74 protein-coding genes and 2 pseudogenes (1 of these 76 cut by a window edge) are annotated in these 80,995 nt (G+C 65.6%); 36 read left to right on the top strand and 40 right to left on the bottom strand.

Going from position 1 to position 80,995, the window contains the following annotated elements; genetic code table 11:
* Nucleotides 1-141: 141 nt before the first annotated feature.
* Both ACFQ9R_RS01130 and ACFQ9R_RS01125 read left to right on the top strand, forming a co-directional pair.
* Nucleotides 142-645, top strand: a complete 504-nt coding sequence (locus tag ACFQ9R_RS01130; RefSeq protein WP_378987538.1) for a class I SAM-dependent methyltransferase — start codon at nt 142-144, stop codon at nt 643-645.
* Nucleotides 646-660: 15 nt separating this feature from the next.
* Nucleotides 661-1,545, top strand: a complete 885-nt coding sequence (locus tag ACFQ9R_RS01125) for an acyl-ACP desaturase (RefSeq protein ID WP_378987535.1) — start codon at nt 661-663, stop codon at nt 1,543-1,545.
* Here the strand turns inward: ACFQ9R_RS01125 and ACFQ9R_RS01120 are convergent.
* The 3 genes from ACFQ9R_RS01120 to ACFQ9R_RS01110 are packed head-to-tail and all read right to left on the bottom strand — an operon-like array spanning nt 1,517 to nt 5,225.
* Nucleotides 1,517-2,848, bottom strand: a complete 1,332-nt coding sequence (locus ACFQ9R_RS01120) for a cytochrome P450 (protein ID WP_378987532.1) — start codon at nt 2,846-2,848, stop codon at nt 1,517-1,519. The genes ACFQ9R_RS01125 and ACFQ9R_RS01120 overlap by 29 nt on opposite strands.
* 2 nt (nt 2,849-2,850) lie before the next feature.
* Entirely contained in the window at nt 2,851-4,086 is a 1,236-nt protein-coding gene (locus tag ACFQ9R_RS01115) for an aminotransferase class I/II-fold pyridoxal phosphate-dependent enzyme (protein WP_378987529.1), read from the bottom strand.
* A gap of 11 nt (nt 4,087-4,097) precedes the next feature.
* A complete protein-coding gene (locus tag ACFQ9R_RS01110; RefSeq protein WP_378987526.1) occupies nt 4,098-5,225 on the bottom strand; it encodes a sulfotransferase family protein in 1,128 nt (375 codons plus the stop codon).
* Between the two features lie 206 nt (nt 5,226-5,431).
* Between ACFQ9R_RS01110 and car the strand changes: the two genes are divergently transcribed.
* The gene (car, locus tag ACFQ9R_RS01105; RefSeq protein ID WP_378987523.1) at nt 5,432-8,920 is read left to right on the top strand and encodes a carboxylic acid reductase; all 3,489 of its coding nucleotides are present in this window, start codon (nt 5,432-5,434) and stop codon (nt 8,918-8,920) included.
* Nucleotides 8,921-9,074: 154 nt separating this feature from the next.
* Here the strand turns inward: car and ACFQ9R_RS01100 are convergent, their stop codons facing one another.
* Nucleotides 9,075-9,947: a helix-turn-helix transcriptional regulator gene (locus tag ACFQ9R_RS01100; RefSeq protein ID WP_378987520.1), complete on the bottom strand. Its 873-nt coding sequence runs from the start codon at nt 9,945-9,947 to the stop codon at nt 9,075-9,077.
* A 331-nt stretch (nt 9,948-10,278) separates the two neighbouring features.
* Here ACFQ9R_RS01100 and ACFQ9R_RS01095 point away from each other — a divergent pair, with 331 nt between their 5' ends.
* Nucleotides 10,279-11,136: an aldo/keto reductase gene (locus ACFQ9R_RS01095; RefSeq protein ID WP_378987517.1), complete on the top strand. Its 858-nt coding sequence runs from the start codon at nt 10,279-10,281 to the stop codon at nt 11,134-11,136.
* Between the two features lie 308 nt (nt 11,137-11,444).
* Here ACFQ9R_RS01095 and ACFQ9R_RS01090 read toward each other — a convergent pair whose 3' ends face one another.
* Complete coding sequence (locus tag ACFQ9R_RS01090; protein ID WP_378987514.1) at nt 11,445-11,816, bottom strand: hypothetical protein; 372 nt, start codon at nt 11,814-11,816, stop codon at nt 11,445-11,447.
* Between the two features lie 95 nt (nt 11,817-11,911).
* Nucleotides 11,912-13,858 carry a potassium transporter Kup gene (locus ACFQ9R_RS01085; protein ID WP_378987511.1) on the bottom strand — a complete coding sequence of 649 codons (1,947 nt, stop codon included), beginning with the start codon at nt 13,856-13,858 and terminating at the stop codon, nt 11,912-11,914.
* A 595-nt stretch (nt 13,859-14,453) separates the two neighbouring features.
* Between ACFQ9R_RS01085 and ACFQ9R_RS01080 the strand changes: the two genes are divergently transcribed.
* The 6 genes from ACFQ9R_RS01080 (at nt 14,454) to ACFQ9R_RS01055 (ending at nt 20,290) form a co-directional block, all read left to right on the top strand.
* On the top strand, nt 14,454-14,681 hold the full coding sequence (locus ACFQ9R_RS01080) for a hypothetical protein (protein WP_378987508.1): 228 nt from the start codon (nt 14,454-14,456) through the stop codon (nt 14,679-14,681).
* A gap of 25 nt (nt 14,682-14,706) precedes the next feature.
* On the top strand, nt 14,707-15,915 hold the full coding sequence (locus ACFQ9R_RS01075) for an alkane 1-monooxygenase (RefSeq protein ID WP_378987506.1): 1,209 nt from the start codon (nt 14,707-14,709) through the stop codon (nt 15,913-15,915).
* Between the two features lie 60 nt (nt 15,916-15,975).
* Nucleotides 15,976-18,834 (top strand): BTAD domain-containing putative transcriptional regulator, encoded by a 2,859-nt coding sequence (locus ACFQ9R_RS01070; RefSeq protein WP_378987503.1) that lies wholly within the window; start codon nt 15,976-15,978, stop codon nt 18,832-18,834.
* A gap of 148 nt (nt 18,835-18,982) precedes the next feature.
* Entirely contained in the window at nt 18,983-19,384 is a 402-nt protein-coding gene (locus ACFQ9R_RS01065; RefSeq protein ID WP_378987500.1) for a nuclear transport factor 2 family protein, read from the top strand.
* Nucleotides 19,381-19,845 carry an SRPBCC family protein gene (locus tag ACFQ9R_RS01060; protein ID WP_378987497.1) on the top strand — a complete coding sequence of 155 codons (465 nt, stop codon included), beginning with the start codon at nt 19,381-19,383 and terminating at the stop codon, nt 19,843-19,845. The genes ACFQ9R_RS01065 and ACFQ9R_RS01060 overlap by 4 nt, the downstream gene beginning before the upstream one ends.
* A 46-nt stretch (nt 19,846-19,891) precedes the next feature.
* Complete coding sequence (locus ACFQ9R_RS01055; protein ID WP_378987494.1) at nt 19,892-20,290, top strand: nuclear transport factor 2 family protein; 399 nt, start codon at nt 19,892-19,894, stop codon at nt 20,288-20,290.
* Nucleotides 20,291-20,498: 208 nt separating this feature from the next.
* Here the strand turns inward: ACFQ9R_RS01055 and ACFQ9R_RS01050 are convergent, their stop codons facing one another.
* The 3 genes from ACFQ9R_RS01050 to ACFQ9R_RS01040 all read right to left on the bottom strand — a co-directional run bounded on the left by ACFQ9R_RS01050 (nt 20,499) and on the right by ACFQ9R_RS01040 (nt 22,642).
* Nucleotides 20,499-21,296: a CPBP family intramembrane glutamic endopeptidase gene (locus ACFQ9R_RS01050; protein WP_378987491.1), complete on the bottom strand. Its 798-nt coding sequence runs from the start codon at nt 21,294-21,296 to the stop codon at nt 20,499-20,501.
* A gap of 297 nt (nt 21,297-21,593) precedes the next feature.
* A complete protein-coding gene (locus ACFQ9R_RS01045; protein WP_378987488.1) occupies nt 21,594-22,391 on the bottom strand; it encodes a SigB/SigF/SigG family RNA polymerase sigma factor in 798 nt (265 codons plus the stop codon).
* Between the two features lie 50 nt (nt 22,392-22,441).
* Nucleotides 22,442-22,642: a hypothetical protein gene (locus tag ACFQ9R_RS01040; protein ID WP_378987485.1), complete on the bottom strand. Its 201-nt coding sequence runs from the start codon at nt 22,640-22,642 to the stop codon at nt 22,442-22,444.
* 339 nt (nt 22,643-22,981) lie between these two features.
* On the opposite strand from ACFQ9R_RS01040, the gene murJ reads away from it, so the two are divergent.
* Together murJ and ACFQ9R_RS01030 are read left to right on the top strand one after the other, a co-directional pair.
* A complete protein-coding gene (gene murJ / locus ACFQ9R_RS01035; RefSeq protein WP_378988458.1) occupies nt 22,982-24,598 on the top strand; it encodes a murein biosynthesis integral membrane protein MurJ in 1,617 nt (538 codons plus the stop codon).
* Nucleotides 24,599-24,606: 8 nt separating this feature from the next.
* Nucleotides 24,607-24,801 carry a hypothetical protein gene (locus tag ACFQ9R_RS01030; RefSeq protein ID WP_378987482.1) on the top strand — a complete coding sequence of 65 codons (195 nt, stop codon included), beginning with the start codon at nt 24,607-24,609 and terminating at the stop codon, nt 24,799-24,801.
* Nucleotides 24,802-24,941: 140 nt separating this feature from the next.
* Here the strand turns inward: ACFQ9R_RS01030 and ACFQ9R_RS01025 are convergent, their stop codons facing one another.
* Entirely contained in the window at nt 24,942-25,322 is a 381-nt protein-coding gene (locus tag ACFQ9R_RS01025; protein ID WP_378987479.1) for a MerR family transcriptional regulator, read from the bottom strand.
* Nucleotides 25,323-25,446: 124 nt separating this feature from the next.
* Between ACFQ9R_RS01025 and ACFQ9R_RS01020 the strand changes: the two genes are divergently transcribed.
* The 3 genes from ACFQ9R_RS01020 to ACFQ9R_RS01010 all read left to right on the top strand — a co-directional run bounded on the left by ACFQ9R_RS01020 (nt 25,447) and on the right by ACFQ9R_RS01010 (nt 28,929).
* Nucleotides 25,447-26,385, top strand: coding sequence for an alpha/beta hydrolase family protein (locus tag ACFQ9R_RS01020; RefSeq protein WP_378987476.1), 939 nt, complete (start codon nt 25,447-25,449; stop codon nt 26,383-26,385).
* A gap of 75 nt (nt 26,386-26,460) precedes the next feature.
* A complete protein-coding gene (locus tag ACFQ9R_RS01015; RefSeq protein ID WP_378987473.1) occupies nt 26,461-26,982 on the top strand; it encodes a DUF6924 domain-containing protein in 522 nt (173 codons plus the stop codon).
* A gap of 846 nt (nt 26,983-27,828) precedes the next feature.
* Complete coding sequence (locus tag ACFQ9R_RS01010; protein WP_378987470.1) at nt 27,829-28,929, top strand: methyltransferase; 1,101 nt, start codon at nt 27,829-27,831, stop codon at nt 28,927-28,929.
* A 57-nt stretch (nt 28,930-28,986) separates the two neighbouring features.
* Here ACFQ9R_RS01010 and ACFQ9R_RS01005 read toward each other — a convergent pair whose 3' ends face one another.
* The 4 genes and pseudogenes from ACFQ9R_RS01005 to ACFQ9R_RS00990 all read right to left on the bottom strand — a co-directional run bounded on the left by ACFQ9R_RS01005 (nt 28,987) and on the right by ACFQ9R_RS00990 (nt 32,892).
* Nucleotides 28,987-29,808 carry a YceI family protein gene (locus ACFQ9R_RS01005; protein ID WP_378987467.1) on the bottom strand — a complete coding sequence of 274 codons (822 nt, stop codon included), beginning with the start codon at nt 29,806-29,808 and terminating at the stop codon, nt 28,987-28,989.
* Nucleotides 29,808-30,797, bottom strand: a complete 990-nt coding sequence (locus ACFQ9R_RS01000; RefSeq protein ID WP_378988456.1) for a collagen binding domain-containing protein — start codon at nt 30,795-30,797, stop codon at nt 29,808-29,810. Before ACFQ9R_RS01000 ends, ACFQ9R_RS01005 begins: the two co-directional genes overlap by 1 nt.
* Nucleotides 30,798-30,845: 48 nt before the next feature.
* Nucleotides 30,846-32,357 (bottom strand): annotated as a pseudogene (locus ACFQ9R_RS00995) (MDR family MFS transporter); the annotation flags it as partial.
* Between the two features lie 37 nt (nt 32,358-32,394).
* Nucleotides 32,395-32,892: a MarR family winged helix-turn-helix transcriptional regulator gene (locus ACFQ9R_RS00990; RefSeq protein WP_378987464.1), complete on the bottom strand. Its 498-nt coding sequence runs from the start codon at nt 32,890-32,892 to the stop codon at nt 32,395-32,397.
* Between the two features lie 519 nt (nt 32,893-33,411).
* Here ACFQ9R_RS00990 and ACFQ9R_RS00985 point away from each other — a divergent pair.
* Complete coding sequence (locus tag ACFQ9R_RS00985) at nt 33,412-35,052, top strand: CocE/NonD family hydrolase (RefSeq protein WP_378987461.1); 1,641 nt, start codon at nt 33,412-33,414, stop codon at nt 35,050-35,052.
* A 71-nt stretch (nt 35,053-35,123) separates the two neighbouring features.
* On the opposite strand, the gene ACFQ9R_RS00980 is transcribed toward ACFQ9R_RS00985, so the two are convergent.
* Both ACFQ9R_RS00980 and ACFQ9R_RS00975 read right to left on the bottom strand, forming a co-directional pair.
* Nucleotides 35,124-35,831, bottom strand: coding sequence for a TetR/AcrR family transcriptional regulator (locus ACFQ9R_RS00980; protein ID WP_378987458.1), 708 nt, complete (start codon nt 35,829-35,831; stop codon nt 35,124-35,126).
* A gap of 15 nt (nt 35,832-35,846) precedes the next feature.
* Nucleotides 35,847-37,238, bottom strand: coding sequence for a lipase family protein (locus tag ACFQ9R_RS00975; protein WP_378987455.1), 1,392 nt, complete (start codon nt 37,236-37,238; stop codon nt 35,847-35,849).
* Nucleotides 37,239-37,689: 451 nt separating this feature from the next.
* Between ACFQ9R_RS00975 and ACFQ9R_RS00970 the strand changes: the two genes are divergently transcribed.
* Nucleotides 37,690-39,054 carry a lipase family protein gene (locus tag ACFQ9R_RS00970; protein ID WP_378988454.1) on the top strand — a complete coding sequence of 455 codons (1,365 nt, stop codon included), beginning with the start codon at nt 37,690-37,692 and terminating at the stop codon, nt 39,052-39,054.
* 94 nt (nt 39,055-39,148) lie between these two features.
* The gene (locus ACFQ9R_RS00965; protein WP_378987452.1) at nt 39,149-39,508 is read left to right on the top strand and encodes a nuclear transport factor 2 family protein; all 360 of its coding nucleotides are present in this window, start codon (nt 39,149-39,151) and stop codon (nt 39,506-39,508) included.
* A gap of 98 nt (nt 39,509-39,606) precedes the next feature.
* Here the strand turns inward: ACFQ9R_RS00965 and ACFQ9R_RS00960 are convergent, their stop codons facing one another.
* Nucleotides 39,607-40,887 carry a cytochrome P450 gene (locus tag ACFQ9R_RS00960; protein WP_378987449.1) on the bottom strand — a complete coding sequence of 427 codons (1,281 nt, stop codon included), beginning with the start codon at nt 40,885-40,887 and terminating at the stop codon, nt 39,607-39,609.
* 131 nt (nt 40,888-41,018) lie between these two features.
* Between ACFQ9R_RS00960 and ACFQ9R_RS00955 the strand changes: the two genes are divergently transcribed.
* The gene (locus ACFQ9R_RS00955) at nt 41,019-41,558 is read left to right on the top strand and encodes a hypothetical protein (RefSeq protein ID WP_378987445.1); all 540 of its coding nucleotides are present in this window, start codon (nt 41,019-41,021) and stop codon (nt 41,556-41,558) included.
* 169 nt (nt 41,559-41,727) lie between these two features.
* Here the strand turns inward: ACFQ9R_RS00955 and ACFQ9R_RS00950 are convergent, their stop codons facing one another.
* Nucleotides 41,728-42,519, bottom strand: a complete 792-nt coding sequence (locus tag ACFQ9R_RS00950; RefSeq protein WP_378987442.1) for a class I SAM-dependent methyltransferase — start codon at nt 42,517-42,519, stop codon at nt 41,728-41,730.
* A 279-nt stretch (nt 42,520-42,798) separates the two neighbouring features.
* A complete protein-coding gene (gene sigJ, locus ACFQ9R_RS00945) occupies nt 42,799-43,689 on the bottom strand; it encodes an RNA polymerase sigma factor SigJ (RefSeq protein WP_378987439.1) in 891 nt (296 codons plus the stop codon).
* Nucleotides 43,690-43,821: 132 nt separating this feature from the next.
* Here sigJ and ACFQ9R_RS00940 point away from each other — a divergent pair, with 132 nt between their 5' ends.
* Nucleotides 43,822-44,409 carry an NADPH-dependent FMN reductase gene (locus ACFQ9R_RS00940; RefSeq protein ID WP_378987436.1) on the top strand — a complete coding sequence of 196 codons (588 nt, stop codon included), beginning with the start codon at nt 43,822-43,824 and terminating at the stop codon, nt 44,407-44,409.
* Nucleotides 44,406-44,891 (top strand): YybH family protein, encoded by a 486-nt coding sequence (locus ACFQ9R_RS00935; RefSeq protein ID WP_378987433.1) that lies wholly within the window; start codon nt 44,406-44,408, stop codon nt 44,889-44,891. The genes ACFQ9R_RS00940 and ACFQ9R_RS00935 overlap by 4 nt, the downstream gene beginning before the upstream one ends.
* 156 nt (nt 44,892-45,047) lie before the next feature.
* On the opposite strand, the gene ACFQ9R_RS00930 is transcribed toward ACFQ9R_RS00935, so the two are convergent.
* Nucleotides 45,048-45,203 (bottom strand): hypothetical protein, encoded by a 156-nt coding sequence (locus tag ACFQ9R_RS00930; RefSeq protein ID WP_378987431.1) that lies wholly within the window; start codon nt 45,201-45,203, stop codon nt 45,048-45,050.
* A gap of 389 nt (nt 45,204-45,592) precedes the next feature.
* On the opposite strand from ACFQ9R_RS00930, the gene ACFQ9R_RS00925 reads away from it, so the two are divergent.
* Nucleotides 45,593-45,955, top strand: a complete 363-nt coding sequence (locus tag ACFQ9R_RS00925) for a VOC family protein (protein WP_378987428.1) — start codon at nt 45,593-45,595, stop codon at nt 45,953-45,955.
* A 674-nt stretch (nt 45,956-46,629) separates the two neighbouring features.
* On the top strand, nt 46,630-47,595 hold the full coding sequence (locus tag ACFQ9R_RS00920; protein ID WP_378988452.1) for a ferritin-like domain-containing protein: 966 nt from the start codon (nt 46,630-46,632) through the stop codon (nt 47,593-47,595).
* Between the two features lie 822 nt (nt 47,596-48,417).
* Here ACFQ9R_RS00920 and ACFQ9R_RS00915 read toward each other — a convergent pair.
* Both ACFQ9R_RS00915 and ACFQ9R_RS00910 read right to left on the bottom strand, forming a co-directional pair.
* Nucleotides 48,418-49,014: an NADPH-dependent F420 reductase gene (locus tag ACFQ9R_RS00915; protein ID WP_378987425.1), complete on the bottom strand. Its 597-nt coding sequence runs from the start codon at nt 49,012-49,014 to the stop codon at nt 48,418-48,420.
* 32 nt (nt 49,015-49,046) lie between these two features.
* Entirely contained in the window at nt 49,047-49,862 is an 816-nt protein-coding gene (locus ACFQ9R_RS00910) for an inositol monophosphatase family protein (RefSeq protein WP_378987422.1), read from the bottom strand.
* Between the two features lie 124 nt (nt 49,863-49,986).
* On the opposite strand from ACFQ9R_RS00910, the gene ACFQ9R_RS00905 reads away from it, so the two are divergent.
* Both ACFQ9R_RS00905 and ACFQ9R_RS00900 read left to right on the top strand, forming a co-directional pair.
* On the top strand, nt 49,987-50,931 hold the full coding sequence (locus tag ACFQ9R_RS00905) for a LysR family transcriptional regulator (RefSeq protein ID WP_378987419.1): 945 nt from the start codon (nt 49,987-49,989) through the stop codon (nt 50,929-50,931).
* Nucleotides 50,932-51,072: 141 nt separating this feature from the next.
* Nucleotides 51,073-51,387 (top strand): hypothetical protein, encoded by a 315-nt coding sequence (locus tag ACFQ9R_RS00900; protein ID WP_378987416.1) that lies wholly within the window; start codon nt 51,073-51,075, stop codon nt 51,385-51,387.
* 396 nt (nt 51,388-51,783) lie between these two features.
* Here the strand turns inward: ACFQ9R_RS00900 and ACFQ9R_RS00895 are convergent, their stop codons facing one another.
* Together ACFQ9R_RS00895 and ACFQ9R_RS00890 are read right to left on the bottom strand one after the other, a co-directional pair.
* A complete protein-coding gene (locus ACFQ9R_RS00895; RefSeq protein WP_378987413.1) occupies nt 51,784-52,065 on the bottom strand; it encodes a hypothetical protein in 282 nt (93 codons plus the stop codon).
* Nucleotides 52,066-52,074: 9 nt separating this feature from the next.
* Nucleotides 52,075-52,512, bottom strand: coding sequence for a VOC family protein (locus tag ACFQ9R_RS00890; RefSeq protein ID WP_378987411.1), 438 nt, complete (start codon nt 52,510-52,512; stop codon nt 52,075-52,077).
* Between the two features lie 437 nt (nt 52,513-52,949).
* Here ACFQ9R_RS00890 and ACFQ9R_RS00885 point away from each other — a divergent pair, with 437 nt between their 5' ends.
* A complete protein-coding gene (locus ACFQ9R_RS00885) occupies nt 52,950-54,083 on the top strand; it encodes an FAD-dependent oxidoreductase (RefSeq protein ID WP_378987408.1) in 1,134 nt (377 codons plus the stop codon).
* Between the two features lie 60 nt (nt 54,084-54,143).
* Nucleotides 54,144-54,449, top strand: coding sequence for a hypothetical protein (locus tag ACFQ9R_RS00880; RefSeq protein WP_378987405.1), 306 nt, complete (start codon nt 54,144-54,146; stop codon nt 54,447-54,449).
* Nucleotides 54,450-54,550: 101 nt separating this feature from the next.
* On the opposite strand, the gene ACFQ9R_RS00875 is transcribed toward ACFQ9R_RS00880, so the two are convergent.
* From ACFQ9R_RS00875 to ACFQ9R_RS00865, 3 genes are all read right to left on the bottom strand, one after another.
* Entirely contained in the window at nt 54,551-54,961 is a 411-nt protein-coding gene (locus ACFQ9R_RS00875; protein WP_378987402.1) for a DUF4189 domain-containing protein, read from the bottom strand.
* Nucleotides 54,962-55,223: 262 nt separating this feature from the next.
* Nucleotides 55,224-55,985, bottom strand: coding sequence for an SDR family NAD(P)-dependent oxidoreductase (locus ACFQ9R_RS00870; protein ID WP_378987399.1), 762 nt, complete (start codon nt 55,983-55,985; stop codon nt 55,224-55,226).
* A gap of 44 nt (nt 55,986-56,029) precedes the next feature.
* The gene (locus ACFQ9R_RS00865; protein ID WP_378987396.1) at nt 56,030-57,811 is read right to left on the bottom strand and encodes an acyl-CoA dehydrogenase; all 1,782 of its coding nucleotides are present in this window, start codon (nt 57,809-57,811) and stop codon (nt 56,030-56,032) included.
* A gap of 167 nt (nt 57,812-57,978) precedes the next feature.
* On the opposite strand from ACFQ9R_RS00865, the gene ACFQ9R_RS00860 reads away from it, so the two are divergent.
* The gene (locus ACFQ9R_RS00860; protein ID WP_378988450.1) at nt 57,979-58,593 is read left to right on the top strand and encodes a TetR family transcriptional regulator; all 615 of its coding nucleotides are present in this window, start codon (nt 57,979-57,981) and stop codon (nt 58,591-58,593) included.
* 274 nt (nt 58,594-58,867) lie between these two features.
* Here the strand turns inward: ACFQ9R_RS00860 and ACFQ9R_RS00855 are convergent, their stop codons facing one another.
* The 3 genes and pseudogenes from ACFQ9R_RS00855 to ACFQ9R_RS00845 all read right to left on the bottom strand — a co-directional run bounded on the left by ACFQ9R_RS00855 (nt 58,868) and on the right by ACFQ9R_RS00845 (nt 60,339).
* On the bottom strand, nt 58,868-59,197 hold the full coding sequence (locus ACFQ9R_RS00855; protein WP_378987393.1) for a rhodanese-like domain-containing protein: 330 nt from the start codon (nt 59,195-59,197) through the stop codon (nt 58,868-58,870).
* 409 nt (nt 59,198-59,606) lie between these two features.
* Nucleotides 59,607-59,776 (bottom strand): annotated as a pseudogene (locus tag ACFQ9R_RS00850) (ferritin-like domain-containing protein); the annotation flags it as partial.
* Nucleotides 59,777-59,841: 65 nt separating this feature from the next.
* A complete protein-coding gene (locus ACFQ9R_RS00845) occupies nt 59,842-60,339 on the bottom strand; it encodes an HIT family protein (protein WP_378987390.1) in 498 nt (165 codons plus the stop codon).
* A 313-nt stretch (nt 60,340-60,652) separates the two neighbouring features.
* Here ACFQ9R_RS00845 and proS point away from each other — a divergent pair, with 313 nt between their 5' ends.
* Nucleotides 60,653-62,092 carry a proline--tRNA ligase gene (gene proS / locus ACFQ9R_RS00840; protein ID WP_378987388.1) on the top strand — a complete coding sequence of 480 codons (1,440 nt, stop codon included), beginning with the start codon at nt 60,653-60,655 and terminating at the stop codon, nt 62,090-62,092.
* Here proS and ACFQ9R_RS00835 read toward each other — a convergent pair.
* From ACFQ9R_RS00835 to ACFQ9R_RS00820, 4 genes are all read right to left on the bottom strand, one after another.
* On the bottom strand, nt 62,086-62,211 hold the full coding sequence (locus ACFQ9R_RS00835; RefSeq protein ID WP_378987385.1) for a hypothetical protein: 126 nt from the start codon (nt 62,209-62,211) through the stop codon (nt 62,086-62,088). The two genes, proS and ACFQ9R_RS00835, sit on opposite strands and share 7 nt — an antisense overlap.
* Nucleotides 62,208-63,734 (bottom strand): sulfatase, encoded by a 1,527-nt coding sequence (locus ACFQ9R_RS00830; protein ID WP_378987382.1) that lies wholly within the window; start codon nt 63,732-63,734, stop codon nt 62,208-62,210. The genes ACFQ9R_RS00835 and ACFQ9R_RS00830 overlap by 4 nt, the downstream gene beginning before the upstream one ends.
* 357 nt (nt 63,735-64,091) lie before the next feature.
* Complete coding sequence (locus ACFQ9R_RS00825) at nt 64,092-64,283, bottom strand: ferredoxin (protein ID WP_378987379.1); 192 nt, start codon at nt 64,281-64,283, stop codon at nt 64,092-64,094.
* On the bottom strand, nt 64,280-65,707 hold the full coding sequence (locus tag ACFQ9R_RS00820) for a cytochrome P450 (RefSeq protein WP_378987376.1): 1,428 nt from the start codon (nt 65,705-65,707) through the stop codon (nt 64,280-64,282). The genes ACFQ9R_RS00825 and ACFQ9R_RS00820 overlap by 4 nt, the downstream gene beginning before the upstream one ends.
* A 109-nt stretch (nt 65,708-65,816) precedes the next feature.
* On the opposite strand from ACFQ9R_RS00820, the gene ACFQ9R_RS00815 reads away from it, so the two are divergent.
* Together ACFQ9R_RS00815 and ACFQ9R_RS00810 are read left to right on the top strand one after the other, a co-directional pair.
* Complete coding sequence (locus tag ACFQ9R_RS00815; protein ID WP_378987373.1) at nt 65,817-66,467, top strand: TetR/AcrR family transcriptional regulator; 651 nt, start codon at nt 65,817-65,819, stop codon at nt 66,465-66,467.
* Between the two features lie 812 nt (nt 66,468-67,279).
* Nucleotides 67,280-68,332 (top strand): peptidoglycan-binding protein, encoded by a 1,053-nt coding sequence (locus tag ACFQ9R_RS00810; protein ID WP_378987370.1) that lies wholly within the window; start codon nt 67,280-67,282, stop codon nt 68,330-68,332.
* 52 nt (nt 68,333-68,384) lie between these two features.
* Here ACFQ9R_RS00810 and ACFQ9R_RS00805 read toward each other — a convergent pair whose 3' ends face one another.
* The 3 genes from ACFQ9R_RS00805 to ACFQ9R_RS00795 all read right to left on the bottom strand — a co-directional run bounded on the left by ACFQ9R_RS00805 (nt 68,385) and on the right by ACFQ9R_RS00795 (nt 73,870).
* Entirely contained in the window at nt 68,385-71,735 is a 3,351-nt protein-coding gene (locus ACFQ9R_RS00805; RefSeq protein ID WP_378987367.1) for a DUF4185 domain-containing protein, read from the bottom strand.
* A gap of 425 nt (nt 71,736-72,160) precedes the next feature.
* Nucleotides 72,161-73,216 (bottom strand): hypothetical protein, encoded by a 1,056-nt coding sequence (locus ACFQ9R_RS00800; protein ID WP_378987364.1) that lies wholly within the window; start codon nt 73,214-73,216, stop codon nt 72,161-72,163.
* A 12-nt stretch (nt 73,217-73,228) separates the two neighbouring features.
* Nucleotides 73,229-73,870: a hypothetical protein gene (locus tag ACFQ9R_RS00795; protein ID WP_378987361.1), complete on the bottom strand. Its 642-nt coding sequence runs from the start codon at nt 73,868-73,870 to the stop codon at nt 73,229-73,231.
* 39 nt (nt 73,871-73,909) lie between these two features.
* On the opposite strand from ACFQ9R_RS00795, the gene ACFQ9R_RS00790 reads away from it, so the two are divergent.
* Entirely contained in the window at nt 73,910-73,993 is an 84-nt protein-coding gene (locus ACFQ9R_RS00790) for a group II intron maturase-specific domain-containing protein (RefSeq protein WP_378988448.1), read from the top strand.
* 69 nt (nt 73,994-74,062) lie between these two features.
* On the opposite strand, the gene ACFQ9R_RS00785 is transcribed toward ACFQ9R_RS00790, so the two are convergent.
* A complete protein-coding gene (locus tag ACFQ9R_RS00785; protein ID WP_378987358.1) occupies nt 74,063-75,568 on the bottom strand; it encodes a hemopexin repeat-containing protein in 1,506 nt (501 codons plus the stop codon).
* A 525-nt stretch (nt 75,569-76,093) separates the two neighbouring features.
* Here ACFQ9R_RS00785 and ACFQ9R_RS00780 point away from each other — a divergent pair.
* The 4 genes from ACFQ9R_RS00780 (at nt 76,094) to ACFQ9R_RS00765 (ending at nt 79,323) form a co-directional block, all read left to right on the top strand.
* Nucleotides 76,094-78,250, top strand: a complete 2,157-nt coding sequence (locus tag ACFQ9R_RS00780) for an MMPL family transporter (RefSeq protein WP_378987355.1) — start codon at nt 76,094-76,096, stop codon at nt 78,248-78,250.
* 63 nt (nt 78,251-78,313) lie between these two features.
* Nucleotides 78,314-78,580 carry a metal-sensitive transcriptional regulator gene (locus tag ACFQ9R_RS00775; protein WP_378987352.1) on the top strand — a complete coding sequence of 89 codons (267 nt, stop codon included), beginning with the start codon at nt 78,314-78,316 and terminating at the stop codon, nt 78,578-78,580.
* A 46-nt stretch (nt 78,581-78,626) separates the two neighbouring features.
* Entirely contained in the window at nt 78,627-78,869 is a 243-nt protein-coding gene (locus ACFQ9R_RS00770) for a DUF2892 domain-containing protein (protein WP_378987349.1), read from the top strand.
* A gap of 28 nt (nt 78,870-78,897) precedes the next feature.
* Nucleotides 78,898-79,323: a DUF302 domain-containing protein gene (locus ACFQ9R_RS00765; RefSeq protein WP_378987347.1), complete on the top strand. Its 426-nt coding sequence runs from the start codon at nt 78,898-78,900 to the stop codon at nt 79,321-79,323.
* Nucleotides 79,324-79,817: 494 nt separating this feature from the next.
* On the opposite strand, the gene ACFQ9R_RS00760 is transcribed toward ACFQ9R_RS00765, so the two are convergent.
* Together ACFQ9R_RS00760 and ACFQ9R_RS00755 are read right to left on the bottom strand one after the other, a co-directional pair.
* Nucleotides 79,818-80,480 (bottom strand): response regulator, encoded by a 663-nt coding sequence (locus ACFQ9R_RS00760; protein ID WP_378987345.1) that lies wholly within the window; start codon nt 80,478-80,480, stop codon nt 79,818-79,820.
* On the bottom strand, nt 80,477-80,995 hold the 3' end of the coding sequence (locus ACFQ9R_RS00755) for a sensor histidine kinase (RefSeq protein ID WP_378987342.1). The gene runs 597 nt beyond the window's last position; only the last 519 of its 1,116 coding nucleotides appear in the window; the start codon falls outside the window, past its right edge — the gene reads right to left on this strand; its stop codon occupies nt 80,477-80,479. The genes ACFQ9R_RS00760 and ACFQ9R_RS00755 overlap by 4 nt, the downstream gene beginning before the upstream one ends.

Here is an 80,995-nt window from a genome sequence, read left to right as displayed (position 1 = left end):
CTCGTTGCGGGCTGGGGTTGGGGGTGGTTGTTCTTTTTATGGGCGGTGTATTTGGCCTGTCTGAGGGTCGGCTACCCCCCCGCGCCCCCCATCAACTAAACCAAGCCCGGTCTGGCCGCGGCCCGCGGCCTCCCCGACCGTGTGCGGACCTACGTCGCGCACTTCGAGCAGCTGGAACTGCCCGCTCGCACATTCGACGCGGTGACGATGCTCGGGTCGATCGTGCACATGCCCGACCTGGACGCCGCGTTCACCCGCGCCCGGCGCACGCTGCGACGCGGCGGCATGCTCTACGTGTCGGAGAGCTGCTTTCGCAGCGCCCGGGCGCGAACCGCGTTCGACGATCGAACCGGCACCCGGTTCATCCGCTCCGACATCTTCGGATTCGGCGAGCTGCGCCCGCTGTCCGAGCTGGTGGCCGGTGCCGAGAACGCCGGATTCGCCATCGACTCGATCGACGATCTCACCGACGACTACCGCCGCACCATCGACGACTGGATCGCCAACGTGGACGCGGCCGCCGAGCGGATCGACACGCACAGGCCAGGACTGGCGGCCCAGCTGCGGCGGTATCTGGAAATCGCCAACGCCGGCTGGGGTTACACCACCAAGCACTACGCCCTGACCTGCCGCAATGCCCGCTGACCGCGAGGAGCCCCCATGTCCGAGAAGCGTATGCCCAAGCACCTTTCGACCGAACGCCCGCGCGTCGGAGCCGAGATGATCCCGGCCGGCGATATCGCCGCCGCCGTCGACGGATTCTTCGCCGCCTCCCCGGCCGCGCGCGCCTGGGACGTGGAAACCGGTTTCGACTGGGCCCGCGCCGACGCGGGCCGACTCACCGAGGGCCAGCGATCGGCCGTGCAGTTCATCACCTATATCGAGGATCACCTGCCCGGCTACTTCGACGTCTATCACCGGTATTTCCCCGTGGACGACTCGGTCGACGCCGCGACCTTCGTCCACAATCGCGAGCTGTATCACTTCACCGTGCGCTGGGCGGCAGAGGAGGACACCCACGCGCGGGCGCTCGCGCGCTATCAGGAGGCCGCCGGGATGGCCGACCGCGCGGGGCTGCGAACCGATCTCGCGGTCGAGGGTCGCAAGCCGTTCGACCTGCCCTACCGGCATCCGGTGCAGTTCTTCGCCTACGCGCTGGTGCAGGAGAAAGCGACCCAGATCTACTACCAGCAGCTACGCGATGTGGTCGCCGATCCGGTCCTCGGCGCCGTGCTGACTCGCCTTTCCCGTGACGAGGCCCGGCATTTCACCTTCATGGCCGATGTCGTGAGCCGGTACCTGCGGGTGCACGGCGACGCGGTGGTCGACCCGATCCGTGAGGTCATCGAGGGATTCCGAATGCCGTTGGCCGACACCATGCGTGGCTACTGGCGCTGGGCCCTGCGCATCGCCGACGTCGCCGACTACGACCACACCGCCGCTTACGCGCACCTGGTGAAGGTGGTCGACCGCGCGGTCGACGTGCGCTCGGACCGGCTCGACGAACTGGTCGGATTCATCGAACAGTGCCGCTCGCTCGACTGAACTGTCGCCGGCGCAAGGCCACCCGGCCGCCTTTCCCCGGCATGTAGGCGATGCCGCGATCGCGCATTCGCTCCCCGGCCGCGGTTGTCGGCAAGAGCTCGAAATCCCGGAGCAGGCTACGGAGGACGACCTTCATCTCGGTATCGGCGAAGTCGGAACCGACACAGCGGCGATTCCCGCCACCGTAGGGAAGCCATGACATGAGGTCGGGTCGGCTTCCGCGAAATCGGTCGGGTTCGAAGACCTCAGGGTCGGGATAGACCGCTTCGTCGCCGTGGATGAGGGCCATCGAGACGATGACCCGATGGCCGCGCGGGATCACCCACTCGCCCAACTCCAAGCTCTGCGCCTTCACCTGCCGGGAAACCGTGCCGATCACCGGTCGAACGCGCTGCACCTCCCAGATCGTCCGCTGGAGCACCTCGTCTCTTCCGGCGTCCAGGTCGGTTACCAGCCGGGCCAGCGCGGCCGGGTGCCGGCGCAGGCGTTCCAGCGTCCAGGCCAGGGTGTTGGCGGAGGTCTCGTTGCCGGCGGTGAGCAAGGTCGCCAACTCGTCGGCGATGTCACTGTGCGACATGGGTTCTGCGTCTTCGTAGTGGTTGCGCAGCAGCAGCGCGAGGATGTCCTCGCGGTCGGGCAGACACGGATCAGCGAGTGCGCGGCTGATCAGCTTCGCGATCAGCGCGTCGTATTCGGCGCGGTGCTCATCGAGTCGAGTCCGTGCGGAGCGACCACGACCGAACCCGATCCCACGGCCGGTCGCCACCCGCGAGCCGACGTCGCCGAGGGCCGGCATCAGCCGGCGCAATGCGGCGAGCTCCTCGCCCTCCGCGCCGAACACCGCGCGCAGAATGATGTTGAGGGTGATGCGTACGGTCGCGGGCAGGATCGGGAATTCGGTGTTCTCCGACCACGTCGCCGCCTCGGCGGCATACTCCCGTTCGATGAGCGCCTCGTACGCGCGCATCCGTTTGCCGTGAAAGAGCGGGGACAGCAGCCGGCGACGTCGACGGTGGGGATCGTCGTCGAGACTGAACACCGATCCGGGGCCGAGCAACGCACCGAGGTTGGGTTCGGCCTTCCCTGCGACCGAGGGACCGGCCGTGAACACCTGACGGGCCAGCGCCGGGTCGCCGACGAAGACCGACGGTCCGATCACCGGCAGATCCAGCGTGAACACCGGGCCGAACCGGCGGCGTGAGCGCCGCATCATCCGGCGGCGACCGCTGAGGTAGAGAAATCCCTGGACCGAGCGGGGTAGTCGGGAACCCGGCGGCAGTGAGATCGCCGGTGCGGCGGTCATGATCAGAACCTGTACTTCGCTCGGAGTTCGGCGAGGGTGTCGATGAAGCCGTCGAGCTGCTCGTCGGAGATTCGGTTGTTCATCAGTAGGCGGATCACCGCGCGGTCCTTCGGCACCGCCGGGTAGCCGAACATCGGCACCAGGTAGCCGCGGTCGATGAACTCCTGTCGCACACGCACGGCGGTGTCGTTCGCGCCCACCAGGATCGAGGTCACGTACGTGGGTGTCGGGTTGATCGTGCAGCCGATCTGGAGCAGCCGCTCCCGCAACCGGTCGACCCGGTCGAGATAGTTCTCCATGATCGACGGGTCACGGCGCATCCGGCGCAGCACGTGCACGATGGCACCGACGGTCGGCGGCTGGATGTTGGTGGTGAAAACTGTTGTGCCGGAGAGGAACCGGAATGCATCCAAGGCGTCGGCCGGTCCGGCGAGCGCGCCGCCGCTGAGCCCGACGCCCTTGCCGAAGGACACCATCAGGAAGGTTGCCCGGCGCAGCGCCGCGTACTCGGCGGCGAACCGGTGACCGCCGTTGCCGTAGACCATGAACCCGTTGGCGTCGTCGACGAAGCTGATCGCGCCGAACTCCTCGCACAGATCGAGGATCTCGGCGACCGGGGCGAGCGACCCGTCGGCGGAGTACACGGCCTCGAATCCGACGATGATCTTGCGTCCCGCCAGCTGCTCCAGCTCGCGTCGAAGACTGGCGGTGTCGTTGTGGTCGAACATGATCAGGTTGCGGCCGAACTTGAATCGTTCGGCGGCCTTCCACATGCTCCAGTGGCATTCCCGGTCCAGCACGAGCACGGTGTCGGTGTTGTCGACGCCGTGGTTGTTGTTGAACGAGAACCGGGAACTCATCGCGTTCACGAAACCGAGATTGGCCAGCATTCCGGTGGCGAAGGTGAGCGCGCGCTCCTTGCCGGTGATCTCGGCGACGAGCGTCTCCAGCTCGAGGTGCGGCCGGGAGACGCCTTGGATGATCCGCGAGCCACCGACGACAAGGCCGTAGTCCGTCGCTGTCTCGGCGAAGACCTCGCGCACCTGCGGGTCGTGCTGCCAGCCCAGGATACCGATGCCGGAGAAGTTGACCAGCTTGTTGCCGTCGATGCTCACGACCGCGTCGTTGCTGCCGTCGAGCTCGGGCAGCGTGATGAATTCGCCGCTCCCGCGAGCGCTTTCGAGCCAGGTGGAGAACCCCCAGCGATCCAATACCGAGACCGAGGACTGCGTCGCCATGGTCGTTCCCCTCAGATCAGCGTGCTGAGTCGGGCGTCGACCTCGTCGGCGGTGATGCCGTAGTCGGTCAGGTCGTAGGTGTGCGAGCGAAGGCGATCGTCCTCGGCGACCACCGCGAGCATCGCGGTGCGGACCTCGTCGGTGATCTCGCGCCCGAGTCGCCGGTAGATGTCGGTGACGACGGCCAGCGGGTCGGCCGTGAACTCGTCGAACTCGACGTCGTGAAAAAGGGCTTGGTCGTATTCGGCCCGGTCCGTGGCGTAGCGCTCGAGCGAGCGAACGGCGAACTCGAGCAGGATGGGGCCGATCGCCTCGCCCTGGAAGCCGGCCGACCGGCCCGCGACCATCTTGTTCACCATGCTGCACGCCGAGCCGAGCACCACGCTGGCGGGCCGACGATGGGTCTGGATCACCAGCGCGTCCGGGAACGTCGCCAGCAGCGCGTCCAGGCAGACGAGATGGCTCGACGACTTGAGCACCCAGCGTTTGCCTGCGTCGGGCAGCCCGATCAATTGCAGGTTGCGACGGTACCGCTGGTAGGTCTCGGTGAAATCCTGCTCAGCCAGCCACGCGGAATACGACGGCAGGTTCCCGGTGAACTCGAAATACGCCGAGAGCATCGACTGCCGGGTCAGCAGCCAGCATTCCTCGACCTCGTCGGCTCTGCGGTTGTGAATGCCCAGGTAGCCGGGAACCTGTTCGACGAATCCGTCGATGCCCTTCTGCACCATCTGGAAGACCGGGTCGGCCGCCCAGTCCGCGCGCGCCGGCCGGGGCTGTGGCGCGTAACCGAGCCACATTTGCAGGCCCTGGTGCGCTGGGTCGGCGGTCAGCATCCGGTGCAGAGTCGTCGTCCCGGTGCGCGGCATGCCGACGATGAACACCGGCCGCTCGATCGCGACCTCGGCGTATTCGGGCCGCGCCGCCCACTGGGCCTGACTGATCAGGCGGGACGCGAGGATGCCGGTCAGCTCGCCCTGAACCGCCTGGATGCCCTGCGGGCTCAGGTCGGCCTCCTCCCGATAGGAGGACAGGAGCACCCCGAGCCCTTCCCGGTACTCCGACGGACCGAAGTCGGTGAGCCCGGTGAGACCGGCGGCCGCCGCCTCCAGTTCCTCCACTGCTCCGAGTTCATTCACGTCAAATCCTTTGATTCGTCCTCTATTGATTCGAAACCTTAAGGAAGAGAGCCGATCTCGTGTGGTCCGGTCGGGTATACGAATCGGTCGATAGGAAAGCGATTTATCGACTTTCACCACCGAATGTGCATCAGTTGATCGCCGTATAGTCCCAATCCCGGGGTCGCGTGTGCGAACACGGAAATTGCTTACGGAGGCTGGCAGTGGTGACGGTTTCGCGCTCGGAGACCAGCGATCTCGACGCTCGGCGCGCACGCCGTATCGCCGAGTTACACGCCGCCGACCGACAGTTCCGCGATACCGTGCCGAATGCCGCAGTCACCGTGGCGATCCGGAAGCCGGGGCTGTCGCTGGGGCGGATCGTGGCCACGATCATGGAGGGCTACGCGGATCGGCCCGCCGTAGGAGAACGCGCGCGGGAGACGAGCATCGACCCGGCGACCGGCCGTACGACACTTCGCCTGCTGCCGTCCTTCGAGACCATCAGCTATGGCGAACTCTGGTCGCGGGCGGGCGCTGTGGCGACCGAATGGCACCACCATCCCGGGTCGCCGTTACGCGCGGGCGAGTTCGTCGCCGTCGTCGGTTTCACCAGTACCGACTACACCACCATCGAGCTGGGCTGTGTCCGGCTCGGCGCGGTGTCGGTGCCGTTACCGGCCGGCGCCGCCGCTGACCAGCTGACGCCTATCATCGCCGAGACCGGGCCACGCGTGCTGGCCACCAGCCTCGAACAGCTGACCACTGCCGTCGAGTGCGCACTGGCGAGCACGTCGGTGCGACGCCTGCTGGTCTTCGACTATCAGGCGGCCGTCGATGAGCACCGCGAGCTGGTCGAGGCAGCGTGCCGACGCCTGGCCGACAGCCCGATCGCGCTCGACACACTGGCCGACGTGCTCGCGCGCGGAGCGACCCTGCCGCCGATACCACTGTTCGAGGCCGATCCGGCGAGTGACCGACTGGCCATGCTCATCTACACATCGGGCAGCACCGGGGCACCCAAGGGCGCCATGTACACCGACCGCATGGTCGTTCCGGCGTGGCGCGGGTTCTGGCCGGGGACAGATGAACTGCCGATTATCGGCGTGCACTGCCTGCCCATGAGTCACGTGTCGGGACGTGCCGCGTTCTCCGGCACCCTCGCGGCAGGCGGCACCGGATACTTCACAGCGAAGAGCGACCTGTCCACGCTGTTCGAGGACATCGCCCTGGTCCGGCCGACGACACTGCGGCTGGTTCCGCGCGTCTGCGACATGCTGTTCCAGCGGTACCACAGCGAACTGGACCGATACGCGAGCGGCGACCGGGTCGCGGCCGCGGCGCGGGTGCGCGAGGAACTACGTGAACGGTTCCTCGGCGGCCGCGTGGTGTGGGCCGGCACCGGGTCGGCGCCGATGTCGCAGGAGATGGCCGCCTTCGTCGAATCCTGTCTCGACCTTCCGCTGCAGGACGGCTTCGGCTCGACCGAAGCGGGTCGAATCATGGTCAACGGGAAGGTGTGCCGTCCGCCGGTGCGTGACTACAAGCTGGTCGACGTGCCCGAACTGGGCTATTCGCGTACCGACTCGCCGTATCCGCGCGGGGAGTTGCTGGTCAAGACCGATGCCATCATTCCCGGGTACTACAAGCGTCCCGAGGCCACCGCGGAGATCTTCGACCGCGACGGCTATTACAGGACCGGCGACATCATGGCCGAGATCGGGCCGGACGAGCTGGTCTACCTCGATCGCCGCACGAACGTGCTCAAGCTGTCCAACGGCGAGTTCGTGGCCATCGCCCGGTTGGAGGCGCTGTTCGTCACCAGCCCGCTGGTCGGGCAGATCTTCGTGTACGGCAACAGCGAGCGCGCGTATCCGCTCGCGGTCGTGGTGCCGACCTCGGCGGCGCTCGACCGCGTCGGCGCGGCCGTAGCGGACCTGAAACCGCTGATCGGCGAATCGTTGCGGGAAGTGGCGAAGAACGCGGACCTGCCGCGCTACGAGATCCCGCGCGACTTCCTGATCGAGACCGAGCCGTTCAGCACGGCGAACGGCCTGCTCTCCGACGTCCGTAAACCATTGCGCCCCAAGATGAAAGACCACTACGGCGAGCGCCTGGAGCGGATGTACACCGAGCTGGCGGAACGGGAGACCGGTGAGCTGAGCGCACTGCGTCGCGGCGGCCGGAACCAGCCGGTGGCCGACGCCGTCCTGCGGGCCGCTCAGGCGTTGCTGGGTGGTGAGAGCGGCGAATTGCTCGGCGAGGAGCGTTTCACCGACCTGGGCGGTGACTCCCTGTCGGCGCTGTCCTTGGCCGGCCTGCTCGGGGAGATCTTCGATATCGAGGTGCCGGTGAGCGTCGTCCTCAACCCCGCGAACAACCTTCGACAACTGGCGCGACACATCGAGACGGTTGTGGCCGGCGGGCCGCGACAGCCGACGTTCGCGGCAGTGCACGGCACCGGCAGCACCCGAGTCCGGGCCAGTGACCTCACATTGGACAAGTTCATCGACACCGCGACCCTCGACGCGGCACGGGCCCTACCGCCACCGAGCGGCGCGACGAACACCGTGCTGCTCACCGGCGCGAACGGCTACCTGGGCCGGTTCTTGTGCCTGGAGTTGCTGACACGCACGAGCGGCACAGTGATCTGTCTGGTCCGTGGCGGAACGGCCGCCACCGCACGCCTGCGACTCGCTGCGGCCTTCGATCGGGGCGACCCCGACCTGGTCCGCCGCTTCAACGATCTGGCCGCAGGCCGTCTCGAGGTCCTCGCGGGCGATGTCAGCGCACCCGGCCTCGGCCTGGACGAGCCGACATGGCACCGGCTGGCCGACACCGTCGACTCGATCGTCCACCCGGCCGCACTGGTCAACCACGTTCTGCCTTATCCGGAGCTGTTCGGCCCCAACGTCATCGGCACCGCCGAGCTGATCCGGATGGCACTCACCGCGCGGATCAAACGAGTCAGCCACGTCTCGACCATGGGGGTGGTCGCCACGGGAACAGCGTCCGCCGACGAGGACGCCGATATCCGGCTCGCCAGCCCGGTTCGCGAACTCGACGGGACCTACGCCAACGGCTACTCGACGAGCAAATGGGCGAGCGAGGTGCTCCTGCGTGCGGCACACGAACGGTGCGGTCTGCCGGTTTCGGTGTTCCGGTCGGACATGATCCTCGCGCACAGCAGATACTCGGGGCAGCTGAACGTGCCCGATGTCTTCACCCGCCTGCTGCTCAGTCTGATCTTCACCGGTATCGCGCCGCGATCGTTCTATCCGACCGAAGACGCAGGGCGCGCCCACCACGGTGGCCTTCCCGTCGACTTCACCGCCGCGGCCATCGCCGCACTCAGTGAGCACGCCGTGACGGGCTATCGCACCTACAACGTCCTCGATCCGCGCAGCGTCTCACTCGACGTGGTCGTCGACTGGCTCATCGATGCCGGTCACCCCATCGCGCGAATCGACGACTACGACGAGTGGTTCACCCGCTTCGAAACCGCTGTCCGCGCCATGCCGGAGAGCCGGCGACGACACTCACTGCTGCCGCTGCTCCAGGCGTTCGGCAACACTCGCGAAACCCTCGTCCGCCCCGAATTCCCCACCGACCGCTTCCGTGCCGCCGTTCAGTCCGCCGAACTCGACCTTCCCCACATGTCAGCCGCGCTAATCCGCAAGTACAGCACCGATTTCAGTCGACTGGATCTGATCTGAGCTGTCGCCGGTCGTGCCATCGCGGGACGACCCCAGCGTTCTCGAGCGCCACACCTGCGGAGTCGCGGTTAGGGCCGAGGTCGCCGCCGAACAGGCCGGTCTCGATGCGATCTAGGATCACCGCTCGTAATCGACCAGCTGGCCACTTCGGGGACTATGACGAATCCTGGCTCGTGTTGGTGGCGGCGAGGCTGCCGAGCAGTTTCACGCGTTCTTCGCTGGGGGAGCCGGGTTCGGTGGTGAATCCGAACATGGTCCAGCCCGGGGTGTCGGGCAGTTCCATTGCTTCGTAGGCGAATTCGAGGTCGCCGACGTCGGGGTGATGGATTCGTTTGATGCCGGTGCGGTGGAAGCGGACGTTGTGGGCCGACCAGCGGTGGCGGAAGGCGTCGCTGCGGGTGACGAGTTCGCCGATGAGGTCGGTGAGTCCTTTGTCGAGGGGGTTCTGCGTGGCGTAAGTGCGCAGGGTGGCCACGATGTCGTCGGCGCCGCGTTCCCATTCCGGGTAGTACAGGCGGGCGGCGGGGTTGAGGAAGACGAAGCGGGCATTGTTGGCTTCGTTGGAGGGGTCGGTCAGCAGCGGGGACAGCAGTTCGCGAGCAAGGGCGTTGCCGGCGATGTAGTCCATGCGCCGGTTGCGGACCCAGGTGGGCGTGCCGGTGATGGCGTCGAGGAACCGTTGCAGGGTCGGACGCACGGTTTGGTCGGAGGTGCGTTTGGGTCGTCGGGTGGTGGCGGGGGCCGGTTTGGCGGCGCGGGTGAGGTCTTGGAGGTGCTGGGTTTCGGCGTCGTCGAGTTGCAGTGCCCGGGCAAGGGCGTGGACGATCTCGTCGGAGACGCCGGTGAGGTTGCCGCGTTCCATGCGCGCGTAGTAGTCGACGCTGATCCCGGCCAACAGGGCGACTTCTTCCCGGCGCAGCCCGGGCACGCGGCGATGTCCGGTGCTGGTGGGTAGGCCGGCTCGAGCAGGGGTGATGCGGTCTCGCCGGGTCCGCAGGAACTCACGCACCTCGCTCTGGTTGTTCATGACGTCCACGGTAAACCGCAGGTCGGTCGGGAAGCAGTGACTGCCAGTACACGGAACAGCAGTCACTTCCAGCCATGGTCGAGTCGGCGTGCAATGGGTGCATGACCGACACGATCCTCACCGGCCTGCCTGCTCGCGGTCGGGCTCGGGTTCGGCCGGGCCGGCGGGGCGTGTCAGCGCCGCCTACCCGGGTGGGGCGGCAATGCTGGCGGTGGCGCTGATCTCCGTGGTGTCGTCCGTCCCGCCGAACATGCGCGTACCCGCACTGTTGCCGCGCGCCCCCGCTGATCCACTGGTCGACCCTGTTTCCTCCATCGAAAGGAGTGCTGCTGTGCAGACTGTGACCCTCAACAACGGTGTCGAAATGCCGATCCTGGGTTTCGGGGTCTTCCAGATCCCCGATGCCGATACCGAAAAAGTTGTCACCGAGGCGATCGCCACCGGCTACCGGCTGCTCGACACCGCTGTCAGCTACGGCAACGAAGAAGCCGTCGGCGCCGCGATCGCCGCGTCCGGCGTGGCGCGGGAGGATCTGTTCGTCACCACGAAACTGTGGATCCAGGACTCGCGTGACGGGTCTGCGGAGGACGCGACGAAACGCTCCTTCGAGGACTCGCTGAATCGCCTGGGCTTGGACTATCTGGACCTGTATCTGATCCACCAGCCCTTCGGCGACTACTACGGTGAATGGCGCGCCATGACCGACCTGTACCGCCAGGGCCTGATCCGCGCGATCGGGGTGGCCAACTTCTACCCCGACCGGCTCGTCGACCTCATCGAGCACAACGAGATCACCCCCGCGGTGAATCAGATCGAGACCCACCCGTTCTTCCAGCGCGCCGAATACCAGACCGAGATGGCCGAGCTCGGTGTGCAGATCCAGTCGTGGGGGCCGTTCGCCGAGGGCCGCAACAACCTGTTCACCGACCCGACCCTGACCGCGATCGCCGACGCGCACGGCAAGTCCGTGGGCCAGGTGGTGCTGCGCTGGCTCACCGAACGCGGCGTCATCGCGATCCCGAAATCGGTGCGCCCCGAACGCATGGCCGAGAACTTCGACAGCCTCGACTTCACCCTCACCGACGCCGAGATGACCGCGATCGCCGGCCTCGACACCGGAGAGTCCCTGTTCTTCGACCACCGTGATCCCGAGGCCGTGCGCCGCCTGTCCGGCCGCAGCCACAACTGACCCGCACTGCCCGCGCCCACGCATGACGGGCGTGGGCAGGCCCTGATCGACGAGGAGTACTACGACGCCACCGCGATCACCGACAACATCGACGCCCTGTTCGACGGGATCTTGTTCACTCACTTCCCAGGGCGGCGGCCCCGACCGGCAGACCGCGATCAAGAACCCCGGTGTGCAGGGCATTGTCGCGTTCGAACCCGGCAGCGGGTTCGTCGTCCCCGAAGGTGAAGCACCACAACCGATCCCGATCCCGATATGTGGCTGCCGGCGAAGGTCGATCGGGGCGGCGCGGGGCCGACCGGTCCAGATCACTCGGATGCGTGACCCGACTTCGTGTCCGGATCGACCTTGTCCGCGCGCTCCCATTCCTTGTCCAGGTCGGCTCGCGAATCCGCGGCATCATCGCGATGCACATGTGCCTGCTGGGCAAGCTGCTCGGCCTGTGCGGACTTGGCCTCGGCTTCGGCCTTGGCGGCGCGGCTGCGGGCGGCGATCTCGTCGGCCCGCGCCTCTCGCTGACCGACCTCGAACTCCTGTTCCGTCGCGCGGGCACGGATATCCTCGGCCTCTGCCCGCTGGTGTGCACGCTGTTTACGCATCAACATCAAGGCGCCGGCCACGAGCGCGACAACAACAACGACCGCGACGACGATGATCACAATCACACTGGTGGTACTCATCGTTCTGCTCCTCGCACCCCCCTCGATTCTAACGCCACCGACGGTCCCGAATTCGAGCCGGTGAAGCGTCCGTCTCGCGGCCGATGATCAGAGATTCAGACGTCGATGTGGGAGCCCATGATGACGGTGCGGTCGCGGGGCAGGCCGAAGTAGTCGGCGGCGTCGGCGGTGATGTGGGAGGTCGCGATGAACAGTCGTTTGCGCCACGTCGCCATGGTCGGCTGGTCACCGCGGCGGAGTTCGATCTTGGAGACGAAGTAGGAGGCGCGATCGAGGTCGAGCCTTCCCTCTGTCGCCGTGGCATCGAGATGCCGCAACGCCGCGGGGATATCGGGACGTTCGGCGTAGCCGTAGCGGGCGGTGACGTGAATGATGCCGTCGTCGCCGTGGCCGAGAGGGTCGACGGTGAGTCGTTCCGCGAACGGGACACGGGGCACCGGGTCGGTGGCGATGCTCACGATCGCGACGTGCTGGTGGCGGACGTGGTTGTTCTCGACATTGGCGCGCATGGCCAGCGGAGTAGTTTTCTTGCCCCGATTGAGGAAGATCGCCGTGCCGGGAACCTCGAAGATCCTCGGTCGCCCTTCGCCGAGTTCGTCGACGAATTCCTGCAGTGGGCCTTCACGCTGTTCGCGCGCTGCGGTGACGATGTCGCGACCGCGTTCCCAGGTGGTCATGACCGTGAACGCGATGACGCCGATCAGCAACGGCAACCACGCACCGTGCACGATTTTGGTGAGGTTCGCCCCGAGGAACAGCAGATCGATACCGAGCAGCGGCACCGCACCGAGCGCGAGCAGCCAGTACGGGGTACGCCATCGGGCGCGGGCGACATAGAAGAACAGCAGCGTGGTGATGGTGATGGTGCCCGTGACCGCCATCCCGAACGCGTAGGCGAGGGCGTGGGAGCTGCGGAACGCGAAGACCAAGGTCAGCACCGAAACCATGAGCAGCCAGTTGATCCACGGGACATAGATCTGACCGATGGTGGATTCGGAGGTGTGCACGATCCGCAGTCGCGGCAGGTAGCCGAGCTGAGCGGCTTGGGAGGCGACGGAGAACGCGCCGGTGATCACGGCCTGAGCGGCGATCACCGTCGCGGCGGTGGCCAGCAGCACCATCGGGAGCCGACCCCAGCCCGGGACGAGCAAGAAGAACGGGCTGGTGATGTTGGCCGGGTCGGACAGGATCAGCGCGCCCTGGCCCATGTAGCTGAGCATGCATGCCGGGAACACCAGAAGCAGCCAGCCTCGGGCGATCGGACGTCGCCCGAAGTGACCCATGTCGGCGTAGAGGGCTTCGGCGCCGGTCACCGCGAGGACCACGGCGGCAAGCGCGAAGAACGCGATGTGGAAGTGGCCGAACAGGAATCCCAGCGCGTAGGTCGGTGAGATCGCCTTCAAGATTTCCGGGTTGTCGCTGATGCCCGCGATCCCGGCCACCCCGATCGCGGTGAACCACGCGATCATCACCGGCCCGAATACGCGCCCGACGACCGCGGTTCCCTTGCGCTGCACCAGGAACAGGACCACGATGATCACCGCGGTGATCGGGATGATGAACTCCTCGAGCGACGGCTCGACGATCTTCAATCCCTCGACAGCCGAGAGCACCGAGATCGCCGGGGTGATCATCGAGTCGCCGAAGAACAACGAAGCACCGAAGATCCCCAGTGCCGCAAGGAAAGTCGCCGTCCGCTTGCCGCCCGGCGCGCTCCAGCGCCGCAGCAGCGTGATGAGCGCCATGATGCCGCCCTCGCCGTCGTTGTCGGCGCGCATCGCCAGCGTCACATAGGTGATCGTCACGACCACCGTGACCGACCAGAAGATCAGCGAGACGATCCCGAACACGTTGTCCTGGCTCACCGGCACCGGGTGCGGGTCGGCCGGATTGAACACCGTCTGCAGGGTGTAGATCGGGCTGGTGCCGATATCGCCGAACACCACGCCCAGCGCCGCAACGATCGCGGCAAGGCGCACGACCTCGCGACCTGTCCCCTGTCCGGGCGGGGTCGAGGTGGCGTGGGTGGGTGTTTCGGTCACAGGTTGTCCTTCCGTGGCGAGCACCCGATGGATGGCGCTGCCGTGACGATATCGCCTGTGGTCGCGATCGGATGGTGCGAGGCATGGCCGACCTCTACGAGACCAACCCCGACTTCCACCAGACCTTCGGCAGCCCGGCGGCCGCGGAGTTCGCCGCGAACGCCCTGCGCATCCACGTGCGGCACCTGGCTTGACGGCGTGATCGGCTGCCCGAGCGCGCGCTGCGGCCCGGCCGGCCAACTGTCGACATGAGGCACGCTCCTATCGAGGACAGCTGTCATCTAGGAAGGATTCATAGATTAGCGCTATATAAGTTACGAACTATGGCGCGCCTTCCGTGGATGTGGAGTGCTTCGGTGTATTCATCCAGAAATAGGATTTTTGGGATGAAATACCAGCTCATCGCCAATGTAGATACCTGGGATCTCCTGCGCTGAACCCTGTGTGTACGGTCTATCCCAGTCAGCAGCGGAGTGCGACACGTCACAGGGGAGGTTCAGTGTTGAGGAGGCGGGTATGCGGGCGACCGGCAGCTCTGTCAGGAGCGGTCGTCGCGGTCAGCGCCGGGCTGGTATCGGCGCCGGTAGCATCGTCGGTGCCGACCGCTGAGGTAGCCGTCGGCGACTTCTACAGCACGTCGATGCCATTGCCCGATGTGGCGGCGGGGGCGGTCATCCGGACGGAGCCCGCGCATCTGGCCCTGTCAGCGCCGGGGCAGCCGGAAATGATCCCCGCATCGGCGGCGTTGGACGCGTCGCAGCGGTGGATGACCGACAGGCTCGCGGGTCAGCCCGCACCCACGAACTGCGCGAGGCTGCCTTGACCCCAACGTTTCGATGAGGATGTCGATGCGGGTGCCGCGGCCGCGGCACCTGCTCGAGCGGTACTTGGTGCCGACGGCGGATCCGAAGCGATATCTCTGGGCATTCGGATTGGTGGCGCCGGTTTGCGCGTTGCTGCCCTCACAGCTGGTGATGCGTACCGGACTGGCGATCTTCTGGTGGATCGAACCGATTGTCGTGCTGTTCGTGATTCCGGTGCTGGATCGCCTTGTCGGTGAAGACGGCCACAATCCCAGCGACGAGGATTACGAAGAACTCGGTGCCAACCGCTACTACCGGTGGTGTACCTACCTGTTCCTTCCGGTACAGGTCGCTGCCCTGGTGATCGCGTGCTACCTGTGGACCGATTCGCAACTTCGATTCGTCGACAAGCTGGGATTGGCTGTGACAGTCGGTTTCTTGGCGGGGATCGGTATCAACGCCGCGCACGAGCTCGGTCACCGGGTCGAGCGGCTCGAGCGGTGGCTGGCGAAGGCGGCGCTGGCGCAATCCGGGTACGGGCATTTCTACGTCGAGCACAATCGGGGCCACCATGCTCGGGTCGCCACGCCGCAGGACCCGGCCAGCGCGCGGTTCGGTGAGTCGTTGTGGAAATTCTTGCCCCGCAGCGTGATCGGGGGGTTCCGGTCATCGCTCGAACTGGAGCGGGACCGGCTGCGACGCCAGCAACGTTCGTGGTGGTGCCCGCGCAACAATATTCTGCAGTCGTGGGCGATGACGGTGGTGCTGTTCGGCGGGCTCGTCGCGACGTTCGGGTCCGGTGTCCTGCCCTATCTCGTCGTGCAGGCGGTGATAGGCGTCTGGCTGCTCGAGACGGTGAACTATGTCGAGCACTACGGCCTGCTGCGAAGTCGATTGCCCAACGGTCGCTGGGCGCGCTGCTCGCCGGCCGACAGCTGGAACTCCGACCGCCTTGTCACCAACATCTTCCTGTTCCACCTGCAGCGGCACAGCGATCATCACACCAATCCCGGGCGCCGGTATCAGACCCTGCGCAGCGCGTCCGAGGCACCGCAGCTGCCCGCGGGCTATGCCACCATGATCGTCGTCGCGTCGGTGCCGGTGCTGTGGCGGCGCACAATGGATCACCGCGTCCTGGCGCACTACGACGGGGACCGCACTCGCGTCAATACGATGCCCGGCCGAGTTCGGCGTGCCGGTCGCGGGTCGAAGCGATCGCGAGGAAAGCTGGGCAGTCGTCTCGCGGGGCGATAAAAGTGCGAAGAACGGCGTTGTCACCGAGTCGGCGAGGCCGTTGCTGATTAGGCTCTGCTGGTGCTGTTCGTTCGGGTGCTGGGCCCGATCGCTGTCGAGGTGGACGGCCGGCCCGTCGACCTGGGCGGCCCGGTGCCGCGCCGATTCCTGGCAGCGCTGTCACTGACGGTGGGAACCCCGGTATCGGACGGTGTGCTCACCGAACTGGTGTGGGGCGAGGATCGTCCGCGGCAGGCGGCCGCGACCCTGCGAGTCCTTGCCTCGCGGCTGCGTTCGGCGTTGGGGCCGTCGGCCCGAGAGTGCCTGCAGCGCAGAGCGTTCGGCTATGCGCTGACGGTGCATTCGGAATGGACCGATCATGGCCGGTTCGCCGGCATGATCACCGATGGGGTGCGTGTGCTCGCGGCTGGGGACGCCGGGTCGGCCGCGCGGTTGTTCGAGAATGCGCTAGGGCTGTGGCGAGGGGATCCGTGGCCGGAGTTGGATCAAGCGCCGGACCTGCCCGCCGAGCGGGCCCGGTTGACGGAGCTGCGTGCGACAGCGGTCGAGGAACTGCAGGCGGCTCGATTGGCGTGTGGTGAGACCGCGATGGCGGTGGCCGATCTGAGCGAGGCGGTGTCGGCGGCGCCGTTTCGGGAGCGGCGCTGGGAACTGTTGGCACTCGGCCTCTACCGCAGCGGACGGCAGGCCCAGGCATTGGCCGAAATCCGGCGGGTGCGTGAACTTCTCGTCGAGGAGCTCGGAGTAGATCCCGGGCCGGCGCTGCGCACTCTCGAGCAGCGAATGCTCGACCACGACCCCGGGCTGTTGCTCGTGGAATCCCCGCGACCGCGCGGGATGCGCACGGAGACCTCGCCCCGTACGCCACAGCGACCGATCGGGCGCGTGCTGTCGTCGTTTGTGGGTCGTGATCGCGAACTGGGCCTGCTGTCCGTATTGCTTGCCGAGCGGCGCATGGTCAGCCTGGTGGGTCCGGCGGGAGTCGGCAAGACCAGACTCGCCGTCGAATACTGTGCCGGGGGAGCGGATTCGCCGGATCGCTGGATCGTGCGGCTCGGCGATGTCCACCACGGTGACGGTGTCGTGACCGCCATCGCGACCGCGCTGGGTCTGGTTCAGATCACCGGCGATCCCGTGGACCTGGTGCGGCGTGCCCTGACCCTGCGACCGGGACAGTTGGTACTCGACAACTGTGAGCATCTGATCGAGCCCGTGGCCGAGGTGACCATGCTGCTGCTCGCCGCCTCTCCGGACCTGCGGATTCTGGCGACCAGTCGGCAGCCGCTGGGGATCGACGGCGAACAGGTACTGGTCGTCGAACCCCTGCCCGTGTTCGGCGCAGCCGGCGGCGACGGTGCCGCGGTGCAGCTGCTGATCGAGCGGGTGCGCGCTGGTCGGCCCGGCTGGCAACCGACTGACAGCGACCGGGAAACCGGACGCGCGATATGCACGAGCCTGGACGGGTTGCCGCTGGCGATCGAGCTGGCGGCGGCCCGGGAACGCGCGTTCGGCCTGCACGGTATCGCCGCTCACCTGCGCGACCGGCTCGACGTGTTAGGAACCACGCCACGCGGGTCACTGTCGCGGCATGCGAGCCTGGAGGCCGCAATCGGCTGGAGCGTCGAGCATCTCACCCCCGCTGATCGCGCAATGTTGTTGCGGCTGTGGCCGTTCGAAGGCGGGTTCACCTGGCAGGGTGCTGAAGCTGTGCGACCCGTGGGAACTGACGCCGGTGTGCTCGCCACCCTGGCATCGCTGCTCGACCGCTCGGTGATCGCCGCCGACGTCACCTCCGGGGGGACACGCTATCGGCTGCTCGAGACCATCCGCCGCTACTGCCGCGACACCGACCCTGACCCACCTGCCACCCGCGCCGCACACGCCGCCTGGGCCCGCGGATTCGTCGCCGACCAGGCCGCGCTGCTGACCGGGCACCGTGCCGGCGCGGCCTACCGTTTGCTCGCCGCCGAACTGCCCAATATCCGCGCGGGAATCGACTACGACCTCGCACACCATCCCGTGCACGCGCTCCGAAGCGCGGCGGCGCTGCAATTCGCATGGCCGGTCCTCGGCGTGCTGGTCGACGGCCGCGATGTCATCCGGACCGCGCTCGACACCGCCGCCGACGCCGGCACCGAGGATCGCGCGCGCGGACTGCTGGCCTTGTCGATTGTGTCGTTCCATGCTGGTGACGCCCGCGAGGCGCTGGGGCGGGCGGAGGCAGCCATGGAACTACTCGCCGACCCCGAGCCCGACCGAGACCTGTGGCTGCACGCGCTGATGTTCCGTGCGCTCGCGCTCACCGCGCTCGGCGATCGGGCCTCGACCCGGAGCGCGATCGACCGGCTGATCGCCGAAGTCGACCGGCTCCCGACAGCGGACTGGATCCGTGGCTGCGCACAGTTCGGGCAGGGCATCGCATTACTGCTGGAGGGCAATCTCGCCGACGCGATCGGCTGGTTGGCCTCGGCGCGGGAACTCAGCGCCGAATGCGGTCACCTGTGGTGCCAAGGCATGGCCGACGTGGTGCTCGCCTGTTCGTTGCTCACTCCGGCCGCGGACGCCGATACGGCCGCGTCGGCCCTGACCGCCATCGACCGCGCGCTGCGCGCGTTCGGCGAGCAATCGAATATTTCCGACGCGCTGGGTGCGGTCTACATTGCCGCCTACGCGCTGATGGCGCTGTCGTCGCCCGAGTCCGCTGTCGGGCTGCGGGCGGCAGCGATTCAGCATTCCGAGCGGATCGGGGCTGATCCGCGGCGCTACACACAATTCGCCCACCCCGTAGTGCTGGATCGGATGGAACGGCTGCTGCCCGCCGGTGAACAACGCGCGGCCGAGCAGCTGGGCAGGCAGATGAGCTGGACGGCCATGGTCGCTCTGGTCCGTGACTCGGTCGAGGGCATCTCAGCAGACTGAGAGGCCGATGTTCGGCGGCTTCGTCGGCGCGCGAGTCTCGACGGTCGTTGTAGCGGTATTGAAACACCTGCGCGCGATCGTTGCGACGAGCCGGCACATACCGGCGTTCGTGCCAAGCACTCACCGCTACGTCTGCGAGGACAGTCCTATGTCACACCCCACTCTCGACATCATCGCGGAGGTCTATCGGGCCTTCGACAGCCGCGACTTCGGCATGATCGAACGCCTTTTCGACCCCGACATCGACATCGACCAGGCCGCCGATTTGCCCTGGGGCGGCCGCCATCACGGGCATGTGGGCGCGGTCGGCTTCTTCACCACGCTGCTCGCGCACATCGACAGCAAGGTGATCTCCGAGCACATGTTCGCCGCAGGCGAGGACGTGGTGCAGGTCGGCCGCACGGTCGGGACGACCATCCCCGGTGGCGTCGAATTCGACCTTCCCGAGGTGCACATCTGGCACCTGCGTCAGGGGCGGATCGTCGGCTTCGACGCCTATATCGACACCCCGGCCATGCTGGCCGCCCTACGGCAGGCGCAGACACGATGACCGGCTTCGACCTGACCGCGGAAACGACAGTCGAACGGGCGGCCGCCACCGTGTGGGCGCTACTGGCCGACTACGCCACCGACACGGCATGGCGCACCGGCGTCGTCGCCATGTCCGCCTCCCCGCCCGGGCCTGCCACTCCCGGCGCTCGCACCGTCGAACAGCTCCGGTTCGCGGGCCGGACCTGGCACAACAATGGTGAAGTCGTCACTGTCGAACCAGGCACCCGCATCACCTGGCGCACGCTCACCGGGGCCGACGCCGAAGGCTCTCGCGCCGTAACCCCGCTGGGCCGAGACCGATGCCGCGTCCGCCTCGAGCTGCGCGTCGTTCCGCACGGCATACAACGGCCGTTCGGGTGGCTGCTGGCTCGCATGCTGCAACGCAACCTGGATCGAGATATCGCAGCACTGCGCAAACTGGCCGAATCGTCGACCGACAGTGAACGAAACGTGCGGTGATGCCACGCACTTCACACCGCCGATGATTCGAGGAGTCGAAAGGCCGTTGTCCGCCAACGAAATTGCCGTGGTCGAAGGGTTCTACTCGGCTCTGGCCCGACACGACATGGACCGGGTCAGGGCGCTGATCGCACCGGAGTTCGTGTTGGACTACCCGGTCAGGTCGTTGCCGTGGCGTGGACAATACGACGGTCCGGACGGCTTCTTCGAGTTCTTCGGACTTCGGCACACTCGACTCGACACCCACCTGACTATCGAGCGAACCTTCCAGGCGGGCAACCGAATCGTCGTGATCGCATGGTTCGAAGGGACAGTCCGCGGAACCAGGACGATCATCCACGGTCACGAGGTCGCCCTCCTGGAAGTGCATGACCACAGAATCGCCCGATTTTCCCTCTTCGAAGAAACGGCAGCCATTCTCGCCGCACTCGAGCAAACTCGATAACCGGGTGCGCTCGGCGCTGCCGAGGTGTGCCTGTACCGGGGGGTCTGCACCTTGCTCAGTTTCTTGGGGCGGTCGCCTTTGCAGGATTCGCCGCGCGCCCGGTGACCACGGCCGTGTCCGGCCCGAGGAATCGGACGTCGTGTTGTTTACCGCGCGGGTGTCGCTGTAGTCACCCGGAGACGGCGATCTGCGAGCGAAGGGATTTCGATCATGGGCTCGTCGCCGGCGCGGGCTCGATACTGCGCCGCTTCACCAGCAGCACGATCGCCAGCACCGGGTAGAGCAGGATCGGTAGCAGGGTGCCGAGATAGAAGGTCTGATCGATCACGATCGACGTGCCGGTGAGCAGGGTGAAGTCGAACAAACCGTGCAGCACCGAGTTGGCCGTGTTGCCGCGCGTCACTCTCCGGGTCAGGTAGAAGAAGTAGCCGGCCAGGCTGACCATGACCGCCTGCGGCAGCGCGCTCGCGCCGTGGGTGATGCCGTTGGTCAGATGCACCGCGCCGAACACGATGCTCGACCATAGCGCGACCTTGCCCTCGGTCAGCCCGTGATCGCGCAGCACCACGACACCGATCCCGCGGAACATGCCCTCCTCGCCCCAGCCGACGAACTGGGTCGCGATCAGCAGCATCAGGGTGTACAGCAGACCCTTGTCGCCCAGCGCGCTGTAGTTGATACCGAAGACGATCGCGACGAGGAACACGATCGGCACGACCCGCACCCACGGCCGGGTCGGGCGATCGTCGTGCAGGACCGGCCGCATCCAGCCGAGGTAGGCGATGACACCGTAGGTGAACGCCAAGGCGACACCGAGCGGGATGATCATGCCGTAGAACACTGCGCGCGTGGACAGGAAGTCGTCCTCGCCTGTCAGCGCGGTCATCAGCAGACCACCGAGCTGGATGATCGCCAGATACGCGATCACGACCAGCGCGAACACCGGATAGGACAGGCGTCGGCGGCCGGTCGGGGTAGCCGATAGCGCAGTTTCAGGACGGCTCATACGGGCAAAATATCCGCTGGGAAAGCTGGACGCTTGATATTCGGGGTCGTGTCGTTCACCGCAGTGGCAGCGACCGACGGAACGCTCGGTCGCTGATCGATCCGACCAGCGACCGAGCGTTGCCTTCCTCGGAAGGGCCCTCGCAGGTTGTGAGCGCTACGGAAACCGGCCCTTCACCCAGGAATTCGACGGCCGGACCCCTTTGGATGACTCCGCCTGTCCGGTCGGTCGGGCGTCGATCTGAAAAGAGCTGAAGGTGGCTGCGAAGCGGGTAGACGGCGCAGGCGCGCCGGGAGTTCAGACCGCGAGCGGGACTTGGTCGTCGGTGGTCTGCGCACGCAGATCACCCAGCAGTCTGGTGAGCTTGCGAGACACGCTCATCTGAGAGACACCGAGGCGCTCGGCGATCTCACCTTGGGTGAGTGTGTCGTAGAACCGCCAGATCAGCAGCTGGCGGTCTTCCGGCGGCAGTTGTGCCAGCAAGGGCGCGACGGTGATCGTGTCTTCAGCCATTTGGTAGCGAGGGTCTTCATCGCCGAAGGTGTCGGCGATGGTCATGCTGGGATCGCCGTCGGTATCACGTGCCGGGGTGTCGAGGCTGCGCGTCTGGAACGCGTTGGCCGCCACCAGAGTACGGGCGATATCGGTAACCGGAACATCGAGTTCGGTCGCGAGTTCTTGCGCGGTGGGGGAGCGGTGGAATCGACGGGTCAACTCGTCGGTCGCCACCCTGACTTTGCCCTGTAGTTCCTTTTCGCGACGCGGCACATGCAACGGCCAGATGTGGTCGCGGAAGTGTCTGCGTACTTCACCCATGATGGTGGGGACCGCGAAACCCAGGAACGGTGATCCGGTGGTCACGTCGTAGCGGTCGACTGCCATGACCACGCCCAGCCGCGCGGTCTGGAGCAGATCCTCGAACACTTCACCGCGACCGGCGTATTTGCGAGCGATGTGCTCGGCGAGCGGGAGACAGACCTCGATGATCTCCTCGCGCAGAGCATCGTGTTCAGGGCTGCGCGGGTCGGTCAGTGCCAGGTGCGCGAACAAGGGTTCGGCGTGTTCGTAGGTGGGGCGGGCGGCGGTGGTGGACATGCGGATCAGCTCCTGGTCTGCGACATGCTCAACGGCGGGGAGGAGGTGAACTAGAGGCTGTTGAGGCCCAGCATTTTGGAGGACATCGTCATCGCCGCACCCAGGCCGACGGCGCAGAAGAAGGCGACGGTCGGCGACCCGGTCAAGGCGGCCAGGCCCAACAGAAAGAACACGCTGGTCGCCAACACGATGGTGGTGCTGGTCAGATCCATGCTCGGCGTACTCGGTACCCGATTACGTGAGGTGGTCATGAGCAAAGGGTTGACCGTCGTGGAGGCGAATAAACCGGAACCGGTCGATGATGTTGATACGGAGGCAGTTTCGTACTTCAGGATTGAAGGACCTGTCCCATGGGAAGGCATCAGTACACGTCTGGCCCGGAGTCGGTGGCCCCGCGGCATCGAGCCGGGAAGACTCTCGCCGCTCCTCGTCCGGCGCTACCTCAGTCCCGAAGTGGCGGGGCAAGTCGGATCAGTATCCGTAGGCTGAGTCACGAGGTTCTCAGCGGAGGGGGCAGGTTGAACGACTACGGCAGTTTTGCTACCCAACCGTTGCCGGTGCAGTACAGCACTCCACGTGCTGTCGCGCGGGTGCCGTTGAAAGGCGTGCGTGGTCACGGGGGCTCAGGGTCTTCCGGGTTGGCGCGGTCGGGTGGCTATGTCGCGGTTGCCGGCGTGGTGAGTCGTGTGACCGGGTTCGTGCGCACGCTCGTGGTGGCGGCGGTGCTGGGGACCGCGGCGGTCGGGGACGCCTACAACGGTGCCAACAATCTGCCGAACATGGTCTACGAGTTGCTGCTGGGCAGCGTGCTGGCCAGTGCGGTCATTCCGGTGCTGACCCGGGCCCGTCGTCGGGGCCGTAAACGTTCACGCGAGTTCACTCAGCGACTGATGGTCGCGACCATGATCGCCCTGGCCGTGGTCACGGCCGTCGCGGTGGCGTGTGCGCCGTGGATCGTTCGCGGGTTCGTCGCCGATGCCGAGCAGCGGCGCCTGGCGACCTGGCTGGCGTATCTGCTACTGCCGCAGATCTTCTTCTACGGCATCGCCGTCGTCGTGGGCGCGGTACTCAACGTCCGTGACAGCTTCGCTACCGCAGCGTGGGCGCCGGTCGTCAACAATGTGATCCTGCTGGCGACCTGTGCTGTGTTCGTGGCCCTTCCCGGCCCGGTCACGCTCACTCCGGCATCGATGACCACCGCGCAGATCCTGACCCTCGGTATCGGCACCACAGCCGGGATCGCCGGGCAGGCAGTCTGGGTCGTAGTGGTGTTGCGCCGAGACGGGTTCACCTGGAGCTGGCGGGTGCGGCCTTTGCCCTACACCTGGCGCCCGGTCCGGTCCGGCCTGCCGGTGATGGGCTGGCTGCTGGTCTACGCGGTGATCAGCCAGATCGGCGTCGCGATCACGATGCGAATCGCCTTCGACCACGGCGGTGTATCGGTCTACACCTACGCCGAATTGCTGTTCCAGGTCCCCTACGGCATTCTGGCCGCGTCCGTGCTGACCGTGCTGATGCCGCGTATCTCTCGCGCGGCCGCCCTCGGCGACCGGACCGCGGTCGTGGCCGATCTCGCCCGCGGTGCCCGGTATCTGTCGGTGGCACTGATTCCGATGGCGATGGCCATGAGTCTTCTCGGCCCCGGGTTCACGACGGTGGTGTTCACCGGCCGTGTCGATGTCGAGGCCGCCACCCTGATCGGCACCGCAGTCGCCTGTTCCGCATTCGGGCTGGCGCCGTTTGCTTTGGTGATGCTGCAGATGCGGGTGTTCTACGCCTACAACGACACTCGCACCCCGGCCGTGCTCAACCTTGTCATGGTCACCACGAAGGTCAGCATCCTCGTCCTGGCCGCCACGGTGCTGGCAGACCGAGCCGTCATCGTCATGCTCAGCGTCGCGAGCTCGTTGGCCTACGTCGTCGGCGCTGTCGCCGGTCATATCCTGTTGCGGCGCCGACACGGGTTGCTCGGGTTCTCCACTGTCGCAACCACCGTCGCCCGGGTCGCGGCGGCCACCGTTCTCGCCGGGCTGGCGGGACTCGGTGCCGTCGCGCTGACCCGCACCTCGATCAGCGCGGGCGCAGTCGAACAACTCGCGGCCACCGCGGCCGGTGCCATCGCTGCCGTACTGGTGTTTGTGCTCGCCGCCCATGTCATCGGTATTCCCGAACTGCGCGCGGCGCGAACACTTCTACGCCGGGCGTGAGGAGGCCGATGGCGGTTCTGAAACCCTGTGATGGCGGCGAATATCCAAGGTTCGACAACCCTTCAACACAACTCGACGCGGTTGCCACGACGATCGCCGCGCTCCACCACGACAACACCCTGCTGCGCCAAGAACGTCACCGCACCGGCGATCTCATCACGCTCGACGACCACCGCACCATCCCGCCGATCTGTTCGTCATGATGATCCGATGGACAAACTCCTGACAAGAAAAGTTGTGATGGACAGCCACACGGTCTGACCAAGCCACCCACACCGACGGACGACCTATTCGGATCGGCTTGTCTGGACAGCTGGCGGGATCGGTGAGTTACGTTCCGCCCTTATGCGCGGGTTTCTCGAGTGCATACCGCGCCGGTGCGCACATTGGCCGAGACTGCCGAGATGACCGCGTCCAGGTGTTGTTCGGTGCGCGCCAGCTCGATGATGCTCTGGCGCAAGTGATCACGCTCCACCTCGAGGCGGCCGAGTAGGGCAGGTGTGGCGCGGCCGTTGATCAGATGTGGCGTGAGCTCGCCGATGGTCCGGCTGGACAGGCCCGCTGCATACAGCTGCTGAATCAGCAGTACCTGATCCACGGCGGTGTCGGCGTAGTGGCGCTGACCGCTGGAACTGCGCTCGGCATGTAGCAGGTTCTGCTGTTCGTAGTACCGCAGGGCCCGGGCTGAAACCCCGGTCCGGCGAGCCAATTCGCCAATACGCATTCCGGCCCTTCACATGATCCATGCCACAAACGCTTGCCTCTGACATCGACGTCAACTTCTAGCGTAGTCGAGGTACCCATCCGCGACGAAAGTCCTGGCAGCGAACCGAAAGAATATTTCACTCATGGTCATTCACCCCGTCACCGGCCTGGCCGACCCCGCGCCCGCGCCGACCGTCACCGTCAAACCACTCCGGGTGCGCAGGTCCGGTTGTGCTGACGACCTCCAAGTGAGGGTTTCCGCCCCGGTCACCGGCGACAACCTACCGGTCGTGCTTTTCGCGCACGGGTTCGGCTCGAGCTTCGACGCCTACGGGCCGCTGGTCGACTATTGGAGCTCGCACGGATTCGTGGTCATCCAGGCTACGCATTTGGACTCGAAGCGGATCGCCTTGGCAGCCGAGGATCCGCGCAAGCCGCGACTGTGGCGGCACCGGGTGCAGGACATGACGAGCATTCTCGACGAACTTTCCGTATTGGCGGCATCGGTGCCTGGTTTGCGCGGTCGGGTCGACCACGACCGGATCATCGCCGCGGGCCATTCCTTCGGTGGGCAGACCGCGGGAATCCTGGTCGGTTTGCGCGTCACCGACCCGGAAACCGGGATCGCGGAAGACCTGTCCGACCGGCGAGTCATGGCCAGTATCCAACTCGCCACCGCGGGACGCGGCGGCACAGAACTCACGGCCTTCGCTCGCGAACATCTTCCGTGGCTGCGCGACCAGGACTTCTCGCACATCAACGCCCCAGGTCTGGTGATCGCTGGGGACGATGACAACCTCCCGCTGTCCACCCGCGGGCCGGCCTGGACGACCGATCCCTACACGCTGAGCCGGGCGAACAAGAGCTTGCTCACTGTGTTCGGCGGCCAGCACTTCCTGGGCGGTATTTCCGGCGAACACGTCAGCGAGACCACCGACGAGAACCCCGACCGGGTCGCGCTGATACAGCAGGTCACCCTCGCCTACCTCCGTCACGTCGCCGGTATCGATCACAGCGGCTGGACTATCGCCCAGGCCGTACTCGCGCCCGCCCATCCCCTGGGACGGCTGGAATCCAAATAGCGGGCCTGTCGAACTACTGTGAGGCGGTATTTCGGCGCAGGCACCGAGTATGGGGCAAGGCTGAGAAAGGGTGCGATGACGAGGGTGATCCGCGCGGCGCTGACGGCGCTGGTGATCGTGTCGGCAACGGTGGGCTGCGACGATGGCCCGGGTGCGAACGTCGTGCACGATAACCCTGTGAAAAGAATGCTGCCTGAGGGTGAATCACTACTGCTGCGAACAGATTTCAACGACGATGCGGCCTGGCGCGAGACACTCGACGCAGTGAATCGGTTCTATGAAAGCGAAGACGTCGAGTACGGGCTGACCGTTATCGACACCCCTGACTTCCGGGAAGTGACGGCCGGCGACCTCGAGAAGCTGCTCACATCGCAGTACTACATCTACATCATCGACGAACAGACCATCCGCGATCCAGAGCACCCGATCCTGGCAGTCGACAACAGCGGCGGCGGTGAACCCGCCGCAGGCCTGCCCACTTTCCGGATCTTGCCAAGAGAAGTAGGGCCGGCCGAAGTCAACCTCACGCTTGCGAACATGGACTTCGAGGACTTCGCATCAGCGGTGGACGCGGACGGGGTGTTTCGCGGCTTCTGAGGCCGGGCCGACTTGCGGTGCACCTGTTTCGTCGTCGGTGCGATCGAACGGATGATCGGTTGTCATCCGTGACCTGATCGACGGAATAGCGTCTGTGGGGCGACGACGTTGAGATCCGGGTGGTATCGGCGAAACGTGACGTTGACATGCGAGGTGCCTCGCGGGCTGGTCATGAGGACAGAACCGGTGGTGGCTGGTCTGTACCGGCCTGGGCGGTGCGAAATGGCGCGATCGGCGCGGTCTCAGCATCGGGCGCTGTTGGACCTGTTGCTGACCGGAATGCTGGGCGAGCGTGCGCAGTTGGTGTTCACGCTGGCTGATCTCGAGGGCCGCCGGTATCGAGCGCGCGGTGCCTATTCGGTACCTACCCGACTGAGTGATCGGATCGGGTTGCCGGGTCGACGTGGCACGAGGCGCCTCCGCTTCGCTGTAGCCACGTCGACCGGCCACCACCCGGTCGCTGCGCAGCCAACGACCGGGCATCAGTCATTCGCAGTCGTTGTCACTCCGGATCGGCGCTATCGAATACTCGCGGTCAACGTTGTCCGGCAATGAAAGTTGCTGAGCCTCAACACCTTTCTCCGCCGGGGTTGTCGAGCTCGTTATTGTTGTCAACGATCTCGCGGGCGCGCGATCAGCAGTTGGGTCGGGAGCTCGATTCAGCGGACCTGGGTCGTCTCGAGAATGCCATGTCGCGGCGCACGCCCTGCGCACCAGCGGAGCCGACGCGGTTCTGTCGTTCGCACCGGCGACTCCGACCTGACCCCGATTCCTGTATCCCGACGCGCGCGGTTCCCGTAAGCTTCGTCGCGTACGTGCAGGTCAACCGGCCGACGATGGAGTCTCATGACGTCCACAGCACTGAAGAAGCCACCACCCACACCGGTTCTGCGGGCCGTCGAGCGAGTGCGCGACGCGCTCTCGGCGCTGCATCGCCGACTGGTTCCCGGCCATATCGCGCTACTGGAACTACAGATCGCCGGATTCCTCTCGCAGGCGATCAGTGCCGCGGCCGAGCTGGGTATCGCCGACGAACTGGCCCGTGGGCGGCGCGGGGCGGCCGAGCTGGCCGCGGCGGTGGGCGCCGACGAGGACGGCGTGCGCAGGCTGATGCGTCTGCTGGTGAGTTTCGGGGTGTTCGCCCAGCATCGCGACGGTTCCTATGGGCTCACCAGGATGGGTGAGTCGCTGCGCTCCGACGGCGAGGTGACGCTGCGCGACACGTCCCTGTTCTTCGGTTCGCCGTTTCACCGCAACCACTGGACCCACCTGACCGACGCGGTACGTACCGGCGAAGCCGTCGGCCCCGCTCTCGACGGTGCGAGCTTCTTCGAGTATGCCGCGACGCACCGCGAGATCGGCGACCTGTTCGACCGCGCGATGACCAGCATCAGCACGCTGTCCATCGAACCGCTGCTGGCGGCTTACGATTTCGGCCAGTTCGGCACCTTGGTGGATGTCGGCGGCGGGCGTGGCAGCCTGCTGGTGGAGATCCTCGACCGCTACCCGGACGCCGAGGGCATCGTGTTCGACCTGCCCGACGTGGTCGCGAACCTGGACAGCGAACTCGCGGCGCACGGGCTGGCGGGGCGCTGCGCGGCGCGGGAGGGGTCGTTCTTCGACGAGATTCCGGCAGGTGGTGACGTCTACCTGCTCAAACACATCCTGCACGACTGGTCCGACGCCAAGGCCGAGCAGATCCTGCGCACGATCCACGCCGCGATGGATCCGTCTGCCCGGCTGCTGGTGATCGAACTGGTGCTGCCCGATCATCAGCGCCCGCACCCGGGCAAGTTCATCGACCTGGAGATGCTGGTCAACACCGACGGCGGCCACGAACGCACCGAGGCACAGTTCCGCGAGCTGCTCGCGCGCGGCGGTTTCACCCTGCTGCGGACGGTGCCCACCGCCGCGCCGGACTGTGTGCTCGATGCCCGCCGGCGCTGATCGCGCCAGACTCGCTTTCCGACTCGACAATCCGCGGCGACAAGGTGTGGGTGATCGCTAGATTGCGGGTAGCTGCTCGCCTTGTACGACTTCGATGTCGAGTTCAATTTTGACGGTGGTCCCGACGGCGGCCACGCCCGTGCGCACAATCGCGTTGTAGTCGATCGCGAAATCGTTGCGGTGCAATAGTGTTTCGGCGTGGAACGCGGCGCGCACACCACCCCACGGATCTGACCCGAACCCACCGAAGGCCACCTCGAGATCGACCGAGCGGCGCTGCCCGTGCATGACCAGCTCACCCGGCATCACCCAGGTGTCACCCCCGGTACGACGTAACCCGTGACCGGTGAACGTGATCATCGGATACCTGTCGACGTCCAGGAACTCCGGCGAGCGCAGGTGATTGTCACGCATCGAGATTCCGGTATCGATACCCGCCGCCTTGATCTCCGCGTACCCGGTGGAACGCTCGAACGGCTCAGCGATATCGAGTCGCCCACTCACCTCGGCGAATCGGGCTTTGATACTCGCGATTCCCAGATGACGCGCGGTGGCGATCACTGTCGAATGCGCCGGATCGATCGTCCACGGCCCGGTCGGCGGCAGCGCCACTGCCCCCATCGCCGGCACCAAGACCACCTCACCGAGCGCGCCCGTCCCGTTGGAAGAGATCTGCGCGATCCGTGCCACCGGCTCGAACCCGACAGCGGTGAGCACCGCGGTGTGAGTACCCGCGGGCATCAGGCCGGTGCTCACCGCGCCGGTTTCGTCGGCAACCGCACGGGCGATCTGGCTGCCCGTCATATCCGTCACCGTCAACACCGCGTCCGGCACCGGCCACCCCTCCGCGGTGCGAACACGACCGGTCAGCCCGCTCATCAACGATCCCCGAGGTCGTAACCGAGCCGCAGGTCGTAGGCGGCTTCGCTACCGGTCACGGTGACCTGCCCGGTCACCGGCGGATAGCCACGAGCGACCACGGTGTATTGCCCTTCGACGAGATCGGTCACGACGTAGCGGCCGTTCTCGTCGGTGCGCGCCGTCGCGGTCACCTCACCCGCGGCGTCGAGCACAGTGACCAGCACGTCCGGCGCCGCCCGCTCGCCGTCGGCCCGCGCCGATCCGGTGAGCACCGCCATCGCGGTCAACTCGATGTCATGACGCATGACGCCACTGTCGGGCACCGTCAATGTGATTGCGCTGGGACGCATGTGCTCAGCCGCCGCGACCAAGGTGTAGACACCCGACACCACGCCGTGGCACAGGTAGGTGCCGTCGCCGCCCGTGACCGCGGCCCCGACCACCTCGCCACGCAGATCGGTCAAGGTGACGGTCGCACCCGACAACGGCGAGCCGTGCGCCGCGGTGCGGACGACACCCGACAACTCACCGGAACCCACCAAGGTCAGATCCATGCGCAGGGGCCGCCGGCCGACCGAAACATTGACCGCGGCCGGTTGGTGCCCCATCGCCGACACGATCAACACATGACCCCCCGACTCCGGCGCACTGATCGCATAGCCACCATCAGCGGCACTGCACGCCCGCGCGACCTGACGGCCACCCTGATCGATCAACGTGAACACCGCGCCCGGTAACGGCTGACCATTCTCGCGGCGGACATGACCGTCCACCGCTCCACCGCCGATGCCCGAGCCGGACAACCCGCCGGTGGACGGAGCGGACTGCGACGACGCGTCGGCCTGGTAGGCCCGATGACCGTTCTGAGCTACCGGTGCGTGCCGTCCGGCCGAAGCGGTCGGCACCAGCTCTGACTCGGACAACACTCGCTCGGCGCCTTCCCAGACCGGGTCTTCTTCCCACCTCGGGTCCGCGAGGACGGCCAATTCGGCGTCCAGCGCTGCCATTCTGTCGGCATCGGGCGGATTGTCCTGCGACGCAGACTCTTTCACGGTCGGGTCGAGCGCCGGATCGATGTCGATCGTGCTGCGCAGCGGACGGTTCGGAAGCCACATGGTCGCGAGGAAGGCGACGACCGCTGCCCCGGCGGCGATGAGGAAGATCCGGCCGGTCGCATCGCCGTAGGAGGCGCGCACGATCGTCGCGATCGGTGCGGGTAGGCCGTGCAGGTTCAGATTGCTGCCGCCGGAGGAACTGGTTGTCACACCGATCTTCGCGAAACCCTCTGTCGACAGCTCGCTCACACGAGTAGCCAGGACCGACCCCAGCACCGAGACACCGATCGCGCCACCGAACGTGCGGAAGAACGCGACGCTGCTCGATGCCGCGCCGATGTTGTGCACGCTCACGGTGTTCTGCACGGCCAGCACCAGGTTCTGCATCATCATGCCGACACCGAGCCCGACAACGGCGATATAGGTGCCGACCAACCACAGGTTGGTGGCGTGATCGATCGTCGAGAGCAGCCCGAACCCGACCACCAGCAGCGCACCGCCGGTGACGACGAACGACTTCCATTTCCCGAACCGGGTGATCAGCTGGCCCGAACCGGTCGACGCGACGAGCATGCCCGCGACCATCGGGATGGTCAGCACACCGGCCACCGTCGGTGAGTATCCGCGCGCGGTCTGGAAGTACTGGCCGAGGAAGGTGGTCGCTCCGAACATCCCGATTCCGACCGCGATCGAGGCGATGATCGCCAGACCGGTGGTGCGCTCGGTGACGATCGAGAGCGGGATGATCGGCGACTTGGCTCGGGATTCGACCAGCAGGGTCGCGAGCAGCAGCACTACGCCTACGCCGACGTACAGGGCCGATTCGCGGGAGAACCACGCGTAGTAGTCCGCCTTCCCCGCGAACGACACCCAGATGAGCAGCACCGAAACACCGGCCGTCATCAGGGCGGCGCCGAGCCAGTCGATCGACACCCCAGCCTTGCGTTCGGTCGGCAGCCGCAGGGTCCGCTGCAGCAGCACCAGGGCGATCACGGCCAGGGGCACACAGACGAAGAAGCACCAGCGCCAGCCGAGCGGACTGTCGACGATGACACCGCCGAGGATGGGTCCACCCGACATCGACACCGCCATCACCGCACCCATGTAGCCGGAATAGCGCCCGCGTTCGCGCGGCGAGACGATGGAACCGATGATCGCGACGACGAGTGCGGTCAAGCCGCCCATGCCGATGCCCTGGATGACTCGTGCCGCCAACAGCATGGGCACATTGCCCGCGACGCCCGCGATCACCGAACCGATGACGAAGATGACGATGGCCGACTGGACCAGCAGCTTCTTGTTGAACAGATCGGCGAACTTGCCCCAGATCGGGGTGGACGCGGCGTTGGCCAGCAGTGCTGTGGTGATGACCCAGGCGTATGCGGTCTGCGACCCCTCCAGGTCGCCGATGATCGTGGGCAGCGCGGTCGCCACGATCGTGGTGCTGAGCAGTGCTGTGAACAGCGCCGCCAGCAGCCCGGTCATCGCTTCCAGGATTTGACGATGGGTCATCGCGACCGGGGCCCGCCGCGTCCCCGACTCGACTGGATCAGACATCCGCTTCCTGACTTTCTGTCGAAACCGGCCGGCGCGTGCCCACCGCGGTGTGGGGCACGACTGCGGCCAGTGAATTCCTGAGTTTGCGAACGACCGAGGTGGCCTGTTCGGCTTCGTCCTCGCTCCAATCGGCGAGAGCGATCTGCAATCCCTGTGCTCGCGATATTCGGACTCGCCGCAGCAGATCGCGTCCTTCGTCGGTGATCTGGATGAGAGTGGCCCGGCCATCGCTGGGATCGGCGTGGCGGGCGATGTTGCCGGAGCGCACCAGCTCGGCGACATGTCTGCTCAGTGTCGACGGGCTGATACACAAGTCCACAGCGAGATCCACCTGCCGGCACGGACCCCTGGCCTCGAGCGAGCCCAGCACGCCGATGCCGCCTGGAAGCAGGTCCCCTTCGTCGGGATGGGAGAGGGCAGCGCGGATGGTTCGGCCCATGAAATAGAGCTCTCTGATCAGGCTCTGAGCCGTATCGGGTGACACTGCCATGACTACTCCCAGACAAGAATATTTACTTGCAGAATGCAACTATACATTACATTACTTGTGCTAATCAACTAGCTGGCATGGAGGCATGTGCGGCTTGGTGCGACGACTGCGACAACAACGGCGGGAACGGCAGGCGAACCCGGTCGGGACGATCGGCGCCGACGCGCTCTACGGCCCTTCTGTGAGAAGTGGGCCGGTGCCGGGCGTGCGGCTTCCTCGGATATGCGACGACCGAGGGGCGATCGCGGTGGGCATCGGTGTGCCGGGAACTTCGAGGGCCGCCCGGTTCGCCCCGTCTCCGGATCGACGCTGTGAAGCGTTGGGGCAGAACATGATCAGTCAACGAGCGCGGGGGAGGGAATTCGGATGGCAACTGCGGCAACAGGACACGCAGATGATTGATGTCGATGTAGCATAACTGCTGAGCGGGGGGCTCGGATCTGATCCCGCAGTGGCTCCCTTGCTTGTCGCGAAACTGTTCTGCTGCCGTGAAATACACCAATTCGACAGGAGATCGCCATGCCAGAAGCTCGCCCGGACCGCCTGCGTCTACTCGCCCCCGATCAGGAAGCCGCCGCGTTCGCCGTCGTTGCCGATCTGCTCACCGGGAACGCGGCCGGCGTCCCCGACTACTTGGTCGATGACATCGCCGCCGTCCGCGGGCGGTGCCGGTTCGCTCAGGTCCAGATTCCCGGCTACGACGGCGATCTGCTCGACGCGATGGCCGCCTGGCCGACCAGCGGCGGCCCGCATCCGCTCGTCGTGCTTCCCGCCGGTTTGGACCCGGCGGGCTGGAAAATGTACTCCGGGGCGCTGATCAGGCTGCTCATGCGCGGCTACGCCGTCGTCGCCTATACCGAGCGCGGCTTGCCCGGTTCCGGTGGCGAGCTGACGGTGGCCGGTCCCGAAGACGTCGCGGACGGGTCGCTGGTGATCAGCTGGGCGCTCGAGCACCCGGAAATCGAGGTGGACCCGGAGCGAATCGGCATGGCCGGCATCTCCTACGGCTCAGGCATCGGCCAGCTCGTCGCTCAGTCCGATCCGCGCGTGAAAGCGGTTGTCGCCCTGAGCACATGGGCTGACCTCGGCGAAGCATTGTACGACAACGGGACCCGCCACATCCTCGCCGCTGAAGCGCTGGCCGCGATCAGTGAGAAGCCCAGCGCCGAACTGGTGAAGGTGCTCGAGGACTTCCGGACGAACACCGACATCGAAGGCGTGCTGAAGTACGCGCGACGGCGGTCACCCGCCCACATCCCGGATCAGCGCCGCCCCGTGCCGACCTTCTTCACCAGCTACTGGCACGAGACCATTTTTCCCCAGAACCAGCTGCTGAGCTACTTCGCCGAGTTCCCCGGCCCCAAGCGCCTGGATCTGGCAATCGGAGATCATGGGGCAGTGGAGATCCCGGGCTTGCTGCTCGGTGTGTACACCCGCACCACCGAGGCCGCATACGACTGGCTCGACCACTATCTCAACGGTGTCGACAACGGCATCGATGACGACGGTGCCGTGCACACCGAGACGATGCACAGCTTCACCGTCTCCTCCTTCGCCGGTGTGGAAGGCTGGTCGTCCAATCCGATCCGCACCTACTATCTCGCCGCACCTGCGAGCGGATCCGGCGATGGTGCGCTGGTTCTCGACCCGCCATCGGAGTTCAGCCGGAATATCCGGTCCGGTGCCCCGAATGTCCGCGCCGTGAATCAACTGGTCCTGGATGGCTTCCGCGAGCGGTTGCTCATGCCCGTGCGTCACAAGCTCGCCGAGGTCGACCGATCCGCCGCAGCGGTGTGGACGAGCGCTCCGCTCCCGTCGCCGCACCACATCGCGGGCATACCGCGAATTCGTGTGACGGTGACGCCCACCACCAAGACCGCCACCGTCGTCGCCTACCTCTTCGACCTGGACGTGGTCACCGGCAACCTGAAGATCATCACCCATGCCGCGACCACCGTGAGCAACGCCGTACCGGAACATCCCACCGCAGTCGAACTGCGCTTGCAGGCCACTGACTATCGGGTCCCCGCCGGCCACCGGCTTGCCGTCATCCTCGCCACCGAGGACCCCTTGTACGCCGGCGAGACCGAACCTGGCGCCGTGGTGACGCTGTCCGCCTTCCATGGTGCCGCGGGTATCGATATCCCGTTGGCTGACTGATACCACCGGTGACTGATTGCCCGGGACAGCGCGGTCTCCGGCAATCAGTCCGCCGCGGCCGACAGCCGGTTTCACATCACGCTGATGAGGAAACGCGTCAGAACCTCGACCAGGTCCTCGAGTTCGGCGGAGGTTCCCTCGACGCTCCACTGATGAACCAGCGCCATGAGCGCTCCGATGAAACCTGTTGCTGCGGCACGGAAACCGCCGGCGGGAACGAAGTCCGGGTCTCGTGCCTGCTTCAGTTCTGCCGTGAAGAACTGTACCCAGATCTCACGCTGGTCGACCCGGTGCTTCTCGACATCGGCGCTCACGCCGACGATTTCGACGAAAGATACCCGCGCACGATGGGGGTTCATCCCGATCGATTCGGCGTAGGCACGCACAGCGATGCGCGCCCGCGTCGGCGCGTCCACCTCGCCGGCCTCGCTCAGCGCCTCGACCACCGCCCGGCGCGCATCAGTCTGAACCAGGTCGTAGACCGCCAGCAGTAGTTGCTCGCGGTTGCCGAAATGCTCATAGAACTGCGCGCGGGCCAACCCAGCGGCCTTGCACACCATCGTGATGGATGCGCCTTGATATCCCTGCTCGCCGAACACGGCGAGACCGGCTGCGATGAACTGCTCTCGCCGTTCGGCCCGGCGATCCTCGACCGGGCGACCGTCGTAGATGCGTGGGGACCCGCTCGCAATCACGCCGTCAACTCTAGTGGCCCGAGCGCGGCCGGTTCGCGGCAGCCGATGGACAGTTCGGAAGAAGCCGATGATTCGGTGGTCCACTCCGAGCTGGCTCGACTATTTGGCTCCGATCGGTTTGCCGAAGAACGACGCGATCGTCTCGCCGAAGATGGACGCGAACAGGGTCATTCCGTCCGGATTCAGGGCTAGCCAGCCCGCATCGGTGATGCTGCACCCCGGCTGAGCGGGAACCCCGTCGAGTCGATCCTTCAACCACAGCAGTGCGGGCGCGGCGCCGGAGATCTCCGTGGTGATGTGCTCGGCGAAGTGTTCACGCGTGTATTGCACTGTTGCCGTGGGGCTTTCGCAGTAGGTGTTCACCAGCGTGTTCACCGGACCGACCGGGATGAGTTCGTCGGGGTTGGCGTTCCAGATATACATCGGCATGTCGGGAACAGACTTGCCCATGCGGGTCTTGTCCAGGGTCGCCATGACAACGGGGTCGCGCAGTGGGTCGCCGCCGGGGACGCGCAGCATGCCCGAGATGTTCAGGAAGGGCACCAGCGCGGTGTTGTACTGCACGCACAGCCCGCCCTTTATCGTCGCCAGACCTTTACCCAGCGGGTCGAGGTCGCGGTTCAACATCTCCGCGAACTCCGGATACTCACGCGAAAGGCCGAGTACCGCGGCGTAGATGATCCCGGCCCACGCCCCGTTGTTGCCGTTGCTGAGCACTGCGCCGAGATCGGCGGGAACACCGCCCTCGGCGGCACCCACGATATCGATCTCGGGTGCGTAGCTTTGTTTCAGCTCGGCCGCGTGGCCAGTGGCGATCGCGCCACCGGAGTATCCGTACATGCCGATGCGCGCGTCCGGCGTGACTCGTAGCGGCTCGAAATTCCGGGCGGCCCGAATGCCGTCGAGGGTGATGCGACCGGCCAGTGGCCCGGCCGCGTACGCGCTGTCGGGCCCCTGATGGTCGGGGATCACGACGGCCCAGCCCTGTTGCACCGCCGCTTGCGCGATCACGAACTCTGCCGGAGCGACGATCTGGCCGGCCAGAATGGCAGGCGACCATTGCTGCACGGCATAGGACGGCGCGCAATACCCGGCCAGCGAATCCTCGGCGATCTGCATCGACACCAGCTTCGACGGTGTCGAATTCCGCGGCTTGAGTACCGTCGCGACGGCCGGGACGGCCTCGTCGCGGCTGTTGTTCGACCGGTAGGACACCTGCCACGCATCGACATTGAGCGGGATGACCCCGACGTTGGCGACGTTCACCTGGCGCGCGGCGATGATCTCACCGGGTGCTTTCGCCGCAACGACGTCGGCGGCTGGTCGGTAAAAGGCGGGATCGAGCTCCGGCGGGGCCGGAATCGGAGTAGCGGGCTGAACCACAGTCGGCTCGGCCGTGCTGGGGGCAGCGCCGGCGATCATCGCGATTGCCATCGCCCCCGCCGCCAGCCCGATCAGACGGCGGCTAGCCGCTCCTGGACGAAAGTTCATCTTCCCCAACCTCTCGCGTGTGCCACTGCACTGACCCAGACGCTGTGTGTTCCAAGTCGCAGCGAAACATTAGACGTCATTGTCTATGTATGTCCAATCTCGATCAAGTCACCGGTGGTCTAGTGCTCACCGCGCTGGTAGCAGCCTCATTTCGGTCTACACGCAATGAAATCGATGCGCTTGGGGTGGCGAAGGCGTTACGTCTGAGTGTCTGGGTCAGTTGGTCATCACCGCCGCACCTCTGAGGCGGGATGGGCCCATTCGTGGAGCCAACTGTGACTTGCCTCATCTCTCGCTGGATGGGTAATGTGCCCCACATCTTAGATATTCGCGTCCAACAATGATGCTGGGAGTGCTCGATATGGCCGCAGTGAACTGGCGCCCGCCGGTGAGAGACCGCCACAGCCGGACAAGGTCGCGGGTGCGGGCCCGTTCGCTCGCCTTCGCCGTGATGATGGTCGCGGGGACCGCCACAGTCGTCGCCGCGCCGGCCTCAGCACTGCCGTTCGACGGAGTCGTGCAGCCCGCGCCGCCGTTCGTGAGTTCACCGGCGATACCGGAGTTCGATTCCTTCTACCGCCCGCCCGCGGACGTCGTCGCAGCCAAACAGCCCGGCGAGATCATCGCCGCGCGGCAGGTGAACGTCGCGACCTACAACGTGCTGCCGCTCAACGTCGATGCCTGGCAGCTGTCGTATCGGTCGAACAACAGTCGCGACGAACCGATAGGCGCTGTCGCGACGGTGCTGAAGCCGCGCGGAGAAGTGCCACGCGGGTCGCGCAACCTGCTCTCCTACCACATGGCCGAGGACTCGACGGGTAAGTACTGCGCCTCGTCGTATTCGATCCAGCAGTGGGCGCTGCCCGGCTTCCTCACCGGGCAGCTGGTCGCGCCGATCGGCTTCCTCGAGGTCCAGGTGGCGTTGCAACAGGGCTGGGCCGTGGTGGTGCCCGATCACCAGGGGCCGAACGCGGCCTTCGCGCACGGCCCCTTGGCCGGGCGGATCGCGCTCGACGGCATTCGCGCGGCCGAGAACTTCGCGCCGATGGGTCTGGACGGGGCGGCGACCAGGGTCGGGATGATGGGCTACTCCGGTGGTTCGGTCCCTACGATGTGGGCGGCCGAGATGCGCAAAACCTATGCGCCGGAACTGAATATCGTCGGCGCGGTCTCCGGCGGCACTGATGCCGACCTGGGCGAGCTGGTGAATCTGGCGAACAACAACGCGGCCTCCGGTCTGGTGTACGCGGGCATCATCGGACTGGCGCATGAAGAGCCGGAGTTCGCCGCCTTCCTGCGTGAAACGAACAATCCGCTGGGGCAGGCGCTGTTGACCGCGAAGGATCAGCTGTGCGTGGGCTTTCAGGCGGCACTGTTTCCGTTCATGGATATCAAGGGGCTGTTCAATACACCCGGAGATCCCCTCGCGGCACCGGCTGCCCAGGCGGTGATCGAGCGCACCCGGATGGGTAAGAGCGTGCCGGACATGCCGGTGTTCCTGTACCAGGCGAACATGGATTGGCTGGTGCCCGTCGGGCCGGTCAACAAGCTCTACGGCACCTACTGTCAGGATCCGAACGCGCAGGTGACCTATACCCGTGATCACTTCAGTGAGCATCTGAGCCTGGAGGGTATCGGCCTGCCGAGCGCCATGATGTGGATGCGAGATCGCTTCGCCGGGGTGCCGGTCGAGAACGGTTGCCAGCTAGATGAAGTCGGCTCCATGGCGCTGGACTCGCGCACATGGGGGGAGTGGGTCTCGATCATCGGCGGTGAGCTGGCGGCCTTCCTCGGTCAGCCCATCGGCACCCGCTGACGCCCGCTGTCGGGTCGACTCGTGGATCGCGACAGCCTCAGCTGAACGCGAACATCGTGGCGTGGGTGCGACATCGGCTGGCAAGGTGAGGCGCATGGAGAACTTGCGGGACGCTGAGCGGCGGTTGCAGGCCGCGCAACTTGCCGGGGATGTGCAGGCGCTGGATCGTCTGCTCGATGACCGGTTGATCTTCACCTTCGGCGCAGACGTCTACACCAAGACCGATGACCTGGAGCTTCACCGCACCCGGACGCAGGTGGTGACGGCCATGGTCGAGGAAGAGCTGAACGTACTCACCGACGGGCGTGCCGGGGTGACCTGGTTTCTCGGGGCCATCGAGGGGACCGTCAACGGCGAGCCTTTCGGAGCCAGGATGCGTTACACGCGTTCCTGGTTGCACGACGATACGCACGGCTGGCGGATCATCGCAGCACACGCCAGCACGACGGATTGATGGTCCTGTCGCCCGAATTCGACCTGTGCGTCAGAGGGCGTCTGAAACTCCATCCGGCGTCGCGCGAAACAGAGCATCCACCAATGATGGTGCGCTTTTCAGTTGACCAGAATCGGTGCCCCGTCGGACGGCACATTCGTGATGTTGCGGACCCGGCCCCGCGTCGTCGCGGCCGCGGGCAGGGACAGGACGTGGCGGCGCAGGATCTCTTGGAGCACCGCCGCGCCTTCCATCAGCGCGAAACCCGCCCCGATGCACCGGCGCACTCCGCCGCCGAACGGCAGCCAGGTATTCGGCGCCACGCTGCCGTCGAGGAAGCGGCCGGGCCGGAACACCGCGTCCGGGAAAGCCTCGGAGCGCTGGTGTGCGAGCAGGATCGAGGTCGCGACGACGGTTTCAGCGGGCAGGTCGTAGCCGCCGATCGTCATGTCGCGGGTGAGCTTTCGCACGATCCCTCCGATGACCCAGTGGTAGCGCAGTGCTTCCTTCATCACCGCTTCGAGGTAAACGGTGTCGCCGTCGAGCGCGGCCTGGCGGGCGAGGTCCTGCTGTGCGGGGTTGGCGGCCAGTTCGCGTAGCGCCCATGACAGTGCGGCCGAGGTCGTCTCGTGCCCGGCGGCGAGCAGGGTGACCAACTGATCGCGGAGTTCGTCCGGGGTGAGCGGGGTGTCGTTGCCGCTGCCCGCTGCCATCAGCCGCGACAGCACATCTGCGCCCGTGGCTTTGCTGCCGGTGCGGCGCTGCTCGATCTCGGCGTAGAGGTGGGCGTCCAGACTGGCCCGGTCGTGGTGGAACCGCTTCCAGGGGCCGCGGTTTTGTAGGGCCGGGTAGCGGGAACCGAGCAGGGTGAGCGGGGCGATGTCGGTAATCCGGCGCATGGGTGGACCGAGTAGGTCGCGGCGGCGCGGATCGGCGACACCGAGCACCACCTCGCCGATGACATCGAGGGTGATCCCGGTCATCGCGTCCAGGCCGCGGATCGTCGACCCAGCCCGCCAGGTCTCCACGTGGCCAGCGGCGATCTGCTCGATCATCTTGCGGTAACCGGTCAGAGCTGGCCCGGTGAAGGCGGGCATCAGCAGGCGGCGGGCACGAGCGTGCTCGGCCTCGTCGGTGATGAGCACCGAATGATCGCCGAGCAGCGGACGCAGGATGCCGTTGCTCTCGCCGGCGTGCAGGTCGGTGGGGGAGGCGGCGAAGATCTCGCGGACGTGCTCGGGGCGAGTGAAGACAACCAGATGTCGGGCGTATGGCGGCACCATGCGCAGGGTGAAGGTGTCGCCGTAACGGAGAGCGGTGGCGGTCATGAACCGCTCCCGCGCTTGCACATACCGGATCGTCTGCGCGATCGCGGGTAGTCGGGGGCCGGGCGGGTACATGGCGACGGTCCTCTCCTAGACACCTCACTCCACGGTAACCCCGGGGGCTCGAGCCGGGCGTCGAACTGGAAGTCCGTGTGTTGGCGGCAGTGCGGCAGAACGGCGTTTGTCTGAATTGTTGGTCTCCGTTGATGATTTCAGCACGGAAAGGTTTTCCGGCGCTGATCGGGGCCGCGTTGATCTGTTCGATGGTGGCGTGTTCCGGCGAGAACACCGCCGCGACCTCGCCCAGCCCGTCAGCGCCGCGCACCAGCACGACGGCCGAACCGACGCAGACCGACGGCACATTGCCCGACGGCACCGACACCTACGGCTATCGCGATTCGTTCGCCCGATGTCAGGGCGCGGAACGGCTGGTGCTGCTGGTCAGCCAGACCACTGGGCGTCCGGTGACCACCTTTCAGGGCAGCCGAGTGGGCGGCGACCAGCGATTCGTCGTGTGCGAGGACCAGGCTGGCACCCGGATCATGCGGGCGGCGGCGCCGGCGCTACGGCCGGACCCCTTCGACGGAACCTTCTTCACTTTCACCGCCAATAGTCAGCAGTTCGTGGCCGATGGCATGAAGATCGACCTGGCGCGTGCGACGATCACCGTCACCGACGATCCGAAACACCCCGAATTCCGTGCGGTGACATGGACGGTGAACGAATACTGGTCTGCTGTCTACTAATTCGGCCCTCGGCCGCGACCCGGCTGTCATCGTGAACGTCGTCGCTGGTTCAGCGACTTGATGATCGACGTCGGTTGTCCGGGGCTATCGCGGTTTCGTCGCGAGAAGTTCTGGATTTCTAGGCATTCGCCACCGTCGCTAGTGCGCAGACCGTTCAAGTGGCGCATTACTACCTGGGTTCTAAAAAGTCGGTCCGCCGCGACAGCTCGGCCCGTAACTGCAGGAATCGGAATAGTCCTGGCCGACCGACGACGCCTTCGTAGCGGTCGACGACCTCGTCGATGAAGGCCGGGATGTCGGCGGCGGGAATGTGAGCCGTCCAGTCCGCGAAGCCGACCGTGCACCACTGGGCGAAGGCCTCGCGTGAGCCGAAGTCCCATTCCCGGTCGGTCACGGAGTGCGCGGTGACCTCGAGGTCGGCACTCCCCGCGATCGAGGGCAGTGCGTCGGGTTCGATATGCACGAAGGGGCGCGCGAACCCGGCGAACGCTGTCGACCAGCGCGCATCGCCGGTGACCGCCATCGCGACGTTCTCGATGCTCGGGCGAGGTCCGGCGCAGACATATTGCACGAGCACCCGTCCGCTGGGCTTCAGTGCCGCGGCGATGTGCCGGTAGGCCGTCTCCTGGTCGAGCACCCAGTGCAGTGCGTTGAACGAGACGACGAGGTCGAAGTCGCGGGGGAAGGTCATGGTCGTGACATCGCCGACGCCGAAGTCGATGTTCGTGAGCTGGTCGTCGGCCGTGCGGGCGGCCTCGATCATTCGCGGCGACGGGTCGATGCCGAGCACGGAACCAGCGGGCACTCGCGCCGCGATCAGGCGAGTCACATAGCCGTCGCCACAACCCACGTCGAGGATGTGCTCGGCACCCGCGAGCGAGACGGACTCCACAGCGTCCGTCGCCATCGCGCGCTGGAGTCCACTGATGTGGGCGTAGCCTGCGCCGTCCCAGTCCGCCATCTACGACCCGCCCTCGCCGAGAATCGATGATTCAGCGCTGAAACCGGGCAGGCACATGATCAACCTCCTGAACAGTCTCCCCGGGTCATAGCAATTGACTCTTATCAGTTTGGCACAGTGACGACGAATACGACCACGAAGAAGGTGAAGACCCTTGGTGGTGGAGTGCATGCTCGCATCCCGGGATTGCGCGGTCACGAACGTCCGCATCTGCCGAATACCGTGCGTTCGGTCAACGGGTGTTTGTGGCTTCTGGCCGCCATGTTCCGCAGCCACAGTTCAGCTGGTTGTCCAGAGACGCAGTTTCTCCGGGTTGCGGATTGCCCAGATGCGGGTGATGCGGGTGCCGACGATATCGAAGGCGTAGACGGAGATGACGGCGTTGCGAAACTGGGCGACCAGGCCGGGCTGACCGTTTACTGTGCGCTCGAGCAGAGCTACCTGGGGGCCGCGGGCGGCGATTTCAATCCAGGCGCTGGCGATGTGTTCGCTGCCGGTGATCGGCTCGCGGAAGGCCGGAGCGAGACCGCCGCTGTCCGCGGTCGCGATTGCGGTCGGGTCGAGCAGTCCGATCAGGGCCTCCATATCGCTTGTTTCCCAAGCCCGTTTGAAGTCCCTGACCACATCGGCGCGCTGGGCGCTCGATGGGCGCTGCGAGGTATCGATGCGGCGGCGGGCGCTGGAGGCGAGCTGGCGGCATGCCGCGGGGGTGCGGCCGACGATGTCGACGATCTCGGCGAAGGAGTAGCGGAAGACGTCGTGCAGGACGAACGCCACTCGCTCGGCCGGCGTCATGGAATCGAGCACGACCAGGAAGGCCATGCCGATCGACTCGTCCAGGGTGACCCGGTCGGCGGGGTCTCCAGGCGCGGGACCACCCAACCACTCGGAGTGGTTGGGTATCGGCTCTGGAATCCACTCGCCCACATACTGTTCCCGCCTGGCACGCGCCGAGCCGAGCAGGTCGAGGCAGATGCGGCTGGCGACTGTCGTCAACCACGCACCAGGCGTCACCACGTCTTGCCGCTGTCGCTCGGAGAGCGCGTACCACCGCACGTAGGTCTCCTGCACCACATCCTCGGCTTCGGACAGCGAGCCGATCAGCCGGTAAGCGAGATTGATCAGCTGACGGCGTTCGTCGATCACCGCGCGCAGTTGCGGATCGGTCATGGCGTGCGGCTCCTCGTGTCGACGGCACTCACTTATCCGACGAAACAGCGACCCGATTTGTGAGGCCTGACATTTCGCCCGGCTACGTCGTCGGAAGGTAGTAACGCTTTCAGCAGAGCAGGAGTTCCAGAAATGACCAAGATCGGCATCATCCTCGGCAGTACTCGGTCGAACCGCAGTGGCCCCCAGATCGCCGAGTGGGTTCTGGACGCGGCATCGCGGCGTGGCGACGCCGAATTCGACCTGATCGACCTACGCGATCACCCGCTACCGCATCTGGACGAGCCCGCGCCGCCGATGTTCGGCCCGTCGGCACACGCGCACACCCGCGCCTGGGCCGAGCGGATCGGCCCGTTCGACGGCTTCGTGATGGTGACCCCGGAGTACAACGGCGGCATCCCCGGAGTGCTGAAGAACGCAATCGACCACCTGTTCGCGGAATGGACCGACAAGGCGGTCGGATTCGTCTCCTACGGGGTCAGCGGTGGCGCCCGTGCCGTGGCGCAGCTGCGGGTGGTCTGCAGCGGGCTCGGTATGGCGGATGTGAGCCGCCCGGTAGAGATATCCCTGCTCACCGATTTCGAGAACCACCTCACCTTCACACCGGGCGACCACCATGTCGCCGCCCTGAACAAAACGTTGGATCAGGTCATCGCCTGGAGCACTGCCCTCGCGCCGCTGCGGGCGATGCAGAGGCAGTTCTCGGGGAGTGAATCATGACCGCGTCCAACGAGTTCCAGTCACGCGCTGACCGCATCGAGGCGGATGAAGTCGAGATTCGGCGCCAAATCGACAAGGCGATCGAAGGAGTGCGAGCCAAGGATCTCGAGGTCCTGAAATTGCTGTACACAAGCGACATCGTGTCGTTCGACCTCGAGCCGCCGCACCGACACGTCGGGATAGCGGCGAAACTCGAGAACTGGGCGAGAGTGTTTCTGTTCTTCGAGAGTGTGACCTATGACGTGCGCGATCTGACGTTCAGTGTCGGCGATGGTGTGGCATTCGGGCACGCCTTCGCACGTCTGCACGGCACGCTGAAGAACGGCGAGGCAACGAGCGGTATATGGGTCCGGGTCACCTACGGAATGCGGAAGATCGCCGGCACCTGGTTGATCGCACACGACCAGGTCTCGGTGCCACTCGACATTGCGAGCGGCAAAGGCGTGGTCGACCTCGATCCGGGGGGCGCGGAACGCCCGTAGTGACCCGTCAGCGATCAGACTGTCCAGCACGAACTTCAGGCCGAGCCGAGGGCAGTGGCCGCGCAGTGTCGGGCGCCTACCTCAGCGAGGTCCGCGCGGCGGGTGAGAATCGGATGCTCGCCCGCCGCGTCCTCGAACCCGATACCGCGTTCGCAATCAGGCATCGTAGGGGGAAGAGGTGCTGAGGAACATCTGGAGCTGGGTTTGTAAGACCGTGGCGCGTGACTGGCCGAAATGCTGGGCTTTCTCCGGGGCCGCCATGGCGATGTCGATGTCCCGGGAAAGGGCTTCGCCTCGTGCCTGTTCGGTCACCAGATTCCAGTTGTCACGGGTTTTGCCCGCCGACTGACGTTCGGATTCTGGCCGAGGAGTTCCACTACTCCCGTGAATGGACCTCCGAACACCAACGGGCTCACGCACCCAGCATTTGTAATATCCACAACAACAGGTCAGCCGAACTCGCCGGAACGCGGAGCTTCCGCAGTCTCGGCTCCGCACCCCCACCACGCGCGTCCCGCTCGCCGTCACCGGCCCGAATCGTCCCCGTCGTACTGGTGGTGCAACGACGCAAAGGACCGAGCCCGAGAAGAGCGCTGTCCGCCGCCCGAAAAGGAGTGGAGCTGGGCCACCACAGTGCGGTTGGATGACTACCTGCGGGGCCGCCGCGCGGCCCGCGAACACGGATGACTGAGGAGTGGACGATGCCGATCGCCACGTTGCGAGGCGTGACTCTGGACTGCGCCGATCCCAAGGCTCTGGCCCGGTTCTACCAAGAGCTGACAGGCATGCAGCTCGGCTATGTCGCTGACGAGTTCGTCGGCCTGACCGATGGTACGGGCTGCGACCTGGGCTTCCAACAGGTCGACGGATACCGGGCCCCGCAGTGGCCCGGTCAGGACGTGCCGCAGCAGCTCCACCTGGACCTCAGAGTCGAAGACCTCGACGCAGCGGAGAAGTCGGCGCTGGGATTCGGCGCGGTCAGGCCGGACCACCAGCCGGGCGGCGACCGGTGGCGGGTGCTGCTGGATCCGGCCGGTCACCCGTTCTGCTTGGTCGCCGGCTGATCGTTGGAGTCCGCCGCGGACCGGTCCGGTCTGTGCGGGCCCAAGCCTGCGAGATCCGGCGGTCGCGTCGCCGCGGACCGGACCACAGCGCTCAGGCACGCGATGGTTCCCCCTCGGGCATCCTCCGGAACACAGCTACTGGCGGGCGCTGGATGGCAACCGGGGTATCCATCTGTCGAGAATATCCGCGGTCGTACCCCTTCGATCAGCATTCGAAGAGCTGAATCATGTTGACGCTAAGTACCTTTCGAGCTCGCACGGTCATGACTGTCGGCGATCACCCCGACCTGATCACTGCCGACGCCGCGCGCACCCATTACGCCGCGACCCCCGACACCACGACTCGCACCTACTCCGAAGCAGGTGAGGCATTCCATACCTGATGCGGCACAGCGGATCTGGCGTCGGTCCCGGCCGACCCGGTCACCGTCGAGCGGTATACCCCCTCGGGGCCGTGCGCAAAGACCTCTCGGCGTCGACACTGGCGGCGTGGATCGCCGCGATCGCTGGTTCACACCTTGTCGGCGCTACCCACCGGGCTCACACCCGATATCTCACCCGGGACACGATCGACAACTGTTGCGGCGCAATGTTTGAACCATGAGTGCGGGGTAGTCGACATAGTGGTGCAGCGTTGCGCCTCCCTGACGTCGACATCGAAGAGGAAAGACTTCATGAGCACACGCAACACCGTGACGACCCTGCTCGCGCAACTGCGCGTTATCCGCGAGTTGACGGAGACCGAAATCCGAATCGCCGAGACTCGAATCGCACAGGCTCGCACTGAGGCTGTACGCCGCGAGCTGGCTGAGAACGCCCACAACGCCCGCGCTCGCGCGGAAGCCATCGAGGCGGCGATCCGTGAACTGGGTGGCGCGCCGGATCGGATCGGTCCGTTCATCGGAAGGGCTGCCGCCGCGGTCAAGGCGATCGGCGAACAAGCCCAGCCGTTCGACGAAGCTTTGCTGGGAGACCTCGTCCTCGAACATCAGCTGCTCGACCGCGCCCGCTACGTCAAAGCACTCGCGACCACCGTTCAGAACGCCGATGTAGTAGCAGTGGCGCAGCGGTTGATCACCGCCCATACGGCCACCGTCACATGGTTGACGACCGTACTCGCCGAGGACGCGCTCGGCGGGCCCGCGGCTTTGCGCCGAACACCGATTCAGGCGGTTACGGGGACCGCGGTGAAGCTGATCAATATCCCTGTTACGTGGTCTGCTCGCAGCATCGACCGCGCGTTGGACACATTCCGTGCTGCCCCGCCCGCACTGGGCGAGTTGCTCGCCAGGGGTGCGCACGCGGGCGATGTCGCCGTGAAGACGCTCGCGGCCTCGCGCGATGCTGTTCTCGAAACCACTGAGCAGGTCTCGCGGCGTGAAGGCGCGGATTCCACCGCCGAGGCAACGCATTCACTGCGCACCGCCACCGGCCTTCTCGATCCCGGAGAGCTGCCCATCAGTGGCTATGAAGACTTGAATGTCACCCAGGCGGTGGCAGCGATCAAGGAACTTGCCGATCCCGCCGCAGTCCGGATGATCCTCGCCTACGAGGAGGCGCACAAGGCGCGGCAGGGTGTCGTTTCGGCCGCGCAGAGCCGTGTCTCGTCGATCGCCCGAGAAGTGAGTGGGCTGAACTGAGAAGTCCCCTGACAGCAACCGCCGCCGACGGCCGTGGCGCCGACTGCCGGTTGAGCCGTCGGACTGCCACGGTGGGTGGCGTTGGTCCGCTCGGTGTCGGTCGTGTCAGGCACGAGGGGTTCCATGGAATCGGGTGTTCACGGAGATCCCGGTACGGCGGAGACACCGGTTGGGTGTTTCGTAAAGCCGGAATCAGCGTGACCTCACCGCTTGTCACGGTTTGCAACGAAGAAGGCCCCGATCAGATGATCACCTTCTTCGCGTGTCCGGAGGGGATACATTCGCTATCCGCAGTGGTCGACCCGCGGAAGCGCTGAGTATTGAGCCTGGTCGCGTCAGAGGCTGACGCAACCAGGCTTGTCTTTCTTCCCGGCTGTCCCCGAACTCGTTACGAGCGCGGGCTTTCGATGTTGCGTTGGGCGAGACCGGGCCAGGAAGAACATCGGTAGATCGAATGCACACGAGTGCCGGCGGTCGGCCAGGTCATTCTCGCGAGAACCAGTTGCTACCCCGGTCCTCGACGCGGTTGGAGTCGCTATCACCGTACGGATACCGAACAGGGCAGGTGTGGTCATCGATCGGTTCGGCCTGGAAACGCTAGACACGCTCGGAGAACACGCCCGGACAGAAGGTGGTCCCGGTGAATGCCCACAACGTCGGATCCTGCTGGCCAATAAACCGGTCCCGGGCCTGCGCGTCAGTAACTCCGCTGCGCAGGCCGGTCGGTCCCCGACGCAGCTACAAAGTCGGGTGGTGCGCTCGACCGAGGCTTCTGGCTTCACAGTGCGATGGCAAGCCTGTGCGCCCCGATGTCCCACTGCCTCAGCGAGCGATGGAGATGGCGAACGGGGCGAGACCTGTGGAACGGATCACGTGCGGCACGAACAAGATCGCAGCCTCGCTCGCCTGGGCGGTCTCGATCCCGCCCAGGTCGGTGATCCACTGAGGGTTCCAGCCGATGCCGGTCAGCAGCCCGGCCACGGTGAGTTTGGCTTCCGGGTCGTTGCCGGACAGGAACGCCGTGGGCGGCTGGGTGAGAGTGGCGGGGGCGGTCATGACCGAGAAGAGCATCGTGTTGAGAGTTTTGACGACGCGGGTCTCGGGCAGGGCCTGCTGCAGTTGTTCCGCCAGGCTCGAACCGGGGTAGAGCAGGCCGGCGGGCAGACCATCGGGCCCGTCGACGGTGGCGTTGGAGACGTCGACGAGGATCGTGTCGCGGAGTTCCTCCTGAAGTGCGCCGAGTCGCTCGAGCGAGCCTGCGCCGGGGGTGGCGTTGATGACGATCTGGGCGTCTCGGGCGGCGTCGGCGGCGGCGCCGGGGGAGCGGTCGGGCACTGCGACGTCGTGGCCTGCCCGGCGCAGCGCGGTGGCCAGACCGCTGCCGACGCGGCCGCTGCCGAGGATGGTGATCGTGTTCATGGGGGTGTTCCTCCTGAGGTCGGTGGTCGGTGTCAGCGAGACAGGGTGGTGACCGCCGCGGCGTGGATGCCGGGGGCAGTGGCGAGGAAGCTGTCGCTGTCGGGGGTCCAGGGGCGGCCGTCGGTGGTGGAGATCCGCCCACCGGCTTCGGTGACGAGCAGGGCGCCGGGCAGCAGGTCGGCGCGGGCACCGGCGAATTGCCAGAAGGCGTCGATGCGACCGGCGGCCATGTTCGCCAGATGCAGAGTGGCGGGTACAGCGACCCGTACGACGAGTGCGTCGAGCAGCATCTCGGTGATCGAGGAGCCGACACGATGCACGACTGTGGTGTCCTCGTCAGGGCGGGCCTGGCTGGTGGCCACGATGGCGAGCCCGAGATCGGTTGTCGCCGAGACGCGCAGCGGGCGCCCGTCCAGGTATGCGCCGGCGCCGGTGAGCGCGGTGTAGGTCTGTCCGGTCAGCGGCAGGTGGACCACGGTGAGCACCGGCTGGTTGTCACGCACCAGGGTGGCCGTGACCGCCCATTCCGGCAGGGCGTGCAGGTGGTTGATGTTGCCCTCGGCCGGGTCCACGACCCACCATTCACCCTCGGGCAGGGCGCCGCCGTCGAGTTCCTCCGCCACCCAGCGCGCACCGGGACGCAACGCTTCCAGACGCGGGCGCAGCAGATCGGTCACGGTGTCGTCGTTGGCTGCGAGGGCGCCCATCAGCTCCTCGCGTGATCGGTAGGTGGCGATGTCACCGAATCGGTCGCGCAGTGCCGAACCTGCTGCGCGGACGGCGATCTCGGCCTGGGTGAGCAGCTCGGCGTCGGTGGTGGCAGCAGGGGTGAGGGTCGACTCGGTCATGGTTGCGCTCTTTCTCTGGCGGGGTGGCCTGGCGAAAACTTCTCGTTCTCTTTCGCTGACTTCGACGTTAGAACCGACAATGATTAACAGCAAGTGCATGTAAAACACGTCTAAGATGACTGTCATGCAATTGGATTTGAATCTGCTCGCAGCCCTCGACGCGCTCTTGGAGGAAGGCAGTGTGGCGGGAGCGGCGGACCGGCTCCACGTCACGGCTCCGGCGATGAGCCGCAGCCTCGGCCGGATACGGCGCACGACAGGGGACCAGATCCTGGTGCGCACGGGACGGACGATGACCCCCACGCCCTATGCGCTGGCCGTCCGCGAGCAGGTGCACCACCTGTTGACGCAGGTACGGGGGGTCCTGGCGCCCAGTCGTGCGCTCGACCTGGACACCCTCGACCGCACCTTCACGCTGCGCTGGCACGACGCTCTCGTCGCGTCAGCCGGCCCGGCGCTGTTGGGTTCGGTGCGGGAGCAGGCGCCGGGTGTGCGCCTGCGGTTCATCGCGGAGTCGAGTATCGACACTCCCGAATTACGGCGTGGGGAAGTCGATCTCGCCGCGAACGCGGACCGTCCCGCCGCGCTCGAGATCCGTGCCGAGCGGGTGGCCGAAACCCGGCATGTCATCGTTGTGCGGCAAGGCCATCCGCTCACGGACGGTGAGACCGTCACTGCCGCACGGTATGCCGCAGCTGATCACCTCACGGTCTCACGGCGCGGAAAGCTCACCAATCTTCTCGACGACGCGCTCGGTCGGGTGGACCTCGCCCGGCGTGTGGTGGCGACGGTGCCCACCGAACATGCGGCGTTCGAGTTCGTGCGCGACTCCGACCTGCTGGTCACCGTGCCGGAGGCGACAGCGCGCGCGGCCGCTCCCGATCTCGGGCTGGTGCTGGTCCCGCTTCCGCTCGACTTGCCGGCGGCTCCGGTCTATTTGTCCTGGCACCAGCGCTACGACACCGATCCCGCGCATGTCTGGCTGCGTGACCTCGCCAGGTCCGCGCTGACCGCCGCGATGGGACCGGAGTCCTCGGACCGGATCGCTGGATTTGCCGCAGCGCCTTAGCCAGACCAGAGCATGAGGCCCGCAGCAGTCAAGACCGCCGGTCGCCGCGGCGCTCCGATCGATGGCGTTGTCATGCGATCTCAATGTGCGGGTTACGCCGAACCGGAGTTGTCCAAGTATTTGCTGGGCTATCGTTCGGGTATGGAGACCGACTTGAACCCGCCGACGCTCACCGCCGAGGAGGGTGGACTGGTCCTCGATGTCGTCCAGATCGCGATCCACAATCCTCTGGCCCTGCCCGGCGAAACGACCTACTGCTATGTGGTCGCCGAGGATGGTGTCAGGTACCGGATTCCGGCGCCGCTCCACGATTGGGCGACCGTGACTCTGGCCGAACACAGCGAGCGTGTCGGAACCGGTCGGTCAGCGGTCCTGCCGGCGCGGTTCGAATTCGGCATACGGGATGGCCGAATGTTTGCCAGCGCACGCGGTGCGGTGCAGCGGCTGGCGCAGTGATCAAAGCCCCAACCGCAAGACCGCGTCCTCGCGGCGGCTCGTCGGCGACTAGTTGTCGACCTTTCCCACACCACCTTCGTTTCCTTGTCCGCCAAAGTCGAACTCGCTCGTCACCGCTGCCCGAGCACGCACGCAGCGGTGACGACCAGCGTTCTCGACCGTCATGAATCGTCGACGACCGCCCAGATCGTCACCAAGTCTGTGACGGGCACGAGCTTGCCCCGCACAGCTCTCTGCCGGGAAGCCGGAAGGAAGGTATCGAGGAACGCCTCGACCACGTCGCGCTGTCTGCACATGAGGCGTCGGTCGCTTCGAGGTCCGCTCGAGCCCCGTCCGGAGCTCAAATGGGGAGGGCGTCCCCGGGGAAGCCGTGGCACGGGAAAACCTCGCACCGCATCATGCCTGCTCGCACGCAGGGATCCTCGGCCATGACCCCGAAGCTTCCTCGGCGGGCACGGTCATGATCGCGACACCGGCAACGGTGTCGGAAGCGACCGGGCACAGAACAGCGATCACACCGTCAGCGCGCAACGTCACCATCCGCCGCTGGTGTTCGAGTTCGATCGCGTCCGCGCCGTCGACCATTCGCCCGGGCTCCCAATGCAGGAGCACCAGGGTGAAAGGCTCTGCGGTGGCGGCCAGGGCCTGAATCTGTTCGTTGGTCACGGTCGTGCTCACGAGGTCTCCTCAAATCCGAATGCGCTCGGCCAACGAGACGATGATTCCCTCGGGCCCACGGACGTAGGCCATCCGCCACACGCCCTCGTACTCGCCGATCCCGCCCACCAGGCCGTAGCCCTCGGCCGCGGCCCGGGCGACAGCGGCCCGTAGGTCGCGCACCTCGAAAGCGACATTGCGCAGCCCGAGCTCGTTGGCCGGCGCGACTGGTGAACCCGGAAGGTGCTGCGGCCGTGCGAAACTCGATAGCTCCAGCGCGGTATCGCCGCCGGGCACGCGCAACATGACGATCTCGGTGGCGGCATCGGTCATGCCGATGACCGTGTCCAGGAATTCGCCCTCGACGGTCATTTTCGGATCGGCTTCCAGCCCGAGGCTGACGAAGAACGCTGTCACGGCGTCGATATCGGCCACGGTGATGCCGATGTGGTCCAGGCGCTCTACCAATCCCTTCGAATGCCTCGCTATCTTTCGCGAATAGACGCTCAGGAAGGTAGCACTCCGGCCTTCACGTGGAAACCCCGTTGCTGGTGCGCGCCTTTGCCTCGAAAACAATTCGATTCAAAAGATGGCGTACTCGATCGCCCGCACAGCGGACATGACAGCGGGCGGCCGCGCGGCTGTAGCGACCTCTTCTGCGCAATGGCCGGTGCAGGCGGCTGTCGGCGCAGCGTGAGCGGCCCGGTCGCGCGACGTGGATGCCGGGCCTATAGTTGTCGGGTCGCGAAAAACGACGTCCTGCGGGCCCACCGCCCCGCCGGGCATCGCTCGTACATCGATTCAGATGGTTCCGATCGGTGAGCGTCTCCTGCCGAGACCGGACATCCCGTCCGCTCACGGCGCTGACCATCGCCGACGCGTGTCGGCGCTACAGAGGAGCGCACATGCCGAAGACCATCGCCATCATCGGAGCGGGACTGGGCGGGCTGACGCTCGCCCGGGTGCTTCGGACTCACGGCATCGCCGCAACGATCTACGAGAGTGAGGCTTCGGCGACGACTCGTACGCAGGGCGGCCTGCTCGACATTCATGAGGAGACCGGGCAGGTCGCGCTTCGCGCAGCAGGCCTCTACGACGAGTTCCTCGCTCTGGTCCGTCCAGGCGAGGACGCCAAGCGTGTGGTCGACCGCCACGGCACGATCCTGTTCGACATGCCTGGCGACCCCGAGTCGGCCCGTCCTGAGGTGGATCGTGGCGAACTGCGGCGTCTTCTCATCGACTCGTTGGCGCCCGAGACGATCAGGTGGGCGCACAAGCTCGCCTCGGTCCGGCGCCGCGTGGAGGGTGGCTACGAGCTCGCCTTCGTGGAAGGTTCGACCGCCCGAGCCGACATCGTCATCGGCGCGGACGGTGCCTGGTCGAAGGTGCGTCCGCTGCTCGCCCCCGCCAAGCCTGTTTACAGCGGAACCTGCTTCATCGAGATCGCTCTCTCTGCGGTCGGCCAGGACGGTCGGGCCGGCGTCGCTGCGATCGGCAGCGGCACCCTGATGGCGGTCGCGCCAGGCAAAGGGATCATCGCCCATCGCTACGCCGACGGGCGCGTGCGCGGATACGTGGCGCTGAACACACCTGAGGAGTGGATGAAGTCGATCAGCTTCGGCGACCCGTCCGCCGGCCTTCGCCAGGTCGCCGACGAGTTCGACGGCTGGTCACCACTGCTCACGGCCTTCGTGACGGAAAGCGACGCGGAACCGTGGCTGCGACCCATCTACGCCCTTCCCGTCGGGTTCGAATGGGACAGGGTGTCGGGCGTGACTCTCGTCGGCGACGCCGCGCATCTGATGTCGCCCTTTGCCGGCGAGGGCGCAAACCTCGCCATGTACGACGGCGCCGACCTGGCCGCTGAGCTGGTCGAGCAATCCGACACCGAGGCCGCGCTCACCGCCTACGAGCAGCGGCTTTTCCCGCGCAGCGGCGACGCCGCAAGCCGCTCGGCGCAGAATCTGGAGGTCTTCTTCGGCCGGGAAGCACCTCACAGCGTCGTCACTCTGTTCGATCGCGATCATCGCTTTGTGTGACTGAAGGTGCCGGTTGGCCGTGTGCGTGTTGGCGGTGGTCAGTCTCCGCGGCGAGTGCCCGTGATCGGCATCGCGACCCTGTCGATCAGCCTCACCAGCGCACTTGCCGGTTTCGCCGCCGCTTACCACCGCGCTCACACTGATAGCACGGATGCCTCGCATACCCGCCTGAGCGCTGCATCCGCGATCATCGAAACCGCACCATCCGCTCGGATCGCCGAGCAAGCCGCCCTCGTTTATCGCAAGCTGGACGACCCGGAAGCCGAAGTCGCTGTCCTGCAACGCTATTCGGCCCACTTTCCACCAGGTCTCGGCCCCCACAAGATCACTGCTCGACTGAGAACTGCCCTGGAACTGCGCGCGTGATCTGCTGCCGACCTTCGAATGCACGACAAGCTCAACAGCCCATTAGTCATGCGGCAGAAGAAGATAGGGGGCCGCGCGCAGAGGACCGTGCGGGACCTGGATCACGGCCGGGTGCAGGCGTGGTCGCGATTGAACGAACCGGCGCTTCCGGTGCCGGTGGGGAGGTTGCGGGTGGCGTCTGCGTATGCCTCCCCTGGGGTAGACCCTTTACCGAAGCCCACGATCGGGAACCCTGCGACGATCGCGAGCGGACTCGTCACGACTGCACCGCAGCCGTTCGCGAACGTCACCACCATCCGGCAGTCGATGATGCCTTGACCCTTGCACGCTCGGTCGGCGGCTTGAACGGCGTCGGCCTCCGTCGGGTGGTTGACCGAAAACGCGTAGACGTTGCCCCACACGCTGAGGGAAACGGCGCCCCAGTTGGCCGGGTCGGCGGCGGCGGGCGGTGCCGCGAGGACGGCAGCGGCGCTCACCGAGAGCGTGGCGGCCGCAATGGACTTGTTGAACATGTGGTGTGTGCTTCCTCTGCGCGCCGACCAGGTGCGGCGATCGCATGGAAGATACCGCAGCGCATGGACGTGAGGTCGCCCCAAAAGTCTTGGGGTCACGGCAAAGACCGTCACGAACTGCGGCGTTCGTGACGGATCTGCCGAAGCCGATCCTGCCGGGTCTACCTGCCGATGGCAGGGAGCGGAGAGGATGGGTTGTTGCCTGCCGCCGCGCAGCGATCTGTCTCGGGGAGAGCGTGCGATGCTCGGTGCGGTCGGCGACTCAGGTGATGGTGACGCCGCCGTCGACAGCGATGGTCTGTCCCGTGACGTAGCCGCCGGCGGCAGAGGCGAGCCATACCGCGGTTGCCGCGATTTCCTCGCCGTGGCCGTACCGCCCGAGAACGACCCGGGGCATCAGGGACGCGGCGTAGCCTTCGTCGTAGGTGTCGGTCATCTCGCTACGGAAGAACCCGGGGGCCAGCGCGTTGACGCGAATTCCCTTGCGGGATCCCCATTGCTGGGCCAGATCGCGGGTCAGTCCGATGATGGCGGCCTTGCTGGCGCTGTAGGCGGCCTGTGGCAAGCCCGCGGTGGTGAGTCCGAGAATGCTCGAGATGTTGATGATCGAGCCGCCGGCCGGCATGACGCGGCCGCAGGCTTGCGCCATCCAGTAGGAGCCGTGGAGGTTGACGTCGATGACCGCGCGGAACTGGTCGGGGGTCTCCCGGGTCGCCGGGTGGGCGGAGGCGACGCCGGCGTTGTTGATCAGGACATCGACGCGCCCGAACTCCGAGATGGCCGCATCGACGACTGCCTGGCACTGTTCGGGTACCGAGACGTCGGCGGGAACGACGACAGCTCGTCGACCGGCTGCGCGCACGGATTCCGCAGTCTCGGTGAGCTTGTCGGCACGGCGGGCCGCGAGAACGAGGTCGGCGCCCGCCTCGGCGAACCCCTGAGCGAACGACACTCCGAGTCCGGACGATGCGCCCGTGACGATGACGACCTTGCCGGTCATGTCGAACATTTCGAGTAGGGACATCGAGTTCTCCTGGGACGTAGTCGAGGTGGTGCGGTGAACGAGGCTCACAGCCAGGTCGGGTCGGTATCGAGGGTGGTTCGGTCGAGCTGCGCCAGCAGTGTCAGCTGCGCGGCGACCTTGGGCAGTTCATACCGGAAGAAGTACTGCGTCGCGACGCGTTTGCCGTCGTAGAAGGCCCCGTCCCGGTCGCCGACAGCGAGCAGTTGGTCGAGCCAGATCCAGGCGATCACGATGTGCCCGGCGGCTTCGAGGTAGATGCTCGCGTTGGCCAGCGAGGCGGCGCGGTCGTCGACCGACCAGATCTGTGCGGTGACCGCGACCAGTTGGTTCAGCGCCTTGCCCAGATCATCGGCGTAGGTGGACAGCGCCGGCGCGGTGGAGGCGCGGTCGATGGTGTCGCTGATGGTGTCGGAGAGCAGGGTCAGGCCCGCACCGGCGTGCATCGTGACCTTGCGGCCCAGCAGATCCAGGCCCTGGATGCCGTGCGTCCCTTCGTGAATGGGATTCAGCCGGTTGTCGCGGTAGTGCTGCTCGACATCGAACTCTGTGGTGTAGCCATAGCCGCCGTGGACCTGGATCGCGAGACTGTTCGCTTCCAGGCACCACTGTGACGGCCAGCTTTTCGCGATGGGAGTGAGGACATCGAGGAGAAGGTTCGCTCGATCACGATCAGGCCCGGTCGTTGTGGCGGCTTCGTCGACGAGTTTGCTGCAGTAGAGCCCGAGCGCCAGCGCGCCTTCGACGTAGGACTTCTGGGCCAAGAGCATCCGTTTGACGTCGGCGTGTTCGATGATGGCGACGGGCTTGCTGTCCGCGGCCGAGGCAGCGTCATCGATCGCTCGACCCTGGACGCGAGTGCGGGCGTACTCCAAGGAGGCGAGGTAGCCGGCGTACCCCAGCGCTGTGGCCAGCAGTCCCACACCGATGCGGGCTTCGTTCATCATGTGGAACATGTAGGACAACCCACGGTGCTCGGTGCCGACGAGGTAGCCGACCGCGCCGGATTCCGGAGTGGGGTCGAAGGTTCCGTCTCCGAAGTTGAGCAGTGCGTTCGTGGTGGCGCGGTTGCCCATCTTGTGGTTGAGACCGACCAGCGCGACGTCGTTGCGCGTCCCATCGGAGAGATACTTGGGCACGATGAACAGCGAAATGCCCTTCACCCCAGCACCGCCACCGGGGACTTTGGCCAAGACCAGGTGAACGATGTTGTCGGTCAGCTCGTGGTCACCGCCCGAGATCCACATCTTGGTGCCGGTGATCCGATAGGTGCCGTCCGGCATCGCGACGGCCTTGGTGGTGATGTCGGCCAGTGACGACCCGGCCTGGGGCTCGGACAGACACATCGTGCCGGTGAAACGACCGTCGAGCATCGGCCGGACCCAGGTCTCGATCTGCTCGGCGGTGCCGTACTCCGCCAGCAGACTCGCATTGGCGGCAGTGAGGAAATAGTAGGACGACATCGCTGCGTTGGTGGCTTGGAACCAGGTCATCGCCGCGCGGTTGACGACAGTCGGCAACTGCATGCCACCCAAAGCTTCGTCGAACGACCCCGCGATGAGCCCTGCGCTGCGGAACTGCTCGAGGCCGTCACTGATCTCGCTCGGCAGTACCACCTGGCCCGCTGCACCGATGTACGGCGGGTTCCTGTCGCCCTTTTTGTTGACCGGCGCGAAGCACTTCTGGGCGATGTTCGCGCTCAAATCCAGTACCGCGTCGAACGTCTCGCGTGAGTGGTCTGAAAAGCGTTCGCGACTGGTCAGTGAGTCGACCTCGAGCCACTCGTAGAGCAGGAACTCCAGATCGCGGCGGGACATGGGTGTGGACATGACATTTCCTCAGTGTGTGCCGGACGGGACAGGGTGAGGTCACCTAGTCGCGGTGCTGTGCGATGAAGCAAACGATTAGCTATGCGATTGCATAGTTTCTATACGATCGCATATCCTGCGTGGAGGAGGGCGACATGTCAACCCCAAGGACCGAGAGGCGGAGTCCTGTGGACGTATCACGATCAGCGGTTCGCGATGAACTAGGTACTTCCAAGGCGGCCGCGCGGATACGCGCCGCGGCCATCGAGGTCTTCGCTGCCAAGGGATACGGTGCGGCCGGTACCCGCGAGATCGCCGCCAGTATCGGCATGAGTCCCGGAGCGGTGTACCCGCACTACAAGACCAAAGAAGCGCTTCTCTACGCCATCAGCCTGGAAGGGCACAGTTCTGTCCTGGATGCGGTCACCGATGCCGATCACGCCGGGGCTTCGGCAACCGATCGGCTGGTATCGACGGTGAACGCCTACGTCATGTGGCACGCCGACAACCACACCGGCGCGCGCGTTGCACAATACGAACTACGCTCGCTGTCGCCCGAGCACTTCACCGTCATCGCTGAAATCCGCCGGTCGACGTCTCGCGTATTCTCCGAGATCATCGAAAATGGTTCTGCGGCAGGCGAGTTCGCTCCCGTCGATGTCGGGGTTGCCACGTTGGCAATCACCTCACTCGGGGTCGATGTCAGCCGATGGTTTCCTTCCAAGTCCTACTCCGACGCGGATGTCATCGCTGCGGGATATGTCGAACTCGCCCTCCGCATGGTCGGAGCACGGAGGTCTTGACGCCGCTCCAGGTGTTTGCCCGAGCGGTTATCGGGCGGCGTCGTACCGGGTCCCATCGACGAGACTCGGTATTCCGGGGCGCGGGGCCGACGTCGGCGACGAGGGCGCTGGGTCCTCGAGTGCCCAGGAGCCTTGATCACCGAATCCGGCGACCGAACGTTACCTTCCTTTGAAGCGTCGCAGGGTTGTGAGTGCTACAGAAACCGGGACGTGGTCCTGAACCACCACCTCTGAACGCCCGAGCTCGGGCTTCGGCCTGGTCGGGGCGCCCTTCTCACGGGGTGAGCGGCCCACCGGCGGCGCGCCAATCGATCAGGCCACGGCTCATGTTGACCGCTTCGAAGCCGTTCTCGACCAGGAGGTTCGCCGCGCCCGCGGAGCGAAGGCCGCCGGTGCAGAAGGTAATGAGCAGACGGTCCTCGGGCAGTTCCATGCAGCGCGCTTGGAGCACCTCGAGCGGCATGTGCACAGCACCTGGGATGTGTACTCGATTCCACTCGAAGTCACGACGGACGTCCACGACGATCGCACCCTCCGTGACCAGGCGCACCGCCTCGGCGGCGCTGATAGCTGGGGGTCGGCGTAGGTAATGACGGAAGCTCACGCGCAGCACCCTTCTCCTCGTACGAGACGGAAGGCGCCCGGCACGATACTGAGGCGACACAGTGGCAGAGGCTCCATAACCTTCAGCTTAACTGAAGGTTGGAGCGGGGTGAAGGCCACTGGCCTTGCGAGATCACCGTGCCTCGTGAGCGCAGCGCCTCGGTCAATTCGGGGTGCTGCGCCGCGAATTGGCGGGCGGCAGCCGCGCACCTGTGCGCCAGGTGGCCGAGCGCATTGCTCGCGACGGTAGAAGGGTGTGTCAGCAGCCCGACCTGTATTGCAAGCGTGTGCTCATCGGCAGCGACTACCGCTGCGGCTGTGCTATCGCCGCGGGCGCACTCGGTGTTCACGATGCGCCGGAAGCAGGAATCGCGGCCGTTGTCGGTGGCCGCTCCGGCGTTCTGAACGGTGGTCGCGAGTGCTTTGACGTAGCGGGCACGGTCGAGCAGCTGATGTTCGAGAACGAGGTCTTCGAGCAAGCTTCGTCGAACGGTTGGGCTTGTTCGCCGATCGCCTTGACCGCGGCGGCAGCCCTTCCGATGAACGGGCCGATCCGCTCCGGCGTGCCGCCCAGGGGCGGATTCGTTCTTCCGAGGGCATCGACGCGCGCGCCGTCTGGACAGTTGGCAAGCGACGCTTACGGTTTCAGCCCTCGATGGCTACTTCCTGCAGTGCAGCCGAAATGGCGGCCCGCAACGGGTCGTGCCGGGCACCGAGCCGGTGTTCGGGAGCGTCTCGGTCAGATCCGTAGAGGGTGACCTGGCCTACTCGGAGGTGGTCGGGTTCCCACTGGTAGCGGGGGAGGACGTGGCCGTGCAGGTGTGGCCACAAGTTGCCCAGCACCTCGTAGTTGATGCGCAGAAATTCCGGGTCCGCGGCACGGCATGCGCGTTCGACCGCTTCACCGAGCAGCACCATGTCGTGCATGAATGTGACGCGGTCCGCCCGCGGCAGTTCGGTGAGTTGGTCAGCGTTTCCGTCGTGGATGAGCACGCAGTACCCGGGCAGGTGCTGTGTGCTGCCGATGACAGCCCACCCACTGCGCAGTCGGCCGATCACGGTCGGGTTGGTGCCTTGCCGGGCGGCGCCGATCGGATCCTCGAGGTAGTCGATCGACTCGCTCCGTGATTTGCTCTCCGGCATACCGTTTCCCCATCCCTGTTGCGCGCCAAGTTGTATCGGTGGTCCTTCATGAAACCAGCTGGCGGACAACGGTGATCGCGGAACTCGCAGCGCGGCACCTCGCTACAGCCGCCGCGGGTCTGCACCTCGCGCGCGTAGCAGCAGGCAGGTCGGTGGAAGTTCACGTTCCAAGCGCCACTGCGCGGCCCCGCAGAACGTCGCGACGGCCCCTTCTATCCCTCGCGCGGCCGCACTCGCTTGTCGCGAAATCCGCAGGTCCGCAGGTGAGCCAGGACCAGCAAATTCGCTGGTGGGGGGCGTTAGCCTTGTCGGTATGGCACGGGATGAGCGCGGAGTTACCGCCCAGAGCGAAGATTTCTCCAACTGGTACAACGAGGTCGTCGTAAAGGCTGCCCTCGTCGATCGCGGACCGGCCAAAGGCACCATGGTCATTCGACCGTACGGGTACAGGATCTGGGAACTGCTACAGGCCGAGCTCGATCGGCGTATCAAACAGACCGGTCACGAGAACGCCTACTTTCCGCTCCTGATTCCCCAGTCCTACCTCGAACGCGAAGCCGACCACGTCGAGGGGTTCTCGCCTGAACTTGCGGTGGTCACGCACGCGGGCGGTAAGGAGCTCGAAGAACCACTTGTCGTGCGACCTACCAGCGAGACGATCATCGGCGAGATGATGGCGAAGTGGATCAGCTCCCATCGCGATCTGCCGTTGTTGCTCAACCAGTGGGCCAATGTTGTTCGGTGGGAGATGCGCCCGCGAATGTTTCTGCGCACGACGGAATTCCTGTGGCAGGAAGGCCATACCGCGCACGCCGACGAGGCGGAGGCTCGTGCCGAGATGGAGTTGGCGCTCGGGATCTACGAGACCGTTGCCCGGGAGCTGGCGGCGATGCCGGTCGTGCCGGGTGAGAAGACCCCCGGTGAACGCTTCGCGGGCGCTGTCGAGACGATCACGATCGAGTCGATGATGCGGGACGGCAAGGCGTTGCAGGCCGGGACCTCGCACTACATGGGAACCAACTTCGCGCGGGCATTCGGAATCCGGTACGCCGCCTCTGATGGGCGAGACGCATTCTGCCACACGACATCCTGGGGAATGAGCACCCGGATGCTCGGCGGCGTCGTGATGACCCACGGCGATGACCGCGGCCTGGTGCTGCCGCCGCGCCTGGCGCCGCACCAGGTCGTCATCGTGCCGATCATGCGCGGTGATGCCGCGGCCGCTGTCGTCGCGGCCGCCGATGAACTGGCAGGCAAGCTTCGGTCCGCTGGGGTCCGCGTGTACGTCGATGATCAGGACCAGACGCCGGGCTGGAAGTTCAACGAGTGGGAGATGCGCGGTGTCCCTGTGCGCGTCGAACTCGGCCCGCGCGATCTCGCTGCCGGGACAGCGGTGATGGTTCGGCGCTTGGGGGAGGAGGGCAAGCGGTCGGTCGACTTGGCGACCCTGCCCGACCTCATGCCCGGGATCCTCGACGATTTCCAGGCGTATCTACTCGCTCGCGCGACCGCGTTCCGCGAGGAGAACACCAGCGCTGTCGACGATTGGGCGGCGTTCGAGGCGGCCGTCGCGACGGGTTGGGCGTTGGCCCTGCACTGCGGTAAACCGCAGTGTGAGATCGACATCAAGGCCCTCACGGCGGCGACGCCGCGGTGTGTGCCGCTGACCGGCGACGCCGAAAGCGGCCAGTGCGTTCGTTGTGACGCACCGGCCTCCTACGGCAAACGGGTGATCTTCTCCCGGGCCTACTGAACCCCCTCGGGTGGGGCAAGGGCGGCCACCCCTGCCTTGCTCGTGGCGTAGGTGGTTATCGACCGGCGCATGCCGCGCAGCGCGGTGAACGACGAGACCGATACCCGGTGGGTTGTCACCGGCAGGAGGGTCCGGTGCAGGTGGTCAGTTCACCGAGCCGGTGGTCGAGGTCGGTGACGATGTCGGCGTGGGCCGCGCGGCCTTGGGGGGTCTTGATGAGGTTGGTGAGTTGGTAGGGGTCGGCCTGCAGGTCGTAGAGTTCGTATTCGCGCTGGTCGAGGGGGCGTTCTCGTTCGTACCAGCGTACGTAGAGGTACCGGTGGTTGCGCACGGAGCTCCAGGACGGCATGTCGAGTGCGTACATGACGGGGGTGTCGGTGCCGGGGATTTGTTCCTGGGCGATTCCGTTGCGGCCACTGTCGCCGTTGCCACCGTATTCGGCGGCGAAATCGGTGCGCCAGCCGATGGTGTCGCCGGACAGTACGGGGGTCAGGGACCGGCCGTCGACCTGGTCAGGGATGGGGATGTTCGCCCAGTCGTAGAGGGTGGGTGCGAGGTCGATCGACAGGGCCATGGCGTCGCTGCGTCCGGGGCGGATGCCGGGGCCGCTGATCGCGAGGGGCACCCGCATGGATTCTTCGTAGGGGGCCATTTTCTGGGTGAGGCGGTGGGCGCCGAGGCTGTAGCCGTTATCGGAGGTGAAGATCAGGTAGGTGTTGTCGAGTTCGCCGGTTCGTTCGAGGGTTTCGACGATTCCCGCGACCATGTCGTCGAGTGATTTGAGAGCGCCGAGGCGGTTGGTGTAGTCGATGTCGTTGGTCGCGGCGATCGTCGCGGCCCTCGCGTCGGCGGTGTCGATCAGCCATGAGGGTTTGTCGGACACGTCGGGTTCTTGATAGTTCGGTGACCGCGGGGCGAGGGTGGGCTGGGTGCTGGGCAGGTGGCGGGGTGCGGGCGGGATCGGGAAGTGGGGGGAGGTGGAGGCGGCGTACCAGAAGAACGGCTGCCCGGAGGCGGCGGCGTCTGTGAGGAACCGCTCGGACTTGGCGCGGATCACGTCGGTTTGGTAATCAGCCGGTGCCACACCGTATTTCACGCGGGTCCCGTTTTCGTTGAGGGTGTAGTTGTAGCCGGAGTACAGGAAGTTGTCGACTCCGGCGTTCCAGTCGTCCCAGCCGGGCGGGATGTGGCCGGGGTCGTGTTCGAGGCCGTTGAGATATTTCCCGGCCATGCCGGTGCGGTATCCGGCGTCGTGCAGGGTGGTGGCGATGGTGTGGGATTCGTTGCCGCGCGCGCGGAAGGTGTCGAAGCCACCGACCTCGCCGGCGTTGGTGAGGACACCGGTGTTGTGCCCGTATTCGCCGGTCAGGATGGAAGCGCGGGCCGCGCAGCAGATCGGCATCGGCGCGAAGCCGTCGGTGAACTCCACTCCGCGGTCACGGATCAGTGCCGCGGTGCGCGGCATCGCTTGCCACACCGGGGTGGTTGCCGCGTCCAGGTCGTCGGCCAGGATCATCACCACGTTCGGCCGCCGGTCTCCGGCCGCCGGCGAGGCCGACGCTGTGGAGACGCACCCGGTCACTGTGAGCAGGACCGCGGCCGCCGCGGTCAGGAAACGACGCGACAAGCGACGTGCGCGCATTGAGTTTCTCCTCGAGAAGGGCAACGGGGTGTTGGTTTTCTTCGCGATCCGGCCTATTTCGTCGATCCTGCCGCAGGCGATGGTGGCCGCCCATTCGTAGGCGACCGGGACTGAGCTCGCCGACGAGCTGCTATCGGCAGCAATGCCTGCTGTCAGGCGTCATCGGTGTGGTGCGCCGAGCCGAAAAGCCGAGAGCAGTGCATGTGCAACTCCGCGTGCGGCGAGCAGAGTAGCCGATCGAACTCGGCTCGATCGAATGCCGAATCGCCCACGTTCTTCAACTTATCGATCATGGCACGTCGCCTGTACCACAGATAAGCGGTCCCTACCCGTGGCCAGGGCCGGCGCGAGTGTGCTTCAGTCGAACAGGCGCAGGGCCTCCACCGGGCAGCTGTCGACCGCCAGCCGCACGTCGTCGAGTTCGGCTTCGGCTACCTGTTCCGTCAGCACCGTCACGTTGCCTTCGTCGTCGACCCGAAATATATCGGGCAGCAATGCTTCGCACATGCCGTGGCCCTCGCAACGGGTGCGGTCGGCGGCGATCTTCATGCCGACCCCGAGGCGCCGAGGTGTTCGAGTCGGATGGGTAGGCCATCGAGGGGGATAGGGCCGGTCGCCCAGCCCATCGGCGGCGTGTAGTCGGCGGGCACGGTCCAGCGGTAGTTCAACAGCATGCGGTGCATGATCGCCTTGACTGTCATACCGCCGAAATAGAGTCCGATGCATTTGTGTGCGCCACCACCGAAAGGGGCCCAGGTATAGCGGTGAGCCTTGTCCTCGTGCCGTTCGGTCGTGAACCGTTCGGGATCGAACACGTCGGGGTCGTTCCACCAGCGGGCCTGGCGCATGGCCGAGTACGAGCCGATCATCACCAAGGTGTCAGCGGGGACGAACTGACCCTGAATCGCGGTATCCCGCACGGTTTCGCGGATCTGCTGCCCGACAGGGGAGTACATCCGCAGAATCTCTTTGAAGACCAGCTCCAGGGTCGGCAGCCGGTCCAGATCGGCATAGTCGAGTGACTCCTTGCCCAACGCCTGCGATTCGGAGCGCAGCCGGTCCTGCCATTCGGGATGCAATCCGAGCTGATACCCCATCATCGACACCGCGATCGTGCTGGTGTCGTGCGCGCCGAGCAGGACGAAGATCAGATGGTCGACGATATCCTGGTCGGTGAACGTATGACCCTCCTCGGACGCGGTGCGGCACAACACGCTGAACAGATCCTCGCCATTTCCCGCGCGTTTGGCAGGTAGCTCGCGACGACAATAATCCTCCAGCACCGCGCGCCCGCGCAGTCCGCGTGCCCACAGACCGCCGGGCAGATTCGTGCGCACCAGCGCCTGGCCGCCCCGCACCGCATCGATGAACGCCCGCTCCAGCCCGGCGGCCTCCGACCCGAGATTCGCCCCCATGAACACTTCCGAGGACAAGCTGAGCAGCAGGCGTTTGGCCGCCGGATAGAGCTGGAAATCGCGATTCGGTGTCCATTCGCGCATACCGCGCGCAATGGCCGGACTGGTGATATCGAGATAGCCGACCAACCGCGGCCGGGTAAAGGCCTGCTGCAAAATCCGACGGTGATAGCGGTGTTCCTCGAAGTCGCGCAGCAGGATGCCGCCGTGGAAGAACGGGCCGATGAAGAAGGTGTAGCCGCGTTGCGCGGAATACACTTTGTCGCGGTCGGCGAGTACCTCTTCGGTGGCTTCCGGTCCGGCGACCACGACGACGCGCCGCCCGGCAATCCCGACCCAGTGCACCGGCCCGTATTTGTCGAAGCGGCGGCGGGCGAAATCGAGACTGTCGCTCATCGCGGGTATGGCGTGCCCGATGACTGGGACACCGTAATCGCCCATGATCGGCCGTAATCCGCTGTCGGGCAGCGGGTCTGCCAGCGCGCGGGTCTGCGAGGGATATCGCTCGGCAAGAGCGGATACGGCGGATTTGGCCCGTCGGCCCAGGGTGGACATCATGCTCGTGGTCCTCTCGCACCGTTGCGATGTGGTGTGATCTGGACCATACAGGAATCAATCGTTTCCGTAAACGGTTGATTCCTATTTCTGTTGCGGCATACTGAGGTGTGTGACACGGGCAGCGACCGGCATCTATCGCGGCACCTCGGCCGAACAGCGACGCGACGAACGCCGCCAGCGGCTGATGGACGCTGCCCTCGACATCATCGGCACCCAGGGCTGGGCCGCGACCACCGTGCGCGGAGTCTGCGAACAGGCCAAGGTCGGTCCGCGGTTCTTCTACGAGAGCTTCGACGACCTCGACGCACTCGCCGCCGCCGTGCACGACGAGATCGTCGACACCGCGATCCGCAGCTCACTGGACGCACTCGCCGCCGCACCGGAGGATATCGCAGCCAAAACGCGGGCAGCCGTCACCGCCATCCTCAATTCCGTCGTGGACGACCCCCGCCGCGCCCGCATCGCTTTCGCCGAGGCGCACGGCAGCGAAATCCTGATGCGCCGCCGCGCCGCCGCCATGCGCACTATCGCCGATGTCGTCGCCGAACAGGAACGCGCACTGTTGGACCCCCCTGCCGGCAGTGAAACCCTGGTCAGTGCGGTCTCTCTGATGATCACCGGCGGCGCCGCCGAATTGGTCCTGGCCTGGCTCGACGGCGGTATGGAGATCAGCCGCGACGAACTGATCAACCTGTGCGTCGAATTCGTGCTGACGTTTGCCGACAACCTGACCACGATGTCCGCCCGATTGGCGCATTGAATGCACGCGCTGATTACGCATTTCAGCTTCGCCGGCCAAAGCTGCTCGGCGACTTCCATTGGCCTCGCAGGACGTGGTTGATCTGGTCGGGCTGGTACGCCTGCACCGCACGTTGGGGAACAACGGATATCGCCGAAGAGATCTGCAACGCGCTCTCCGTGCTCGCCGATTTCGAGCCCGATGCGCAATGGGCGCGAGAGGTGATTCGTGCCAGGCCGAGGCCGTATGCCCATATGCTGTCCACTCCATAGCCATCGCCCTCGATTAAGACCTGATGGACGACCACTATCACGCAGGCCCCCGAGCCTTGGACGCTGCCGCCTGCTCGGCACCCTGGGCCTGTGTCGAAGTCCCATCCGGTGTCTCCGACCCGATGATCGGAGCGTCCGCTGGGCTGAGCGGAGAAGATCCACTGGTCCTAGGTGTGAGCGTCGGGAGTTCGCATGTCAGCGGCAACGTTGATCACACTGTGCCGCAAGCAAGTTAGTTCATAGCAACAAATCGGTCTCGACCTCTATCCACTAGTCGAACTTGGGTGGATGATGGCCGAGAGGCTAGCTCTCGATCTCCGCCCAACTTTTCTGGTCCCTCCCCTGCGGTGCGGACTGCCCTTACAGAGGGCGTGCCAGTCACATTCCTTCGTTCGATTTCGTGAGTTCTGCGCGTGAGCCGATCAGGTTCCAGAGTCGGCTTCCTTGCGACATCAGGATGGAAAGGTACTCCGATCATGGCGATCAAGCGGAGATCAGGGTGACAGGTCTCGAGCGGAACAACGGCGGGGTGTTGCCACTGGGAGTCGGCGGGCTGGTCCGATGAGCGTGGTACTCAGGCCCGGAGATCGTGGAGACCTCGTCGGGGTGCTCCAGGCGACGCTGAACCGTAACTACCCCCTCTACTCCAGATTGGTCGTAGACGGGGAATACGGCCCAGCCACGACCACGGTCGTCGCGGAGTTTCAGCGCCGGGCGGGACTCGATGTGGCCGAACCCGGCACGGCCGACACCACGACATTGCGCAGGCTCGGACTGAACTTCGACCGGCTGCCACCAGCCGGGACCCGGCCGTTGTACTACAGTTTCGCCGGCACGTGGGGCCATTGGAGTCAGGGACCACCGTTCGACGTCGGCTCGGCGCTCGAAGGCGAGCGCCGGGTCCGCAATCAACCGGTCGCGTACCCCGCCAGTGGATTTCTCAATCCGGACCCGCACACCAGCTACCGGGAGTCGGTCGCGCTCGGCGTCGGGGAGGGGATCAGGCTGATCCTGCTGAATCCCGGCCCTTTCATCCTCGCGGGATACAGCCAAGGCGCGGAAGTCGTGGTGCGGCTGATGATGCTCATGACAGACGGCGGGCCGCTCGCGCACCGCGCGGACGATCTGCGGCGCGTGATCACCTTCGGGTCGCCGTGCCGTCCGCCGGGACGCACGCTGCTGGGTAACAACCCGCCGGGGGCCGGAATCTCCGGCGACTACACGCCCCAGGAATTCCGCGACCGCACCTTCGATTTCGTGCTCGACGGTGACATGTATGCGACGACGACTGACGACACGCTGCTCGAGCAGTTCTACGACCTACTCGTCCAGGCGGAGCTGACGGTGCCGTTTGCGGTTGCGGTGTTGCAGTTCCTGCAATCGAACATCCTCGGTGGTGGTCTCGGTGGCCCGCTCGGCAATGTCGGCCGAATGACCGTGCCGACGGGACTCGGTGGCGTCGACTTCGTCAAGGCCGTCCGAACCATGCAGGTCGTCTCCGAGTTCCTGATCCGTAATCCGCATGTTCACTATCACGATTGGCCGGACTTCGACGGCCACACCGGAATCGAGCGCGCCGAGCAAGTCCTCCGCGACATCACGTCGCCCGACTAGCTGAAGTCAGACCTGCTCATAACCTGGTGGAAATACTCGCCGATCCCGCCAGCTATCGGACGGGAATCTTGAAGTGCATTGCGCGGTAAGGCCATCCGTCGGTGGTCTTCCACTGCGACACCAACAGGTGTAGGCCGGCGTCGAGGGTGGATCCGGGGACGATGCACGGGCCGTAGAGTTGCGCGACCCTGTCATTGCCCTCTTCTCCCCATGCCGACCCGCGAATGGGTGTCGTCTTCGGCACCTGGTAGAGGTTGTCGGTGGGAGTGTCGAGCAGACGCAGGTCGATATCGTAGCCACCGGTGGTGGAGGCGTCGAAGTTGACCAGAGCCCATTTGTTCTGAATTCTGCGCAGGCACATCTCGCCGAACTTTTCCGCGGAGGGCTGGCTTTCGAGTACCGGTGTCGGTGGGTTTCCCCAATTCCAGCTGCCGTCGCGCCAACCCCAGCCGATGTAGGCGCCGGGGTCGGTGATCCGGTCCTGGCGGACGCGGCGCAGGATGACCCCCTTGTCGCGTTGGAATCCGGTGGAGAAGACGTACACCCACCCGTCGTCGTCGCGTTCCCAGGTCCACAGCTGCGCGAACCCGTTGTGCAGGCCGGCGTCGAACTGGGCACCGGTGTGCCGCCAGGACTTTCCGTCGTCGCTCGACGTCCAGATCTCGGTGCGCACCACGTTGCCGAGGCCCTGGTTGATCATCACGTGCAGGTAGATGTCCTGGCCGATGGTGATGACGTCGGAGGGCAGCGCCGTCGTCCCTCCCGCGTGGTCGTAGGGCCACAGTTGCTGGGCGTAGTTCGGAACCGGTCCCGCGGCTTCGTGCCACACGATTCCGTTGTCCAAATTCGTTGTGTCGGAGTACAACGCGACCGGCGAGCGCCAGTCGTCACTGCCGACCATCGGGTCGCGGAAGGTATCGCCGAAGACGGCGAGAATCCGGCCCGAGGGTGTACGGGTCATCACCCCGAGATCGGTTGCGGCCATACCGAACTGGTCGGTGTGGCCGGGGCCGGTCGCGTCGGTGATCTTGCGTGTGCCGGTGGGGACGGCAGCGGGGGCAGGCAACCGCCAGCCGTCCTTGATGACGCCGTACCACTCACCGGCGTAGACATGGCCGGTGACCGGCCAGCCCTGTGCCATCTGCATCGCGGTCGCAGCGTCGCGGGTGGCGTCGTCGTACACGCTGGTCTGTGCAATTCCGAGGGCGGCCTGCCAGCGGCGCAAGCCGTCCTTCGATGCTTGCGGCTCGTTGCCGAACCTGTTCGACCACGACTCCTGCGGCCCGGACAAGGGACCCCAGTAGTGCCCGTTCGGCAGTGGGAAACGGTCGGGGTCGTCGGGGATGCCCGCGTATTGCTTTGCCGCGGCGAGGACGACATCGTAGGGAAAGGTGTCGGGGACGTCCCAGTGGGTGCCGTCCTTGAAGCCCCTCAGTTTCACGGAACCGTAGGTGTAGTTGTTGTGGCTGGAGACGCCGTGCATGTCGTTTCCGACACCGGCGATGTCGACCCGCTCGATCGGGATGTGGTGTTCCCCGGATATTTTGGCGATGGTGAAGGCCACCATGTCGAGCATCTTGTCGTGCTCGAGCCACACGGAGCGCTGCTTCGGGTTCGATTCGACATTGGGGCTCGGACTGGTGGTCCACCGTGGAATCGCGCCGGAGGTCCCGACGAGGGCGATATGCACCGAATCCTGATTCTCGTCGTTGACGCCGCGCACCGGAACGCTCCAGGAGGCGTTCTTCGTGGAGACTGTCTGGATGATGTGGTTGTCGTCGACGATGTAGTGATACGACCCGTCCTGCCTGGCCGCTTGACCGTCGGCGACGTTTTCGGCGCGGCTGATCCAGTCCTGATTCTCTGTGGTGTGCAGGTAGATCCGCTTGTATGGGCCATGCCCGGAGCGGGAGCCCGGCCCGGCGTGCCAGGCGATGTCGTAGCCGTCGGGTTCGCGCACCGAAATCGGGTCGGGAACGACGATCGGTTCTGGAGTAACGGGCTGGGCGGCGTATTGCCATTGCCCGAAGTCGGCGGTGAGGGTGTCGTTGACGTCGACGTTGATCCCAGCGACCTTGACGTTGTCGCGCGGGTGAATGAGCCGCTGGAAGAGGCAGGCGTGCTCGGAGATCGTGCCGAGCGGCCTACCGCCCAGCCAGGTGTTGGGTTGCCACAGGAACCGTTTTCCGCTGCCGTCGCGGCACGTGCCGACGACGTCGTCCTCGACTGCCCAATCGCACGCCAGGTATTTGCAATACGCGCCGACGCGCTCCTTGCCCAGCACCGACGCCGCGCCGCGCAGATAGTGGATGGCCATGCTGTTCCACTCGGACAGCGACAGATCGTCGTCGATGGAGAAGAAGATCGGAGCCTCGGCCGGGCCGCCGCAGTGCCGGTGCCACGCGTCGGCGGCCTGGGCGTCGGCGACACCGCCGTCGAACCCGCGGCGCCAATCGGCAGTGGCGTTCTTTCCCTTTTGCCAATTGCTGACAAGGGGCATCTTCAGATCGAGATACCCTGCGGCTTCCTCGGGAGTGAGTTTCTTGTTGATCAGGCCGCGTTCAGGTGAGTCCACCAGGTAGCGAACAGCCCCGTGGTATCCGTCGGCCTTCACTGCCTGCGCCCCGGGGCGGGCCGCGGCGTGATCGACCAGCTGCATCCTCGATGGACGCTCCCCGGGCGAGGTGCTGGTGAATCCCGCCCGCCAGGTCGCCGGGCCGATCAGTCCATCAGGGGTGAACCCATTCGCGAACTGCACCGAACGCGCCGCGTCGGCGGTTGTCTGGTCGTAGACACCGGTCTGTGGCAGGCCCCGCGCCTGCTGCCAGCGCTTCAAGCCCGCAATCCACTCGGGCCGTTCGCTGCCGTGACGCCCGGAGATCGACGAGGCGGGGCCCTCCAACGGTCCGTAGAAGAACCCTCGCGGCAGTGGGAAGGCCTCCGGGCTCGACCCGTCGGTACCGGGGTCGGGTTGCGTGCCGGGGTCGACCGCACCCTCGAGGAAAGGCTGCGGATTCCTCGGTTCACCGCCGATGCGCCCGGGCGGGCCCCACACCTCGAAATGCAGATGCGGACCGGTGGATTGGCCCTCCGACCCCACACTCGCGATCTGTTCGCCCTCCCGGACCCGATCGCCTTGCTTCACCAGAATGCTCGCATGACGCATGTGTCCGAAGATCAGATCAACACCGCGGCTGTCCTGTGCATCCAGCCACACCCAGTTTCCGAACCCCGACACCGACCCCGGTGGGCGTTCCGCACCCTCGACGACCACACCGTCCACCGGTGCGAAGATCGGCGTGCCTGCCGGTGCGGCGAAATCGATACCGTCATGGTCAGGTCGATCCGGCGTTCGAAAGCCCGACGAAATCCGGAATGTGCTGTGCACTGGCCTGGTAGTCATGGAAGCCTCCTCGCTTCGTCGGTACAACGGTCTGGCCACTGTTCGAGACTCTGATTGTCGTAACGAGGGGGTGATGATCACGCGCGTAATCCACTACTCGAATTCTTCGACGGCGGTGTCATGGCGCCAGGCGACTGAGCGGGGTGACAATCACGTCGTGACCATTCCCGATTCCGGCGGTGACGCAGTCATCGACCGCCTTTCGCTGGGCGATGCGATTGCGCAGCTGCTGCCTGTGCCGAATCTCTGCCCGTAACTCCGTGCCCGCTCGACGTTCATCCGACCTCGAGCGCTGGTCACCCACTCAGTGGTGGGTTCTCGAGGAGTATCCGTGCGCTCGCGTCAGGCCCTGCGCATCCACCGAAGCCACCAATTCTCTTGCAGACGTGAATATCTGAATCCGCGCGTACATGCGCCGCCGCACGCTAGCTCGGATTGCCGAACCATGGTGGTACCGGGCCTCCGGTCAACCGCTCGAGTTCCTCCGCCACAGTCTGCCGGTCGAGCGCCAATGCTTGCCGCATCTCGTGTGCGGCAAGATCATACAGATCGTGACGCCCGTACTCATGGGCGATGCGCATGGTCTGAAGTAGCGGTTGAATGCTGCCAACTATGTTGCCGCCCGCTGTTGTGAATATCCCATAGTTCAACAAGCTCTCTGCCAGCTCCTGATCGAATTTCTTGTGATCGAATTCGGCCAGTCGAACGTATGACTCGATCGCCCGTTCTGTCGACGCTACCGCTTCATTCCACTGGCCTTCGGTCGCCAGTTGGACTCCCCTGTTGTGCAGCGCGGCGGCCTGTCGCGGCACCTTGTCGACGTATTGTCGACAGCTGGTGTCGTGCGGGTAGCGCTCGGTGATGGCCCTCCATCCGTCCATGACCTCGATCGGCATTTCGGCGGCCGAGCAGTATTTCACGTAGTCGCGCAGGTAGGCACGGTAGTTCGGCTCGATGTCGATAACCCGCGCCATCAGGTTTGCCGCCAGGTCCGGGCGACGCATGGAGTTGAGGACTGATGCGCGGTTGAACAGTGCGACGGTGTGGTCCGGCCGCGTCTCGAGAACACGCGAGAACATGTCGGCGGCCTCAAACCATTCACCGGCCACCATGAGTCGCTCCGCAGACATGATGTCCTGACTCGGCGCGGGTTCATAGGGGCCTACGTAGTCCTGGATGTACGCGACTCCGCCCGGCAGATCGACCTCCATGAGACTGGGCACCACTCCTTGTCCCTCCATAAGGTCGTCGAGAGCTTTGACAGCCAGTTCACGGCCCAGCTCCTGTCGGCCCGAGTCGGCGTCACGATAGATCGCGAGCACATTCAGGTGCAGACCCGATCTGGCGTTGCGCAGCACATGGACGAACTTCGAATAACCCGAGCCGAGCTGGGGACCGATCCGATACAGACAGCCGCGGATGGTTATCCCCTTCCCTTCGTACTCCTCGGGATCGTGCTTGCGCACATCAAGCATCTCCACGACACACCACGCCTACAGCGCCGCTCCGGGCGATAAATCAGCGCCCGACAGCTGGAGGTAGAGCGGAGTTCCGGCGATGTCCGTTCCATCTACACCAAGTAGCGCGAAGACGGTGGACATCCTCATTTGCACCTGGCCGCCGAAGAAGCGGTAGTTGCCCGAATGCAGCAGGAAGGTTCCGTCCGGCTCAGGCCCTTCGCTGAAGAAGCGCAGCGAGCAGTCCAAGAGCAGATCGCGGCCGCCGAACGACGAACGAATTGTTACAATGTCCGCCGCAGTGGGGTTCTCAACCGGTATCTCAATCCGGAAGGGGCCATCGTAAAAGTAGTATGTCCCGCTCTGTCCCGACGAGATGGCTTCTCTGATATCGGGCACGTCGCCGTGGTCCGCAGCTATGGTCAACAGTACGTCCCTGAGCTTCTCGAAATAGGCAAGCTTCACCCTGCGTTCCCGCTGGATCACGTTCTTCCGCCCGTAAGTCATGCTGCCGTTGAACAGGCTGACAATATGGCCGAGGGACAAACCCATGCGGACATCTCGAACACCCGACTGTTCGGAGATCACCTGCTCGGTAAACTCGCTACTGCGCTCCGGATCGAGCTGCCCGTGCAGACTGTCCACCTTGGTTCGCGAAATGTAGCAGATGTAGTCCACGCATCCTCCGGTCACCGATGACGGCCTGCTGATCCTTACGTGATCGTGGGTCTCAACCAGATTCTGCGCGGCTGGCCCAACTACTTCAAGTACGTCGCGATCAGAGGACCGGTTCATATTTGACGTCATTCCTCGAACGCGTTGATCAATGCTGGCACTACGGACAAGACACCGTCGTTTCGACATGGCTGGCTATACCCAAGAGTCTCGGAAATCGGCCGGCCAGCCCCATGCGGAGATGTTTTTGGGGTAGCCGGGATCGATGGTGCCGGGGCCGGTGTCGCCGCGGGTGACCCGGATGTAGCGATCACCGACGAAGAAGTACGTCTTCGGGCCGCTATCCAATGCCGCGTCGATCCCGTTCCTGCCGAAGTTGCCCCAGCCCCATGCGGAGATGTTTCTGGGGTAGCCGGGATCGATGGTGCCGGGGCCGGTGTCGCCGCGGGTGACCCGGATATAGCGATCGCCCGCGAAGAAGTACGTCTTCGGTCCGCTCGACAGCGCAGCGTCGATTCCGCTTGAACCGAAGTCGCCCCAGCCCCATGCGGAGATGTTTCTGGGGTAGCCCGGATCGATGTCGCCCTGGCCGGTGTCGCCGCGGGTGACCCGGATGTAGCGAGTGCCCGCGAAGAAGTACGTCTTCGGTCCGCTATCCAACGCGGCGTCGATCCCACCCCACAGTCCGAATAGGCCTTCGCCGAAGCTGCCCCAACCCCATACAGAGATGTTCGTGGGGTAGCCGGGATCGATGGTGCCGGCGCCGGTGTTGCCGCGGGTGACCCGGATGTAGCGAGTGCCTGCGAAGAAGTATGTCTTCGGCCCGCTCCGCAGTGCCGCCGCCTTCGAACTGGGCAAGCCTTCGTTGGTGTCGTAGAGCGGGGGACCGACCACCGACAGGTCTCTGCAGTTCTTCACAACCTGCTGATTCTCCGGAGGTGCCCACGGCCGCAGCCCGGTGCCACCGGCCCACGGTTGGATACTCGACAGGATCGTCGGGTCGGTCCCCTCGCGACCGTATATCCGGTCCGGATTTTTGCGCCATGCGCGACCCCGCGCGGTCTGCCATTTCGCCCACAGCCTGTCGACATTGGAATGCAGCAGGAACACGAACGGATCGTGGAACGCAAAATGTTGTTGGCCGATGGTTCCACCGATATAGCTGTGCGCGACGTCGTGCGCCATCAGTCGCAGGGCCTCACGCATTCGTGAGAACTGTTCGGCCTCGGCCGCGTCGTTGCCAGTGCCGATGAGGGCGGCATCCGGCGGGACCGCTGGCAACCCGGACCGCACGGCACGCCAGACTCGCTTGTGACCGTTGCCCTCGGTGCTTTCGAAGTCTTGGAAAGGACGTCCCGCATCACCGTTCGCGCTGCCCATGAACTCGGCGGTGAAGAGTCTGGCTCCATCGGCACTCGAGGTCGGATCGGTTGTCCAGTCCCAGTAGTGCAGCGACAGCGAGGGATCAACCTCCCGGAGCAGTCGTTCGAGCCGATTACACAGCTCACGATGCCACGCCAGGAATGCCGGGGTGCCATGCACGTGGGTAGCTTGGTGAATCGCATTCTGCTTGTCCCAGTACGACACACCATCGGGGTATCGCTTCGACGCGCTGAGCGCTATGAACGCATCACGTAATCGGTTGCGCTCAGTCTCGGAAATTTCAGCGACATTGCGCCGGATCAGATCGTTGAGGGCCATCACGCACCTCCTGTGCGGGCGGCTCGGGTGCCTGGGTCCGGAGGGTCCGAATCACCAGGACGAACCGCACCACCGAGCCTTCTCCGCACAGGGACCGAAAGAACGAGTAGTCGCTTACCCGAATCTGTGGTCCGCTGGGTTCTCGACACGGTCCAGCCGCCAGATTCTGGCACCGACTCTCCTGTCGCAGTTCCCTGCTTGTCGGGTCTGGGCGTTCGTTCGGCGTCGACCACCAGGCCTTCGGTGAGTTCGACGGCCGTCGAGGCTGCGCCGCCGACCAATAGCAGGTGGCTGCAGCTAAGAGGGAATCGCGGGACAGTCGGCGAACGTGCTCATAGACCGCCGGTGAAGGACCGGGCGAACTCGGAGATCCGGATCGGCTGTTCCAGGGCTGGGCATCGGGTGTGGTGGACAGCTCATCGATTTATATACCCCCGGGGGTATAACGTGGACCGGGAAAACCTATACCCCCGGGGGTATAGGTTCGGCTTCGGACAAGACCTAGTGCTCGAGAGGTGAAGGAACATGACGGAGACGAAGACAGCGCGGCCGCCGAGCATGGCTGGGCCCGGGCAGACGAGTGCAGGGGTGCTGGCACGTCTGGGGTCCGTGATGGCCGGTCGCGCTCGGGTCGTGTTCGGGATATGGCTGGTGGCGCTCATCGCGCTGGGCTCTGCGGCGCCGAGTGTGTTCAGTTCGTTGGCCGGTGCAGGATGGCAGGCCAACGGTTCGGAATCAGTGCAGGCCAGGGAGTTGGCTCAGGAGCACTTCGGTGGTAATTCCTCGGCGGCGCTGCAGGTCGTAGTGCATTCCGATACCGCGCGGGTCTCCGATCTGCAGATGCAGACAACACTGGGCGAGGTGGCTGCGGTAATCGCCGGTGATTCCCGGTTCGGAGCGATCGTCGACCCGCAACCGGGGATGACGATCAGCCCGGACGGGCACACCGGGATTCTGATCGCGGGGGCGAATGCGTCGACCGATGACATGGTGCGGGCTGTCGACGAGCACAAGGCAGCGTTGACCGCGCTCTCAGGTGACGGCATCGAGGTATATCCGACGGGAGCCTCGGCGTTGTGGAGCGATTTCAACAAGGCCAATCACGACGCGATGATCCAGGCAGAGCTGTTTTCATGGCCGGTCACGCTCCTGATCATGGTGCTCGCATTCGGTTCGCTGGTCGCGGCGGGTTTGCCACTGTTGCTGACGGTGGCCGGGTTGGTGGCCTCGGCTGGTGGGCTGGTGTTGCTGAACCAGGTGACCCCGATTTCGGTGTGGGCGATGAATTTCGCGATGATGTTCGCCCTCGCGCTGGGTATCGACTATGCGCTGTTCATGGTGGCCCGGTTCCGTGATGCACTGAGCCGGACCACTGATGCGCGGCGGGCGGTCGCCGAGACGATGGCCACCGCGGGCAAGGCGGTGGTGTTGTCGGGTTTGACTGTGCTGGTGAGCCTTTCGGCGGTGCTGCTGGTGCCGGCGCCTGCGGTGCGCACGATGGCGGTGGGGATCATGCTCGCGGTCGCGCTCGTGCTGGCCGCGACACTGACGCTGCTGCCTGCCGCGCTCGGCGCGCTCGGGGGCCGGATCAATGCGGCGGCGTTGCCGTATGCGACCCGTCAGCAGCACCGCTCGCCATGGTTCGCCCGGTGGGGCCGGTTGCTGCACGAGCGTCCGTGGCCGTTCGCGATCGCCGGGGCAGGTGTGCTGATCGTGCTGGCGCTGCCGGTGCTCGGGTTGAAGGTCGCGATGCCCTCGATCCAGGTGGTACCCGACGAGGCACCGGTGCGTCAGGGTTATGAGCTGGTCCAGCGCCAGCTCGGTGCCGGTGCGCCCGGCGCGCTACAGATCATCACCCCCGCCGAGCAGGCCGACAGCACCGTCAAGGCGGCGGCCGGCGCCGGAATCGCGATGGTGACGCCCGCGCAACCCGCCGCCGACGATTCCGGGTGGGTCATGATGCAGGCTCTGCCCGACATGGATCCCTCCGACGAGCGCATGGGAACAGTGCTGGAGCAGTTGCGGGATCGCTTGCCCGACCAAGCCCTGGTCGGCGGCGCGCCCGCGGAGAACCTGGATCTGCAGCAGGCCCTGAACGACTATCTGCCGATCGTTGTCTCGGTGATTCTGGTGCTGGGGTTCGTGTTGCTGCTGGTCGCGTTGCAGGCCCCGCTGATCGCCCTCCTGGGGACCCTGGTCAGCCTCGGCTCCACGGCCGCGGCGTTCGGGGTGGCGAAGCTGATCTTCCAGGACGGCCACGGCGCCGGGCTGCTGGGATTCACCCCGCAAGGGTTCCTCGACGGGTGGGGTCCGGTGTTCTTCTTCGCCATGATCTTCGCGATCGCGATGGACTACACCGTGTTCCTGCTGGCAAGCGCCAAAGAACAGTTCGAACGCACCGGGGATGCCCGGACCGCGGCGGTGGAAGGGCTGGCCCATTCCGGGCGGGTCATCTTCGCTGCGGCGGCGGTCATGGTCGCGGTGTTCTTCACCTTCGCCCTCGCCGAGCCGCTGCCGCCGAAGGAAATGGGCATCATCCTCGGTGTCGCGGTCCTGCTGGATGCCCTTATCGTCCGGCTGGTCCTGCTGCCGGTCGTCCTGCGGCTCACCGGGCGCGCGGCCTGGTGGTCACCGGCCTGGATGCGTCGGGTGCTTCCGCGAATCAGTTTCGCCCATCACTGACACACCTGCAGTAATACCCCCGGGGGTATAGTGGGTGGTCGGACGGATATGAAGGAGAATGCCGTGGTCGGCGACGAAGACAGCATTGCCCAGGTTCTCAACCGGCTGCGCCGGGCACACGGACAGCTCGCCGGGGTGATCACCATGATCGAGCAGGGCCGTGACTGCAAAGACGTGGTCACCCAGCTCGCCGCGGTCTCACGCGCCCTGGACCGGGCGGGGTTCAAGATCCTGGCCACCGGGCTCCGTGAATGCCTCGATGAATCGAAAGAGTCCGGTGACCCGTTGACCGTCGCCGAACTCGAAAAACTGTTCCTCGCCCTGGCCTGACCCGGGAACCATCCTGGGCGAGGGCGGATCCGAGAAAGGGAGATCCATGTCGACCTCACCGCTGACCGGCAGAAGCTGGACCATTGCCCGGCTGGTGCCGTTGCTGGCCGGGACCCTGGTCCTGGTCGGCACCGCGGCGGCCGCGACGATATCGGCGTGGTGGCTGATCGTGCCGGCACTGGTGGGAGCCAACCTGCTGCTCTACAGCGCGGTGGGCTGGTGCCCGGCCACGCTGCTCATGCGCCGCGCGGGGATCACCTCGGGCGTCTGCTCACCCGAACTCTCCTGAAATCTTACGCAAGGAAGGTGATTACGTGATGGACATCGCCCTGTCGACCACATTGCACACCGGCTTCGACCGCGCCGTGGAGGCGGTCCGGGAAGCTCTGGCCGAGCAAGGATTCGGCATCCTCACCGACATCGACATGGCGGCCACGATCAAGGCCAAACTCGGCCACGATATGGAGGACTACCGCATCCTCGGCGCCTGCAACCCGCCTCTGGCGCACCAGGCGGTCGGCATCAACCGCCAGATCGGGCTGCTGCTGCCTTGCAATGTCGTCGTGCGCCGCGACCCGCACGACACCGAGCTGATCCACGTCGAAGCCATGAACCCCGAGCTCATGGTCGAGGTCACCAGCGACGCGCGACTGCGCCCGGTCGCCGCGGACGCCGCGGCCCGCTTGGCAGCCGCACTCGAGACTCTCGACCGGCACGCAGGCCCCGGCCCTTCGCAGCGGTGAATGCAGTCGGCGTGCACGCTCAGGGCGAGGCTGCGATTGAAGCCGACATGGACTTCTCGGTCCAGGGCACCGGGTGTAGTGGATCGCGGCCGTGCAAAGTGGAGCGCTCGACGGTGAACCTGGCCGCGGCGGGCGTTGCGGAGTTGATGCATAGGCATCAACTCCGAACGTGTCGGAGGATCGAGCTGCACCTCATCGTCCGCCCCGATCCGGTCCTCGCGCCGCGCACCGTCTACGAGGCCAAGGCCGGTCGCTGGCTTCAACAGTGGCCCGAATTGACCGTCATGCCCTGGCCGACATCGGCACCCACATCTCGAGCAACTTGATATATGCAGACAAACTTCGACAGAACGCAATGTGGCACTCGGCGGTTGTGCCCGCCGTACGGCACCGCTGGTGGCAGGAACATTCGAAACCTGCGCTATCCCTCTTCAGTTGGGTCCGCCAGCATCCGGTAATGCCGAACTATCGCGCATCGCGGTTGGCGCCCTACCTCAGAGATTTCGCGGAGCGACCAGCCCTGATTCGTAGGCCAAGACGACGAGTTGGGCGCGGTCGCGGGCGTGGAGTTTGGTCATAGCCCGGTTGATATGGGTTTTCGCGGTGAGCGGGCTGATGACCATACGGTCGGCGATCTCCTCGTTGGACATGCCTTGGGCGACGAGAGTGACGGCCTCGCGTTCACGGCCGGTCAGTTCGTTCAGCTTCGTCGCATTGTCGGTGCTCAGCGGCTGAGAGACGTACCGGTTGATCAGCCGACGGGTGATCGAGGGTGCGAGCAGAGCATCACCGCGGGCAGCGACGCGAACGGCATGCAGAAAGTCTTCCGGCAGAATGTCTTTGACGAGGAATCCGGCGGCGCCTGCCCGCAGAGCGTGGAAGATGTACTCGTCCAGGCCGTAGTTGGTGAGGATGACAACGTGCACCTCGGCCAATGCGGGGTCTGCCGCGATCTGCCGTGTCGCCTCGATACCGTCGAGGACGGGCATCTGGATGTCGATGAGCGCGATGTCGGGTAGGTACTGGCGAGCCAGAGCCAGGGCCTCGCTTCCGTCGGCGGCCTCGGCCACCACTGTGATGTCGTCTTCGAGGTCGAGCAGAGCCCGGAATCCGCTGCGAATCAATGGCTGGTCGTCGACGAGCAGGACACGGATCATGAGGGATCAACGGGCAGTTCGGCGTGGACGGAGAAGCCGCGTTCTGGCTGGGGCCCGGCGTGCAGGCGCCCGCCGAGAGCTGTGACGCGTTCCTGCATTCCGAGTAGGCCGACACCGTGTACCGCCCCGCTGCCCGGCCGCAATCCACCGTCGTCATCGACGCGCACGATCACCGCGTCGGGGCGGTAGTCGATGCGGACCGAGGCCGTCACGGCGTGTGCGTGCCGGGAGATGTTGGTCAGCGATTCCTGCACGATTCGGTAGACGGTGCGGTCCAGCGCGGCCGGTAACGTCGGGTTTTCTCCTGTGATGGTCAACGTGGCGTCCAAACCCGTTGCGCGAGCACGTTCCACCAGTTCTGGAACGTGGCCGAGTCCGTGCCGAGATGCGTTGACGTCCTCGCGCAGGGCTTCCAATGTCGCGCGAAGTTCCCGGGCAGCTTCCCGGCCGGCTTCCCGGATCGCCAGCAGTGTCTCGGGCACGTGTTCGCCTTTCTTGTGGGCGACGTGTACCGC

This window comes from Nocardia sp. NPDC056541 (assembly GCF_042794235.1).
Classification (GTDB): Bacteria; Actinomycetota; Actinomycetes; order Mycobacteriales; family Mycobacteriaceae; genus Nocardia.
This window is presented reverse-complemented; position numbering and strand designations above follow the sequence as displayed.

What these genes read in the sequence shown, in the direction of transcription:
- ACFQ9R_RS01125 (WP_378987535.1), top strand. Translation starts at nt 661, where the DNA reads ATGTCCGAGAAGCGTATGCCCAAGCACCTTTCGACCGAACGCCCGCGC.
- ACFQ9R_RS01120 (WP_378987532.1), bottom strand. Translation starts at nt 2,848, where the DNA reads ATGACCGCCGCACCGGCGATCTCACTGCCGCCGGGTTCCCGACTACCC.
- ACFQ9R_RS01115 (WP_378987529.1), bottom strand. Translation starts at nt 4,086, where the DNA reads ATGGCGACGCAGTCCTCGGTCTCGGTATTGGATCGCTGGGGGTTCTCC.
- ACFQ9R_RS01100 (WP_378987520.1), bottom strand. Translation starts at nt 9,947, where the DNA reads ATGAACAACCAGAGCGAGGTGCGTGAGTTCCTGCGGACCCGGCGAGAC.
- ACFQ9R_RS01090 (WP_378987514.1), bottom strand. Translation starts at nt 11,816, where the DNA reads ATGAGTACCACCAGTGTGATTGTGATCATCGTCGTCGCGGTCGTTGTT.
- ACFQ9R_RS01075 (WP_378987506.1), top strand. Translation starts at nt 14,707, where the DNA reads ATGCGGGTGCCGCGGCCGCGGCACCTGCTCGAGCGGTACTTGGTGCCG.
- ACFQ9R_RS01065 (WP_378987500.1), top strand. Translation starts at nt 18,983, where the DNA reads ATGTCACACCCCACTCTCGACATCATCGCGGAGGTCTATCGGGCCTTC.
- ACFQ9R_RS01060 (WP_378987497.1), top strand. Translation starts at nt 19,381, where the DNA reads ATGACCGGCTTCGACCTGACCGCGGAAACGACAGTCGAACGGGCGGCC.
- ACFQ9R_RS01050 (WP_378987491.1), bottom strand. Translation starts at nt 21,296, where the DNA reads ATGAGCCGTCCTGAAACTGCGCTATCGGCTACCCCGACCGGCCGCCGA.
- ACFQ9R_RS01045 (WP_378987488.1), bottom strand. Translation starts at nt 22,391, where the DNA reads ATGTCCACCACCGCCGCCCGCCCCACCTACGAACACGCCGAACCCTTG.
- ACFQ9R_RS01040 (WP_378987485.1), bottom strand. Translation starts at nt 22,642, where the DNA reads ATGACCACCTCACGTAATCGGGTACCGAGTACGCCGAGCATGGATCTG.
- ACFQ9R_RS01030 (WP_378987482.1), top strand. Translation starts at nt 24,607, where the DNA reads ATGGCGGTTCTGAAACCCTGTGATGGCGGCGAATATCCAAGGTTCGAC.
- ACFQ9R_RS01025 (WP_378987479.1), bottom strand. Translation starts at nt 25,322, where the DNA reads ATGCGTATTGGCGAATTGGCTCGCCGGACCGGGGTTTCAGCCCGGGCC.
- ACFQ9R_RS01020 (WP_378987476.1), top strand. Translation starts at nt 25,447, where the DNA reads ATGGTCATTCACCCCGTCACCGGCCTGGCCGACCCCGCGCCCGCGCCG.
- ACFQ9R_RS01015 (WP_378987473.1), top strand. Translation starts at nt 26,461, where the DNA reads ATGACGAGGGTGATCCGCGCGGCGCTGACGGCGCTGGTGATCGTGTCG.
- ACFQ9R_RS01010 (WP_378987470.1), top strand. Translation starts at nt 27,829, where the DNA reads ATGACGTCCACAGCACTGAAGAAGCCACCACCCACACCGGTTCTGCGG.
- ACFQ9R_RS01005 (WP_378987467.1), bottom strand. Translation starts at nt 29,808, where the DNA reads ATGAGCGGGCTGACCGGTCGTGTTCGCACCGCGGAGGGGTGGCCGGTG.
- ACFQ9R_RS01000 (WP_378988456.1), bottom strand. Translation starts at nt 30,797, where the DNA reads ATGGCAGCGCTGGACGCCGAATTGGCCGTCCTCGCGGACCCGAGGTGG.
- ACFQ9R_RS00990 (WP_378987464.1), bottom strand. Translation starts at nt 32,892, where the DNA reads ATGGCAGTGTCACCCGATACGGCTCAGAGCCTGATCAGAGAGCTCTAT.
- ACFQ9R_RS00985 (WP_378987461.1), top strand. Translation starts at nt 33,412, where the DNA reads ATGCCAGAAGCTCGCCCGGACCGCCTGCGTCTACTCGCCCCCGATCAG.
- ACFQ9R_RS00975 (WP_378987455.1), bottom strand. Translation starts at nt 37,238, where the DNA reads ATGAACTTTCGTCCAGGAGCGGCTAGCCGCCGTCTGATCGGGCTGGCG.
- ACFQ9R_RS00970 (WP_378988454.1), top strand. Translation starts at nt 37,690, where the DNA reads ATGATGGTCGCGGGGACCGCCACAGTCGTCGCCGCGCCGGCCTCAGCA.
- ACFQ9R_RS00965 (WP_378987452.1), top strand. Translation starts at nt 39,149, where the DNA reads ATGGAGAACTTGCGGGACGCTGAGCGGCGGTTGCAGGCCGCGCAACTT.
- ACFQ9R_RS00960 (WP_378987449.1), bottom strand. Translation starts at nt 40,887, where the DNA reads ATGTACCCGCCCGGCCCCCGACTACCCGCGATCGCGCAGACGATCCGG.
- ACFQ9R_RS00955 (WP_378987445.1), top strand. Translation starts at nt 41,019, where the DNA reads ATGATTTCAGCACGGAAAGGTTTTCCGGCGCTGATCGGGGCCGCGTTG.
- ACFQ9R_RS00950 (WP_378987442.1), bottom strand. Translation starts at nt 42,519, where the DNA reads ATGGCGGACTGGGACGGCGCAGGCTACGCCCACATCAGTGGACTCCAG.
- sigJ (WP_378987439.1), bottom strand. Translation starts at nt 43,689, where the DNA reads ATGACCGATCCGCAACTGCGCGCGGTGATCGACGAACGCCGTCAGCTG.
- ACFQ9R_RS00940 (WP_378987436.1), top strand. Translation starts at nt 43,822, where the DNA reads ATGACCAAGATCGGCATCATCCTCGGCAGTACTCGGTCGAACCGCAGT.
- ACFQ9R_RS00935 (WP_378987433.1), top strand. Translation starts at nt 44,406, where the DNA reads ATGACCGCGTCCAACGAGTTCCAGTCACGCGCTGACCGCATCGAGGCG.
- ACFQ9R_RS00925 (WP_378987428.1), top strand. Translation starts at nt 45,593, where the DNA reads ATGCCGATCGCCACGTTGCGAGGCGTGACTCTGGACTGCGCCGATCCC.
- ACFQ9R_RS00920 (WP_378988452.1), top strand. Translation starts at nt 46,630, where the DNA reads ATGAGCACACGCAACACCGTGACGACCCTGCTCGCGCAACTGCGCGTT.
- ACFQ9R_RS00915 (WP_378987425.1), bottom strand. Translation starts at nt 49,014, where the DNA reads ATGAACACGATCACCATCCTCGGCAGCGGCCGCGTCGGCAGCGGTCTG.
- ACFQ9R_RS00910 (WP_378987422.1), bottom strand. Translation starts at nt 49,862, where the DNA reads ATGACCGAGTCGACCCTCACCCCTGCTGCCACCACCGACGCCGAGCTG.
- ACFQ9R_RS00905 (WP_378987419.1), top strand. Translation starts at nt 49,987, where the DNA reads ATGCAATTGGATTTGAATCTGCTCGCAGCCCTCGACGCGCTCTTGGAG.
- ACFQ9R_RS00900 (WP_378987416.1), top strand. Translation starts at nt 51,073, where the DNA reads ATGGAGACCGACTTGAACCCGCCGACGCTCACCGCCGAGGAGGGTGGA.
- ACFQ9R_RS00885 (WP_378987408.1), top strand. Translation starts at nt 52,950, where the DNA reads ATGCCGAAGACCATCGCCATCATCGGAGCGGGACTGGGCGGGCTGACG.
- ACFQ9R_RS00875 (WP_378987402.1), bottom strand. Translation starts at nt 54,961, where the DNA reads ATGTTCAACAAGTCCATTGCGGCCGCCACGCTCTCGGTGAGCGCCGCT.
- ACFQ9R_RS00870 (WP_378987399.1), bottom strand. Translation starts at nt 55,985, where the DNA reads ATGTCCCTACTCGAAATGTTCGACATGACCGGCAAGGTCGTCATCGTC.
- ACFQ9R_RS00865 (WP_378987396.1), bottom strand. Translation starts at nt 57,811, where the DNA reads ATGTCCACACCCATGTCCCGCCGCGATCTGGAGTTCCTGCTCTACGAG.
- ACFQ9R_RS00845 (WP_378987390.1), bottom strand. Translation starts at nt 60,339, where the DNA reads ATGCCGGAGAGCAAATCACGGAGCGAGTCGATCGACTACCTCGAGGAT.
- proS (WP_378987388.1), top strand. Translation starts at nt 60,653, where the DNA reads ATGGCACGGGATGAGCGCGGAGTTACCGCCCAGAGCGAAGATTTCTCC.
- ACFQ9R_RS00830 (WP_378987382.1), bottom strand. Translation starts at nt 63,734, where the DNA reads ATGCGCGCACGTCGCTTGTCGCGTCGTTTCCTGACCGCGGCGGCCGCG.
- ACFQ9R_RS00825 (WP_378987379.1), bottom strand. Translation starts at nt 64,283, where the DNA reads ATGAAGATCGCCGCCGACCGCACCCGTTGCGAGGGCCACGGCATGTGC.
- ACFQ9R_RS00820 (WP_378987376.1), bottom strand. Translation starts at nt 65,707, where the DNA reads ATGATGTCCACCCTGGGCCGACGGGCCAAATCCGCCGTATCCGCTCTT.
- ACFQ9R_RS00810 (WP_378987370.1), top strand. Translation starts at nt 67,280, where the DNA reads ATGAGCGTGGTACTCAGGCCCGGAGATCGTGGAGACCTCGTCGGGGTG.
- ACFQ9R_RS00805 (WP_378987367.1), bottom strand. Translation starts at nt 71,735, where the DNA reads ATGACTACCAGGCCAGTGCACAGCACATTCCGGATTTCGTCGGGCTTT.
- ACFQ9R_RS00785 (WP_378987358.1), bottom strand. Translation starts at nt 75,568, where the DNA reads ATGGCCCTCAACGATCTGATCCGGCGCAATGTCGCTGAAATTTCCGAG.
- ACFQ9R_RS00780 (WP_378987355.1), top strand. Translation starts at nt 76,094, where the DNA reads ATGACGGAGACGAAGACAGCGCGGCCGCCGAGCATGGCTGGGCCCGGG.
- ACFQ9R_RS00770 (WP_378987349.1), top strand. Translation starts at nt 78,627, where the DNA reads ATGTCGACCTCACCGCTGACCGGCAGAAGCTGGACCATTGCCCGGCTG.
- ACFQ9R_RS00765 (WP_378987347.1), top strand. Translation starts at nt 78,898, where the DNA reads ATGGACATCGCCCTGTCGACCACATTGCACACCGGCTTCGACCGCGCC.
- ACFQ9R_RS00760 (WP_378987345.1), bottom strand. Translation starts at nt 80,480, where the DNA reads ATGATCCGTGTCCTGCTCGTCGACGACCAGCCATTGATTCGCAGCGGA.